We start from the raw sequence: 115,343 nt of genomic DNA on the forward strand, positions 1-115,343 counted from the left end.
CGTACCCTGAGCGTGGAAAAAGCCATCAACAGCCTGCGTGATAACGGTCTGATCGTCAGCGGCAGGCTTGATGAGTCCACCGGTGAGATTGTGCCGCTGTCGGCCAGCGCTATTATTCGTGCCCTGCGCCAGTATCGCCTGCACCCTGACCAGCTGCGGGCCCCGGCTCCGGCGGTGCAGCTGGCCAGCCGCCACCCAAACCACGTCTGGCAGCTGGATGCGTCCATCTGCGTGCTGTATTACCTCAAAAACCCGGCCAAAGGGATTAAAGGTGATACCGGGCTGCGCATCATGGACGAAAAGGAGTTCAACAAGAACAAACCCGCCAACGTGGCCAAAGTCGTCAATGACCGCGTCTGGTCTTTTGAAGGGACCGACCACACCACCGGGTGGATCTACCTGGAGTACCGGTTCGGTGGCGAAACCACCGAGAACTTCACCTCGGTGCTCATCAATATGATGCAGGAACGCGGCGGCGCGGACATATTACACGGGGTGCCGAAGGTGCTGTTCACCGACCCCGGCGCAGCCCTGAAGTCTCCTACGATGGGCAACCTGTGCCAGGCGCTGGGTATCAGGCTGATTGCGCACAAAGCCCGCAACGCCCGGGCCACCGGCTCGGTGGAAAAGGCCCGTGACATTCTCGAACGGGATTTTGAACACGGCCTGCGCTTCTGCCGGGTGGAGAGCATTGACGAGCTGAACCGCCTGGCGCGTCTGTGGCGGATGAAGTTCAACCGCACGGCCATTCACAGCCGTTACGGTATGGCCCGCACGGATAAATGGTTGCTGATCACCGAAGAACAGCTGGTCAAGGCCCCCTCTGTTGAGGTCTGCCGGGAAGCAGCGGTGTCAGCGCCGGTCAGCTGCAAGGTGGACAGCTTTGTCCGGGTACGTTTCCGGGGGCGGCAGTATGACGTTTCCGCTGTGCCGGGTGTCTGTGTGAATGACCGCGTGATGGTTGCCCGTAACCTCTACCGTGACGATCAGGCTCAGGTGGTGATGACCGGCGAGGATGGTCTGAAATCGTTCTTCCTGGTTGACGAGGTGCAGAAAGACGAACACGGCTTTGCTGTTGATGCCCCGGTTATCGGTGAGAGCTTTAAACCGCTGCCCCAGACCGTCGCCCAGCAGCATCTTGATGAAGTTGAGCAGCACGTTTTCGGCACCGCCAGCAAGGAAGAGACAGAGGCCGCGAGAAAAGGCAAATCCCTGCCGTTCGGGGGACGTTTCAACCCGTATCTCGATATTGAACGCGACGATCACCCGACCTATCTGCCAAAACGCGGCCAGGAAAGTCAGGTGCGTGGCCCGCGCATCGAGCAGCGCCCGTTATCTCATGTTGAGGCAGCTAAATTGCTGCGTGAGCGCCTGACTGCGGCTGGCCATAACTGGTTCCCGGAACACTACGCGCAGCTGGTCAGTCGCTTTCCTGAAGGCGTTCCCGCCGAAGATATTGACGCCATCGTGCAGGAGCTGGCCGGGAACAAAGCGCCGCGACTCAGCATCGTTAACGGCCATTAACCGGAGGCACCCATGCTGGTACTGAAAGACCTGATGAAGCAGCACGGTATCGAACAGACAGAAGTTGCTGCAACTGCAGCTGTTTCGCAGCCCGCCGTTTCACAGCTGATTAACCACGGCATCTGGCCGAAGCGTCGCCCTGAAGAAGTGCGGCAAAAAATAATGAATTTTCTGGCATCACGCGGGCTCGGACAGGACTTGTCCCGGGCGTTTGATGAGGTACTGGCGGCGGAATCCGCCAGTACCTCCGTCCCGCAACAGGCAAATAACGAAGAGGACGAGAATATGTTACTGGCAAAACAGGTATTAAATCCAGTCACCAAAAAGCAATTCGGTATTTTCCGTGACCCGTTTGCAGATGACGCGATGCAGAGTTCGGAGGATGTGTTTACCACGCCGGATATCCGCTACGTCCGCGAGGCGCTGTATCAGACGGCCCGGCACGGTGGTTTTATGGCGGTTATCGGCGAATCCGGGGCGGGGAAAAGCACGCTGCGCCGCGACCTGATCGAACGTATCCACCGCGAGAATACGCCGGTCATCGTCATTGAGCCCTACATCATTGCGATGGAGGACAATGACAATAAAGGCAAGACCCTGAAAGCGGCCAGCATCGCCGAGGCGATCATCAGCACCATCGCACCGCTGGAAGGCGTCAAACGCAGCCAGGAAGCCCGTTTTCGCCAGTTACACCGTGTACTGAAGGACTCCAGTAACGCCGGTTACAGCCACGTTCTGGTGATTGAAGAGGCTCACTCACTGCCGCTGCCCACGCTGAAGCACCTGAAGCGCTTCTTTGAGCTGGAACATGGCTTTAAAAAACTGCTGTCCATCGTGCTGATTGGCCAGCCTGAACTCGCGATGAAGCTGTCAGAACGTAACCAGGAGGTGCGCGAGGTTGTACAGCGCTGCGAGGTCGTCGAGTTGCTGCCGCTGGATACGGAGCTGGAGCGGTTCCTGGAGTTCAAATTTAAGCGGGCTGGTAAATCCGTCTCGGATGTTCTTGATAACAGTGCCGTCGACGCGATTCGCGCACGCCTCAGCAACAATATTGGCGGTCGCCGGGGGGTTGTAAGCCTGTTATACCCTCTGGCCATCAGCAATCTGATTATTGCCGCCATGAATATGGCCGCGCAGCTCGGCGTTCCTGTCGTTAACGCTGATGTTATTAAGGGGGTTTAAGTGAAAACAGTCCCGAATATTAATCAACAGCTGGCCAATGTGATGACAGCCATTGCCGCACTCAACGCCATGAATACACCGGTTGCCTGCATCATGATTTATTCAGGAAAGCCGGTTATTCGCGTCTCCCGTGACAGTCCGTGCGTCAGTCAATTCCGGGAGCTGGAGTCCGGTTATATGATGACCGGTATTGACCATCAGGGGCGATTTCGGCAGGGAGAAATTGAGTTGTATGGCTGCAGGGTAATCTGGTCAGAATCGTTACTTCACTGAAGGAATAATATCATGGCAATAAAGATAGAGATTTATATCGCACTGACACCAGAAGGATTTATTTATTGCAAAATGTCGGGCGCAAATACAAAAGATGCGAGTGAAAGTGAGCTGGCGACGCTTGAGTCATTAAAGCCCGTTGTAAATGAATCTGTTCTCAACAAACTGAAACAGAGCGGATATCGGGTTGCAGCTGATTATCTGCAGCCTTCCGGCAAATCACATTAAATACTGAGGTCATATTATGACGACGATTAATCAAGACGAATATATGAAAGACCGTAAAGGTCGCCTGGTTCCGATAAGCCAGATTTCTGATTACGATCTGGCGATGGACAGCTTTGTCCGGGAACAGGTTGCTGCGGCGAAGGCCAAGAATGCCGACCTGAGTGAATTTAAAGACCGTGCTTTTAATGAATGCTATGCCTGGCTTGACCTTGTGGCAGAGAAATTCGGCAGAACGCGAGGTGGTGCCAAGGGCAATGTGACATTCCCCACTTTTGACGGTAGTCAGCAAATTACTATCCGTGTACAGGAAACACTGACGTTCGGACCGGAGTTGCAGATAGCCAAGGAGCTGTTTGATGAGTGTGTTACCGACTGGTCGAAAGGCGCTAATGCCAACCTGCAGGCGATTGTCACCGATGCCTTCCAGGTTGATAAAGAGGGACAGCTAAATACCGGGCGTATTCTCTCCCTGCGAAGGGTAAAAATTCAGGATGAGCGCTGGATTAAGGCAATGGATGCAATATCGGAATCGCTGCAGGTGGCCATGTCCAAAACCTATATTAATTTCCGGGAGAAAGATAAGTCCGGGAAGCTGGTTAATATACCGTTAGATATCGCTGCTATTTAATTTATTTTTCCATTTCTTTTTAATCCGGCGTCAGTGCCGTGGGATTCTGCACGCCGGATTTAGCAATAGGACTATTTATGCTGACATTAGCCGGTTTTATTTTACTGGTATCAGCCTGCGGAACAGATGCCTGTGACGCACTGCCTGTTACTGAAGATATCTATCTGAATAAGCAGTCCTGCGAGCTGGTCGCAGACGTCATTCATGAGATCTCACCGGGCGCATTATTGATTTGTGGGGAAGTCTGGCGGGAGGAAGAATAAATGTCTCTGTTATGCAAACGTTGCGACAACCCAGTCGATGATCTGGATTTTGAGCAAGCGACCATTATGGAAAGTTTTGATGGTACGTGGTGTATCGACCTGATTCTGAAATGCCCTCACTGCGGACTTTCCTATAACGCTTTTGTCCCCACAGCTGAATTACAACCTCTGACTGGTGATGAAAATGACAAATGAAACTGAAAAGTACCTGGCCAAAATCAAAAAGCTCCTGAATCTGGCCCGTCGCAGTTCGAATTCTCATGAAGCGGCCAATGCGCTCAATCAGGCGCAGGCATTGATGCGTAAGCACAAGCTGAGCCAGAATGATATCGATCTGATGGATATCACCAGCAAGGCCAGTAAAGGTGCGCCATCCCATGCACAAAGCATCCCCCGTTATATGACGTTTCTGGGCCAGTTAATTTGCCGTGCTATGGGTGTTAACTGCTATTACTCTTTTCGCCGCAACTATATGAACGGCCAGAAGCAAAACACCGTCATTTTTTATGGTCCGGATGAGCGCCCGGAAATTGCCGCTTATGCCTTTGATGTGCTTTCTCGCCAGATGGTCAAAGCCCGCCGTACCTTTATTAGCTCTCTGCGTAAGAATATCAAGCCGTCCACTAAAACAGCCCGCGCAGACCAGTTCTGTGAAGGGTGGGCTGAAGGCGCGTATCAGGCGATAGAGCCATTTATAGTGACTGAAACCGAAAAAACATTGATGGCGAATTTTCTGGCGAAGATGAAGAAAGAGCAGGAATTATCCGATCTTAAACCCCGTGAAGCTAAAAAATGCCGGGGTGATCAGGATGCAGCGGAAGCGGGGTTTAACGAGGGATTAAAAGCGCGTTTAAATCACGGCGTATCCGGTAAAGATTCTGCCCTTTCTCTGGAGTACAAGTCATGAAGCTAACTGTCGGAAATATTCTTTTACTGTGCGTACTGGGCTGCGTTGTCATCTGGGTTGCTGTCGGGTTTATCGGTTATTACACCGTTATCGCTGCCCTGGATTATTTTAATAAACCGTAAGAGGCTTACATATATGAATAAAAAACTTATAGCTGAAGCCTCCCGTTTTCAGTCCTCCCAAGAGCGTAAGGGGTTCTGGTGGTTAATTCTGGGAACTGTATTTGCTGCTTTAACCGGCTTCTTCATTTTTAATTTACTTTGATGGAGATAAAATGATTATCGGCGCACTGATTTTAACCATTATCGGCCTTTTACTCGCCATCATGGCTGGGTATTTGTCGGCAGATAATCTAAGCCCTGTACCAGTCATGCTGGGTGTCATCGGTTCATTTATTGTTATTGCAGCACTTGCCCTGGCTCATGGTCCGGGCAAGGTCAATACCCCGGATTCGCCCCTTGTTACTCAGGAGGCAGGTAAATGACCCGTTCCCAACTGATTAAAATCATCCATGTGGCAAAGCGTGAACTGTGCATGGATGAAGATACTTACCGCCAGTTGCTGAATACCTACGCTGGCGTCGAATCCACGCGTGAAATGAATCTCGGGCAACTGAACCAGATCCTCGATGCGATGAAGAAAATCGGGTTTAAGGTCCGGACTCAGAAGAAAGAAAAGCTCACAGCCACCGACGACCAGTCGAAGAAAATCCGGGCTCTGTGGCTGGAAATGGCTGACGAAGGTTTTATTCGCGACCGCACCGAGCGGGCAATCAACGTCTACGTGCATCGCATAACGGGCGTCAGCCGCATAGACTGGCTCAATACATCGGCAGCAAGCCGTGTGATTGAGACACTGAAGCAGTGGCAGACACGCGAACGCAAGGCTCTGGAAGAACCGCAGGGCGCAAAGTGATTTCTGGAGGTCACCATGACAACACCAATGGAGCATAAGCGGCATAAACTGCTGTCTGAAGTTGCCGACCACGTTACTGAGACCGGCGTTGATTACGGTTTATCATCCGAACAGGCTGAACAATTGGGGCTGGCTGTGGCAGATTTTCTGGCATCTCACTTTGGCGGGCAAAACTTCACCTTTCCTCGTGACTACGCATATAAGCTGTCTCTGCGTGATATGCAGATTTATGAAGAGTTTCGGGGGAATAACTGGGCTGAGTTAAGTACGAAATACGGCATTACTGAACGGGGGCTACGGAAGCTGATTCACCGTGTACACAAACAAGTGATGGCACACCGTCAACCACAGTTGTTTTCCTTTGGTGATAACGAGTAAAATTATGGGCAGATGAATAAATTTCTCTGCCCGATTTCTTTTTCACTGTATGTAATGGTTTTACAGTAACCATCCCAATAAATCCCCGGGATAGCCACAGAATCCCACAATTATCTCGCTTATCCCTGTTCATTTATCTCACTTCTAATCACGCTGCAGCGAATGACCACTACGCGCAAATCGCTGGCGCAGCGCACGGCAATATTGGCCGCACCGCGCTGAAGGACCATCGGTTCGCCCGGCAGGGTGCGGGTTCCCTCAGGGAAAATTAAAATGGTATCGCCCTGCTGCAGCCGCTGCCGGCTGGCGGGCAGTAGCGCATCGGCCTGATCGTTAATTAAATAGTCCGCCGCTCGGATCACGCCGCTGACGAACGGGTTTTTCAGGAGGGCGCTTTTTACCAGACAGTCGGTTTCGGGCATGATCGAAGCCAGCATCACGTAGTCGATCAGGCTTGGATGGTTAGCCACCACCAGGCATCCGCGCTCCTGGCGCAGGAGATCGTCGCCCACGATCCTGTAATCCAGCACCCCGACGGCTTTGACCACCGTTAAGAAGAGGCGAAAGCTGGCCGAGATGCTGCGTCGCGCCAGGCGACGGCGGCGAGATTTATCTCGGATCGCCACCAGCAACAGGTTAAACCAGACCACGGACAACAGCAGCCCGCCCAGGCCGAACAGCGCGAAGCAGACGCCGGTCATCAGCCCGCGCCAGGCGCGGTTAATGCGTGACAGAAGGCCGTTCATGAGCGGCTCCACTGCCACTGCAGGCGCTCGCCGGCGAGGGCAAAGGCCGGACTCTCCTGCAGATAGTGGCGTAAAAACTGCAGGCTCTGCGGTAGCTCCGCCTCTTCACCCGGCGCGGCGCGCTGCGTCGAGCAGCGCCACTCTTCGCCTGCTTCGATAACCAGCGCGAGCGCGTAGGGCCAGGTCGGCATCGCGGGGGGAAGATACGGGTGATAAAACTCCGGGAGATGACCGTCGAAATCGACCATCAGCACGCGCTGATAACCCGCCTGTAGCAGGCACATCGCTTCGCACAACCCCTGCTGGAAGGTATCCCGCCCGGCGGAGAGCGAAGAGGAGACGACCGGCCTTTGGGCAGCAATGGTCAGGTTACCGACCGCTGAATTGTGTACGGAGAGCGCGAAGTCGGTAGGGGAGAGCGCCTGCTCCGTCGCCAGCGCGTGCAGGATGCGGTAGTTGCGTTCAAGCTCGCCGTGGCGGCTGGTGTACAGCACGGCATCGATGGGATGGCGGCGCAGCATCGCCAGCCCGCACTCAACGGCCAGCCTGCTGCCGGAGCTGAGTCGTCTGGCGGTCATCATTGGCAATTCGCTGAGCTTTGCCTGAGGCGCCGCCGGATCGATGGCGTGCGAAAGCCGTGACCACTGCTGCCACTGCGTCGTTTCGCTAAGTCCTGGGGCTCTGCCCTGCCAGTCAATTATGTTTAGTGCAAATTTCATCAACGCGAGTCCGCGGTAAATCGGTGATTCCGGTAGCGATTTTAACGCGACCTTGTTATTTTTCTGCTGGCCTGCCAATACAGTATGACCGGCGCCAGGTTATCGGGCAGCGCCGCTGCCCGCATTATTTGCCGATCGATTTCGCGTATTTTCGATATTTTCGCGCATCAGTGCAATTTATTGTGACAAATCTAAGAGCATGAGCCGAATATTTTCATCGTTCTGCCCGCGGGCCGACGCGCATTGTCTGCGGTGCCAACCACATATCGTACAGGGCGGTTCGCGAATACATAGGATAATGCCGAATCAAATGGCGGCCCGGCATATCCCGCGCGCCTTCAGGCGATTGCCGGCTGGCGTTAGCGGGATGATGCAGATATAGCGCCGGGCGCTATATTCCTCTTTAGGGGTAAGAAAACGACCTGTTCCTAATCATTTCGTGCCGGAGCGCGGGGAGCGAACGCTTACAGGGCGCTTCCCGCCGCCAAATTAACCTGGATGTCTTTATCCAAATTATGTACCCAGCGGTTATAGTTTTTATGGATTTCACCGCCGGAGGCCATCAGGTTGAGGCTGCTGACGTAATGAATGGAATAACCGGTTGCGGAATAGTTAATTTGCACTTCAGCGACGTGATCGCGCGCCTGCTGGCGGGCTTTGATAATACCCGGCGCCGTTTCCGACATTATCCACTGGCGCTGTATGCCGGCTCTGAGAATAGCGTTTTTTACCTGAGCATCGGTATGACCTGCGCTGACCGTCGTCTGAATTTGTTCGATGGGCGCCGTACGGGCGCAGCCTGCCAATGTCCCGATAACGGCAATAGCCGCCAGCCACTTAACAACCTTTTTCATGAACGCTTCCTGTCGAATTATGGGTTATATGATGAGATGCCCAATGCTAAGAATAATTAATATCAGTCTCACCGGGCCGGAATTATGTCCCAGGTAAATATCTCGCGCGTTTCCGTTTTGACGTCGGGCGAGAAGGGTTTTCATCATAAAGCATAGAGCGCGAGGTCACCAGCGGTAATGAGTAATGATGATGGATTTCAGACGGTTAAAATTTCCTTTGAGAGCCTAAAGTTCACAAAAATTATACAATCATCGCTATTTTTCACCATCAAATTAATCAGTCGGCTTATTCAGTTATATCATTCACATCGTTTAATAATAAGCAAACTATTACCCGGCTATATAATGGGGGCATTATATCCTGGCGCTCAGAACGCAGGGGAGTTCAGCTTTATTCCCCTGACTGCGTGACGGAAAGCGTAAATCAATATTCTGTTCTGGTAGCTGCTTTTCAATGGATGACATGGTAATAGTGAAAAACTGAGTGGTATAAATCTGGTGAGCCCAATGCCCGAACCCGTTGCCGAAACGGCGCTTAGCGGATTCCGCCTCAATCTGCGGATTGTCTCGGTGGTTATTTTTAATTTTGCCAGCTACCTGACGATCGGCCTGCCGTTGGCGGTACTGCCTGGCTATGTCCATGAGGTGATGGGGTTTAGCGCTTTCTGGGCCGGGCTGGCGATCAGCCTGCAATACTTCGCGACTCTCCTGAGCCGCCCTCATGCCGGACGCTACGCCGATCTGCTGGGGCCGAAAAAAATTGTGGTGTTTGGTCTATGCGGCTGCCTGCTTAGCGGGTTGTGTTACCTGCTCGCTGCGGGCGCAAGCGGCTGGCCGATTTTAAGCCTGGCGCTACTGTGCCTTGGCCGCGTAATCCTTGGTATTGGTCAAAGCTTCGCCGGCACCGGTTCGACGTTATGGGGCGTTGGGGTTGTCGGATCGCTGCATATCGGCCGGGTCATTTCGTGGAATGGTATCGTCACCTACGGGGCAATGGCGATGGGTGCGCCGCTCGGCGTACTGTGCTTCTCCTTTGGTGGGCTTTATGGGCTGGCGCTGACCATTATGCTGGTGGCGCTGACCGCTATTCTTTGCGCGCTGCCGCGGACCCCGGTCAAGGCAATGAAAGGCAAAGCGATGTCGTTTCGTGCGGTGCTGAGCCGGGTCTGGCCGTACGGAATGGCCTTGGCGCTGGCTTCCGCAGGCTTTGGCGTGATCGCCACCTTTATTACCCTGTTTTATGACGCCAAAGGCTGGGACGGCGCGGCTTTTGCGCTGACGCTGTTCAGCTGCGCGTTTGTCGGTACGCGGCTGCTTTTCCCCAACGGTATTCATCGCCTCGGCGGGCTGAACGTGGCGATGCTGTGCTTTGGCGTTGAGCTTATTGGGCTGCTGCTGGTCGGGGTAGCGGAGACGCCGCTGATGGCTAAAGCGGGAACCTTCCTTACCGGCGCCGGCTTTTCGCTGGTATTTCCGGCACTTGGCGTGGTGGCGGTTAAGGCAGTACCGCAACAAAATCAGGGCTCGGCGCTGGCGACCTATACGGTGTTTATGGATCTCTCGTTGGGGCTTACCGGACCGTTAGCCGGACTGCTGATGACGTGGGCGGGGATATCGACAATTTATCTGGCCGCGGCGGGGTTGGTGGTGATAGCCCTACTGCTGGGATGGCGGTTAAAAAAAATGGCCCCCGGCGGCGACACCGGAGGCCATAACGTCTGACCGCGAATTACTGAATGGTCAGGGTATTGATGATGTTTTCCGCCGCAGTTTGCGCCTGCTGCTGGTTGTCTGCCGGCAGAGTGATCTGCAGGGTCAGCAATTTATCATCCACCTTGCCGAGAAGAACCGAAGACCAGGCGGTCTGTCCTTTGGCGGAGATGATGCTGTCCAGCTGCTGCAGGGGGTGGCCCTTGATCTCAATCGATTTATTGGTCACGACCTGCAGCTGCGGATCGCGGCTGCGCTGCTGCTCTTCCAGACGCTGAGCCAGTACGGCTAAATCTTCATTGGTGCTGTCGCCGACAATCACGATCACCGCTTTCTGACCCGTTACGTCAGAATAGACGTGCATGTTGTTGGCCTGAGTACCGAGCTTACCGCTCTGGTCGGTCATCCCCGCGGGCAGGGAGAAGCTCAGCTTGCCGTCCAGCAGGCTCACGGTTTGCCCGCTGGCGTTGCTTTCAGCCGCAGCCCCTTCGGTTGGCGCTTTTGAATCGCTGTTATCACAGGCCGCAAGACCCATAACCAGCAGGCCAATACCGACATATTTAACCAAATTGCGCATTGACATCTTCCTTTCGATAAACGGCCATTAACGGCTCATGCGCTTATCTTATCACATCAGTCTGCGAGTACTCTTAACCTGGCTGCATTGCGGACAAATCAGATTTATCTGCCATTTTTTTCAGCAGCATATTCAACAACATGCCGTACATTGGCAGGAAGAATACGATGCTAATCAGTACCTTGAAACAGTAGTCGACGGTGGCGATTTCTCCCCAGTGGGCCGCCATAAAGGGGTCCGGGCTGCGCCAGAAGGCGATAAAGAAAAAGGCCAGGGTGTCGCTGACGTTGCCAAACAGCGTGGAGGCGGTGGGCGCCAGCCACCAGCGGCGATTTTGCCGCAGGCGGTTAAAGACGTGGACGTCGAGGATCTGCCCCAGCGCATAGGCCATAAAGCTGGCGACCGCGATACGCGCTACGAACAGGTTGAAGTGCGTGAGCGCGGCAAAGCCCTGCCATTCGCCCATATAAAACAGGGCGGAGACGCCGTAGGAGATCAGCAGCGCCGGGACCATCACCGCGAGGATAATGCGTCGCGCCAGCGGCGCGCCAAAAATGCGTACCGTCAGATCGGTGGCGAGGAAAATAAACGGAAAGCTGAACGCCCCCCAGGTGGTATGGAAACCAAAAATGGAGATCGGTAGCTGCACCAGATAGTTGCTGGAGGTAATCACCAGTAAATGGAATAGCGATAGCCAGACCAGCGCTTTTTTACGCTGTACGGTAGTAAAGGGATTCATATTGTGACCTTTTTATGCCCGTTATCCTTCAGGCTGCAGAGGCGTCGCCGCTTGTCTACAACACGAATGAGTGAGGGACTGAAATTTGGGGTGAGGGAACCCAATTAAAAACGGCTGCATGATACTGCGTTGCGGACGTAATGCAACGGTTGTTTTTCGCGCAAACGTTAACCTGGCTTGCGTCGCGTGCGGGGGGCGGTAAACTAGGGCCGTTTTGTTGACGTGAGATGATAATGAGCGAACTTTTTTCCACTCCTGACCACACTTTGGATGCCCAGGGGCTACGCTGCCCGGAGCCGGTAATGATGGTGCGCAAGACCGTGCGCACGATGCCGGTTGGCGAGACGCTGCTGATTATCGCCGACGATCCGGCGACAACCCGCGATATTCCCGGCTTTTGCCGCTTTATGGAGCATGAGCTGGTTGCTCAGGAGATTAGCGCCCTGCCGTACCGCTATCTGATTCGTAAAAACCACTGAGCTCCCCGCCAAGCGCAGCGCCAGCGGGGAGTGCGCCAGCTACTTCTGGCGTAGCAGCCGCAGGGCGTTGGCGGTGACCAGCACCGTGGCGCCGGTATCCGCCAGCACCGCCAGCCACAGTCCGGTCAGGCCGAGCAGCGTGGTGACCAGGAAAATCCCCTTCAGACCCAGCGCTATGGCGATGTTCTGCCGGATGTTGGCATGGGTGGCGCGAGCCAGCGAAATCATCTGCGCGAGGCCGGTTAAGCGGTTATGGGTTAACGCCGCATCGGCGGTCTCCAGCGCCACGTCGGTGCCGCTGCCCATCGCAATGCCGATGGTGGCCGCCTTCATCGCCGGCGCGTCGTTGATGCCGTCGCCGACCATCGCCAGCGGCGCTTCGGCGTTGAGCGCCATCACCGCCGTGACCTTATCGGCAGGCAGCAGCCCGGCGCGGAACGTCAGCCCCAGCTCGCCGGCGATGGCCGCCGCCGCGCGCGGGTTATCGCCGGTGAGGATCACCCCCTGTACGCCGAGCTGATGCAGCGCGTCCACCGCCTGGCGGGCGTCGTCGCGTAGGGTATCGCGCAGCGCCAGAATACCGAGCAGGAGATCCTCACGCAGCACCAGCACCACCGTCTGGCCGGCGCTCTCCAGCTGCTGGATCTGCTCTTCGTACCCTGCAGCCGTACCTTTACCCGCCGCGCAAATCAGCACCCGACGGCCTGCGACTTCGGCTTCTATGCCGGAACCGGCCAGCGCTCGCTGGCCGCTGGCGGCCGGGACGCTTAGCCCCCGCTGCTCCGCTTCGCGGACGATGGCCTGGGCCAGCGGATGGCTGGAGCCCTGCTCCACCGCGGCGGCCAGCGCCAGCAGGCCGTTCTCATCGAGGTCGGCGGTGACAATCGCCGCGCTTACGCGCGGCTGGCCGACGGTCAGGGTGCCGGTTTTATCAAAGGCGACCTGGCGAACCTGCCCGAGCTGTTCAAGCGCGGCGCCGCCCTTAATCAGCGCGCCGCGACGGGCCGCGACCGCCAGCCCGGAGGTGATTGCCGCCGGGGTGGAAATCACCAGCGCGCACGGACAGCCGATCAGCAGCAGCGTCAGCCCTTTGTAGATCCACGGCAGCCAGGCGCCGGCAAAAAACAGCGGTGGTACGATGGCCACCAGCAGGGCGACGAGCATAATCGCCGGGGTATAAATACGGCTAAAGCGATCGATAAAGCGCTCAATGGGCGCCCGGCGCTCTTCGGCTTCCTCAATCAGCTTGAGGATACGATCGATCGCGCTGTCGCCGGGTTCGGAGATAACCGTCAGCTGCACCAGACGGTCGACGCTGGTGGCGCCTGCCGCCACCCGTTCGCCGGAGCTGCGTTCCACCGGGACCGATTCGCCGGTTAGCGCGCTCTCATCGAAGCTGGCAAACGGCGTCATCAGCCGGCCATCGGCGGGCAGGCGCCCGCCGGCGGCGACCTCAATCAGATCGCCGGGGCGCAGGTCGCGCTGGGCGACGGTTTCCCGTACGCCGTCGCGGACCCGCGTGGCGGTATCGGGTTTGAGGGCCATAAGCGCGCTGACGCCCTGGCGAGCGCGGCTGGCGGCCCAGCCTTCAAGGCGTTCGCCGATCAGGAACAGCAGCAGCACCATCGCGGCTTCGGCGGTGGCGCCGATAAACAGCGCCCCGATGGCGGCGACGCTCATCAGCGTTTCAATGGCGAACCAGCTGCCGCTTTTGATCAGCCGCAGCGCCTGGCGCGCGACCGGCCACAGGCCAACGAGGGTGGTGGCGACGAAGGCCAGCTCGCCGAAGGGGTGGTTAAACTGCTCCAGCCCCCCGCTCAGGACCATCATCAGCACCAGGGTTATCAGCGGCAGATTCTCCCGCAGCCTGGAGGTCTCCTGCTGCGGAGCATCTTCATCGCGCAGCGTATAGCCCGCCGCACGTACCGCGCTTTCCACCTGCGGGCGGATATCGCTCCCGGCGTTCACCAGCAGCTTTTCCGTGGCAAACAGCACCTGCACCTGGCTGACGCCCGGCACCTGGCGTACGGCATTCTCCACCTTGCGGGCGCAGGCGGCGCAGTCCATGCCGTCGACCAGCCAGCTGTAGCGCGCGGTTTCCAGGGGTTCCTCGCGGGTTTGCGCCGTGCAGGAAGAGTCCGTACAGCAGTCTGTCCGGCTGTGCGGCAGCGGGTTTTAATGTGAATGACGAGAACTGCGGGACCTTTTTATCCTGAGCTTCTGGAGTCGACATGAGACCCTCCGGGTAATGATAATTTTCTCATTGCCCAGAGGATACACTTTGGAGTCGACTCCAGAGTCAAGCGTTAAATTAGAGGTACAGCGCGCGCACGATCAGGAAGTGCCCGGCGAAGTAGAACGCGGCGGCAATTGCGTTATCGGCGCGGAAGCGGCGGCGATAGTGGCTGACCAGCCAGACAATATTGCCCAGCAGCAGGAAGGCGGCGCCGATAAAGCCGGAGAGCGCGGTATCGGTCGGGCGCACGAACCACAGCTCGCCCGCCAGCCAGACCATCACCAGCGTCATGCCGATAAAGGTGAAGACCGGCAGACGCATCTCTTCCAGCCGGCTCCAGATAATTGCCAGCAGCAGCGCGCCAACGACCAGCAGCACCAGCGGCAGCGGCCAGAAAAATGACAGCGTCATCTGGCTGGCGAACCAGATGGTATAGAGCAGATGCGAAAGGAAAAATGCGCCGACGGCGTACATCACCCGCTGACGCGGCAGCAGGGTCAGCGCGTCGCCGAGCAGCGAGGCGCACAGGCCGGCCAGCACCAGATAGCTGATGGCGTTGAACATCGGCGCCTGCCAGGCAAGGAGCAGCAGCAGAATCAGCGTGACGGGTTTAAACAACCAGCGTTGCCAGGTTGGTCCACGATAGGACGCATCGACGTAAAGCCATGCGGAAAAACAGACAGCAATAAACGACCAAAGCATAGTGAGTCCCTGTATCTGTTATCGCTATACCCGCCGCCTTGCGGGCCGCAACCCGAAATGCATAGGGTATAAGTAGTTGTACTGATGGTACTAAAACTCAGTGTAGTGGCTCGGGCGGGCAGATGACAACGTTAATCAAGGCGCGGTATGCTGATTCCTGAGAATTCCTGGGAGTAAGACGAATGGGCAAAATGCCGCTGTTTTTTATTATTGTCGTGGCCATCATTGTGATAGCGGCATCGGTTCGCTACGCGCAGCAGCGACGGGAAAGCAGGGACAACGACGCCGCGCCGCTGCTGCAAAGGCAGGTGGTGGTCAGCAACAAGCGGGAAAGAGTGATTAACGATCGCCGCTCGCGCCAGCAAACCGTCGCTCCGGCCGGCAGCGAGATGCGCTATGACGTCAGCTTCAGGCCGGAAACCGGCGGGCTCGAAGTCAGCTTTCGTCTCGAAGAGGCGCAGTATCATGCGCTTAGCGTCGGCGACAGGGGAGTGCTGAGTTACAGAGGCTCAAGGTTCGTCGCGTTTACGCCAGATCCCTGAGCCTGCCGCCCTCACTTCTTACGCAGGGTAGCCTTGAGCTTTTTCTGCCAGGCGACCAGCTCGAACACGCCGAAGATAAAAATGCGCACCTGCTCGCCGCGGCCCAGCGGCGGCGCATCTTTCGGCTGAGTGGCCTTCAGCAGCGTAAGCTGCAGGCCGTGCATCAGGATCATAAAGATCAGCGCGACGTTGACGAAAATATTCAGCGGCTTAGGGAAAGGCTGAAACAGGTTTAAGAGCAAAAACGCCCATACGCACAGCATCAGCGCCCGGCCCAGATTAATCAGCATTCTTTTCTCCTTGTGCCTCTCGTTGATAGAGGCGGTAGGCGACCTGTCCGGCCACTTTCTCACGATACAGGTGCCAGCCTGCCGGTACCGGCGGTAGCCCATTTTCGACTTCGCTCTCGACGTAGATCAGCGCCTCGTCGGCGAGCCAGCCGTTGTTCTCCAGCAGCCGCAGCGTCTCTTCCAGCAGCCCTTTGCGAAAAGGCGGATCGACGAACGCTATCTGGTGCGGCGTGCCGGGCTGATTAAGCCAGGTCAGGGTATTGGCGTTGACCACCGTGCCGTTGCCGGCTTTCAGGGTCGCCAGGTTTTTCTGCAGCTGTTGGGCAACGCCGCGCTCCATCTCCAGCAGCGTAGCGCTGCCCGCGTAGCGGGAGAGCGCCTCCAGCCCCAGCGCGCCGCTGCCGGCAAAGCAGTCCAGGCAGCGCGCGTCGACCATAGACGGCGCCAGCCAGTTAAAAAGGGTTTCACGAACCCGGTCGGTGGTCGGGCGCAGGCCCGGGCTCTCCGGCACCGGTAGCTTTCGGCCCCGCCACTGTCCGCCGATAATGCGGATCTGGCCGCTGCCTGCGTGGTTTGGTTTCTTCATCTCTCTGCTCAAGTCTCAACTTCCAGCCTGCTATTCTAGCGATCGAAGACGGATGACGAAACCTTAATCCGGGGGCGGTGATGCGCGTTAAGTTAAGTGATAGACTATCCGACTAATTTCATTATTTTTCAGCTTCCGCGACCGAATATGCCGAAGCTGTGCCATGAATAATCAGCGAGGAGTGTAGTCGCAAATGGCGAAAGAGAAAAAACGTGGCTTCTTTTCCTGGCTGGGCTTTGGACAAAAAGAGCAGGCGCCGGAAACGGAAGTTGAACAAAAAGTAGAAGGGCTGCAGGACGCTGCGGAGCAGGCTCCTGCCGCGGAAGCGCCGGCTGAGGCCGAAACGGAGCGCGCCCCGGCGCCGGAGAAGGCGGACCCGGAGGCCTTTGCCGCTGAGGTGGTTGAGGTTAGCGAACAGGTTGTCGAAAGCGAGCTGCCGCATTCGCCGGCGGTGGCAGAAACCGCCGTTGAAGAGATTGCGCAGCCGGCCGTCGCGATAGACGCTGCGCCGGCCGTTGGCGAAGCGGAAGAAGAACTTGCCGCCGAGCCGGCTGTCGTAGAGCCGGAAGCTGCACCGGTCGTCGTCGAAGAAGCGCCGGTAGAAGAGCCGCTGGTGGAAGAGGTGATTGCTCAGCCGGCGGTTGCCGAAGCGCTTGTTGAACAGCTGCCGGAAGAGATTATCGCCCAACCGCAGGCTGCCGTCGTTGAAGAGGCGCTGATTGAGGACGAACCTGCGCTGTCGGACGACGAGCTGGAAGAGGCGCTGGCGGCAGAAGCTGAGGAGCAGAGCGAGCCGCAGGACGCCGCTCAGATCGAGCAGGAGAAGCCGACGAAAGAAGGTTTCTTCGCCCGACTCAAGCGCAGCCTGGTTAAAACCAAACAGAACCTCGGTTCCGGATTTATCAGTCTGTTCCGCGGCAAAAAAATAGATGATGATCTCTTTGACGAGCTGGAAGAGCAGCTGCTGATCGCCGACGTGGGCGTGGAAACGACGCGTAAGATTATTAGCCACCTTACCGAAGGGGCCAGCCGCAAGCAGCTCCGCGATGCCGAAGCGCTGTATGGCCTGCTGAAAGAAGAGATGGGCGATATTCTGGCTAAGGTTGACGAGCCGCTGAACGTTGAAGGGAAAACGCCGTTTGTTATTCTGATGGTTGGCGTTAACGGCGTGGGTAAAACCACCACCATCGGCAAGCTGGCGCGTCAGTTTGAGCAGCAGGGCAAATCGGTCATGCTGGCCGCGGGGGATACCTTCCGTGCCGCCGCGGTCGAGCAGCTGCAGGTCTGGGGTCAGCGGAATAATATCCCGGTGGTTGCGCAGCATACCGGCGCGGACTCGGCTTCGGTTATTTTCGACGCCATTCAGGCCGCCAAGGCGCGCAACGTTGACGTCCTGATTGCCGATACGGCGGGCCGTCTGCAGAATAAATCGCACCTGATGGAAGAATTGAAGAAAATCGTCCGCGTGATGAAGAAGCTGGATGAAAATGCGCCGCATGAAGTGATGCTGACAATTGACGCCAGCACCGGGCAGAACGCGATTAGCCAGGCCAAACTGTTCCATGAGGCCGTTGGCCTGACCGGCATCACGCTGACCAAGCTGGACGGCACCGCGAAAGGTGGAGTTATCTTCTCGGTCGCTGACCAGTTCGGCATTCCGATTCGCTATATTGGCGTTGGTGAACGTATTGAGGATCTACGTCCGTTTAACGCGGGCGACTTTATTGAGGCACTTTTTGCCCGAGAGGATTAATAATGATTCGCTTTGAACAAGTCAGCAAAGCCTATCTCGGTGGGAGACAAGCGCTGCAGGGGGTGAACTTCCACCTGCAGTCGGGCGAGATGGCGTTCCTGACCGGCCACTCCGGCGCGGGGAAAAGTACCCTGCTCAAGCTTATCTGCGGCATCGAGCGGCCGAGCGCCGGCAAAATTTTGTTCGGCGGCCACGATATCAGCCGCCTGAAGAGCCGGGAGGTGCCGTTTTTGCGCCGCCAGATCGGCATGATTTTCCAGGATCACCACCTGCTGATGGATCGCACCGTGTTTGACAACGTGGCGATCCCGCTGATTATTGCCGGCGCCAGTGGCGACGATATTCGCCGCCGGGTATCGGCCGCGCTGGATAAAGTCGGGCTGCTGGACAAAGCGAAAAACCTTCCGATCCAACTCTCCGGCGGCGAGCAGCAGCGCGTGGGCATCGCCCGGGCGGTGGTGAACAAGCCGGCGGTGCTGCTGGCGGATGAACCGACCGGTAACCTCGATGAGGCGCTCTCGGAGGGGATTTTACGTCTGTTTGAAGAGTTTAACCGCGTAGGGGTCACGGTTCTGATGGCGACGCACGACCTGGGGCTGATCTCCAGTCGTTCGTATCGCATGCTGACCCTGAGCGACGGACATATGCACGGAGGCCACTGGGGTGAATAAGCGCGACGCAATAAACCACATTCGCCAGTTTGGCAGCCGATTTGATCGCATCCGCAATGCCACAGGGGCAGGCGGCGGGCGCAATGCGCCGAAGCGGCCGAAAGCGGCGCCGAATCCGGCTTCCCGGAAAAGTAACGTTTTCAATGAGCAGGTGCGCTACGCATGGCACGGCGCGGTTCAGGATCTGAAAGGCACGCCGCTGGCCACCTTCCTGACCATCATGGTTATCGCCATTTCGCTGACGCTGCCGAGCGTGTGCTACATGGTGTACAAAAACGTTAACAGCGCGGCGTCGCAGTACTATCCATCGCCGCAGATCACCGTTTATCTGGAGAAGACGCTGGACGATGACGCCGCGGCGCGGGTGGTCGGGCAGCTGCAGGCCGAGCAGGGCGTGGAGAAGGTCAACTATCTGTCGCGGGATGAAGCCTTAGGCGAGTTCCGCAACTGGTCCGGCTTTGGCGGCGCGCTGGATATGCTGGAAGAGAACCCGCTGCCGGCGGTGGCGATTGTCGTGCCGAAGCTGGATTTCCAGGGAACCGACTCGCTCAACACCCTGCGCGATCGGATTAAGCACATTCAGGGCATCGACGAAGTCCGTATGGATGACAGCTGGTTTGCGCGCCTCTCTTCGCTGACCGGGCTGGTTGGCCGCGTCTCGGCGCTGATCGGCGTGCTGATGGTGGCCGCCGTGTTCCTGGTGATCGGCAACAGCGTGCGCCTGAGCATCTTTGCCCGCCGCGACACCATCAACGTGCAGAAGCTGATTGGCGCGACCGACGGTTTTATCCTGCGTCCGTTCCTCTACGGCGGCGCGCTGCTGGGCTTCTGCGGTGCGTTCCTGTCGCTGATCCTGTCGGAGATTATGGTGATGCGCCTGTCATCGGCGGTCACGGAGGTGGCGAAGGTGTTCGGTACCCAGTTTGAGCTCAGCGGCCTCGGCTTCGACGAGTGTCTGCTGATGCTGATCGTCTGCTCGATGATCGGCTGGGTCGCGGCCTGGCTGGCGACGGTGCAACATTTACGTCACTTTACTCCCGATTAAAAATTTTCTGGTATAATCTTTCCCTGCACTGACTGAATGTCTCTCTGCAGGGAAAGAGTCCCTGTTGTCTCTTCCCTACGCTTCATCTCCATGTCACATTTTGTGCGTAATGTATTCACACCGTTGCATGGAACTTGTGGATAAAATCACTGTCTGATACTAATGTGGGTGATATTCTCGTTGCTCATAAACGCTGGCATGTTTGTTGCCCGGCTGTCTAAGCGGGAACTGTCGCGCCAGACGATATCGATTGAGAGGATTTGAATGACCAAAGATATGCAAACTTTAGCCTTAGCCCCCGTTGGTAACCTGGAATCCTATATCCGGGCTGCGAACACATGGCCGATGTTATCGGCCGATGAAGAGCGGGAGCTTGCTGAAAAGCTGCATTACCAGGGCGATCTGGAAGCAGCGAAAAGGCTGATCCTGTCTCACCTGCGCTTTGTTGTTCATATTGCTCGTAACTACTCGGGCTATGGCCTGCCGCAGGCGGATCTGATTCAGGAAGGCAACATTGGCCTGATGAAAGCCGTACGCCGTTTTAATCCGGAAGTCGGCGTGCGCCTGGTCTCCTTTGCCGTGCACTGGATTAAGGCCGAAATTCACGAATACGTTCTGCGTAACTGGCGTATTGTGAAAGTCGCGACCACCAAAGCCCAGCGTAAGCTGTTCTTTAACCTGCGTAAAACCAAGCAGCGTCTGGGCTGGTTTAACCAGGATGAAGTCGAAATGGTGGCCCGCGAGCTGGGCGTGTCGAGCAAAGACGTGCGTGAGATGGAATCGCGTATGGCGGCGCAGGACATGACCTTCGACATGTCGTCGGACGATGAGTCCGATAGCCAGCCGATGGCGCCGGTGCTCTATCTGCAGGATAAAACGTCCAACTTTGCCGACGGCATTGAAGACGATAACTGGGAAGAGCAGGCGGCAAACAGGCTGACCGACGCGATGCAGGGCCTGGACGAGCGTAGCCAGGATATCATTCGCGCCCGCTGGCTGGACGAAGACAACAAGTCCACGCTGCAGGAGCTGGCGGATCGCTACGGCGTTTCGGCCGAGCGCGTGCGCCAGCTTGAAAAGAACGCCATGAAGAAACTACGTACCGCCATCGAAGCATAAATCCGATCGGCGCCAAAAGAAGCCCTCGCTGTCCCGGCGGGGGCTTTTTGTTTTTTATCCCTCCACGCTTCTGCCATATTAATTTCTTCTTCCGCTGGGCTTGAATGCCGGGCAGGCGCTATTGTTTTTAGAGAGGCATGGCTTACTCAATTCATGAAGGGAGAAGGCGGGTGAAAAATAACGATCTTAATCAGCGTCGCCAGCAGGCGACGCCGCGCGGCGTGGGCGTGATGTGCGATTTCTACGCGCAAAAGGCCGAGAACGCCACGCTGTGGGATATCGAAGGCCGGGAGTTTATCGATTTCGCGGCGGGAATTGCGGTGCTCAATACCGGGCACCGGCATCCCAAAGTTGTCGCCGCGGTGGCCTCGCAGCTGGAGGCCTTTACCCATACGGCTTATCAGATTGTCCCCTACGCCAGCTACGTCACGCTGGCGGAACGCATTAACGCTTTGGTTCCGCTCTCCGGCGCCGTGAAAACGGCCTTCTTCTCCACCGGCGCGGAAGCGGTGGAGAATGCGGTCAAAATTGCCCGCGCCTGGACCCGCCGCCCGGGAATCATCACCTTTGGCGGCGCTTTCCACGGCCGAACCTACATGACGATGGCGCTGACCGGTAAGGTCGCTCCCTATAAAATCGGCTTCGGTCCGTTCCCGGGCTCCGTTTTCCACGCTCAGTACCCTAATCCGCTGCACGGCGTCAGCAGCGAAGAGGCGATAAAAAGCCTCGAACGCCTCTTCAAAACCGATATCGCCGCGGATCAGGTGGCGGCCATCGTTATTGAGCCGGTGCAGGGCGAGGGCGGGTTTAACGTTGCGCCTGCCGGGTTTATGCAGGCGCTGCGCGCGCTGTGCGATACCCACGGCATCCTGCTGATTGCGGATGAGGTGCAGTCCGGCTTTGGGCGAACCGGCAAGCTGTTTGCGATGGAGCACCATAGCGTGCAGCCAGACCTGATAACCATGGCGAAAAGCCTGGCGGGCGGGATGCCGCTGTCGGCGGTTGCCGGGCGGGCGGAGGTGATGGATGCCCCGGCGCCGGGCGGTCTCGGCGGAACCTACGCCGGGAACCCGCTGGCGATTGCCGCCGCGCACGCGGTGCTGGACGTGATCGCCGAAGAGCAGCTTTGCCAGCGGGCAAACGAGCTCGGCCACCATCTGGTGGAAGTCCTTGAGCAGGCTAAAGCGACGTGCCCGCAAATTGCCGACGTCCGCGGGCGGGGGTCGATGGTTGCGGTCGAGTTTTTCGATCCGCAAACCGGCGAGCCGTCGAGCGCGTTCGCCCAAGCCGTCCAGCAGCGCGCGCTGGCCGAAGGGCTGCTGCTGCTGACCTGCGGCGTTTACGGCAACGTCATCCGCTTCCTCTACCCGCTGACCATCCCCGATGGGCAATTCCGCCAGGCGCTGACGATTATTCAGCGCGCGCTGGCCGCATAGCCTCACATCTCGCCACTCTGCGGAGTGGCGCTCTGCTTCAGTCACATAACTGTTACATAACCTAAAAAATTGTTGTTTCAAATTCTGAAAAATGGCATATGTTCTAGCATAGTGTGCTGCAAAGGCGCGAGCGGCAGACCTTAATCTAGCTATCATATGCTTTTCTTATGTGATTAATTAGAATAATGCGCTAAAAAACAACATCACAACAAATGCAAAAAACCATAATAGTGGGGAGCTTCAGGATGAATATGAAGGGTAAAGCGTTACTGGCAGGATGTATCGCCTTGATCATGAGCAACGCAGCGCTGGCGGAAGATATCAAAATTGCCGTAGTGGGAGCGATGTCTGGCCCGGTGGCGCAGTATGGCGATCAGGAGTTTACCGGCGCTGAGCAGGCGGTTACCGATATTAACGCGAAGGGCGGTATCAAAGGCAATAAGCTGCAAATCGTAAAATATGACGACGCCTGCGACCCGAAACAGGCGGTAGCGGTGGCCAACAAGGTCGTCAACGACGGCATTAAGTACGTGATCGGCCACTTATGCTCCTCTTCTACCCAGCCGGCGTCCGATATCTATGAAGACGAAGGCATTCTGATGATCACCCCGGCCGCGACGGCGCCGGAGCTGACCGCGCGCGGATATAAAATGATTCTGCGCACCACCGGCCTCGATTCTGACCAGGGCCCGACGGCGGCGAAATATATCATCGATAAAGTTAAACCTCAGCGTATCGCGATCGTGCATGACAAGCAGCAATATGGCGAAGGCCTGGCGCGTGCGGTGCAGGATGGCCTGAAAAAAGGCGGCGCTAACGTCGTGTTCTTTGACGGTATTACCGCCGGTGAGAAAGATTTCTCCACGCTGGTGGCGCGCCTGAAGAAAGAGAATATCGACTTCGTCTACTACGGCGGCTATCACCCGGAGATGGGGCAGATTCTGCGTCAATCGCGCGCGGCTGGCCTGAAAACGCAGTTTATGGGACCGGAAGGCGTAGCGAACGTTTCCCTGTCTAACATTGCCGGTCAGTCCGCTGAAGGCATGCTGGTAACCAAACCGAAGAACTACGACCAGGTGCCGGCGAACAAACCGATCGTTGACGCAATCAAAGCGAAAAAACAGGATCCGAGCGGCGCGTTTGTCTGGACCACCTACGCGGCGATCCAATCGCTGCAGGCCGGCCTGAACCAGTCTGAAGACCCGGCGGCCATTGCGAAATACCTGAAGGCAAACTCCGTTGATACCGTGATGGGGCCGCTGTCATGGGACGAGAAGGGCGACCTGAAAGGCTTCGAGTTCGGCGTGTTTACCTGGCATGCGGATGGTACCGCGACCGACGCCAAATAATTTAACCTTCACCTTTCACGCTACAGGTGCGCTGGCTGCGCTCCTCAACCCCGGTCACTTACTCATGTAAGCTCCCGGGGATTTCAGAGCTTGCCGCCTGCCTGTAGCGCGAAATTCTCGGTTAAATAAATTGTCAATTTGTAGGCCGGATAAGAGAAAAATCCTGGTTAAATGAATGGTCAATTTACGGCCTGGAAAAGAGGGGGTTATGGGTGAAATGAAGAGTGATATCGTTGCCTGGATAAAGGTCATGCTGAATAAGCTGCAGTAATCATCGCCAGGATAAGGCGTGATATGCCGCTATCCGGGATTCTCCCGCTGCGTTTTTAATGCTTTTCCCAACCGCCGTCATGGGTGCTGAAGCCCAGGGCCTGCATAAACGCTGACATGACGCGCGGGTCTTCAATGCCGCTATCCGCCATCCGCCAGCGCGCGATTTGGGGATTTCTTTGCAGCACCTCTTCCAGCAGATACTGCCCGACGCCGCGACGACGGGTGACTTCTCGTACGCACAGCGCGCTCAGTTCGCCCTCGGCGCCGTCTAAGGTCACGCAAACGGCGGCCAGCAGGCGCTCGTTAAAGCGGGCGGCGTAAATGGCGTGGCTTTCATCTACGGGGACTCCGGCCAGATCGCGCGATGGCCAGATTTTCCCTAAATCGATGCGATCCTGATCGCTGAAGTGCGTTAAACGAATAATGGTCAGTTTCATGCGCGGCAAGTCCAGTCAAAACGGATGCGCCAGTGTACCCAAAATTACTCCCCCGCGGAGCGCTGTTTTTTGCGCATTCATCAGGCGATTCGTTCTCCTGGTTAAGTCAGGGTAGCGCAATACGTTATGGATCGAAAAATAAGCAGAGTTTTAACCTAAAATGCAGCGTTTTATTCCGCCATATGTATCGTTATTTTATGCTGGAAATGGGACTTTTTTTGTTTATCTTCCGGTGAATACAGAATATTATCTTTGCTTAATCGCCTGAAAAATAGAGATTTTAATCTGGTTTCAGGTAAAAAGCTGCGCTAAACCATTAAAGATCATGGTAAAACTAGCGTTGTTTAATAAAAGCACAGAATGCTTTTTAACCATAAAAATACAAAATATTTACACCAAATCACGAACGGGGTTCTGAAGCATGAAAAGGAATGCGAAAACAATCATTGCGGGATTAGTCGCACTGACCATGTCGCACGCGGTAATCGCCAAAGAGATAAAAGTCGCCGTCGTTGGCGCGATGTCTGGCCCGGTAGCGCAATGGGGCGACATGGAGTTCAACGGCGCGCGTCAGGCAATTAAAGATATTAACGCGCAGGGCGGGATTAAGGGCGATAAGCTGGTTGGCGTAGAGTATGACGACGCCTGCGACCCTAAACAGGCCGTCGCGGTGGCGAACAAAATCGTTAACGAAGGGATTAAATACGTTATCGGCCACCTCTGCTCCTCCTCAACGCAGCCGGCCTCCGACATCTACGAAGATGAAGGCATTCTGATGATCTCTCCGGGGGCCACTAACCCCGAGCTGACCCAGCGCGGCTATCAGTACATCATGCGCACCGCCGGTCTCGACTCCGCGCAGGGGCCGACCGCCGCAAAATATATTCTGGAAAAGGTGAAACCGCAGCGTATTGCTATCATTCATGACAAGCAGCAGTACGGTGAAGGCCTGGCGCGTTCGGTCCAGGAGAGCCTGAAAAAAGGCAACGCCAACATCGTCTTCTTCGACGGAATCACCGCCGGTGAGAAAGACTTCTCCGCGCTACTGTCCCGCCTGCAGAAAGAGAATATTGATTTCGTTTACTACGGCGGCTATTACCCGGAAATGGGCCAGATGCTGCGTCAGGCGCGGGCTAACGGCCTGAAAACCGTCTTTATGGGTCCTGAGGGCGTGGGCAATGCCTCGCTGTCCAATATCGCAGGCGCCGCGGCGGAAGGCATGCTGGTGACAATGCCGAAACGCTATGACCAGGATCCGGCAAACGGCGCTATCGTAAATGCGCTGAAGGCGGAGAAAAAAGATCCGAGCGGGCCGTACGTCTGGATTACCTACGCTGCCGTGCAGTCCTTAGCGCAGGCGATGGACAGAAGCAGCAGCCAGGAGCCGCTGGACTTAATCAAAGATCTGAAAGCTCACGGCGCGAAAACCGTGATTGGGCCGCTGAATTGGGACGAAAAAGGCGATTTGAAGGGATTTGAGTTCGGTGTCTTCCAGTGGCATGCGGATGGGTCATCCTCGGCCGCAAAATAAGACAACCACTCGTCATGGTTTGAGCCGCGGATGCGTCGCCGACGCTTATCCGCCCCGGAGACTCCCGGGGAGGGGAAAGTTTGCCGTCCGTCCGCCGCTCGAGTCGTTGAGAGTGGGATTCAACATCCCGCCTTGTCGGGTTTAGAAAGGTTACCTTATGTCCGAGCAGTTTCTCTACTTTCTGCAGCAGATGTTTAACGGCGTCACGCTGGGCAGTACCTATGCGCTGATCGCCATCGGTTACACGATGGTATACGGCATTATTGGCATGATTAACTTCGCCCACGGCGAGGTGTATATGATCGGCAGCTACGTCTCCTTCATGATCATCGCCGCGCTGATGATGATGGGCATCGACACCGGCTGGCTGCTGGTCGCCGCCGGATTCGTCGGGGCGATCATTATTGCCAGCGCCTATGGCTGGAGCATTGAACGCGTGGCCTATCGGCCGGTGCGCAGCTCTAAACGCCTGATTGCGCTGATTTCCGCCATCGGGATGTCAATCTTCCTGCAAAACTACGTCAGCCTGACGGAAGGGTCGCGCGACGTGGCGCTGCCGAGCCTGTTTAACGGCCAGTGGACGGTGGGCAGCAGCGAAAACTTCTCTGCCACGATCACCACCATGCAGCTGGTGATTTGGATCGTCACCTTTGTGGCGATGCTGGCGCTGACGCTGTTTATTCGCTATTCGCGCATGGGCCGCGCCTGCCGCGCCTGCGCGGAAGACCTGAAAATGGCCAGCCTGCTGGGAATTAACACCGATCGCGTTATTGCCCTGACCTTTGTTATCGGCGCCGCGATGGCGGCGGTCGCCGGGGTGCTGCTCGGTCAGTTCTACGGCGTTATCAACCCCTATATCGGCTTTATGGCCGGGATGAAAGCATTTACCGCCGCGGTACTGGGCGGCATCGGCAGCATTCCTGGCGCGATGATCGGCGGCCTGATTCTGGGCATCGCCGAGGCGCTCTCCTCCGCCTACCTCAGCACCGAATATAAAGACGTGGTCTCCTTCGCGCTGCTGATTCTGGTGCTGTTAGTGATGCCTACCGGCATCCTGGGTCGCCCGGAGGTTGAGAAAGTATGAAACCGATGCATATTGCAATGGCGCTGCTCTCCGCGGCGATGTTCTTTATTCTGGCCGGCGTCTTTATGGGCGTGCAGCTGGAGCTTAACGGCACCAGGCTGGTGGTGGATACCGCGGCGGATATCCGCTGGCAGTGGATCTTCATCGGCACGGCGGTGGTGTTCTTCTTCCAGCTGATGCGCCCGCTGTTCCAGAAAACCCTGAAAAACGTCTCCGGGCCGAAGTTTATTCTGCCGGCCATCGACGGGTCGACGGTAAAGCAGAAGCTGTTCCTGGTGGCGCTGCTGGTTATCGCCGTCGCGTGGCCGTTTATGGTGTCGCGCGGCACGGTGGATATCGCCACCCTGACCATGATTTACATCATTCTCGGTCTGGGGCTGAATGTGGTGGTTGGGCTCTCCGGCCTGCTGGTGCTCGGCTATGGCGGTTTCTACGCTATCGGCGCCTACACCTTCGCGCTGCTGAACCACTATTACGGCCTCGGCTTCTGGACCTGCCTGCCGCTGGCGGGGCTGGTCTCGGCCGCCGCGGGCTTCCTGCTGGGCTTCCCGGTGCTGCGCCTGCGCGGCGACTATCTGGCGATTGTGACCCTCGGCTTCGGCGAAATCGTGCGTATTTTGCTGCTCAATAACACCGAAGTGACCGGCGGCCCGAACGGCATCAGCCAGATCCCTAAGCCGACGCTGTTTGGCCTCGAGTTTAGCCGCAGCGCGCGCGAAGGGGGTTGGGATACCTTCAGCAACTTCTTTGGCGTCAAATACGACCCCAGCGATCGGGTGATTTTCCTCTACCTGGTGGCGCTGCTGCTGGTGGTCCTCTCGCTGTTCGTGATTAACCGCCTGCTGCGCATGCCGCTGGGCCGCGCGTGGGAAGCGCTGCGTGAAGATGAGATTGCCTGCCGTTCTCTGGGCCTCAATCCGACGCGCATCAAGCTGACCGCCTTTACCATCAGCGCCGCGTTTGCCGGTTTCGCCGGGACGCTGTTTGCCGCCCGCCAGGGCTTCGTCAGCCCGGAATCCTTTACCTTCGCCGAGTCGGCCTTCGTGCTGGCCATCGTCGTGCTGGGCGGAATGGGCTCGCAGTTCGCGGTGATTCTGGCCGCTATTTTACTGGTGGTATCGCGCGAGCTGATGCGTGATTTCAACGAATACAGCATGCTGATGCTGGGTGGTCTGATGGTACTGATGATGATCTGGCGTCCGCAGGGTCTGCTGCCGATGACGCGCCCGCAGCTGAAGCTGAAAAAAGGTCAGGCCAAAGGAGAGCAGGCATGAGTCAGCCATTATTATCCGTAAGCGGCCTGATGATGCGCTTTGGCGGCCTGCTGGCGGTCAACAATGTGTCGCTGGAGCTGCGCCCGCAGGAAATTGTTTCGCTGATCGGCCCTAACGGCGCCGGGAAGACCACGGTGTTTAACTGCCTCACCGGTTTCTATAAGCCGACCGGCGGTTCGATTATGCTGCGCGACCAGCACCTGGAAGGGCTGCCGGGCCAGCAGATTGCCCGCATGGGCGTCGTGCGTACCTTCCAGCACGTGCGCCTGTTCCGTGAAATGACGGTGATTGAAAACCTGCTGGTGGCCCAGCATCAGCAGCTGAAAACCGGCGTCTTCTCCGGGCTGCTGAAAACGCCGACCTTCCGCCGCGCGCAGAGCGAAGCGCTGGATCGCGCCGCCGCCTGGCTCGAACGTATCGGCCTGCTGGAGCAGGCTAACCGCCAGGCCAGCAACCTCGCCTACGGCGACCAGCGGCGGCTGGAGATTGCCCGCTGCATGGTGACGCAGCCGGAAATCCTGATGCTGGATGAACCCGCTGCGGGTCTGAACCCCAAAGAGACCAAGGAGCTCGACGAGCTGATCGCCGAGCTGCGCAGTCATCACAACACCACCATCCTGCTGATTGAACACGATATGAAGCTGGTGATGGGCATTTCCGATCGCATTTACGTGGTAAACCAGGGCACGCCGCTGGCCAACGGAACGCCGGAAGAGATCCGCAACAACCCGGACGTGATCCGCGCATACCTTGGTGAGGCATAAGCATGGGAAAAGTGATGTTATCTTTTGACAACGTAAGCGCCCACTACGGCAAGATTCAGGCGCTGCATAACGTCAGCCTGCATATCAATCAGGGGGAGATTGTGACCCTGATTGGCGCCAACGGCGCGGGTAAAACCACGCTGCTCGGCACCCTGTGCGGCGACCCGCGCGCCAGCAGCGGGAAGGTGGTGTTTGACGGTAAGGATATTACCGACTGGCAGACCGCGAAAATCATGCGCGAAGCGGTGGCGATTGTTCCGGAAGGGCGCCGCGTCTTTTCACGTATGACGGTCGAAGAGAACCTCGCGATGGGCGGCTTTTTTGCCGACCGTGACCAGTTCCAGACCCGCATTAAGTGGGTATACGAACTGTTCCCGCGTCTGCTTGAGCGCCGCATTCAGCGCGCGGGCACCATGTCCGGCGGCGAACAGCAGATGCTGGCGATTGGCCGCGCGCTGATGAGCCAGCCGCGCCTGCTGCTGCTTGATGAACCTTCGCTGGGCCTGGCGCCGATTATTATCCAGCAGATTTTCAACACCATCGAACAGCTGCGCGAGCAGGGGATGACCATTTTCCTTGTGGAGCAGAACGCCAACCAGGCGCTGAAGCTTGCCGATCGCGGCTACGTGCTCGAGAACGGCCACGTGGTGCTTGAAGATACGGGCGACGCCCTGCTGGCTAACGAGGCGGTGCGTAGCGCCTACCTGGGAGGCTAATCTCCTCGCTCTTATTCCCGGCCGCCCGGCCGGGATATCCCTCAGCCAGAACGGCGCCGGCCGGGGATCGTATCCTTGACGTGTCGCAGCTCCCACTTTCCAGTCTCCGATCTTTCATCGTCTTGCCATCTCCCTGACGCCTTACTATCTTTTTTTTGTAATAAAAGAGTTATTTTTCTGTAATTCGAGCATGTCATGTTACCCCCGCGAACATCAAACGCGTGAAATCGCGCATCTGGAACAACAAGAGAGATAACCGATGATATCGTTACGACATACGGCTTTAGGACTGGCGCTTAGCCTGGCATTTGCCGGCCAGGCCCTCGCAGTAACTACCATTCCGTTCTGGCACTCAATGGAAGGGGAGCTGGGTAAAGAAGTTGATTCTCTGGCGCAACGTTTCAACGCGGCCAATCCGGATTACAAAATTACGCCGGTGTACAAAGGTAACTACGAGCAGAGCCTGAGCGCCGGTATCGCCGCATTCCGTACCGGCAACGCCCCGGCGATCCTCCAGGTTTATGAAGTCGGCACCGCGACGATGATGGCGTCCAAAGCCATCAAGCCGGTGTATCAGGTCTTCACCGATGCGGGCATTAAGTTTGATGAATCGCAGTTCGTACCGACCGTTTCCGGCTACTACACCGATTCTAAAACCGGCCACCTCCTCTCTCAGCCGTTTAACAGCTCGACTCCGGTGCTGTACTACAACAAAGACGCCTTCAAAAAAGCCGGCTTAGATCCGGAGCAGCCGCCAAAAACCTGGCAGGATCTGGCCGCCTATACCGCGAAGCTGAAGGCGGCCGGCATGAAGTGCGGCTACGCCAGCGGCTGGCAGGGCTGGATTCAGATTGAGAACTTCAGCGCCTGGCACGGTCTGCCGGTGGCTACCAAAAACAACGGCTTCGACGGTACCGACGCGGTTCTGGAGTTCAACAAGCCGGAGCAGGTGAAGCATATCACCATGCTGGAAGCGATGAACAAGAAGGGCGACTTCAGCTACTTCGGGCGTAAAGACGAGTCCACCGAGAAGTTCTATAACGGCGACTGCGCGATTACCACCGCCTCCTCCGGTTCGCTGGCCGATATCCGCCAGTACGCCAAATTCAACTACGGCGTCGGCATGATGCCGTACGATGCCGACGTTAAGGGCGCGCCGCAGAACGCCATTATCGGCGGGGCGAGCCTGTGGGTGATGCAGGGGAAAGACAAAGAGACCTATACCGGGGTGGCGAAATTCCTCGAATTCCTCACAAAACCGGAAATCGCTGCGGAATGGCACCAGAAAACCGGCTATCTGCCGATCACCACCGCCGCTTACGATCTGACCCGTCAGCAGGGCTTCTATGACAAGAACCCCGGCGCCGATATCGCCACCCGCCAGATGCTGAACAAGCCGCCGCTGCCGTTCACCAAAGGCCTGCGCCTGGGCAATATGCCGCAGATCCGCACCGTTGTTGACGAGGAGCTGGAGAGCGTTTGGACCGGCAAGAAAACCCCGCAGCAGGCGCTGGATTCAGCGGTTGAGCGCGGTAACCAGCTGCTGCGTCGTTTCGAGCAGTCGACTAAGTCGTAACGTATTGATGCTGAGCGATTCAGGGCAGTAGGTCGAACCAACGTTCCCCGGCAGCGCCGCTGCTTGCCGGGGAACTTCTACCTTTGGCGATCGCCGAGAGCTGCGGATCATTTGGCATCATTGAGCAAAAGAGTAACCTCATGTCATCAACCCGTCCGGTATTCCGCTCGCGCTGGCTGCCCTACCTGCTGGTCGCGCCGCAGCTGATTATCACCATTATTTTCTTTATCTGGCCCGCCGGCGAAGCGCTGTGGTATTCGCTACAAAGCGTCGATCCCTTTGGCCTCTCCAGCCAGTTCGTCGGCCTGGATAACTTCGTCACCCTGTTCCACGACCCGTACTATCTGGACTCATTCTGGACCACCATCAAGTTCAGCTCGCTGGTAACGTTCAGCGGCCTGATCATCTCGCTGTTCTTTGCCGCGCTGGTCGACTATGTGGTGCGCGGCAGCCGCTTCTATCAAACGCTGATGCTGCTGCCCTACGCCGTCGCGCCCGCGGTCGCCGCGGTACTGTGGATTTTCCTCTTTAACCCGGGGCGCGGGCTGATCACCCACTTCCTCGCCGAGATGGGCTACGACTGGAACCACGCGCAGAACAGCGGCCAGGCGATGTTCCTCGTGGTCTTTGCGTCGGTATGGAAGCAAATTAGCTACAACTTCCTGTTTTTCTTCGCCGCGCTGCAGTCGATCCCGCGCTCGCTGGTGGAGGCCGCGGCAATTGACGGCGCCGGTCCGATCCGCCGCTTCTTCAAGCTGGCGCTGCCGCTGATTGCGCCGGTGAGCTTCTTCCTGCTGGTCGTCAACCTGGTTTACGCCTTCTTCGATACCTTCCCGGTTATCGATGCCGCCACCGCCGGAGGGCCGGTACAGGCGACGACGACGCTGATTTATAAGATCTATCGTGAAGGCTTTGCCGGGCTCGATCTCTCCGCCTCCGCCGCGCAGTCGGTGGTGCTGATGATGCTGGTGATCGTGCTGACGGTGGTTCAATTCCGCTATGTTGAACGTAAGGTGCGCTACCAATGATTGAGAACCGTCCCGGGCTGACGATTTTCAGCCACGTCATGCTGATTGCGGGTATTGCCGTCATTTTGTTCCCGCTGTACGTCGCCTTTGTCGCGGCAACGCTGGACAACAAGGCGGTCTTCGAAACGCCGATGACGCTGATCCCCGGCGGCCACCTGCTGGAAAATATGGCCACCATCTGGAAACAGGGCGTGGGGGTCAACAGCGCGCCGTTCTGGCTGATGATGCTCAACAGCTTCATCATGGCGTTCAGTATTACGGTGGGCAAAATCGTGGTGTCGATGCTGTCGGCGTTCGCCATCGTCTGGTTCCGCTTCCCGCTACGTAACCTGTTCTTCTGGATGATCTTTATCACCCTGATGCTGCCGGTTGAGGTGCGAATTTTCCCGACGGTGGAAGTGATTGCCAACCTGAAGATGCTCGATAGCTACGCCGGCTTAACGCTGCCGCTGATGGCCTCGGCAACCGCCACATTTCTGTTCCGCCAGTTCTTTATGACCCTGCCGGATGAGCTGATTGAAGCGGCGCGCATCGACGGCGCCTCGCCGATGCGCTTTTTCCGCGACATCGTGCTGCCGCTGTCGAAAACCAATCTGGCGGCGCTGTTTGTGATCACCTTTATCTACGGCTGGAACCAGTATCTGTGGCCGCTGCTGATTATTCAGGACGTCAATCTCGGCACCGCAGTCGCCGGTATCAAAGGCATGATCGCCACCGGCGAAGGCACCACGCAGTGGAACCAGGTGATGGCGGCGATGCTGCTGACGCTGATTCCCCCGGTTGTTATCGTTTTAGCCATGCAGCGTGCGTTTGTGCGTGGTTTAGTGGACAGTGAGAAGTAGGTTGTATCCCTTGATTGTTCGTGGCGTCGACGCTGAGCCGAAACCGCGTAATCAAGGCGGAGGATGATGGACATAGTGGGCCTATGTCCAAATCCGACAACGCAGAGTACGCGGTTTCGGCACGCGTCCCGAAGGGCTGGGGCCATTTTTGCCCGGTACCGCGTTACTCGCGTCTTATTTGGGCCCACCAAACTGCGACGCTTGCGCCTTGCCCCGAGCAAAAATAGCCGCCAGCGACGTTCATGAACAATCAAGGGATACAACCTTTTATGTCAGGTTTGAAACTACAGGCAGTAACCAAAAGCTGGGATGGCAAAACCCAGGTAATTCAGCCGCTGACGCTCGACGTCGCGGACGGGGAGTTTATCGTAATGGTCGGGCCTTCCGGCTGCGGCAAATCGACGCTGCTGCGGATGGTGGCCGGGCTTGAACGGGTGACCAGCGGCGATATCTGGATTAACCGCCAGCGCGTCACCGAGATGGAGCCGAAGGATCGCGGCATCGCGATGGTGTTCCAGAACTACGCCCTCTACCCGCATATGAGCGTGGAGGAGAATATGGCCTGGGGGCTGAAAATTCGCGGGATGGGCAAAAGCCTGATTGACGAGCGGGTGCAGGAAGCGGCGCGTATTCTGGAGCTCGATGGCCTGCTCAAGCGCCGCCCGCGCGAACTCTCCGGCGGCCAGCGCCAGCGCGTGGCGATGGGTCGCGCCATCGTTCGCGATCCGGCGGTATTCCTGTTTGATGAGCCGCTGTCGAACCTTGATGCCAAGCTGCGCGTGCAGATGCGCCTGGAGCTTCAGCAGCTGCACCGTCGGCTGAAAACCACCTCGCTGTACGTCACCCACGATCAGGTCGAGGCGATGACCCTTGCTCAGCGGGTGATGGTGATGAATAAAGGCGTCGCCGAGCAGATTGGCACGCCGGTGGAGGTTTACGAAAAGCCGGCCAGCCGCTTTGTGGCGAGCTTTATCGGCAGCCCGGCGATGAACCTGCTGGACGGCCGCATCAGCGATGACGGCAGCCGTTTTGAACTGGAAGGCGGCCTGCGCCTGCCGATCAATAGCGAGCATCGTCGCCACGCCGGGCGGAAGATGACCCTCGGTATCCGTCCGGAACATTTTGCCGCAGGCTCCGAGACGGAAGGCGGCGTACCGCTGGTGATGGATACGCTGGAAATTTTAGGTGCCGATAACCTTGCCCACGGGCGCTGGGGCGAGCAGAAGCTGGTCGTCAGGCTGCCGCATCAGCAGCGTCCGGCGGCGGGCAGCACGCTGTGGCTACATTTGCCGCAGGATCATCTGCACCTCTTTGATGGTGAAACAGGACAACGCGCATGAGTAACTGGCCTTACCCCCATATCGTCGCCCATCGCGGCGGCGGAAAGCTGGCGCCGGAGAATACCCTCGCCGCTATCGATACCGGCGCTCGCTTTGGTCATACCATGATCGAGTTCGACGCCAAGCTGTCGAAAGATGGGCAAATTTTTTTGCTGCATGACGATAACCTCGAGCGTACCAGCAACGGCTGGGGCGTGGCGGGCGAGCTGGCGTGGCATGAGCTGCTGAACGTCGATGCGGGAAGCTGGTACGGCAGCGAATTTAAAGGCGAACCGCTGCCGCTGCTCTCCGCCGTGGCGGAGCGTTGCCGTAAGCTGAACATGATGGCCAATATCGAAATTAAGCCAACCACCGGCACCGGCCCGCTGACCGGCAGGGTGGTGGCCTTAGCGGCCCGCGAGCTGTGGCACGACATGACCGCGCCGCTGCTCTCATCGTTTGAAATTGACGCCCTGGAAGCGGCGCAGCAGGCGGCGCCGGAGCTGCCGCGCGGGCTGCTGCTCGACGAGTGGCGTGAGGACTGGCGCGAACTGACCGCCCGCCTGGGCTGCGTGTCGATTCACCTCAATCATAAGCTGCTCGATGAAGAGCGGGTGGCGAGCCTGAAGGCCGCCGGCCTGCATATTCTGGTGTATACCGTTAATAAACCCCAGCGCGCCGCCGAGCTGCTGCGCTGGGGCGTCGACAGCATCTGTACCGATGCGATAGACGTCATCGGCCCCAACTTCCAGCCGTAATCTGCCGGCAGGCGGCCTCTACGGGGCCGCCCGTCGCGGCAGCATGCCGCCGCCGCTATTCGGCAGCACCTGCTGCTGCGAAGGATTCAAATTCCCGCTCTGCGATACGCGCTGCTGGCCGTTATTCAGCTGCGTCTGCAGATGCTGCTGCTGAACGCGCGTCTGGTTCTGGATATCCTGCTTCAGCATGTTCTGGTGCTGCTGCTGCTGAGTCTGCATCTGGTTTTGTATCCGCTGCTGGCTGGGGACGACATACCCCGGCTGGTTGGGATTGTTGGTGGTATTGAGCGGCTGTGCGATGACGGTCAACGGCATCAGCGCCGCCAGAAATAGTATTGCCTTCATTGTTCTCTCCTCCCGTGCGTGGGATCGCTTAAGTGTACCTCCTTTCTGGCATAACAATGATTTTTTAAGACTTATCAGCCAGGCTTATGCAGGGACAAAAACAGACTCAGGAGTATGGCAATGATAACAACAGCATTCTGGCGCCAGGCGGTCATCGCATTGCTGCTGGCGGGCGGGAGTTTTACCGTCGCCGCAAGCCCCGCCCCGCCTCCCGTATCCTACGGCGTTGAAGAGGACGTCTTTCATCCGGTTCGCGCCCGGCAGGGAATGGTGGCGTCGGTTGACGCGCTGGCCACCCGCGTGGGCGTGGATATTTTGCGCCAGGGAGGAAACGCCGTTGATGCGGCGGTTGCCGTGGGCTATGCGCTGGCGGTCACGCACCCGCAGGCGGGCAATATTGGCGGCGGCGGCTTTATGATGCTGCGCACCAAAGATGGCAAAACGACGGCCATTGATTTCCGCGAAATGGCGCCGGATCAGGCGACCCGCGATATGTTCCTTGATGACCAGGGCAACCCGGACAGTAAAAAGTCGCTGACCTCGCATCTCGCCTCCGGCACGCCGGGCAGCGTGGCCGGCTTCTCGCTGGCGCTGGAAAAATACGGCACCATGCCGCTGAACAAGGTGATTCGCCCGGCCATCAAGCTGGCCGAAGAGGGCTTTACGGTCAACGATGCGCTGGCGGACGACCTGAAAACCTACGGCAGCGAGGTGATCCCGAATCACGCCAACAGCCGGGCGATCTTCTGGAAAAACGGTGAGCCGCTGAAAAAGGGCGACAGGCTGGTGCAAAAGCAGTTGGGGAAAAGCCTGGATCTGATCGCCGAGCACGGACCGGACGCCTTTTATAAAGGGGCGATTGCCGATCAGATCGCCGATGAGATGCAAAAAAACGGCGGGCTGATCACCAAAGCGGACCTGGCGAATTACCGGGCGGTGGAGCGCACGCCGATAAGCGGCGACTACCGCGGCTACCAGGTGTTCTCGATGCCGCCGCCTTCCTCCGGGGGGATCCACATCGTGCAGATCCTCAATATCCTCGAAAACTTCGATATGCATAAGTTCGGCTTCGGCAGCGCGGACGCTATGCAGGTGATGGCGGAGGCGGAGAAGCGCGCCTATGCCGATCGCTCGGAGTATCTTGGCGACCCGGATTTTGTCAAGGTTCCGTGGCAGGCGCTGACCAGCAAGGACTACGCCAAATCGATAGCCGAACAGATCGATATTAACAAAGCGAAACCCTCCAGCCAGATCCGCCCGGGCAAGCTGGCGCCTTACGAGAGCAATCAGACCACCCACTTCTCGGTGGTGGATAAAGACGGCAATGCGGTGGCGGTGACCTACACGCTGAATACCACTTTTGGCACCGGCATTGTGGCGGGAAACTCCGGTATTTTGATGAATAATCAGATGGATGACTTCTCGGCCAAGCCCGGCGTGCCCAACGTCTACGGGCTGGTGGGCGGCGACGCCAACGCCGTCGGGCCGAAAAAACGCCCGCTGTCGTCAATGTCGCCGACGATTGTGGTCAAGGACGGTAAAACCTGGCTGGTCACCGGCAGCCCGGGCGGCAGCCGGATTATCACGACGGTGCTGCAGATGGTGGTGAACTCCATCGATTTTGGGATGAACGTCGCGGAAGCCACCAACGCGCCGCGCTTCCATCATCAGTGGCTGCCCGATGAGCTGCGGGTGGAGAAGGGCTTTAGCCCGGATACCCTGAAGCTGCTGACGGAAAGAGGGCAGAAGGTGGCGGTGAAAGAGGCGATGGGCAGCACGCAAAGCATCATGGTCGGCCCGGACGGCACGCTGTACGGCGCATCTGACCCGCGTTCGCCGGGTGATTTAACCGCCGGATACTAGGCTATTTTTAACCCTCTCCCCGAGCGGGAGAGGGTTGGGAAGGGCTACTCTTTCAGACGCGCCATAAAGAGGGCATCGACGTATTCGCCGTTGCGCAGCGCAAATTTACGCCCGGTACCTTCAACGCTAAAGCCGTATTTGCGGTAGACGGCAATGGCGGAGGCGTTATCAGCGAAGACCGTTAATTCAATGCGTTCGACGCGCAGCCAGTTATCGCACAGGTTTATCATCTCGCGCATCAGGGCGCTGCCGACGCCGCGTCCGTGAAAGGGCGCCGCCACGCTCATACCGAAGGTCGCGACGTGGCTGCGGCGCGGACGGGTTTCAACGCTCAGCATCAGGTGGCCGACGACCTGCTCGCCAATGCTGGCGACCAGATGGTGGCCGTTAGGCCGGGGCTGTAGCCGCTCCTGCCACATTTCCATCGCCGGATGAGGAAGCTGTAGCGTGTCGTGATAGACCTCCGGGTGCGCAGTCAGTCTGACGTAACGGTTCTGCATCGCGTGGTTCGGCGTGGCGTATCGCTATCTCACTCATTCCTCTTCTCCTTAGCGCCTGGATATCAGGCTTTATCCGCTCATTTGCTCCCTTTCAACATCCCTGACTTTAAAAAACGCGTCAACGGCTAATTTTTGCAAAAAGAAGTAGACAAGTGCGAATGAGAATGATTATTATTGTCCTGCATTCAGGGAGACCCTTGCGGAAAGCCTGAAAGCACGACATTGCTCACATTGCTTCCAGTATTACTTTAGCCAGCCAGGTGCTGGCTTTTTTTTTGCCTTTTTGCCGGTCATTTTCCGCCATCTTAAGTGGGTTAAGAGTTAAGTTCGTCGCCGGGGTGCGCTATGGTTAGGAGCAGAAACCTCAACTAAGGACTGCGTTATGACTCTGCACTGCGCATTTATTGGATTCGGTAAAAGCACCACCCGCTACCATCTTCCTTACGTTCTGCACCGCAAAGACCGCTGGCACGTGGCGCATATCTATCGCCGCAGCGCGAAGCCGGAAGAGCAGGCGCCGCAGTATTCGCATATCCACTTCACCAGCGATCTCGATGAGGTACTTAACGATCCGCAGGTTAAGCTGGTGATTGTCTGCACCCATGCCGATAGCCACTTTGACTACGCGAAGCGCGCGCTTGAGGCCGGCAAGAACGTGCTGGTGGAAAAACCCTTTACCCCGACGCTGGCTGAAGCAAAAGAGCTGTTTGCGCTGGCAAAAAGCAGGGGGCTGACGGTAACGCCGTACCAGAACCGCCGCTTTGACTCCTGCTTCCTGACCGCTAAGAAGGCGATTGAAAGCGGTAAGCTGGGTGAGATCGTTGAAATTGAAAGCCACTTCGACCTCTATCGCCCGACGGCGGAAACGCAGCCCGGATTAGCGCAGGATGGCGCTTTTTATGGCCTGGGCGTGCATACGATGGATCAGATCATCTCCCTGTTCGGCCGCCCGGATCGCGTGGCGTACGATATCCGCAGCCTGCGTAATAAGGCCAACCCGGATGATACCTTCGAAGCTCAGCTGTTCTACGGCGACCTGAAGGCGATTGTCAAAACCAGCCACCTGGTGAAGCTGGCGTATCCGAAATTTATCGTTCACGGTCATAAAGGGTCGTTTATCAAATACGGCATCGACCAGCAGGAAACCAGCCTGAAGGCGAATATCATGCCGGGCGAGCCGGGCTTTGCGGCAGACGAGAGTATTGGCCTGCTGGAGTACGTGGATGATAACGGCGCGAGCGTGCGCGAAGAGCTGCGGGTGGAGACCGGCGACTACGGGCGCGTCTATGATTCGCTCTACGAGACCGTGGTGAACGGGGCGGAAAATTACATCAAGGAATCTGACGTTCTCACCAATATGGAGATTCTTGAACGCGGCTTCAGACAGCCGTCGCCGGCCACGATAACCCTCGACAAATAAGCTTTCTCAGCTCCTCTGCTTTTATTCATATTTTTTGAACAGAGGAGTCAATTTTCACCCTCTATGATCGTTAGCGGAATGGGTCCACACTTATTCCATCGCAAACATACGGGGGTGCAACATGATCTACTTACGCAAAGCTAACGAACGCGGTCACGCTAATCATGGCTGGCTCGATTCCTGGCATACTTTCTCTTTCGCCAACTATTACGACGCCAATTTTATGGGCTTTTCCGCTCTGCGCGTCATTAACGATGACGTGATTGACGCCGGCCAGGGCTTCGGGACCCACCCGCATAAAGATATGGAAATTCTGACCTACGTGCTGGAAGGGGTGGTTGAACACCAGGACAGCATGGGCAACAAAGAGCAGGTTCCGGCAGGTGAATTCCAGATCATGAGCGCCGGTACCGGGGTTCGTCACTCGGAATACAACCCGAGCAGCACCGAGCGTCTGCACCTGTATCAAATCTGGATTATGCCGGAAGAAAACGGCATCGCTCCGCGCTATGAGCAGCGCCGGTTTGATGCGCTGCAGGGCAAACAGCTGGTGCTGTCGCCGGACGCGCGCGAAGGCTCGCTGAAAGTGCATCAGGATATGGCGCTTTACCGCTGGGCGCTGCTGAAAGACGAGCAGTCGATTCATCAGATTGCCGCGGAGCGTCGCGTGTGGATCCAGGTGGTGAAAGGTGAAGTGACCATCAACGGGACTAAAGCGACCACCAGCGATGGCCTGGCGATTTGGGATGAGCAGGCGATCTCGGTTCACGCCGATAGCGACAGCGAAATTCTGCTGTTCGATCTGCCGCCGGTCTAATACTCCGGCCTACTTTCTGTCGGTCACCCGGTCGCTTAGGCGGCCGGGGATTTTTGGCGCCGCCGCTCGCCCGATTTCGGCCATTAACGCTAAATAAAGCCGTTAGCGCGCTTTTCTCCGGGAAGGTTGCGCTTTGTCCGTGATAAACTGAGAAAATCTCTCCCATTTATCACAGTCAGGACGATGAAAAAGAAAAGACCCGTACTTCAGGATGTGGCCGATCTTGTCGGCGTGACCAAAATGACGGTCAGTCGCTTTTTACGTAACCCGGAACAGGTTTCCGAGGCTCTGCGTGGCAAGATTGCCGTTGCTCTCGATGAACTGGGTTATATTCCCAATCGCGCCCCTGATATTCTCTCCAACGCGACCAGCCGCGCCATCGGCGTGCTCCTGCCCTCGCTAACCAACCAGGTCTTTTCTGAAGTGCTGCGCGGTATTGAAAGCGTCACCGACGCTTTTGGCTATCAGACCATGCTGGCGCACTACGGCTATAAGCCTGAAATGGAAGAAAAACGCCTCGAATCGATGCTCTCATGGAACATCGATGGCCTGATCCTCACCGAACGCACCCACACACCGCGGACGCTGAAAATGATCGAAGTCGCCGGCATCCCGGTGGTTGAGCTGATGGACAGCCGCTCGCCGTGCCTCGATATCGCCGTCGGTTTTGATAACTTCGACGCCGCGCGCCAGATGACCGCCGCCATTATTGCCCGCGGCCATCGCCACGTGGCCTATCTTGGCGCGCGTCTTGATGAACGTACTATTATCAAGCAGAAAGGCTATGAGCAGGCGATGCACGACGCGGGCATGACGCCGTACAGCGTGATGGTCGAACAATCTTCTTCCTACTCGTCGGGGATTGAGCTGATGCGCCAGGCGCGTCGCGAATATCCGCAGCTTGACGGGATCTTCTGCACCAATGATGACCTGGCGGTCGGCGCGGCCTTTGAGTGCCAGCGTCTGGGATTGAAAATTCCGGATGATATGGCGATTGCCGGCTTCCACGGCCACGATATTGGCCAGGTGATGGAGCCGCGCCTTGCCAGCGTGCTCACGCCGCGTGAGCGGATGGGGCGCATCGGCGCCGAGCGTCTGCTGGCACGTATTCGTGGTGAAGCGGTTACCCCTAAGATGTTAGATTTAGGTTTCACATTGTCACCGGGCGGATCTATTTAAACTGACAAGTTTGAAGTAGATCACACATATTCACTTCTGGCACCAATGGTGATTGCTTCTCCACAAGTCCGGTATGACAATGTTACCGATAACAGTTACCCGTAACAATCAATCTGTGCGCGCGCTTTCACGTCGAATCCAAACGGCCTGAAGGACGATGCGTATGTGTCCAGTGGGAGGAAGCTTTGAGCACGACTAACCATGATCACCACGTCTATGTCCTGATGGGCGTTTCCGGCAGCGGGAAATCCGCCGTCGCCAGCGAAGTGGCGTATCGGCTGAATGCCGCGTTCCTCGATGGTGACTTTCTGCATCCGCGTAGCAATATCAATAAGATGGCGTCCGGCGAGCCGCTGAATGACGACGACCGCACGCCGTGGCTGCAGGCGCTGAACGACGCCGCCTTCGCCATGCAGCGGACCAATAAAGTGTCGCTTATCGTGTGTTCGGCGCTGAAAAAAAGCTATCGCGACATTCTGCGCAAAGGCAACCCGAACCTCTCCTTCGTCTACCTGAAAGGGGATTTCGACCTGATCGAAAGCCGCCTGAAGGCGCGCAAGGGGCACTTCTTCAAAACCCAGATGCTGGTAACGCAGTTTGAAACCCTGCAGGAGCCCGGCGCAGACGAAGGCGATGTGTTAATCGTCGATATTGATCAATCGCTGGAAGGCGTGGTCGCGAGCACCATTGAGGTGATCAACAAAGGCAGTAACTAGTGAGTACATTAACGCTTGTTTTAACGGCAGTCGGCTCCGTTTTGCTGCTGCTGTTTTTAGTCATGAAGGCGCGTATGCATGCTTTCGTGGCTTTGATGGTGGTTTCTATTGGTGCCGGTCTCTTTTCCGGGATGCCGCTGGATAAAATTGCGGCAACCATGGAAAAAGGGATGGGCGGGACGCTCGGCTTTCTGGCGATCGTCGTGGCGCTGGGGGCGATGTTCGGTAAGATCCTTCACGAAACCGGCGCCGTCGACCAGATAGCCGTTAAGATGCTGAAATCTTTCGGCCACAATCGGGCGCATTACGCCATTGGCCTGGCCGGTCTTATCTGCGCGCTGCCGCTGTTTTTCGAAGTGGCTATCGTGCTGCTGATTAGCGTCGCCTTCTCGATGGCGCGCCATACCGGCACCAACCTGGTTAAGCTGGTCATTCCGCTGTTTGCCGGCGTTGCCGCCGCCGCGGCGTTTCTGCTGCCGGGGCCCGCGCCGATGCTGCTGGCGTCGCAAATGCACGCCGATTTTGGCTGGATGATTCTGATCGGCCTGTGCGCGGCGATCCCGGGGATGATTATCGCCGGGCCGCTGTGGGGCAACTTTATCAGCCGCTATGTCGAGCTGCACATTCCGGAAGACGTGACCGAGCCGCATCTTGGCGAAGGCAAAATGCCGTCGTTCGCTTTTAGCCTGTCGCTGATCCTGCTGCCGCTGGTGCTGGTGGGGCTGAAAACGGTCGCCGCGCGCTTTGTCCCGGTGGGGTCGAGCACCTATGAATGGTTCGAATTTATCGGCCATCCGTTCACCGCGATTCTGGTGGCGTGCCTGGTGGCGATTTATGGCCTGGCGGTACGCCAGGGGATGGCGAAAGATCGCGTCATGGAGATCTGCGGCCACGCGCTGCAGCCTGCGGGGATTATCCTGCTGGTGATCGGTGCGGGCGGCGTCTTTAAGCAGGTGCTGGTGGATTCCGGCGTCGGCCCGGCGCTCGGCGAAGCGCTGACCGGGATGGGGCTGCCGATTGCGATCACCTGCTTCGTGCTGGCGGCCGCGGTGCGCATTATCCAGGGCTCTGCGACGGTCGCCTGCCTGACGGCGGTCGGTCTGGTGATGCCGGTTATCGAGCAGCTGAACTACAGCGGCGCGCAGATGGCGGCTCTTTCCATCTGCATCGCCGGCGGTTCGATCGTCGTGAGCCACGTCAACGACGCGGGCTTCTGGCTGTTCGGTAAGTTTACCGGCGCAACGGAAGCCCAGACGCTGAAGACCTGGACCATGATGGAAACCATCCTCGGTACCACCGGCGCCATCGTCGGGATGATTGCGTTTTCGCTGCTCAGCTAAACGTTACTAAGAGGACCCGGCGCAGCGCTGCCGGGTTCTTTTCGCCCGATGGCAGAGACCGTTTTTACCCTCGCTTCCCGCCCGCATTAACGCCCCATTTTCGCGCCATAATGAGAGCTACGACAAAATCCTGACGGCTCACCAGCCCAGTCCCCGCAAGGGTTTGGCGGTTTTTCTGCGCGACGGTTAGCGGCCCGTTTTCCGCGTGAATCCATAACCCAGATCAATAAAAACGCGGCGGAAATTATTCCCTTTTCGCTCCGCTTTCCCCGATAATCTTTAAGGTTTTCCTGAATGCCGATGGCTGCAGATGCCGCATGAGATAAGCTGCTTTACTGATTGCCGGGCAATCATTGATTAATTTCACTTGCGACTTTAGCAGCATTTTGTAATGTGAAGGATGATCCAGCAGGAAACTGGCTTGGCACAAACAGCACACATCTCCCAGGAAATACGTTATGAAAAATGTTGGTTTTATCGGCTGGCGCGGAATGGTCGGCTCTGTCCTCATGCAACGAATGGTTGAAGAGCGCGATTTCGACGCCATTCGCCCTGTTTTTTTCTCCACCTCCCAGCTGGGGCAGCCTGCTCCATCATTCGGTGGCAGCACCGGCGGTACGCTTCAGGACGCGTTTGACCTGGAAGCACTGAAGGCGCTGGATATTATTGTGACATGCCAGGGCGGCGATTATACCAACGACGTATATCCGAAGCTGCGCGAAAGCGGCTGGCAGGGTTACTGGATCGATGCGGCCTCTTCGCTGCGCATGAAGGACGACGCGATCATTATTCTTGACCCGGTTAACCAGGACGTGATTACCGCCGGTCTGAATAATGGCATTAAGACCTTCGTCGGCGGCAACTGTACCGTCAGCCTGATGCTGATGTCCCTCGGCGGCCTGTTTGCTCAGGATTTAGTCGAGTGGGTCAGCGTGGCTACTTACCAGGCGGCCTCCGGCGGCGGCGCGCGCCATATGCGTGAACTGCTGACCCAGATGGGCCAGCTGCACGGCCACGTCGCGACGGAGCTGGCCAATCCGGCCTCCGCTATTCTGGATATTGAGCGCAAGGTCACCGCGCTGACCTGCAGCGGCGATCTGGCGGTAGATAACTTTGGCGTACCGCTGGCCGGTAGCCTGATCCCGTGGATTGACAAGCAGCTGGATAACGGCCAGAGCCGCGAAGAGTGGAAGGGCCAGGCGGAGACCAACAAGATCCTCGCCACCTCGGCGGCCATTCCGGTTGACGGCCTGTGCGTGCGCGTTGGCGCGCTGCGCTGCCACAGCCAGGCTTTCACCATCAAGCTGAAAAAAGACGTTTCTATCCCCACCGTTGAGGAGTTGCTGGCGGCGCACAACCCGTGGGCGAAAGTGGTACCTAACGATCGTGACATCACCATGCGCGAGCTGACTCCGGCTGCCGTGACCGGCACCCTGACAACGCCGGTTGGTCGCCTGCGCAAGCTGAATATGGGGCCGGATTATCTCTCGGCCTTTACCGTCGGCGACCAGCTACTGTGGGGCGCCGCCGAGCCGCTGCGCCGCATGCTGCGGCAGCTGGCGTAAACACAGGATGAACAATAAAGGGGGTGTCTGACACCCCCTTTTTTTTGCGTAATACAAGGAGTAAACGCGGATGTTTGATTTTTCTCAACGGGGGTAAGACAGCCTTGGCTATGCTTTAGTAAGGAACGACATTTCCTTGCCTGAAGGTGGGACGGAGCAGAGGGATGCACAGCGTGCTGCGCCGTTCAGGTCAAAAAAGTCGCCAGATACAGGAAAGGGCGGCACTTACAACAGGATGAAACCATGTCTAATCATATTGATAGAGACGTGATTAATGCGCTTATCGCCGGTCATTTTGCGGACCCTTTTTCCGTACTTGGCATGCACGCCACCGATGCCGGGCTGGAAGTACGCGCATTATTACCCGATGCCACCGACGTGTGGGTGATTGAACCGAAAACCGGACGCAAAGTCGGCAAGCTTGAGTGCCTCGACGCGCGCGGTTTCTTTAGCGGCGTTCTGCCGCGGCGAAAAAATGTTTTCCGCTATCAGCTGGCCGTGACCTGGCACGGTCAGCTCAATCTGATCGATGACCCTTACCGCTTTGGCCCGCTGCTGCAGGAGCTGGACGCCTGGCTGCTCTCCGAAGGCACCCACCTGCGGCCCTATGAAACCCTCGGCGCCCACGCCGATACGATGGACGGCATCACCGGCACCCGCTTCTCGGTGTGGGCGCCGAACGCCCGTCGGGTTTCCGTGGTCGGCCAGTTCAACTACTGGGACGGCCGCCGCCATCCGATGCGCCTGCGTAAAGAGTCGGGGATTTGGGAGCTGTTTATCCCCGGGGCGCAGAACGGCCAGCTGTATAAATTTGAGATGATCGACGCGCACGGCCACCTGCGGGTGAAGTCCGATCCCTACGCCTTTGAAGCGCAGATGCGCCCGGATACCGCCTCGTTGATCTGCGGCCTGCCGGAGAAAGTCGCCCGGCCGCCGGAGCGCAGGCAGGCGAACCAGTTTGATGCGCCGGTTTCGATTTATGAGGTCCACCTGGGCTCCTGGCGCCGCCATACCGATAACAACTTCTGGCTGAGCTATCGCGAGCTGGCGGAGCAACTGGTGCCTTATGCCAAATGGATGGGCTTTACCCATCTGGAGCTGCTGCCGGTTAACGAGCATCCGTTTGACGGCAGCTGGGGCTACCAGCCCACCGGGCTGTACGCGCCGACCCGCCGCTTTGGCACCCGCGAAGACTTCCGCTACTTCATTCACGCCGCGCACGCCGCGGGCCTCAACGTGATCCTCGACTGGGTGCCGGGCCACTTTCCCGCCGATGATTTTGCCCTCGCCGCGTTTGACGGCACCGCGCTGTATGAGCACAGCGACCCGCGCGAAGGCTATCACCAGGACTGGAATACCCTGATCTACAACTACGGCCGCCGGGAGGTCAGCAACTTCCTCGTGGGCAACGCGCTGTACTGGATTGAGCGCTTCGGCATTGACGCCCTGCGCGTCGATGCGGTGGCGTCGATGATCTATCGCGACTACAGCCGGAAAGAGGGCGAGTGGGTGCCGAACGAGTACGGCGGGCGGGAAAACCTCGAAGCGATTGAGTTCCTGCGTAATACCAACCGCGTGCTCGGCGAACAGACCCCCGGCGCGGTCACCATGGCCGAAGAGTCCACCGACTTTGCCGGGGTTTCGCGCCCCGCCTCGACGGGCGGGCTCGGCTTCTGGTTCAAATGGAACCTCGGCTGGATGCACGACACCCTCGACTACATGAAGCTCGATCCGGTTCACCGCCGTCATCATCACGACAAGATGACCTTCGGCATGCTCTACAACTACACCGAAAACTTCGTCCTGCCGCTGTCCCACGATGAGGTGGTGCACGGCAAAAAGTCGATTCTCGACCGCATGCCCGGCGACGCGTGGCAGAAGTTTGCCAACCTGCGCGCCTACTACGGCTGGCTGTTTGCCTTCCCCGGTAAAAAGCTGCTGTTTATGGGCAACGAGTTTGCCCAGGGGCGGGAGTGGAACCACGACGCCAGCCTCGACTGGCATCTGCTGGAAGGAGGCGACAACTGGCACCACGGCGTCCAGCGTCTGGTGCGCGACCTGAACCATACCTATCGTCGGCACAAGGCGCTGCACGAGCTTGATTTTGACCGCTACGGCTTTGAATGGCTGGTCGTGGACGACCACGAGCGCTCGGTGTTTGTCTTCGTCCGCCGCGACAGGGCCGGGAATGAGATTATCGTCGCCAGCAACTTCACGCCGGTGCCGCGTCACGGCTATCGCTTCGGGATAAACCAGCCGGGGCGCTGGCGCGAAGAGCTGAATACCGACTCGATGTACTACCACGGCAGCAATACCGGCAACGGCGGAGCGGTGGCGAGCGAGGCTATCGCCAGCCACGGCCGCGAGCACTCGCTCGCGCTGACCCTGCCGCCGCTGGCAACCATCTGGCTGGTACGGGAGGCGGAATGACGACGCTCTCGCCAGGAACGCCCGCTCCTCTGGGCGCAAGCTATGACGGAAAAGGGGTGAACTTTACCCTCTTTTCCGCCCATGCCGAGCGGGTAGAGCTTTGCCTGTTCGATGAGCAGGGGAATGAGCGACGTTTCGATCTTCCCGCGCGCAGCGGCGATATCTGGCACGGCTGGCTGGCCGGCGTCGGGCCAGGTTTGCGTTACGGCTATCGCGTTCACGGTCCGTGGCAGCCGGAGCAGGGGCACCGTTTTAACCCGGCGAAGCTCTTGCTCGATCCCTGCTGCCATCGGGTGGAGGGCGCGCTGCCTGATAATGAGCGTCTTCACGGCGGCGACCGGCAGCCAGATAACCGCGACAGCGCGGCAATCGCGCCGAAGTCGCGGGTCGTCGACCTGCATTACGACTGGCTGGGCGACAAACCGCCGCGCACGCCCTGGGGTCAGACGGTCATTTATGAAGCTCACGTCAAAGGGCTGACGTATCTGCATCCCGAACTGCCCGAGGCGATTCGTGGCACCTACCGGGCGCTGGGTCATCCGGTGATGATCGACTATTTCAACACGCTGGGTATTACCGCGCTGGAGCTGATGCCGGTGGCGCAGTTTGCCAGCGAGCCGCGCCTGCAGCGGATGGGATTAAGCAACTACTGGGGCTACAACCCGCTGGCGATTTTCGCCCTCGACCCGCGCTACGCCAGCGAGCCCGAGCGCGCGCTTGACGAATTTCGCGACGCGGTGAAGGCGCTTCACGCCGCGGGCATCGAAGTGATCCTCGATGTGGTGCTGAACCACAGCGCTGAAATCGACCTTGAGGGGCCGACCTTCTCCCTGCGCGGAATCGACAACCGTAGCTATTATTGGATAAGAGAAGACGGCGACTACCACAACTGGACCGGCTGCGGGAACACCATCAATCTCAGCCATCCTGGAGTGGTGGAGTACGCCCGCCAGTGCCTGCGTTTCTGGGTGGATGAGTGCCACGTTGATGGCTTCCGCTTCGATCTGGCTTCGGTCATGGGACGGACGCCGGAGTTTCGTCAGGATGCGCCGCTGTTTGAGGCGATCCGCCGCGATCCGCAGCTGGCGGAAGTGAAGCTGATTGCTGAGCCCTGGGATATCGGCGCCGGCGGATATCAGGTGGGCAATTTCCCGCCGCTGTTTGCCGAGTGGAACGACCATTTTCGCGATGTTTCCCGCCGTTTCTGGCTACAGCAAAACGTGTCATTGGGCGACTTCGCCCAACGCTTTGCCGCCTCCAGCGACCTCTTTCAGCGCAGCGGTCGGCAGCCGGCGGCGGCGGTTAATCTGATTACCGCCCATGACGGCTTCACCCTGCGCGACTGCGTCTGTTTCAATCAGAAACATAATGAGGCGAACGGGGAAGATAATCGCGATGGGACTAACAATAACTACAGCAGCAATCATGGTATAGAGGGGTTAGAGGCTACGCTCGACGTGATTGAAAGGCGGCGCGATAGCGTTCACGCTCTGCTGGTGACGCTCCTGCTGTCGCAGGGTACGCCGATGCTGCTGGCGGGTGATGAACACGGCCATAGCCAGCATGGCAACAACAATGCGTACTGTCAGGACAACGCGCTGACCTGGCTTGACTGGGGCAAGGCGAACCGCGGGCTCACCGCGTTCACCGCCGCGCTGATTCATCTACGCCGCCGTATCCCCGCGTTAACCGGCAACCGCTGGTGGCAGGAGGGAGACGGCAGCGTGCGCTGGCTAAACCAACACGCGCAGCCGCTGAGCGCTGATGAGTGGCAGCATGGCGCGATGCGTATGCAAATCCAGCTATCCGAACGCTGGCTGATTACGCTGAACGCCACCCCAGAAGTCACCAATATGGAATTACCCGCGGGGGAATGGCACGCCGTTCTTCCGTTCGCCGGAGAGAATAATCCGGTCATCATGGATGTCTGGCATGGGCCCGCGCACGGAGTGTGCGTATTTCAAAGGTCGTAAGCCCTGAGGCTTCCGGTAAGTTTCGCGGCGGCAACGCGGCGGGAAGGGCAGGAAGGCTGGGATGTAAAAAGGAGTTAATCATGGTTAGGCTAGAAAAGAACGATCCGTTGATGCTGGCGCGTCAGCTGCCCATCAAAACCGTTGCGTTGATCCTTGCGGGTGGTCGCGGTACCCGACTGAAAGATTTAACGATTAAGCGCGCAAAACCGGCCGTCCATTTTGGCGGTAAGTTTCGCATTATCGATTTCGCATTATCTAACTGCATTAACTCAGGTATTCGCCGTATTGGCGTGATCACCCAGTATCAATCGCACACGCTGGTACAGCATATCCAGCGCGGCTGGTCGTTCTTTAGCGAAGAGATGAACGAGTTCGTCGATTTGCTGCCGGCGCAGCAGCGCGTGCATGGGGAAAACTGGTATCGCGGCACCGCGGATGCGGTAACCCAGAACCTCGATATCATTCGCCGCTACAAGGCGGAGTACGTGGTGATCCTCGCCGGCGATCATATCTATAAGCAGGACTACTCGCGCATGCTTATCGATCACGTCGAAAAAGGGGCACGCTGCACCGTGGCCTGTATGCCGGTGCCCATCGAAGAGGCATCCGCTTTCGGCGTGATGGCGGTTGATGAGAGCGACAAGATCATTGAGTTTGTCGAAAAGCCCGCCGTACCGCCCGCCATGCCGAGCGATGCCAGCAAATCGCTGGCCAGCATGGGGATCTATGTCTTTGATGCCGATTATCTTTATGAGCTGCTGGCGGAAGATGATAGCGATGAAAACTCCAGCCACGACTTCGGCAAAGACATCATTCCGAAGATAACCGAAGCTGGCATGGCTTATGCACATCCTTTCCCACTCTCCTGCGTACAGTCGGATCCCGAGGCCGAACCCTACTGGCGCGACGTGGGGACGCTTGAAGCCTACTGGAAAGCGAACCTCGACCTGGCATCGGTGACGCCGGAGCTGGATATGTACGATCAGAACTGGCCGATTCGCACCCACATGGAGTCGCTGCCGCCGGCGAAATTCGTCCAGGATCGCTCCGGCAGCCACGGCATGACGCTGAACTCGTTGGTTTCCGGCGGCTGTATTATCTCCGGTTCGGTGGTGGTGCAGTCGGTGCTGTTCCCGCGCGTGCGGGTGAACTCATTCTGTAACATTGATTCGGCAGTCTTATTGCCAGACGTATGGGTGGGGCGTTCATGTCGCCTCCGCCGCTGCGTGATCGACCGCGCCTGCGTGATTCCGGAAGGCATGGTGATTGGCGAACACGCGGAAGAAGATGCGCGTCGGTTCTACCGCTCAGAGGAAGGTATTGTGCTGGTCACCCGGGACATGCTGAGGAAGTTGGGGCACCCACAGGAGCGATAATGCAGGTCTTACACGTATGTTCAGAGATGTTCCCGCTGTTAAAAACCGGCGGTCTGGCGGATGTTATCGGTGCGCTGCCTGCGGCACAAATTGCAGAAGGTATCGATACGCGCGTGCTGCTGCCCGCGTTTCCTGATATTCGTCGCGGGATAACCGATGCGCAGGTGGTGACGCGCAGAGACACCTTTGCCGGCCGCATTACGCTGCTGTTTGGCCATTTTAATGGCGTGGGCATCTACCTGATTGATGCCCCGCATCTCTACGATCGCCCGGGGAGTCCTTACCACGATACCAACCAGTATGCCTACACCGATAACGTGCTGCGCTTTGCGCTGCTTGGCTGGGTGGGCAGCGAAATGGCCTGCGGGCTGGATCCCTTCTGGCGCCCTGACGTAGTGCATGCCCATGACTGGCACGCGGGCCTGACGCCGGCCTATCTGGCGGCGCGCGGCCACCCGGCGAAATCGGTGTTCACGGTGCACAACCTGGCCTATCAGGGAATGTTCTACTCCTGGCATATGAACGAGATCGAGCTGCCGTGGTCGTTCTATAACATGCACGGCCTTGAGTTCAACGGCCAGCTCTCGTTCCTGAAAGCGGGCCTCTACTATGCCGACCATATAACGGCGGTTAGCCCAACCTACGCCCGGGAGATAACCGAACCGCAGTTTGCCTACGGCATGGAGGGGCTGCTGCGCCAGCGGCAGCACGAGGGGCGCCTGTCGGGCATTCTTAACGGCGTGGATGCAAACATCTGGAATCCGCAGAACGATCTGCTGCTGGCCGCGCGCTACGACCGCGACAGTCTTGAAGACAAGGCGGAGAACAAGCGCCAGCTGCAAATTGCGATGGGGCTGAAGGTGGACGACAAGGCGCCGCTGTTTGCCGTGGTCAGCCGTCTGACCAGCCAGAAGGGGCTGGACCTGGTGCTTGAAGCGCTGCCGGGCCTGCTGGAGCAGGGCGGACAGCTGGCGCTGCTTGGCGCCGGCGATCCGGTGCTGCAGGAGGGCTTCCTGGCCGCGGCGGCCGAACATCCTGGCAAAGTGGGCGTGCAGATTGGCTACCACGAGGCCTTTTCGCACCGCATCATGGGCGGCGCCGACGTTATCCTGGTTCCCAGCCGCTTTGAACCGTGCGGCCTGACGCAGTCTGTATGGCCTCAAGTACGGCACGCTGCCGCTGGTGCGGCGTACCGGCGGCCTGGCTGATACCGTCACCGACAGCTCGCTGGAAAATCTGGCCGATGGCCTGGCCAGCGGATTTGTCTTTGAAGACAGCAATGCCCTGTCGCTACTGCGAGCCATCCGGCGCGCATTCGTTCTGTGGTCGCGCCCTTCGCTCTGGCGTTACGTGCAGCGTCAGGCGATGAATATGGATTTTAGCTGGCAGGTCGCAGCGAGCTCTTATCGCGAACTTTATCAACGCTTGATGTAACCCCAGGAGTCATTGCGATGAATGTACCCTTTAGCTACGCATCACCGACGCTGAGCGTTGAGGCGTTAAAACACTCTATCGCCTATAAGCTGATGTTTATCATCGGCAAAGATCCGGCGATCGCCAATAAGCATGAGTGGCTCAACGCCACGCTGTTCGCCGTGCGTGACCGGATGGTGGAGCGCTGGTTGCGCTCTAACCGCGCCCAGCTTTCGCAGGAAGTTCGCCAGGTTTACTACCTGTCGATGGAGTTTTTGATTGGCCGCACCCTCTCTAACGCGCTGCTGTCGCTGGGCATCTATGAGGATGTGAACAAGGCGCTGGAAGAGATGGGGCTGAACCTTGAAGAGCTGATCGACGAGGAGAATGACCCGGGACTGGGCAACGGCGGGCTCGGGCGCCTGGCCGCCTGCTTCCTCGACTCGCTGGCGGCGCTGGGCCTGCCTGGCCGCGGCTACGGCATCCGCTATGACTACGGGATGTTTAAGCAGAATATCGTCGACGGCCGACAGAAGGAGTCCCCGGACTACTGGCTGGAATACGGCAACCCGTGGGAGTTTGAGCGCCATAATACCCGCTATAAGGTGCGCTTCGGCGGGCGAACCCAGCAGGAGGGGAAAAAGTCCCGTTGGGTGGAAACTGAAGAGATCCTCGCGGAGGCCTACGATCAGATTATCCCGGGCTACGATACCGATGCCACCAATACGCTGCGGCTGTGGAGCGCTCAGGCCAGCAGCGAGATCAATTTGGGTAAATTCAACCAGGGCGACTATTTCGCGGCGGTAGAAGATAAAAACCACTCCGAAAACGTCTCCCGCGTGCTCTATCCGGACGACTCCACCTACTCCGGGCGCGAGCTGCGCCTGCGCCAGGAGTATTTCCTCGTCTCCGCGACGGTGCAGGATATTCTTAGCCGCCACTATCAGCTGCATAAAACCTACGCTAACCTGGCCGACAAAATCGCTATCCACCTCAACGACACCCATCCGGTGCTGTCGATTCCTGAGCTGATGCGTCTGCTGATTGACGAGCATAAGTTTGGCTGGGATGAGGCGTTTGAGGTGACCTGTCAGGTCTTCTCCTACACCAACCATACCCTGATGAGCGAAGCGCTGGAGACATGGCCCGTCGATATGCTGGGTAAAATTCTGCCGCGCCATCTGCAGATTATCTTTGAGATTAACGACTACTTCCTCAAGACGCTGCAGGAGCAGTATCCCAACGATACCGCGCTGCTGAGCCGGACCTCGATTATCGACGAGTCCAACGGCCGCCAGGTGCGGATGGCCTGGCTGGCGGTGGTCGTTAGCCACAAGGTTAACGGCGTTTCCGAGCTGCACTCGAGGCTGATGGTGGAGTCGCTGTTCGCCGAGTTTGCGCGCATTTTCCCGATGCGCTTCACCAACGTGACCAACGGCGTCACCCCGCGCCGCTGGCTGGCGGTGGCGAATCCGCCGCTGTCGAAGGTGCTGGATGAGAATATTGGCCGCACCTGGCGTACCGATCTGAGCCAGCTCAAGGAGCTGGAGCAGCATATTGATTATCCGACGGTAAACCAGGCGGTGCGCCAGGCGAAGCTGGTGAACAAGCAGCGGCTGGCGAACTATATCGGCCAGCAGCTTAACGTGGTGGTGAACCCGAAGGCGCTGTTTGATGTGCAGATCAAGCGCATCCACGAGTACAAGCGGCAGCTGATGAACGTGCTGCACGTGATTGCGCGCTATAACCGCATCAAGGCCGATCCCGACGCCGAGTGGGTGCCGCGGGTTAATATCTTCGCCGGGAAAGCCGCTTCCGCCTACTACATGGCCAAGCATATTATTCATCTCATTAACGACGTGGCGGCGGTGGTCAACAACGATCCGCAGATCGGCGATAAGCTGAAGATCGTGTTTATCCCTAACTACAGCGTCAGCCTGGCCCAGCTGATTATTCCGGCGGCGGATCTCTCCGAGCAGATCTCGCTGGCGGGAACGGAAGCCTCCGGGACCAGCAACATGAAGTTTGCGCTCAACGGCGCGTTGACCATTGGTACCCTCGACGGGGCTAACGTCGAAATGCTGGAGCACGTGGGCGAAGATAATATCTTCATCTTCGGCAATACCGCGGAGGAGGTTGAGGCGCTGCGAGCCAGCGGCTACAAACCGCGCGACTACTACGAGCAGGACCCGGAGCTGCACCAGACGCTGACGCAAATCGGTACCGGCCTGTTCAGCCCGTCGGAGCCGGGCCGCTATCGCGACCTGCTGGATTCGCTGATTAACTTTGGCGACCACTATCAGGTGCTGGCGGATTATCGTAGCTACGTCGATTGCCAGGATAAGGTGGATGAGCTGTATCGTCACCCGGAGGAGTGGGCCACCAAAGCGATGCTCAACATCGCCAATATGGGCTACTTCTCTTCCGACCGCACGATTCAGGAGTACGCCGACCATATCTGGCATATCGATCCGGTGCGCCTGTAGCCACCGTTATGGCATAAAAAACGGGGCCTGCTGGCCCCGTTTTTTTGTCCTTCTTATCCCCTCAGGCCGCGCTTTTCGGCCGGCGAGAGCCCGCCGGGGCGCCTACGAGGCCAGAGAGAGCTCAGACTTTCCCACGTGCTGCGCCAGCCATGCGCTAACGCGCGCCTGCTGTTCTGCGCTGAGCCACATGCCCTGTTTGGTACGCCGCCAGATGGCGTCGTCGAGGCTGCGAACCCATTCATGTTCTACGAGGTATTTCAGCTCGGCTTCATAAAACTCGTGGCCAAAATCTTCCCCGAGGTCGGCAAGCGATGCCGCCTCTCCGAGCACCCACTCGCTGTTGCTGCCGTACGTCCGGGCGTAGTGGCGCGCCATTGATTCGCTGATAAAGGCGAAGCGGCGGCGCAGTTTAGCGGCGTAGTCGTCGCGATCGCCGTCGATCTCGCCTCCGGGCAGAACGGCGGTTTTGGTCCACGCCGGGCCGATGCCTTTATAGTACGGCGTCAGTTTCTCCAGCGCGTGCTCTGCCAGCTTGCGATAGGTTGTAAGCTTGCCGCCAAAGACCGACAGCAGCGGCGCCTGGCCGTTTTCGTCATGAATATCGAGCGTATAGTCGCGGGTAATCGCCTGCGGCGAATCCGATTCATCGTCGCACAGCGGACGGACGCCGGAGTAGGTCCAGACGATATCGTCCCGGGACAGCGTCTTTTTAAAGTGCGCGTTGTAGGCGTTGAGCAGGTAGCTAATCTCTTTCTCATCGATCGCCACCTTCTGCGGATCGCCGTTGTACTCCACGTCGGTGGTGCCGATTATCGAGAACTCGTCCATCCACGGGATTACGAACACAATTCGCTTGTCTTCGTTTTGCAAAATGTAGGCCTGCTTCTGGGTATGCACGCGGGGCACCACGATGTGGCTGCCCTTAATCAGGCGGATGCCGTAAGGGGAGCGCAGGTGCATGCCTTCGTCAAAGAAGTGTTTGACCCACGGGCCGGTGGCGTTGACCAGGCCCCGCGCCTGCCAGGTGAATTTCTCGCCGCTGTCGATATCTTCCGCCTCGACGATCCACAGGCCGTTTTCGCGTTTGGCGGAGATGGCCCGGGTGCGGGTGCGAACTTCACCACCCTTGCGCACCACCATCTGCGCGTTCGCCAGCACCAGCCGCGCATCGTCTACCCAGCAGTCGGAATATTCGAAACCGCGCACAATTTCAGGTTTAAGTACCGATTCTGCGCCAAAGCGCAAGCCGGTTGAGCTGGGTAAGCTGGTGCGTTTTCCCAGGTGATCGTACATAAACAGACCAATGCGGATCATCCACGCCGGGCGCAGATGCGGGCGGTGCGGCAGGCGGAAGCGCATCGGGAAGGCGAGATGCGGCGCCATTTTTAGCAGCACTTCACGCTCGGCCAGCGCTTCGCTGACCAGACGGAATTCGTAGTGTTCAAGGTAGCGCAGACCGCCGTGAATCAGCTTTGAGCTGGCGCTGGAGGTGGCGCAGGCGAGATCGCGCGCTTCCAGCATCAGTACGGATAAACCACGCCCGGCGGCGTCTGCCGCGATACCGGCACCGTTGATGCCTCCCCCTATCACAATCAGATCTTTGGTTTCCACGTTCGCTACCTCTGACACTTTCGTTTAAGTTCACAAATGTTCGATATCGCTCAATATAGCAAACAAACGCGCCCTTGGTAACATCAAAAAAACATTTCAGAGTGATGCATGTAACATATTGGCGTTTATTTCGCGTCTGACGGTACACTAGGCAGTAGAATCATGGCCGGCGAATCGCCCGCTATATCCCCCCGTAATAAAGAGACAAGAGCACATGGATCACTTTGAATGTATCAACGTAGAAGAGGCGCATCAGAAGCTGCAGCAGGCGATGGCGGTGCTGGTGGATATCCGCGACCCGCAAAGCTACGCGATGGGCCACACTCCGGGTGCGTTTCATCTGACCAACGATACGCTGGGCGCGTTTATGCGTGATAACGACTTTGAGACGGCGGTGATGGTGATGTGCTACCACGGCAATAGCAGCAAGGGCGCCGCGCAGTATCTGCTGCAGCAGGGCTATGACAAAGTCTACAGCGTGGACGGCGGCTTCGATGCCTGGCATCGTCACTTCCCGGCGGAAGTGGCGCACGGAACGCTCTGAGCCGTTACCGTATACGCTTTAGGGTTCGAACCTCTTCCGTTGCGGGCATCGATGCTCGCCCGCGGCGGCCGTCGCCACGCACCTTGCATGATTTTGCGTATATACTGTCCCCCTTTGTGTGGAATAAGCGATCCGCTGCATGTTAATGATTACCTCTTTTGCCAATCCGCGCGTGGCCCAGGCGTTTGTCGACTATATGGCGACTCAGGGCGTTATCCTGACGATTCAGCAGCACGGCCAGAGCGACGTCTGGCTGGCCGATGAGAGCCAGACCGCGCGGGTGCAGGCCGAACTGACTCGCTTTCTCGAAAACCCCGCCGATCCGCGCTACCTGGCGGCAAGCTGGCAGTCGGGACAAACCAACAGCGGGCTGCGCTACCAGCGCTTTCCCTTCTTCGCGACCCTGCGCCACAACGCCGGGCCCTTTACGTGGGCGGTTCTGGCGCTCTGCGTGCTGGTCTTTGTGCTGCAAAATGTCCTTGGCGACCAGCCGGTTATGCTGCTGCTGGCCTGGCCGTACGATCCCTCGCTGAAGTTCGAGGTCTGGCGCTACTTTAGCCATGCGTTGATGCACTTCTCTCTGATGCACATTCTGTTTAACCTGCTATGGTGGTGGTACCTCGGCGGCGCGGTTGAAAAGCGGATTGGCAGCGGCAAGCTGGTGGTGATCGCCGTCATCAGCGCGCTGCTGAGCGGATTTGTTCAACACCAGTTTAGCGGCCCATGGTTTGGCGGCTTATCCGGCGTGGTCTATGCGCTGATGGGCTACGTCTGGCTGCGGGGAGAGCGGGATCCGCAGAGCGGCGTTTATTTACAGCGCGGCTTGATACTCTTCTCCTTAGTATGGTTAATTGCTGGATGGTTTGATGTTTTTGGCATGTCGATTGCGAACGGCGCGCACGTAGCCGGCCTGGTGACCGGACTGGCGATGGCGTTTGTGGATACTCAGCATGTGCGAAAACGAACATAGAGACTCCCCGTCATCCATGATAAGCGAGTCAAATTTTCCCAGGGATATTGCATGAAACAAACACAACGTCATGACGCTATTATCGAGCTGGTAAAAAAACAGGGATATGTCAGTACGGAAGAGCTGGTGGAGCAATTTGCCGTCAGCCCGCAGACCATTCGTCGTGACCTGAACGATCTCGCCGAACAAAAAATGATCCTGCGCCATCACGGCGGCGCCGCGCTGCCATCCAGCTCGGTTAACACCTCCTGGCACGACAGGAAGGCGACCCAGACCCAGGAAAAAGAGCGCATTGCCCGCAAGGTTGCCAGCCAGATCCCCGACGGGGCGACGCTATTTATCGATATCGGTACGACGCCAGAAGCGGTGGCGCACGCGCTGCTGGAGCACAACGATCTGCGCATCGTCACCAACAACCTCAACGTTGCGAATACGCTAATGGTGAAGGATGATTTCCGCATCATTCTGGCGGGCGGCGAGCTGCGCAGCCGGGACGGCGGCATTATCGGCGAAGCGACGCTGGATTTTATCTCCCAGTTCCGCCTTGATTTTGGCATTCTCGGCATCAGCGGCGTCGATAGCGACGGCTCGCTGCTGGAGTTTGATTATCATGAAGTCCGCACCAAGCGCGCGATTATTGAAAATTCGCGCCACGTGATGCTGGTGGTGGACCATTCGAAGTTCGGCCGTAACGCGATGGTGAACATGGGCAGCATCAGCATGGTTGATGCGGTTTACACCGACGTGATGCCGCCGGCGGGCGTACTGAAGGTTATTAAGGACAATAACCTGCAGGCTGGAACTGTGCTAAACGGCGTCAGACGCCGTATCCCATCATTTTAAGCAGCCGCTGGGCGTGCTGAACGGCATCCTGGCGGTGCGCGACCCCGAGCTTCTGATACAGATTGCGAATGTGCGTTTTAATGGTTGTGGCCGCCACGTCAAGCTCGCCGGCGATCTGCTCGTTGCTGTAGCCGGAGTAGATCAGGCCGAGCACCTGCCATTCGCGCTGGGTGAGCGGGCTGGTTCGGATAAGCTCCGGCACTTCCGGGTGGTTGAGCAACCGTTCGACAAAGCCTTCATCGAAGTGGGCGAACTTGTGGCGATGGTGCTGGTTGATATCGCGCAGAATGCGCTGAGCGCGATGCTGCTCCAGCTCCGGCAGCGTATTCAGTCTGAATATGCTGCCGCAGCTGCTGGGCCATGGCCTCGCCTTCGATCACAAAGTGATTGATAAAGCCGGTGCGGTTGGCGAGCGTGAGCGCTTCCAGCAGGACCTTTTGCGCCTCGCTCTTACGTCCCGCCTGCCAGTAGAGCTGGTTGAGCAGCAGCAGGTTGCGGTTAATATCGCTCATCAGGCGCAGCGAACGCGCGTTTTCATTGAGCTCTTCCAGCACCATTTCGGCGGAATCGAAATCACCGAGCAGGATTTGCGCCCTGGCGATGTTGCGCCACTGGCTCTGCAGGAAGTGGTTATTGGCGAACTCCGGCTTCGGCGTCTGGCGCAGCCAGTTGGCCGCCGAGGCTTTATCGCCGATCATCTGCCAGTAGATCACCCGCACCTTGTCGGCATTTGACACCCAATCGCTGTGATAGTGGCCGTTGCCGAGCAGGTTTTCCAGCCGGTTCAGGTGGCTGCGGGCGTTGTCCAGATCGCCGCGCGCCAGCGAGCACTGCACCATTAGCGCCAGGCACTGCAGCTGCTGCTGCGGTTGATAGCTTGAAAGAACGTCCATCCCGCCGCGCGCAGAGGCCTCGGCTTCGTCCAGCCGCGCCCATGCCCACAGCAGACTGGGCGCGAATGCGCAGCAGGAATTCGTGCATCGGCAGCTGTTCGAGGTGCTGGTCGCGAATGAGCTGGAAGGCTTTCTCCTGAATTTCCCACGCCGCCTGCAGGAAGCCCTGGGCAAACAGAATCTCGCTTTGCTGGATCATGCTCCACAGGGCGTAGTGCCAGATATCGTGGCGGCGCGCCATCTGTTCCGTCTGCTGCATCACCGCCAGCGATTTGCTCAGCTGGCCCTTGCAGTGCAGAACTTCGCCGTGCACCGAGGTGGCGACGATGCGGCTGTAGTAGCTTGCCAGCGGCAGCTCTTCTAAGGCCACCATTGCCAGGCGTTCGGCTTCGTCCTGATCGCCGGCGTTAATGGCGACCTGCGCGCGCAGGGCGTTGAAGTCGCCGTGCATAGCGATATCCATCTCCGCGTCCATCTCCTGCTCGGCGCGGGCCAGCAGGGTGTTCACTTCGCTATAGCGGTGCTGGCTCTGCATCAGCCAGGCCTGCAGCAGGATCAGCCGCGGGTTTTCCAGCAGGTTTGACCACGGCAGCGCCGCCAGCGACTGCTCGAGCAGCGCCAGCTCGCTGTGGTTGAACATGCCCCAGGCGTGATTAAGTAAAATATCGCGCAGCATTTTGGCATCGCCGGCCGCCAGCGCGTGGTGGATCGCTTCGCTCGGGAAGCCTTGCGCCATCCAGCCTTCCGCCGCAGAGCGGTGAATCTCGGGCAGTTCGGTGGCCAGCTCCCACTGGCAGCGCTGGCGCAGGAAGCTGCCGAACAGCGGATGGTAGCGGAACCACTCGCCGGAATCGTCCATGCGCTGCATGAACAGCCCCTGACGCTCAATCTCCTCCAGCTGCATCTGGCCGTTTTCTTCACCGGTAACGCGAACGATAAGCGCGTCGTTCATCGAACGCAGCAGGGAGCTTTTTAGCAGCACGCTGCGGGTGCGCGCGTCGACGTTGTCCAGCACCTCATCCACGAGATAGTCGGAAAGGTGGCTGGCGTTAATCCCGGCGAGGCGGCGGGCGGAGTGCCGGGCGGAGGAGTTGTTCTGGCGCGCGGAGAGGGCGATAAGCTGGAGGGCCGTGGCCCAACCGGCGACGTCGTCGCACAGCCTGCTGCTATCTTCAGCCTCAATAGGCGAGGCGAGGCGGCAGTCGAAAAACTGTTTGGCTTCCTGATGGGTAAACGCCAGCTGCTGGCTGCCGATCTCCAGCAGCTGATCGCGCACGCGCAGGTTGGCAATACCCAGCTGCGGCAGGTTACGCGACAGAACCACCAGCGTCAGGTTTTCCGGCTGATGGCGCAGGAAGAAGCGCATGGCGTCGTGGATCACCGGATTATTGATCAGATGGTAATCGTCAATGACGAGGAATAGCGGGCGCTGCCACTCGGCAAGCTCGATGAACAGCTGCGCGAACAGCGAGGGCAGGCTGGCGTACTGGCGCTTTTGCACCATCGTTTCGCTGGCCACGCAGTGGCCGCCGGTCGCCTGTTGAATCGAGGCGATCAGGTAGCTGGCAAAGCGCTCCTGCTGGTTATCGCCTTCATCCAGCGAGAACCACCCGAGCTCATTTTTTCCTGCCGCCCACTGGGAAATGAGCGTGGTCTTGCCGTACCCGGCGGGGCTGGTGACCAGCGCGAGACGATAATTGTTCGCGCCGGAAAGTTTGGCCAGCAATCGTTCGCGAACCACGGTGTGTTCAAGGCGGACTGGGCGACTTAATTTAGACGGAATCAACATAGTTCAACATTTCGCTGTGCAAGAGAGGGGCGATTTTTTTTGCGCTTCGTAATTAATACCTAATAAGGTCGGCGATAATGAAAGTTATTGCAAGTTATGTCCGAATTTTATGCTCTTGAATTTGCACCGTGTCACAAATTCTCAATAAGATCGTCAGCATCCTAAAACCGGTACCAGTGTGCATGCCGTCTGGGTTTGCTCCACTTCTGCCTGCCGGGAAATCACTTTTATTCCCATTTTTTGTAGTTGTTTGTTTTTATTAAGTTAATGTCAGTTAATTCTGACAAGTAATCTCTTTGCCGTATTTACTTCATCAAACATGCTTATTTTGCTGGGGAGCTAATTGTTATTTGCGGATTATTACAAAAGGCTTGTTTTATTCATTCGCGCGGTAGTGGCCTGTAACAAATCTGTTAGCACGGTAATTGAGCGATATATTGTTTCGAAGCGGCGAATTTTGCAGCATCTTTTTAGCCGGAGGCTACTGTTATAGTGGCCGCGATCACACTTTTTGCTCATCCCTGCTACTCCTCCCTGGCTAATCCCCGCCGGGATGAGGACGTTGCGCCGGGAGGTCGGCACACTAACGCTAACGTTTTAGTAAAGGACCCGGATTTCCTATGTCACAGACTTCTTTTAACAAAGATCGGTTTCAGGCTGCACTGACGCGTCAGTGGCAGCATTTTGGCCTACAGGCCGCTTCTGAGATGACCCAGCGTCAGTGGTGGCGTGCGGTGAGCGGCGCGTTAGCCGAGCTGCTGGCCGCGCAGCCGGCGGCGAGGGCTGCGGAAGGCCAGCGCCACGTTAACTACATTTCGATGGAGTTTTTGATCGGCCGTCTGACCGGCAACAACCTGCTTAACCTTGGCTGGTATCAGGGGGTCAGCGATGAGCTGAAGGCGCATGACGTTCACCTGACCGACCTGCTGGAAGAGGAGATCGATCCGGGCCTTGGCAACGGCGGTCTGGGGCGCCTGGCGGCGTGCTTCCTCGATTCGATGGCCACCGTCGGCCAGTCGGCAACCGGCTATGGCCTGAACTATCAATACGGTCTGTTCCGTCAATCTTTCGACGACGGCCAGCAGGCGGAAGCGCCGGATGACTGGGGACGCAGCGGCTATCCGTGGTTCCGCCACAACGAGCAGCTTGACGTGGGGGTAGGATTAGGCGGCAAGGTCTCGAAAAACGGGCTTTGGCAGCCGGCGTTTGTCATTACCGGCGAAGCCTGGGATCTGCCGGTGCTGGGCTATCGTAACAACGTCGCCCAGCCGCTGCGCCTGTGGCAGGCTAAGCACGCGCACCCGTTTAACCTGACGAAATTTAACGACGGCGACTTCCTGCGCGCCGAGCAGCAGGGTATCGACGCGGAAAAGCTGACCAAAGTGCTCTATCCGAACGATAACCACCAGGCCGGGAAAAAGCTGCGCCTGATGCAGCAGTACTTCCAGTGCGCCTGCTCGGTTGCCGATATTCTGCGTCGTCATCACCTGGCGGGCCGTAAGCTGGCCGAGCTGGCGGATTATGAAGTGATTCAGCTGAACGATACCCACCCGACGATTGCGATCCCTGAACTGCTGCGGGTGCTGCTCGATGAGCACCAGCTGAGCTGGGACGACGCGTGGGCAATCACCAGTAAAACCTTCGCCTACACCAACCATACGCTGATGCCCGAAGCGCTGGAGTGCTGGGACGAGAAGCTGGTCAAAGCGCTGCTGCCGCGCCATATGCAGATTATCAAAGAGATCAACGCCCGCTTTAAGACGATGGTGGATAAAACTTGGCCCGGCGATGAGCAGGTATGGGCTAAGCTGGCGGTGGTGCATGACAAGCAGGTGCGCATGGCCAACATGTGCGTAGTCAGCGGTTTTGCGGTAAACGGCGTAGCCGCGCTGCACTCCGAGCTGGTGGTGAAGGATCTGTTCCCGGAATATCACCAGCTGTGGCCGAACAAATTCCACAACGTGACCAACGGCATCACGCCGCGCCGCTGGATCAAACAGTGCAACCCGGCTCTGGCCGCGCTGCTCGATAAATCGCTGAAAAAAGAGTGGGCTAACGATCTCGACCAGCTGATTAATCTGGAAAAGTACGCCGATGATGCGGCGTTCCGCCAGAGCTATCGCGAGATTAAGCAGGCCAATAAGGTTCGCCTCGCCGCATTTGTGAAGGCCCGTACCGGAATCGATATTAACCCGCAGGCGATTTTTGATATCCAGATTAAGCGCCTGCATGAGTACAAACGTCAGCACCTCAATCTGCTGAACATCCTGGCGCACTATAAAGAGATTCGCGAAAACCCGCAGGCCGACCGCGTACCGCGCGTATTCCTGTTCGGCGCGAAGGCGGCGCCGGGCTACTATCTGGCGAAGAATATTATTTTCGCGATCAACAAGGTGGCGCAGGCCATCAACAGCGATCCGCTGGTTGGCGATAAGCTGAAAGTGGTCTTCCTGCCGGACTACTGCGTGTCGGCAGCGGAAATGCTGATCCCGGCGGCGGACGTCTCTGAACAGATCTCGACGGCGGGTAAAGAAGCCTCCGGTACCGGCAACATGAAGCTGGCGCTGAACGGCGCGCTGACCGTCGGTACGCTGGACGGCGCCAACGTTGAAATCGCCGAGCAGGTGGGCGAGGAAAACATCTTTATCTTCGGTAATACCGTGGAAGAAGTGAAGGCGCTGAAGGCGAAGGGCTACGATCCGCTGAAATGGCGTAAGAAAGACAAGCTGCTGGACGCGTTGCTGAAAGAGCTGGAAAGCGGTAAGTACAGCGACGGCGATAAGCACGCCTTTGACCAGATGCTGCATAGCCTGCTTAAAGGCGGCGATCCGTACCTGGTGCTGGCCGACTTTGCGGCCTATGTGGCCGCGCAGAAGCAGGTGGATGAGCTGTACCGTGACCAGGATGCCTGGACCCGGGCAACGATTCTGAATACCGCCCGCTGCGGCATGTTCAGCTCCGATCGCTCAATTCGCGATTATCAGCAACGTATCTGGCAGGCAAAACGCTAAGGACAGGCCTATGGAGACGAAACGCCTTGATAACGCCGCGCTGGCGGCGGGGATCAGCCCGAGCTACATCAACGCCCACGGCAAGCCGCAGTCGATTGCCGCGGTGACCAAGCAGCGTCTGCTTGATGCGATGCACCGTACGACAACCGCCGCGCAGGCGGCGGTTAATCCGCTGCCGAATGTACAGGTTTTCACCCACGGCAAAAAAATGTCGCTGCCGGTGGCCGGGCACGGTGAGTTTCAGTGGATCCTTACCACCGAAGAAGGCAAGCAGTATCAGGGGCAGGTAAAAGGCGGCGCCACGCTGTCGCTGCCGACGAAGCTGCCGGAAGGCTACCATATTCTGACCCTCACCCGGGACGGCGACCGCTGGCACTGTCGGGCGATTGTCGCCCCGGCGCGCTGCTACGAGCCGCAGGCCCTGAAAGAGGGACAAAAGCTGTGGGGCGCCTGCGTACAGCTGTATACGCTGCGTTCGGAAAAAAACTGGGGGATCGGCGACTTCGGCGATCTGCGCGCGATGCTGCCGGAAATCGCTCAGCGAGGCGGAGCGTTCATTGGCCTCAACCCGATTCATGCGCTCTATCCGGCTAACCCGGAAAGCGCCAGTCCGTATAGCCCCTCCTCGCGCCGCTGGCTGAACGTTATCTATATCGACGTTAACGCGGTTGAAGATTTCCGCCTGAGCAAAGAGGCGCAGGCGTGGTGGCAGCTGCCGGCGACCCAGCAGGCTTTACGGGCGGCGCGACAGGCGGATGACGTTGACTACACCGCCGTCACGACGTTGAAAATGACCGCGCTGCGCATGGCCTGGAAAGGTTTCTCGGCCCGCAGCGATGAGGCGATGACGGAGTTCCGTCAGTTCGTTCTGCGCGAAGGGGAAAGCCTCTACTGGCAGGCGGCGTATGATGCGCTGCACGCGCGGCAGGTCCAGCTCGATCCGCTGCGCTGGGGCTGGCCGACCTGGCCAAAGGCGTACCAGGATATCTCCAGCCCGGAGGTGAAGGCTTTCTGTGCTGAACACGCCGATGAGGTGGATTTTTACCTCTGGCTGCAGTGGCTGGCCTGTTCGCAGTTTGCCTCCTGCTGGCACACCAGCCAGCGCGATGCGATGCCGATTGGTCTCTATCGCGACCTGGCGGTTGGCGTGGCGGAGGGCGGGTCTGAAACCTGGTGCGATCGCGAGCTCTACTGCCTGAAGGCTTCCGTTGGCGCTCCGCCGGATATTCTCGGGCCGCTCGGGCAAAACTGGGGCCTGCCGCCGATGGATCCGCATATCATCGTCTCCCGCGCCTACGAGCCGTTTATCGAGCTGTTGCGCGCCAATATGCAAAACTGCGGCGCGCTGCGCATCGACCACGTGATGTCGGTCCTGCGTCTGTGGTGGATCCCGTACGGCGAAACCGCCGATCACGGTGCCTACGTCCAGTATCCGGTCGACGATCTGCTGTCTATTCTGGCGCTGGAGAGCAAGCGCCATAGCTGTATGGTGATCGGTGAAGATCTCGGCACCGTGCCGGTGGAAATTGTCAGCAAGCTGCGTAAGAGCGGCGTCTACTCCTACAAGGTGCTGTACTTTGAAAATGACCATGAGAAGACGTTCCGTGCGCCGCAGAACTATCCGGAGCAGTCGATGGCGGTGGCGACAACGCATGACCTGCCAACGCTGCGCGGCTACTGGGAAAGCGGCGACCTGACGCTTGGCAAATCTCTGGGGCTCTATCCGGATGAAGTGGTGCTGCGCGGGCTGTACCAGGACCGGGAGCTGGCGAAGCAGGGGCTGCTGGATGCGCTGCATCAGTACGGCTGTCTGCCCAAGCGCGCCGGGCACAAAGCGTCGCTGATGACGATGACCTCGACCCTCAACCGCGGGATGCAGCGCTACATTGCCGACAGCAATAGCGCGCTGCTGGGCCTGCAGCCGGAGGACTGGCTGGAGATGGCTTCGCCGGTGAACATTCCGGGCACCAGCACCGAGTACCCGAACTGGCGGCGTAAGCTTTCGACTTCGCTTGAGCAGATGTTTGCCGATGCGCAGGTCAATAAGCTGATCAAGGATTTAGACAAGCGCCGCAGGGCGGCGGCAAAGAAGAAAGCGTAGTGAGATCGCGCTTCCCCGGCGGCGGTTATTCGTCGCCGGGGAAGCGGCTAAGGCGATAAATAAAAAGGCCGGGTAGCGTGACGCATACCCGGCCTTTTTCATGCTTACTGCTTTACACAACCATTCCCAGCAGCAGACAGCCTACCAGGCCGCAGACGGAGATAATCGTCTCCAGCATCGACCACGACTTAATGGTCTCGCCGATGGTCAGGTTGAAGTATTCCTTAAACAGCCAGAATCCCGGGTCGTTGACGTGGGAGAAAATCACGCTACCGGAGCCCACGGCGATAACCATCAGCTCCGGGCTGACGCCGGTGCTGGCGATCAGCGGAGCCGCAATACCGCCCGCGGTAATGGCCGCGACGGTCGCCGAACCCAGCGCAATGCGCAGCACTGCCGCAATTGACCACGCCATAAACAGCGGGGACATGTTGGATTCATGCATTATCGAGGCGATATATTTATCCATGCCGCTATCAACCAGAACCTGCTTAAAGGCGCCGCCGCCGCCGATAATCAGCAGCATCATGGCGATGATTTTAATCGACGAGGTCAGGGTTTCGTTGATCTGTTCCATCGAGCGGCCGCGGTTGAGGCCAAAGGTAAACAGGGCAATCAGGACGGCGATCAGCGTTGCCATCACCGGGTCCCCAAAGAACTCGGCCCAGGAGAGGAACGCATGGCCTTTCGGCAGCACCATTTCAGCAACGGCGCGCGTCGCCATCAGCACCACCGGCACCAGAGAGGTCCAGACGCTGACGCCAAAACCCGGCATCTCTTCTTCAGTGAAGGTCTTCGGGTTATGCAGGCCTTCCGGAATCGGCTTATCGATGTTTTTCAGGCAGCGGGCGAAGACCGGACCGGCGAGAATCACGGTCGGGATGGCCAGCAGCGTACCGTAGAGCAGGGTTTTACCCATATCGGCGTGGAAGATGGTGGCGATCGCCGTCGGGCCCGGGTGCGGCGGCAGGAAGCCGTGGGTAACGGAGAGCGCGGCCGCCATCGGAACGCCAACGTACAGCAGCGGGATGCGGGCCGATGCGGCGATGGTGAACACCAGCGGCAGCATGAGGACGAAGCCCACTTCATAGAACAGCGCGAAACCAACGGTAAAGCCGGTCAGGACTACCGCCCACTGAATGTGCTTTTTGCCAAATTTAGCGATAAGCGTGGTGGCAATGCGCTGCGCGCCGCCGCAGTCCGCCAGCAGCTTGCCGAGCATTGCGCCGAAGCCCATGATCAGCGCGAGGCTGCCGAGAGTGCCCCCGACGCCGTTTTTGATGGATACGATAACTTTATCCAGAGGCATGCCCTGCATGAGTCCGACGGCGAGCGCCACCAGAATCAAAGCGATGAAGCCGTTCATTTTGAAGCGGATCATCAGCAGTAATAACAGGGCGACCCCGATAGCAACGATGACTAATGGCATAATTTACCTGGCCTTTCATTTGTTATGGGTAACGTAAAACGTCAATCTGATTTCGTTTGCTCCGGGCGGGGATACAAACTGTGTGGCGCCATAAAATCGACTATCACTTCTTATCAGAAAGGATAGCTGGCTATTTTTACAGCAGCAGAGCCTGAGAGAGATGATACGGGTAACATATGAAGATTGAGAATCACCCTGGCGGTGAATATTTTAAATATGAGACTTAAGTCATACTCTTTCCCGGGGTGTTTGCCGGTACGACTAACGATCAAGCGGGAGGGGGAACGCCAGAAGGGGCGGCCCGGCGGCAAAAGTCCGGCCGGGCTGGGGAGTGCGGTATGGCGGACGGCTTAGTAGTAGGAGTGCTCGCCGCGCTGATGCTCGGTCAGATCGCGCACGCCTTTCAGGTCCGGGAATTCGTTCAGCAGCTGCTTCTCGATCCCTTCTTTCAGGGTCACATCGACCATTGAGCAGCCGTTACAGCCGCCGCCGAACTGCAGAATCGCCAGGTTGTCTTCGGTGATTTCCATCAGCGTCACGCGACCGCCGTGGCCGGCCAGCTGCGGGTTGATCTGCGATTGCAGCATATATTCAACGCGCTCCATCAGCGGCGCGTCGTCGGAGACTTTACGCATCTTGGCGTTTGGCGCTTTCAGCGTCAGCTGGGAGCCAAGCTGATCGGTCACGAAGTCGATTTCGGCGTCTTCCAGGTACGGCGCGCTGAGTTCGTCGACGTAGGCGGTCAGCTGCTCAAACTTCAGCGTCGTGTCGGTGTCTTCCACCGCATCCGGTGGGCAGTAGGATACGCCGCACTCAGCGTTTGGGGTGCCGGGATTAATCACAAATACGCGAATTTGTGTCCCTTCTTCCTGATTTACCAGCAGTTTGGCAAAGTGCGCTTGTGCAGCATCGGAAATACGGATCATAGCGTTGGCCTAATAGTTGACTATTTTACTGGGTTATTATACGCCCATCAGCAGGGGTCTACAAGGTACGGCATATACACCATACCTGAACCGTCGCGGCGCCGTTTCGCAAAAGCAGGCGGGATATCTCGGCGACGGTGCTTCCGGTTGTGACGACATCATCCACAATGGCGATATGGTGGCCCTGAACGGATAATTCAAGCTGAAACGCATTTTTCAGGTTCCGTTTGCGCAGCCTCGCGGTGAGCTGGCGCTGAGTTCCGGTAGGGCGGCTGCGCCGCAGAGCGTCGCTGCGCCAGGCGGCGCGCGTCCAGCGGGCCAGCGGGCGGCACAGCAGGTCGCTCTGGTTAAAACCCCGCCGCCACTGCCGCCGCTGCCACAGCGGGACGCCGACAATCCGATCCACAGGAGGCAGGCCTTCGCTCTGGCGGATACGCAGCAGCAGCAGGCGAGCCAGCGCCGGGGCCAGCTCCGGGCGTCGGGTAAATTTCAGCTGATGGATCAGGCCGCTTAGCGGCGGGAGGTAGTCGCTGACGGCTACCAGCCGCTGCCACGGCGGCGGATCCTGGATACAGCGTCCGCAGGGTGCGGTGTCGACGCCGGCGGGCAGGCCGCAGCGCGGGCACCGCGGCAGCCGGGACGCCAGCGATGCGGCGCAGCGGGAGCAAAATCCCCAGCTGGCTATGGCCAGCGGCATTTGGCATAGCCAGCATAAGCCGTGTGCTGTTAGCATATTTCCCCCTCATATCTGGTGAAAAGAGAACGATAGCTGATGAACGACATCTGGTGGCAAACCGTGGGCGAAGGGAAGTGTCATCTTGTGCTGCTGCACGGATGGGGACTGAATGCCGGGGTGTGGGATTGCATTACGCCGCAGACTGGCTTCGCACTTCACGCTGCATGTGGTTGACCTGCCGGGCTACGGTCGCAGCAGCGGCTTCGGCGCGCTGTCGCTGGAGGAGATGGCGCAGCGGGTGCTGGCAAAAGCCCCCGAGCAGGCCATCTGGTTGGGCTGGAGCCTGGGGGGCCTGGTGGCAAGCCAGATAGCCCTGCAGCATCCGCAGCGCGTGCTGGCACTGGTTACCGTCGCGTCGTCCCCGAGCTTCAGCGCTCATGGTGATTGGCCGGGCATTAAACCGGAAGTGCTGAGCGGTTTTCAGCAACAGCTCGGCGACGATTTTCAGCGTACCGTTGAGCGTTTTCTGGCCCTGCAAACCATGGGAACCGAAAGCGCGCGCCAGGATGCCCGGGCGCTGAAAAACACCGTCCTGTCGCTACCGATGCCGTCGATAGCGGCGCTGAACGGCGGCCTGGAAATCCTCAAAACCGCCGATTTGCGCCAGCCGCTGGCCGCGCTGCCGCTGCCTTTCCTGCGGCTGTACGGTCGCCTGGACGGTCTGGTGCCGCGCAAAATCGTCCCTCTTCTTGATACGCTGTGGGAAAAGAGTGAATCCGTGGTCTTCGACAAGGCGGCGCATGCGCCGTTTATTTCGCATCCGCAGGCGTTTTGCGACACGCTGCTGGCGCTAAAAAGCAGGCTGAGCCATTCGTTTTAGCGCGCTGTGGCAAAAATCAGGCTCCCGGTAATACTTAGAGGGTCGCGGGGAAGGATGATAGCCGTCGTCTTCGCGATCTATAAAAACAACCTTCTGGAGCATTGAAACTATGAAACCTATAACGAGTATTGTTGCATCTCTGGTGATTGGAACCCTGTCTTTTGGCGCCTTTGCGGCGAAAGAGATTCAAAAAGATGAAGTGGCGTCGATGAATCTGACGAAAATCGGCAGCATTACCACCGCTAATACGACCTCGCCGATGGACGCGAAGCGCGATCTGTCGAAAAAGGCGGATGAGCTCGGCGGTAAATACTTCGTGGTGATTGCCGGTGAGAAGAACGAAAAAACGGTTCACGCTAACGCCGACGTCTATAAATAATCCGCCAGGCGGGTCCTCTGGACCCGCTTCTCCTGTTCTTCACCAGCCCTCAACGCAGCGACCACCACTCCTGTAAGCAGGCCTTTCCTTCCGGGCAGCTTTTGCAGCTGCCGGACAGGCATTCCTCAGGGTCCAGGGCGATCCGCTGAACCTTACCCATGGCTTCGAGCCGACCCAATATGGCGTCAATCAGCGGCTGCGGCGCCTGCAGGCGGGCGCTGAGCTGCGCGGCCGCCATACGCCCCTGCAGAGCCAGCATATCGCGTACTTCAATTAACGACGCCATTTATCGCTCCTTAGTGGCAATCGCCGGCCGGGCTCTGGCAGCACGACGACGGCGTTTTGCGTGTCGCCAGCAGCGAGACGTCGACCCGACTGCGCGCGCGGCGCAGCAGGCCAAAGAGCACGACGTTGAACAGCACGACGGCGAGGATGCACGCCAGGCTGTAGCGCGGGTGCTGGCTAAAGCTCACGGTCTGATAGTAGAGCGTGGAGAGCGAGTAAGCGATGTTCAGCCCCCAGAGAATGGAGAACGACATCCAGCCGCGGCTTGATTCGCGGGCGACGGCGCCCATCACCGAAATACACGGGATATAGAGCAGGACGAAAATCAGGTAGCTATACGCCGCGGCGGCGCTGCCGAATTTGCTGCTCATCACCCCCATGGCACCGGTTTCCATTTCGCCATCGCCTTTGCTGGCTTCAATGGGGTTCGCCAGCACGCTCAGGCTGAAGGTGCTTTTCAGGCTCTGCCAGGTTTCATCCGCCGCCGCCAGCAGCTCGTCGCCGAGGTGGAATTCCTGAGGATTAAAGGCTTCATTCTGAATGTTTTCGGCGGTGTAAAGCGTGTTTAACGTGCCGACGACCACCTCTTTGGCCATTGCGCCGGTAAACAGTCCGACCGTCGCCTGCCAGTTGTCTTCATGAACGCCAATCGGCTTAAACAGCGGAGTAATGATCCGGCTCACCGACGCCAGCGCCGAGTCGTTAATGTTATCTACCAGCCTGCCGTTGATCGAGAAACTGTTGAACGCGCTGAGGAAGATGCTGACGATCACAATGACCTTACCCGCCCGCAGCACGAAGCCTTTGAGGCGCTGCCAGGTCTGGATGACCAGACTTTTGATATGCGGTACGTGATAGACCGGCAGCTCCATCACGAACGGCGAGGCTTCGCCGCGCATAATGGTGTGCTTGAGCATCAGGCCGGTGAGGATCGCCATCACGATGCCGAGCAGGTACAGCGAGAAGACCGCCAGCGCGCCGTTTTGCCCGAAGAAGGCGGCGGCGAAGACGGCAAAGATAGCCAGCCGCGCGCCGCAGGACATAAACGGCGCCATCATAATCGTCATCAGCCGTTCGCGCGGCGCATCCAGCGTACGCGCGCCCATCACCGACGGCACGTTGCAGCCGAAACCAACAATCAGCGGCACGAAGGATTTCCCCGGCAGGCCCAGCGCCTGCATCAGGCGATCCATCACGAACGCCGCGCGCGCCATATAGCCGGAGTCTTCGAGGAAGGAGAGGAACAGGTACATCATGCCGATTTGCGGCACCAGCGGCAGCACGGTGTTGATGCCGCCGCCGACCCCCTGGGCGAGGAATACGGTTAGCCACTCCGGCAGATGCAGGGTATAGCCCAGCCATTGAATGCCGTGAATAAAGATAGCTACCGATCCGGCGTCGAATATCGGCTGCAGGGCGCCGCCGATGTTGATGGCCAGTAAAAACATCAGATACATGACGAACAGAAAAATGGGCAGCCCAAGCACCCGGTTGAGGATGATTTTATCCATTGCTGCGGTGAAGCGGCTCGGCTCGGCGGTCAGGGTGTTGCTGACGGCATCGCAGATGGCGGCAATGCTCTGGTAGCGGGCATCGGCAATATGCAGCGCCGGATCGTTAATCTCGCTGCCCAGGTTCGCAAGGGCGGCATCGAGCTTATCGGCGGCGTCGCCGGCGTAAGCGCGGCTATAAATATCGCCTTCCAGCATCTGCAGGCCGAGCCAGCAGCGCTGACGCGGCGAAATGTCCCGGGACATGGCCTGCGCCAGCTTTTCCGCCTCGCGCAGCAGCGGCTGCGGATAGTGCACCAGCTCAATCTCTTCATTTTTGTGGTGACGATCGATAGCCATCTTCAGGGCTTCGATACCGCGACCGCGGGTCGACACCAGCGGGATAACCGGGCAGCCAAGGCGGGCGGAGAGGGCGTCGACGTCGATGCGAATTTTCTGCTTTTCGGCGATATCCAGCATATTCAGAGCCACGACGCAGGGGATCCCCAGCTCCAGCAGCTGGAGCGTCAGGTAGAGATTACGCTCAAGGTTTGAGGCATCGACGACGTTAATCAGCAGATCGGCGTCGCCGCTGAGAATATAGTGGCAGGCAATCTGCTCATCCAGTGAGGTTTGCGAGGAGATGGTGGTCAACGAATAGGTGCCGGGCAGGTCAACCAATGTGACCTGATTATCCGTGGTGGTAAAGGCTCCCTCTTTACGCTCAACGGTCACGCCGGCCCAATTACCCACGCGCTGGCGCGCGCCGGTGAGCTGATTAAATAAGGTGGTCTTGCCGGAGTTAGGATTACCAATTAAACCAATGGTTAACTTTTTCATATTTCAGACTCTTATTACCGGGCCGGGCGTTATTGTGCAACCGCTTCCAGTTCTATTAAATCAAGATCCTTTTTACGTAATACCAGGCTCACGCGCCGGGTTTCGATATGAACAGGATCACCAAGCGGCGCCACGCGGACGACGTTAAAAGAGGAGCCAGGCAACATGCCAAGGGATAACAGTTTCTGACGATAAGCCGGGCTTATATCGCGAGAGAAACCGGTAATTTTCCAAGCGCTATCGGGAGTAAATTGCATAGGGCCTACTTGTATATCGCTAACTGAACGAGAGTTCATCGTGAGCAGCGGCTGTGCGGTATCGGGGAGCACAGCCAACGAATAAGAATTGATACTGTAAATAATGATAATGAGAATAGTTTTTATCATCAATACATAACTGGCGTAATAATAGACTTTGTGCGGAAATTCGCTGTTTTATTGATATGACTCAAGGTCTGTGCGATAGGAGTAAATAAATAAAATATTACATTCTGACATTACTGTTTAATTGAGGTTTCATTGGTTAATGAAATGAATATTTAATAAATAGACTTGCGCTCGCCTTTATTAACAGATTATTGGAATTTATCGTGAAGCGTTTACGCAATATTGCTGAGCGATTAGCAGGAGATTGCCCCCCGGAACGGAGGGCAAAGAGAGGGCTAGCGTTTTTTACCCATTGCCGCCGCCAGCGCGTCCATCATGGCGCTATTGCCATTCGACTGCGCTTCACGGCCGCGCGGTTTTGCCGGCGGACGATTGCCCTGCGGGCGCTCGCCGCCGCGGCGCGCGTTGCTCTCGCCGGGCTGTTCATCCAGACGCATCGTCAGGGCAATACGCTTACGCTGCAGGTCAACTTCCATCACCTTAACCTGGACGATATCGCCCGCTTTGACCACGGTATGCGGGTCTTCAACGAACTTATTCGAGAGCGATGATATATGCACCAGGCCGTCCTGGTGTACGCCGATATCGACAAACGCGCCAAAGTTGGTGACGTTGGTAACCGCCCCTTCCAGCACCATGCCCGGCAGCAGATCGTTCATGGTTTCTACGCCGTCAGCGAACTTCGCGGTTTTGAATTCCGGACGCGGATCGCGGCCCGGTTTTTCCAGCTCTTTAATGATGTCGGTCACCGTCGGGACGCCGAATTTCTCATCGGTGAACTCGCCAGGCTTGAGGTTGCGCAGTTCGCTGCTGTTACCCATCAGCTCCTTGAGCGCCTGCTGCGTGGCGGCCAGAATCCGCTCAACGATCGGATAGGCTTCCGGGTGCACGGTGGAGGCATCCAGCGGGTTATCGCCGTGGTTGATGCGCAGGAACCCCGCGCACTGCTCAAAGGCTTTGGGGCCGAGGCGGCTCACCTTCAGCAGCTGCTGGCGGTTCTGGAACTGGCCGTTTTCATCGCGCCAGGCGACGATATTCTGCGCCATCATGCGGGTCAGCCCGGCGACGCGGGTGAGCAGCGGCACGGAGGCGGTATTGAGGTCAACGCCGACGGCGTTCACGCAGTCCTCAACCACCGCATCCAGCCTGCGCGCCAGCTGCGTCTGGCTGACATCGTGCTGGTACTGGCCGACGCCGATAGACTTCGGATCGATCTTCACCAGCTCGGCCAGCGGATCCTGCAGGCGGCGCGCGATAGAGACGGCGCCGCGCAGGGAAACGTCAAGGTCCGGGAACTCCAGCGCCGCCAGCTCGGAGGCCGAATAGACCGACGCTCCCGCTTCGCTGACGATCACCTTCTGCGCGGTGACCTTCGGGAACTGCTGCTGCACGTCGAGGAAGAAGCGTTCGGTTTCGCGCGAGGCGGTGCCGTTACCGATAGCAACCAGCTCAACGTTGTGTTTTTGACACAGTCCGGCAACCGCTACCGCGGCTTTCGCCGCCTGGCCGGTGTGCGGGTAGATGGTGTCGGTGGCGACCAGCTTGCCGGTGCCGTCAACGACCGCCACCTTCACGCCGGTACGCAGGCCCGGATCGAGCCCCATCGTCGCGCGCAGCCCCGCGGGCGCCGCCATCAGCAGGTCGTGCAGGTTGCGCGCAAAGACGTTGATGGCCTCATCTTCCGCGCGTTCGCGTACGGTGCCCATCAGCTCGGTTTCGAGATGCATTAGGACCTTGATGCGCCAGGTCCAGCTCACCACCCCTTTACGCCAGCTATCTGCCGGAGCGTTATTCAGGCGCAGGCCGAGATGGCTGATAATGATCTGCTCGCAGTGGCTCTCTTTCGGCGGCTCGTCGAACTGCGGATCGGCGTTCAGGGCCAGCTGCAGGATGCCTTCGTTGCTGCCGCGGAACATCGCCAGCGCGCGGTGTGAAGGCACGGTTGAAATCGGCTCATGATGATCGAAGTAGTCGCGGAACTTCGCGCCTTCCTCTTCTTTCCCGCTGACCACGGTAGCGACCAGATGGGCGTTCTTCCACAGATAGTCGCGCACTTTTGCCAGCAGCCCGGCATCTTCCGCAAAGCGCTCCATCAGGATATAGCGCGCGCCGTCGAGGGCTGCCTTGGTATCCGCCACGCCGTTGTCGGCATTGATAAATTTGGCGGCTTCGGCTTCCGGGTCGTGGGACGGGTCGTTCCACAGCAGGTCCGCCAGCGGCTCCAGCCCGGCTTCGATAGCGATCTGCCCGCGGGTGCGGCGCTTGGGCTTATACGGCAGATAAAGATCTTCGAGCTCGGTTTTACTTAGGGTGGTGGTGATGGCTTTTTCCAGCGCATCGGTCAATTTACCCTGCTCCCCGATCGATTTGAGGATCGACTGACGGCGGTCTTCCAGTTCGCGCAGATAGCCGAGGCGGGTTTCCAGATTACGCAGCTGCGTGTCATCCAGACCGCCGGTGACTTCCTTACGATAACGTGCAATAAACGGCACGGTGTTCCCTTCATCAAGCAGGCGAACGGCAGCTTCTACCTGTTCAGACCTGGCCTGAAGTTCACCCGCAATAATGCGGCAGAGCGAATCATTCATCATGGCTTGGTTTCATCTACTGGATCAAAAAATCAGGGGATAGTTATACGGACTGACACCGCAAAATGCCAGTCGCGGCGGAGGTCTCTCGGAATCTTCCGGGCATAAATCCGGGCGCAAAGCGGCAGATAAAATAGCCTGATAGCCTTGGGATCTATTTGACGTATTCAATTTCGTTAACGTACCAGCTGGCTTCGCCGGCGGGCGTCTGGACGATCGCCAGATCGCCGACCTCTTTCTTCAGCAGGGCGCGGGCCATGGGCGAGTCGATCGAGATATAGTCTTTACGGCCGAAGATTTCGTCGTAACCGACGATGCGAAAGCGCTTGCTGTCGCCGCTATCGTTTTCAATCTCAACCCACGCGCCGAAGAACACTTTGCCCTCCTGCTGCGGGGAGTAATCAACGATCTTCAGATTCTCAAGACATTTGCTCAGATAACGTACCCGGCGGTCAATTTCGCGCAGGCGTTTTTTATTATACTGATAGTCGGCGTTTTCACTGCGGTCGCCAAGACTTGCCGCCCAGGTAACTTTTTTAGTGACTTCAGGGCGCTCTTCGCGCCATAGATAGTCCATCTCTTTTTTAAGTTTTTCATACCCTTCACGGGTAATCAGCGGCGTTTTCATTAATCGTTCTACCTTCTGATTGTCGGGTATTGCGCAGGGTTCTGTGCTGCTGCGCACGGTTCGTAGCGCGTAATAATACCGACAGGATAAATAATGTGTCGTATGATTAAATGTATACTTAAGCTGCTGTTAAATATGCTTTGTAACAATTTAGCCTGGAATATATACCAGATTTAGCTGGTGGGCGGCACGGGCTTTTTTGAGAATACGCACTGACCATTGCAGTGAACCTTTGGGAGTATAAACAATGCAAGAGAATTATAAGATTCTGGTTGTCGATGACGACATGCGCCTGCGCGCGCTGCTCGAGCGTTATCTGACCGAGCAGGGCTTCCAGGTTCGAAGCGTAGCCAACGCCGAACAGATGGATCGTCTGCTGACCCGCGAGTCCTTCCACCTGATGGTGCTGGATTTAATGCTGCCCGGCGAAGATGGCCTGTCCATTTGCCGTCGCCTGCGTAGCCAGAGCAACCCGATGCCGATCATTATGGTGACGGCGAAAGGGGAAGAAGTTGACCGTATCGTGGGCCTCGAGATCGGCGCCGACGACTACATTCCCAAACCCTTCAACCCGCGCGAGCTGCTGGCGCGTATCCGCGCCGTGCTGCGCCGTCAGGCGAATGAGCTGCCGGGCGCGCCCTCGCAGGAAGAGGCGGTTATCGCTTTTGGTAAATTCAAGCTTAACCTCGGCACCCGCGAGATGTTCCGTGAAGATGAGCCTATGCCGCTGACCAGCGGTGAGTTTGCGGTACTGAAGGCGCTGGTGAGCCACCCGCGCGAGCCGCTCTCCCGCGATAAGCTGATGAACCTTGCCCGCGGCCGCGAATACTCGGCAATGGAGCGTTCCATCGATGTGCAAATCTCCCGCCTGCGCCGCATGGTGGAAGAGGATCCGGCACATCCGCGCTATATCCAGACCGTGTGGGGCCTTGGCTACGTCTTCGTACCGGACGGCTCTAAGGCATGAAACGCGTGCGCTTTTCGCCGCGAAGTTCGTTTGCTCGCACCCTGCTGCTGATTGTCACCCTGCTGTTCGTCAGCCTGGTGACGACCTATCTGGTGGTGCTGAATTTCGCGATCCTGCCGAGTCTGCAGCAGTTTAATAAGGTTCTGGCCTACGAAGTTCGTATGCTGATGACCGATAAGCTGCAGCTCGAGGATGGCACCCAGCTGGTGGTGCCTCCGGCCTTTCGTCGCGAGATTTATCGGGAACTGGGCATTTCGCTCTATTCCAACGAAGCGGCGGAAGATGCGGGTTTGCGTTGGGCGCAGCATTACGAATTTTTAAGCCAGCAGATGGCGCACCAGCTTGGCGGGCCAACCGAAGTGCGGGTCGAGGTCAACAAAAGCTCGCCGGTGGTGTGGCTGAAAACCTGGCTCTCTCCGAATATCTGGGTGCGCGTCCCGCTGACGGAAATCCATCAGGGCGATTTCTCGCCGCTGTTCCGCTATACCCTGGCGATTATGCTGCTGGCGATTGGCGGCGCCTGGCTCTTTATCCGTATTCAGAACCGACCGCTGGTTGATCTTGAGCACGCGGCGCTGCAGGTTGGGCGGGGCATTATTCCGCCGCCGCTGCGCGAGTACGGGGCGTCAGAGGTCCGCTCGGTGACCCGCGCCTTCAACCATATGGCCGCGGGCGTTAAGCAGTTGGCTGACGATCGCACGCTGCTGATGGCCGGCGTGAGCCACGATCTGCGCACGCCGCTGACGCGTATTCGCCTGGCGACGGAGATGATGGCGGCAGAAGATGGTTACCTTGCCGAGTCGATCAATAAAGACATCGAAGAGTGTAATGCCATCATCGAGCAGTTTATTGACTATCTGCGTACCGGGCAGGAGATGCCGATGGAGCTGGCGGACCTGAACTCGGTGCTGGGCGAGGTTATCGCAGCGGAAAGCGGCTATGAGCGCGAGATTGCCACCGACCTGCAGGCGGGGGAGATCCCGCTGCGCATCCATCCTCTGTCCATCAAGCGCGCGCTGGCCAATATGGTGGTGAACGCCGCGCGCTACGGCAACGGCTGGATTAAGGTCAGCAGCGGAAGTGAAGCAAGCAGCGCGTGGTTCCAGGTCGAGGACGATGGTCCGGGCATCAAGCCGGAGCAGCGCGAGCACCTGTTCCAGCCGTTTGTGCGCGGCGACAGCGCCCGCAGCACCAGCGGTACTGGCCTGGGGCTGGCCATCGTGCAGCGTATTATCGACAACCATAACGGTCGGCTGGAGATCGGCTCCAGCGAGCGGGGCGGGCTGTTGATTCGCGCATGGCTGCCGATCCCCGTCCATCGCACCCTGCCGGCGAGACCGGGCAAAGAGAGTCTGATAGCGCGCTGCGCCAGGCTGCCAGCCCGCGAAGCCGGGCAACGAGGTATAAAGATGAGGCATAAAAAAAGCCGGGCATTACCCGGCTTTTGCTTAACGCGGGTTCAGGCTTAGCGTTTCGGCCCTGCGGCAACCAGCGCCGCGCCCGCCGGCGTATCGGTATACTTCTCGAAGTTTTCCACAAACAGCGTCGCCAGCTGCTCGGCCTTTTCCTGCCACTGTTCCGGAGAACCGTAGGTGTTGCGCGGATCGAGGATATGGGTATCCACGCCCGGCAGCTCGGTCGGGATCTGCAGGTCGAACATCGGCAGCGTGAAGGTTTCCGCATCATCCAGCGAGCCGTTGAGGATCGCATCAATGATCGCGCGGGTGTCTTTAATCGAGATACGCTTGCCGGTGCCGTTCCAGCCGGTGTTCACCAGGTAGGCCTGCGCGCCGGATGCCTGCATGCGTTTCACCAGCACCTCCGCGTACTGCGTCGGGTGCAGCGACAGGAAGGCAGCGCCGAAGCCGGCGGAGAAGGTCGGCGTTGGTTCCGTCACGCCGCGCTCGGTTCCCGCGAGCTTGGCGGTAAAGCCGGAGAGGAAGTGGTACTGCGTCTGATCGGCGGTCAGGCGCGATACCGGCGGCAGCACGCCAAAGGCGTCGGCGGTCAGGAAGATAACCTTGGTGGCGTGGCCCGCTTTCGATACCGGCTTAACAATATTCTCAATGTGATAGATCGGGTAGGAGACGCGGGTGTTCTCGGTCTTTGAGCCGTCATCAAAATCAATGGTACCGTCCGGGCGAACGACGACGTTTTCCAGCAGCGCGTCGCGGCGAATAGCGTGGTAGATATCAGGCTCAGCGGCTTCGGAAAGCTTAATGGTCTTCGCGTAGCAGCCGCCTTCGAAGTTAAACACTCCGTCGTCATCCCAGCCGTGTTCGTCATCGCCGATCAGGCGGCGCTTCGGATCGGTGGAAAGGGTGGTTTTACCGGTGCCGGAGAGGCCGAAGAAGACGGCGACATCGCCTTTTTCACCGACGTTGGCCGAGCAGTGCATTGACGCGATGCCCTGCAGCGGCAGCAGGTAGTTCATGATCGAGAACATCCCTTTTTTCATTTCACCGCCGTACCAGGTCCCGCCAATCAGACTGGATACGCTCGGTCAGGTTGAAGGCGATGAAGTTCTCTGAGTTCAGCCCCTGCTCCTGCCACTGCGGGTTGGTGCATTTCGCGCCGTTCATGACGATGAAATCCGGCTCAAATCCCGCCAGCTCTTCATCCGTAGGGCGGATAAACATGTTTTTGACGAAGTGCGCCTGCCAGGCCACCTCGGTAATAAAGCGTACGCTCAGGCGGGTGTCGGCGTTGGCGCCGCAGAAGGCGTCAACGATAAACAGACGCTTGCCGGAGAGTTGATGGGTAACCAGCCCCTTCAGGTGCTGCCAGGTCTCCTGTGAGAGCGGCTTGTTGTCGTTCTTGCCCTTACCCTTATCAGACCACCAGACGGTGTCACGGGTCGTATCATCGCGAACGATATATTTATCTTTCGGCGAACGGCCGGTGAAAATACCGGTATCGACGGCGATAGCACCAGAATTGGTTAATACGCCACGCTCATACCCTTCCAGATTGGGGGCGAGCTCCTCCTGATACAATGTGTCGTAGTCGGGATTGTGGACGATATCCTGGACGTCGTTGATACCATAAGCCTTGAGATCCTGCGGGGTTAAACCATTATTAACGCGCATGTCACTGCTCCTTAGCCAATATATACTGCTTTAAATTGTAGGGGTTATTGAGGGGTATAGACCGCGACCAGGCTCATAGATTTACGTATCTCGACAAACGCCCTGCTGACGGAAAACACGGTGACTCCTGTCACGAAACGGGTGGATTATCTCAGGAAATTGGCGATTGGTGGGGATAGATGTTTCTTAATGGTTAAAAAGTAATTAAAAAAACTGCTGAACTGTGAATGTAATCGCTTTCCTGAAAGAAAATTACGTAACACTTTCAGTGGGAATCGATTCATCTCGCGCGTAAAAAACTTGACGCCAGGAACGGCGGGGGAACAAACCCCCGACGAGGCGCCTGGCGGACAGGATGGTTAGTGAAGCTGGGGATCGGCCGGAGAAGCGTTATTGCGGATTTCAGCAATATCCATAGCGTTGAAGAGATAGTGATTGCCGCAGTAATCGCAGTGCATATCAATTTCGCCTTCGTCGGCGAGGATGCTATCAATTTCTTCATCCGGCAGCGTCTTCAGCGCGCCTGCACAGCGTTCGCGGGAGCAGGTGCATTTGAACTCCACGTTCTGCGGATCGTAAACCGTGACCTCTTCTTCATGGTACAGGCGCCACAGGACATCGTTAGCCGGCAGGGTGAACAGCTCCTCGGCCTTAATGGTCTCCGTCAGGGTAGCCAGGTGCTCGAAATCAGCGGCCTGGGTGTCCTGCGCCGGCATCACCTGCAGCAGCATGCCGCCGGCCATCGGTTTTCCGTCATGTTCGCCGGTACGAATGATCAGGCGGGTCGGCAGCTGCTCCGAGCGCTGGAAGTAATCTTCCAGGCAGGCGGCCAGGGTTTCGCCTTCCAGACCGACAACGCCCTGATAGCGCTCGCCCTCATCCGGAGAGATGGTGATGACCAGATAACCGTTACCCACCAGCGTTTTCAGGTCGGCATCTTCCGGGATCTCGCCCTGGATGCGCGCGACGCCGCGCAGTCTGCTGCTGGTTAGTGCCGTTAATCACCGCCAGAGAGAGGGGACCGTCTCCCTGCAGCTGCACGGTAATATCGCCGGCAAACTTCAGCGTTGCGGTCAGCAGGCTGGTGGCCACCAGCAGCTCCGCCAGTACGGTTTTCACCGGCTGCGGATAGCTATGATTAGCCAGAATTTGCTCCAGAGTGTCTGAAACGGTAACCAGCTCGCCGCGCACGGCATAGTTTTCAAACAGGTAACGATGTAATTGATCGTGTTGAGTCATAATAGTCTCTCTTGCTGGCAACAGCGCCGCCTGGCGTTCAGGCCCTTATTCACTATCGCCGTGTTTAAATCTCATCAGGTCGCGGCGCTCTTTCTTGTCCGGACGTCTGTCGGGATGCGGCATGGTTAGCGCGTTCATTTTGCGCGCCAGCGCCATTTTCTCGCGTTTCTCGATGCTCTCTACCGTCTCTTCGTACAGCGCAACGGCTTCGCTGGCGGGCCGGCGCTGTTCAGTCATGCCTTTTACGATGACGGTGCGTTCGTCGTTGCCCTGGCGTAGCGTCAGGGTAGCGTCCAGCTCAACGATTTTCCCGGGCTTGCTGCGCTGTCCGTTATAGTGCACCTTGCCGCCTTCAATCATCTCGCGCGCCAGCGCGCGGGTTTTATAGATGCGGGCTGCCCAAAGCCATTTGTCCAGTCTGATGGCGACGGCGGGCTTCTCTTTCATAGCCTCTCCTTTGACGTCAGCGAAGGGATCAGGCGCCGGTAATCGTTCATGCCGGGATGGCGGGCGTAGCGCTTTTCCGCCAGCCCGGAATCCGGATTGGTCACTCCAAGGCAGTAGCGGATACCGTACTGCGCTGCCGCATCGAGGATCGCCTCGTTGTCATCGACAAACAGCGTCTTGCGCGCATCGAAGCCGGTTTCCTCAGCCACCGCGCGCCACAGGCGCTGATCCTCTTTCGGATAACCAAATGTGTGGGTGGAAAGCAATAAATCAAGGTGTGCATCAAGACCGGTGTGCTTGAGCTTGACCGCCAGGTTGTGCGGATGGGCGTTGGTCAGCAGAATGCGCCGCTTGCCGCTGGCCTTGAGGGCATCAAGGAACGGCACGGTATCTTCGCGCAGGGCGGCTTTCGGCCCCTGCTCGCTGGTCATCGCACGAATATCCAAATTCAGGCGCTCGCTCCAGTAGTCCAGACAGTACCAGTTTAGCGTATGCTGCACCGCGTGATACTCCTGGCGCATCGCCTCTCTGGCCTCCTGCAGGCTAAGGCCGCGGGCGGCTCCCCAGGTTTCCGGAACCAGCTTTTGCCAGAAATAGTTATCGAAGGCGAGGTCGAGCAGGGTGCCATCCATATCCAGCAGAACGGTATCAACCTCCTGCCAGTCGATATCAAAGCGCATGGTGAGTCTCCAGAGAGGGGAAGTGCGCGACAGGTTAACACACCCCGTCGCGCAAAGGGTTACTCGTGATGTTCCGGGGCGGGGATGAGCACCGGGTTCAGGCAGCTTTCATAATACTTCTGAATCTCTTCCATCCGCTGGCGATGGCGCTGATAGCGACGGATCGCCAACACGCCGTGCCAGGACGCGCAGCCGAGCATCGCCAGCAGCAGCAGCGTCGTGCCGAGATAGCGCCACAGCCCTGAGCGATCGGGAATGCGGTGCAGGTTGATATGCTGCGTGCCGTTGGCATCGGTATAGAGATTAGTGACGATGCCCTCGGCGTGGAAAGGCGTATGCATCAGCATTCCGGCCAGCCGCTGCAGCTCGGCCCACTGGTCCTGGGCAGGGTAATCATACAGGCTGACGGTGGGCCACGGCTGATTGACCAGATTGCTGCCCTCATCGCTGGCGATTAAAAAACCGCCGGGAGCCGGGCTGTTCAGCGCCTGTGCCGCGCGCGACGTTTCGCGGATCACGAACGGCGCAGTGGAGGTGGTCACCAGGTTTTCCAGCGACTCGGCGCTGACCGGGCGTAACAGCACGTTGACGCCGTCCAGCTTGCCCGAACCGGCGCGTTTGGTCAGGGCGTCCCAGCTGCGCGTATTGCCGAGGTTGACCAGCGCATTCTTCAGGCGCGTGCAGTCATCTTTTGCCGAGCACAGGCTGTTCGTTTTGCTCACGATATCGCCAAAATCATCCAGCAGCACCATTCCTGATTTCTGAATGGCCGAGCGCAGCGCCGGGCTGACGCGCGAATCGTCGTCCGGGTCCGGATGCAGCTGGCGCTGGACGGATTGCATCAGCGCGGTGGCTTTGCCGACGACGTCAGACTCCGGCAGCGGCAGGGGAGGCGCATCGTTCCAGACGATTTGCGAGCAGTCAAACGGCATAAACGGCGAGCTCTCTTTTGCCGTCCAGGTATCCGGCGTGTGGATATTGCACATGCCGGTGCCCTTCAGCCGCAGGGTATCGCCGATGCGGACCTGCGACTTCTCTAACTGAGCAACGGTCGTCGCTTCAATCGTCTGCGCGCCTTTGAGCCACGAAAGCGTAAATTTAAACGGCATATTCAGCGGCACGCTGGCCCACAGCATCACTACCACCAGCAGGGCGCCGGCCGCGATAATGGCGCTGCGTAGCCAGTACTGGAGCGGGAAGTGCCTGACCTCATCGTGCAGCGACAGGAAGCGTCCCTGGCGCGCGACGTGGCGATTGAGGTAGATATCGACATCCGTTTGCTGACCGAGATCCTGGGCAATCCAGGGCTGCCAGTGGCGAGGATAGATCAGGTCGATAATACCCAGGGAGATATTATTGATGTGCTCCTGATCGTTTTCACCAAACAGGCCCCAGCGTTTTGGCATTCCTCGCAGGCAGTGGATCTCCCGCAGGGCGTTTTTACGCGGCGGAGCGTACATCCCCCACAGGCCAGCGAGCAGCAGCAGGATCCCGCCGCCGAGCAGCCAGGGGGTGAAAACGTAGGGGCCGATCAGGCTGAAGTAAAACAGCAGGAAGGCGGCCACTATCAGCACCGCTTCGCGCAGACCGTCGGGGCGGTTCAGCGCATGCTCTTCCGCGCTCTCCTGGCGAATACTCAGCAGCTCGATCTGCTCGCTCTCTTCGCCGCGAATGGATGCCTGGGTTGCCGAGGCTCTTTCAAGCGCGTAGCCGCGGGCCTCCTGCGGATAGTCGCTGAGCGCGTGGCCGTTGAGCGCAATAACCAGCGGCAGGCCGTCGGTTGGGATCAGGTCGACGCTATTTTCGTCGTTGATGTGCTGCTCCCAAAACGGCGGCAGGTGGACCTCCACCGAATCAAGGAAGTAGCGCCATTTGTTCGGATCGTCGGTGGTGATGCCGTAGCGGGTGATGGCCCGGGTCACCGTAATAACGGTATCGCTCTGCGCGTTCAACGTCAGCGAGACGGGCGCGACGCTGGCGCCCGTAGCCGGTATCTTCTGCGCCTGGCTGAGTCCTTCGAGGTACTTTTCGGCCGCCCGACGCTCCTCGGCGGAAAGCTTGCGCGTAGCCGCATCGCTAAAGGCGCTGAGTAAAGGGAGGCGACGACGTCTGGCGTGTGCGTGATACCACCACCCGATCAGCAGCGCGCAAAGCAGCAGTGCCGTGAAGAAAATCAGAAAGGTGCCCATGCCCATCCCATCATAGTTATTCTTTTCTTACCGGTATCGTTGGCTGCCATTAACACTCAAAAGCCATCCTTCAGGACAATGTTACCTGCGGTTATGGGCCAGGGAAGAGCGCGAAATCCTCGGGTACGCTGGGTACGCGTCGGCTTCAGCGCGCTATCCGCTCAGGCTGCCGGCGACGCTAACGCCCGGCGGAAGAGGTTCGTCGCGTGCGCCTGCAGTTTGCTACCGGCAGATATTGTGTAAGTAAGGGAAAATTTATTGTGCATTACAGCAACATATAAGCTTATCAAAAACGTCAAACTGCAGGAATCAGTAAATTCTCAAATACATTTCAACCTATTGACTTTTTTATCTTTATGATTCTCTCATTGAGGCCGGCAACGTTGCAACTATGTAAATTAGTGGCGAATTGAATTGCCGAAAGCGTGCCCCATATCGCACAATGACCTCTGTAATCACAGCATAGACCGATGACGATGAGCAAATCATTACAAAAACCCACTATTCTCAATGTTGAAACGGTAGCGCGGTCGCGTCTTTTTAACGTTGAAAGCGTGGATCTCGAATTCAGCAACGGCGTGCGGCGCGTTTATGAACGCATGCGGCCCTCCACGCGTGAAGCCGTGATGATTGTGCCGATTGTCGATGACCATATTATTCTGATTCGTGAATACGCGGTAGGAACGGAGTCCTATGAGTTAGGTTTCTCAAAAGGGCTGATCGATCCGGGCGAGAGCGTGCTGGAAGCGGCCAACCGCGAGCTGAAAGAAGAGGTCGGCTTCGGCGCGCGGAAACTGACGTTTCTGAAAAAGCTGAGCATGGCTCCCTCCTACTTTTCCAGCAAAATGAATATCCTGGTTGCAGAAGATCTCTACCCTGAGTCGCTGCCGGGCGATGAGCCGGAACCTTTACCGCAGGTGCGCTGGCCGATCTCTGAGCTGATGACGCTGCTGGACGAAGAAGATTTTAACGAAGCGCGCAACGTCAGCGCGCTGTTCCTGCTGCGCGAATGGCTGCAGGCGCAGGGGCGGATGTAGCTCGAAGACGCGCCTTGCGGCGATACGACGCATTGAGCGTACGGATGGATGAAAAAGAAAAAGCGCCCGCAGGCGCTTTTTTGGTTTTTGTCAGAACAGCTCGTGGGTCTCTCCCCCGCCGTCGGTAAGGGTCGTACCGACTTCATGAACCGCCTGCTGGGTGGGCTGCGTGCCGTCAATAAAATACTCCGCACGGCTATTGCCGCCGCTGGCCAGCTGGCCGGTGCTGCGATCGATATTGACCGTGACCACGCCAGAAGGCGGCGTCAGCGGCTCTTCCGGCACGCCTTCAAGCACTCTCTTCATAAAGTCATCCCAGGCCGGCTGGGCGCTTTTGGCTCCGCCCTCGTAACCGGAGATCTGATCTTTAATGGCGCCGGAAGCGGTGGTGCGGCCCAGATCGCGTCGGTGATCGTCAAAGCCAATCCATACCGAGGTCACGACGCCGGGACCATAGCCTGAGAACCATGCATCTTTCGAACTGTTGGTGGTCCCCGTTTTACCGCCAATATCGTGGCGCTGGAGATCGCGGCCGGCGCGCCAGCCGGTGCCCATCCAGCCCGGCTCGCCGAAGATGTTACTGTTCAGCGCGCTTTTAATCAGGAAGGCCAGCGGGGTGTTAATGACGTGCGGCGCATACTCCTGGGCTCCGCTCTGGGCGACCAGCGCCTGGTTAGCCTGCTCAAGCTGCGGCTGCGGCGGGGCTGCCGGGTTTTGCGGGTCTTCAGAGGTCGCCACCTCCTCAACGTCTTTATTTTCGAGGACGTTGGACTTTGGCGTATCGCCGTAAATCACCGGGGAGTTGCACTGCGGGCAGGCAACTTTCGGCCTTTCTTCGAAGATAACGCCGCCCTGATCGTTTTCTATCTTACTGATAAAGAACGGTGTAATCAGGAAGCCGCCGTTAGCCATCACCGAATAGCCGCGGGCAACCTGCAGTGGCGTAAAGGATGCAGAGCCCAGCGCCAGGGATTCGGTATGCACGATGTTCTGCGCCGGGAAGCCGAAGCGCTGTAGATATTCCGCCGCGTAATCAACGCCCATCGCGCGCATCGCGCGAACCATCACCACGTTTTTCGACTGTCCCAGCCCCTGACGCAGGCGAATGGGGCCCGCGTACTGCGGCGGCGAGTTTTTCGGCTGCCAGTCGGAACCCGCGCCGGCGTCCCAGCGGGAAATGGGCACATCGTTGAGCATGCTCGCCAGGGTTAAGCCTTTGTCCATCGCCGCGGTGTAGAGGAACGGTTTAATGTTCGACCCCACCTGACGCAGGGCCTGGGTGGCGCGGTTAAATTTACTCTGATTAAAGTCGAAGCCGCCGACCAGCGCGATAATGGCGCCGTTTTGCGGATTAATGGAGACCAGCGCCGAGTTTACGTCCGGCACCTGCGACAGCCACCAGCTGCTGCCCACCTGACGGACCCAGATCTGTTGCCCCGTCTGCACCACGTCGTTCACCTTACGCGGCGTGGCGCCCTGCTGGGTATCGGAGATAAAGCGACGCGCCCAGCGCATGCCGTCCAAATTCAGCGACACCGACGTGCCGTCAGCGAGCAGCGCCACGGCTTCCTGCGGATTAGCCGACGTCACGACCGCCGGGGAGAGCGGCCCGGAAGCGGGCTGGTTTTTTAACGTTGCGATGATTTTCTTGCTGTCCCACGGGGTTTCACCCACTTTCCACAGCACGGCTGACGGTCCGCGGTAGCCGTGACGCATATCGTAGTCCAGCACGTTATTACGCACCGCCTGCTGGGCCGACTGCTGGTTTTTACGGGTAATCGTGGTGTAGACGCGGTAGCCGTCTTCATAGGCCTGTTCGCCGTAGCGGTTAACCATCTCCTGGCGCACCATCTCGCTGAGATACGGCGAGGAGAAGGCGATTTCCGGCGCATGGTAGCGGGCATCGATCGCTTCGCCGCGCGCCTGGTCGTACTGAGGCTGCGTGATATAGCCTTCGCTCAGCATACGCGCCAGCACCACGTTGCGGCGTGCGGTTGCGCGATCCAGCGAGTATAGCGGGTTAAAGGTCGACGGCGCCTTCGGCAGGCCGGCGATGACGGCCATTTCGCTCAGGCTGAGCTGCTCGACAGATTTACCAAAGTAGACCTGCGCCGCGGCGCCGACGCCGTAGGCGCGGTAGCCGAGGTAGATCTTATTCACGTACAGTTCGAGGATTTCATCTTTGCTCAGCAGCTGCTCGATGCGGATCGCGAGGAATGCCTCCTTGATCTTACGCATCAGCGTCTTCTCCGGACTAAGGAAGAAGTTACGCGCTAGCTGCTGGGTGATAGTGCTGGCGCCCTGTGACGCATGACCAGAGAACATGGCGATGCTGGCCGCACGGAAAATACCGACCGGGTCGACGCCATGGTGCTCGTAAAAGCGGCTGTCTTCGGTGGCGATAAACGCCTTGAGCAGCTCGGGCGGCATTTGCTGCAGGGTCACGGGAATACGGCGCTTCTCGCCATATTGCGCAATAAGCTCGCCGTCCGCGCTGTAGACCTGCATCGGGATCTGCAGGCGCACATCCTTCAGGGTCGCGACGTCGGGGAGCTGCGGCTCAATATATTTATAAAGGCCAAAAATCGAGCCTGCACCCAGCAGAACGCAACAGACTGCAAGGATGAATAGATACTTTACGAACTTCACCGGAGATTTCTCATTTAGTTTTATTTGGGCAGTTTATAAACAAACGCGCGGTAGTATAAAGGCAAGCCTGGTGCATTGATAGAGTTCAACCGTAACGGCGGATAAGGAGATATCGGCATGGCTTTCAGGAACTGGCGAATAGGAATGCATATCCAGCAGGATAAGATAGCTATCGTGGCGCTGCGGTTTGAACGATCCCGCTGGGCGCTGTGCCGCTGGTGGCATATCGCGCTGGCGCCCGGCATCGTCCGAAACGGGCAGGTGGCCGACGGCGTGGCGCTGGCCGAGCGGCTGCGCGGCTGGCGGCGGGAACTGCCGCTACAGCATCAGGTGAGTATCGCGTTTCCGGCCAGCCGAACGCTGCAAAAAAGCGTTCCTCCTCCACAGCTTTCCCTGCGGGAAAGCGAGCAGGCGATGTGGGCGGCCAGCGCGATGGCCCAGCAGTCTGGAAATGCCAGTATCCTCATTATGCGTCGATTATAGCGCATCCCCGGCCTCCAACGAGTGGCGGGTGACCGCCGCCCAGCGGCTTGATATCGATGCGTTGCGCCAGCTTGCCGCCCGGTTAAAGCTCAGGGTGAGGGCGATTGTCCCGGATGCCAGCGCCCTCAGCGCCTTTTTCCCCTGGCTGCCGCCGGAACTATCAGGACTGGCGTGGCAGGATGAAATTCACTGGATATGGGCTTTGCAGGATAGCTGGGGCTGCTGCCCGTGCGCAGAGGTAGCCTCATTCGCTCAGCTTTCTGCGCGATTAAACGCCCGCCAGCTCGGGCTTTGTGCGGCCCGGCCTGCCGATGAATATCGCTTTGATCCGTGGAGCGTGATCCATCGCCTGCAGCCTCCGCTCCCCTCCTGCGGCGACAGCTTCGCCGTGGCGCTTGGGCTGGCGCTGGGAGTGAGCTGATCGTGGCGCAGACTATCAATCTTCTTCCCTGGCGGGAAACGCGTCGGCGGCAGCGGCTGCGCTTTTGGCTGCTCTCCGCCGGCGGGCTGCTGCTGAGCCTGCTGATGGCGCTGTCGCTTTCCCGGGCGTCGCGGGAAGCTGAAGACGGACTCGGGTCGGTGAGGCTGGCCGCCGAAAATCAGCTGTACGCGGCACTCCAGCAGCGTGAGCGCCTGATGCGCGAGCAGCTCCGGCAGCATGAAAAGCAGCGCCTGCGCCAGCTGCAGCGGGAACTGACCCAATCCTGGCAGCCGCGGCTGCGCCAGATTGCCTCGCTGGTGCCGGAACCGGCCTGGCTTACCCGGCTGGAATATCAGCAAAACACCCTGACGCTCAGCGGCCTGACCTTACGCCTGAACGCATTATCGGCGCTGGAAACCGCGCTGACGACGGTCGATGGCTTTCGGCCAGCAAAAACCGGTGAAACCCGACGCGATGCCGGTGGACGCTGGCTGTTTAGTTTTTCTCTTGCAGGAGAAAGCCTTTATGCGGGCACTGATTGAGCGCTGGAAGGCATCACTTCTCCCCCTTCGCGGCGGCTGGCTGGCGCTGGCAATCGCGCTGCCGCTCGCCATCGCCGCCGGTTTGTGGCTGGTATCTCCGCCGCCGGCGCAGGAAAGCGGCCGCTCGGATCGTCTACGCCAGCAGTGGCAGAAGCTGCTGCCGCTGCGGGTCGCCCTTGCTCGGGAGGGCGCTGTCGTGCCCGTGAGGCGGGGTTTTTCCCCGCTTCATCTGCCGGTTGATGGGGCGGCGCTGATTGCCTGGAGACCGGCAGGAAGAGGCGGGGAGATGGAGCTTGAGCTTCGCTGGCCGTCGGTACCGGCCCTGTTTGCCTGGCTGGCAGACTGCGGAATGCGGGTGGCCGCGTTTTCGCTACATCCGCAGAAAAAGGTGCTGCGGCTGAGCCTGCAGCTGGAGGCCGAAGATGCGGAGTAAATGGTGGCGCCTGGCGCTGCTGCTGTCTCTTCCACTGGCCGCTGAGGAGCGCGACCCCTTCCAGCCGGCGGAGGATCGCTGTCAGGTGGCGCAGCTGACGCAGTGGCGCTACGGCGGGGCGATAGGTTCCCCGGAGCAGTGGATCGGTATCCTGCAGGACAGCGCGGGAAAGTGGCGTCGGGTGAGGGTAAACGACACCCTCGTGGCCGGCTGGCAGATTAGCCTGCTGACGGCGGAAAAAATCGAGATAACGACGGGGCCGGGATGCGACCCTTTGCACTGGCGCTGGCTGCGTGAGGAGAAAAAAGATGCGATGGATAAGCCTGTTATTTCTGCTGCCGCTGGCGGTCGCGGCGGCCAAAAAAGAGCCGCCAATCTCTCTGGTGGTCGATGATGCCCCGGTGGTGCAGGTGCTACAAACGCTGGCGGCGCTGCGTCAGCAGAATCTGGTGGTCGCTTCCGACGTTAGCGGGACGCTCTCGCTGCAGCTGACCAACGTTCCCTGGCAGCAGGCCCTGCGCTCGGTCGTCGACAGCGCCGGGCTGACGTTCAGTCAGCAGGGAACGATACTGTACGTGCATACTCTGGCGTGGAAAAAAGCGCAGCAGGCGCAGCTTGAGTCGGAGCGCGCAAAGCGAGCGCAGAACCTTCCCCTGCAGCGGCATAGCGTTGTGCTGCGCTATGCCGATGCGGGTGAACTTGCGAAGGACGGCAGCGGGCTGCTCAGCCCGCGCGGTAGCCTGACCGTCGATAAACGCACCAACCGGCTGCTGCTTCGCGATGACGCTGAGCATCTGGCCGCCCTGAAGGCCTGGGCTCTGGAGATGGACCAGCCCATCGGTCAGGTAGAGCTGGCGGCGCATATTGTCTCAATGAGTGAAACCAGCCTGCGCGAGCTGGGGGTGAAATGGAGCCTGGCTGAAGCCAGCAGCGTGCCGGGCTCAGGTAAGTTTACCGCGCTGGGCAGCCAGCTGGCGGTGGGCGATGCCAGCACGCGAGCGGGCTTTAATATCGGGCGCATCAACGGGCGCCTGCTGGCGCTGGAGCTGTCGGCGCTGGAGCAAAAGCAGCAGGTAGACATCATCGCCAGCCCGCGGCTGCTGGCTTCCCATATGCAGCCTGCCAGCATCAAGCAGGGGAGCGAGATACCCTATCAGGTTTCCCGGGGAGAGAGCGGCGCAACGTCGGTCGAGTTCAAAGAGGCGGTGCTGGGAATGGAGGTGACGCCAACGGTGCTGCAGCAGAACCGCGTGCGTCTGAAGCTGCGCATTAGTGAAAATATGCCGGGCCAGGTGCTGAAGCAGGAAAATGGCGAGGTGCTGGCGATCGATAAACAGGAAATTGAAACCCAGGTCGAGGTTAGCAGCGGTGAAACCCTCGCGCTGGGAGGGATTTTTTCACAAAAAAACAAATCGGCCCGCGATGCTATTCCGCTACTCGGCGATATTCCCCTGCTTGGCCAGCTGTTTCGCCGGGACGGAAAAGATAATGAGCGCCGCGAACTGGTGGTCTTCATTACCCCACGTATTCTGGCAGTGCATTAGGCGTTTTTCTTGCTAAACACGTTTCAGGTGTTTGACGTGAGGACGGATTTAGCATACAAGGGGTACCGATTTGAGAGTCGGGTTCGGCATCAATCCTCCCTTTTTGTCCGGTGATTTATTCTCATAATCGTTCAAGACGTATTGAGGCGGTAAGCGGTTCTCCTGCAGAAACATAGTTAACTATGCATCCGCAGGCGAATAAGTGCAGCCAACGGCGAGGTAGTTTGAATAATGAAGCGTATATTCAGTTGCCAAACCTGCCGGAGTATTGAGATAATTTTTAGTCTGACTCTCGCTCTATTGCATATGAGGTTTCAGTTCATGTCCTGCTGCGCCAGGTGTTCGCGAAGCGGGTTTATCATTAACGAATAGTCTTAGTAGTACCGAAAAAATGGCAGAGAAACGCAATATCTTTCTGGTTGGGCCTATGGGTGCCGGCAAAAGCACTATTGGGCGCCAGTTAGCCCAACAGCTCAACATGGAATTTTACGATTCCGATCAAGAGATTGAGAAACGCACCGGCGCTGACGTTGGCTGGGTCTTCGATGTAGAAGGCGAAGATGGCTTCCGTGACCGTGAAGAAAAAATCATCAATGAATTGACGGAAAAACAGGGAATTGTGCTGGCAACAGGCGGCGGCTCTGTAAAATCCCGTGAAACGCGTAACCGTCTCTCCGCCCGCGGCGTGGTGGTCTACCTGGAAACAACGATCGAAAAACAGCTTGCCCGTACGCAGCGCGATAAAAAGCGTCCTCTGTTACAGGTTGAAGCGCCGCCTCGCGAAGTGCTTGAAGCATTGGCAGACGAGCGCAACCCGCTGTATGAAGAGATTGCTGACGTCACTATCCGTACTGACGATCAGAGTGCGAAAGTGGTGGCAAACCAGATTATTCATATGCTGGAAAGCAATTGATTCTGGCTTAATAAAGTGCGTCAGAGTAAAAGCAACTGAGGTGGACGTCGCGTTATGGAGAGGCTTACAGTAACTCTCGGGGAACGTAGTTACCCGATTACCATCGCGGCTGGTTTGTTTAACGATCCAGCTTCCTTCCAGCCACTGCAATCAGGCGACCAGGTTATGCTGGTCACCAACGAAACGCTGGCGCCGCTTTATCTGGATAACGTTCGTTCCGTGCTGGAGCAGGCGGGTGTTAAGGTCGACAGCGTTATTTTGCCCGATGGCGAGCAGTACAAAAGCCTGACGGTGATGGATACTGTCTTCACCGCTTTATTGCAAAAACCGCACGGCCGTGACACCACGCTGGTAGCGCTCGGCGGCGGCGTGGTCGGTGATTTAACCGGCTTTGCTGCGGCTAGCTATCAGCGCGGTGTGCGTTTTATTCAGGTTCCAACCACCCTGCTGTCGCAGGTGGATTCTTCGGTCGGTGGTAAAACTGCCGTCAACCATCCTCTCGGTAAAAATATGATTGGCGCCTTCTGGCAGCCAGTTTCTGTCGTTGTCGATCTCAATTGTCTTAAGACCTTGCCGGCCCGTGAACTCTCTTCCGGCCTGGCTGAAGTCATTAAGTACGGCGTAATCCTTGACGGTGAATTCTTCGACTGGCTGGAAAATAACATCGATGCGCTGATGGCGCTGGATGAAAAAGCAATGGCGTACTGTATTCGCCGCTGCTGTGAGCTGAAAGCCGAAGTCGTTGCCGCCGACGAGCGTGAAACCGGGTTACGTGCTTTACTGAATCTTGGACATACGTTTGGTCATGCTATCGAAGCCGAAATGGGCTACGGTAACTGGCTGCACGGCGAGGCCGTTGCTGCCGGTATGGTGATGGCTGCGCGTACGTCTGAACGATTAGGGCAGTTCAGCGCGCAGGAGACGCAGCGTCTTATTACGCTGCTGCAGCGCGCGGGTCTGCCGGTCAGTGGGCCGCAGGAGATGACCGCGCAGGCGTATCTGCCCCACATGATGCGTGATAAAAAGGTGCTGGCAGGCGAAATGCGGCTGGTGCTACCGCTCGCAATAGGGAAAAGCGAGGTTCGCGGCGGAGTGTCGCACGATGTAGTTCTTGGCGCGATTGCTGATACTGAGCAGGCGCAACAATAAGAAGGTCTGGCCGCGTCCGCGCGGCGTTATCATTTCAGGTGACATGCAATAGTCGTGAGCATAAGCCTTTTAGTGGGGTGTTAAATGGATGAATTCAAACCAGAAGACGATTTAAAAGCCGATCGCAACGATCGTCGCGCTGGTCGTTCCCGTCAGTCTTCCGAGCGCGATAGCGATCCGCAGATCAATTTTGATGATGTCGATCTTGATGTGGACGAGAGCCGTCCGACGCGCGCCGGTAAAACCCGCCGTGAGCGCGATGAAGAAGAAGAGTATGAAGAGGACCTGGAGTCTGAAGAAGACGAGGTTGAAGAGCAGCAGGTTGAGCGCCGTCCGCGTAAGCGTAAGAAAGCGCCGGCGAAGCCTGCTTCTCGCCAGTATATTATGATGGGGGTGGGGATCCTCGTGCTGCTGCTGCTGATTGTCGGCATCGGCTCGGCGCTGAAGTCGCCGTCTTCCTCCAACGAACAAGCGGCGACAGGTGAGAAGAGTATCAATCTGTCAGACGCGCAGGACAACGGCGCTCAGCCTGCGGCTCAGGACCAGACTGCGGGTAACAACGCCCAGCAGCAGGATGTTTCTCTGCCGCCAATCGCGTCTAACCCAACCCAGGGCCAGACTACCGCTGAACCGCAGGGACAGCAGCGCGTCGAGGTTCAGGGCGATCTGAACAACGCCCTGACTCAGCAGCAGGGCCAGATTGACAGCGCCGTGGCAAACTCGACGTTACCGACCGAACCTGCAACCGTCGCCCCGCTGCGCAACGGTACGGCTCCGCGTCAGGCAACCACCGAGCGCCAGACGCAGACTGCCGCCGCTCCGCGTCCGGCCGAGCGTAAGCACACCGTTATTGAGCCGAAGCCGATGGCTACCGCCAAAGCGCCGGTTGAGTCGAAGCCGGCACAGCCGAAGCGCGTAGAAAGCACCGCCGCAGCGGCGCCGACGAGAACGCCAGCCGTAGAGCCGGCTAAGCCTGCCGCGACAGCTCAGGCTAAGCCGACTCCGACCGCCGCGCCTGCGGCAACCGCTACAGCTGCTCCGGCAGCGACAGCGGCCGCTTCGGGTGGCAAAACTGCCGGTGACGTGGGCTCGATGAAGGCCGCTCCGTCAAGCAACTACACCCTGCAGCTCGACTCTTCCTCCAACTACAACAATCTGAGTAGCTGGGCGAAGAAAGAGAAGCTGGATAAGTACGTCGTCTACGAGACTACCCGTAACGGTCAGCCCTGGTACGTGCTGGTCAGCGGCATTTACGCTTCGAAAGATGAAGCTAAACGCGCTGTAGCAACTCTGCCAGCGGACGTGCAGGCGAAAAATCCGTGGGCAAAACCGCTGCATCAGGTCCAGGCTGACCTGAAATAAGCCGCGGCGTAGTCTTAAGCGCAGGGTGCTGTCGGAGCTTTCTCCACAGCCGGAGAATGTGTAATTAGTTAGGCAGCATGAAAAAGAATCGCGCTTTTCTGAAATGGGCGGGGGGGAAATACCCCCTGCTTGACGATATAAAAAAACATTTGCCGCAGGGCGACTGTCTGATTGAGCCCTTTGTGGGCGCCGGGTCGGTATTTCTTAATACCGACTTTTCTCGTTATATCCTCGCGGACATCAACAGCGATCTGATCAGCCTGTATAACATCGTCAAATTGCAGACGAAAGAATACGTTGCCGAAGCGCAGGCGATGTTTACGCCTGAGAACAACGTGGCGGAGAGATACTATCAGTTCCGTGCTGAATTCAATCAAAGCCAGGACCCGCTTCGTCGTGCGGTGCTGTTCCTTTATCTGAATCGCCACGGCTACAACGGTTTATGTCGTTACAATCTGCGCGGCGAGTTCAACGTGCCTTTTGGCCGCTATAAGAAGCCCTATTTTCCCGAAGCCGAACTGTATCATTTTGCGCAGAAGGCGCAGAATGCCTACTTCTACTGCGAATCGTACGCAGACAGCATGGCGCGAGCCGACGGGACTTCGGTGGTCTACTGCGACCCGCCGTACGCGCCTTTGTCTTCTACCGCGAATTTTACGGCGTACCATACGAACAGCTTTAATTCCGAACAGCAGGCCCACCTGGCGCAGCTGGCGGAGAACCTGTTAGAGCAGCGGGTCCCGGTTCTGATTTCTAACCACGATACCGCGCTGACGCGCGAATGGTATCGTCTGGCTAAACTGCACGTCGTCAAAGTTCGACGCAGTATCAGCAGCAACGGTGGTACCCGAAAGAAGGTGGACGAGCTTCTTGCTCTGTACCGTCCGCCGAAGACTAAATAATTTTCAAGGAGATGCGGATGAAGCAGTATTTGATTGCCCCTTCGATTCTGTCGGCTGATTTTGCCCGTTTGGGGGAAGATACCGCCAAAGCGTTGGCTGCAGGTGCAGACGTCGTGCACTTTGACGTGATGGACAACCACTACGTGCCGAATCTGACCATCGGCCCAATGGTGCTGAAAGCGCTGCGCGGCTATGGCATCACCGCTCCCATCGACGTGCACCTGATGGTTAAGCCGGTCGACCGCATCATTCCTGATTTTGCCGCCGCGGGCGCCAGCATCATCACCTTCCACCCGGAGGCGTCGGAACACGTCGACCGCAGCCTGCAGCTCATCAAAGAGCACGGCTGTAAAGCCGGCCTGGTGTTCAACCCGGCAACCCCGCTGAGCTACCTTGATTACGTGATGGATAAGCTGGATGTGATCCTGCTGATGTCCGTCAATCCGGGCTTCGGCGGCCAGTCTTTCATTCCGCAGACCCTCGACAAACTCCGCGAAGTGCGCCAGCGCATCGATGCGTCCGGCTACGATATTCGCCTCGAAGTCGATGGCGGCGTAAAGGTCAGCAATATCGCGGATATTGCGGCAGCAGGGGCGGATATGTTCGTGGCCGGCTCGGCGATTTTCGACCAGCCGGATTATAAAAAAGTCATTGATCAAATGCGCAGTGAATTAGCGAAGGTTAGTCATGGATAAATTACAGGCGATTCGCGGCATCGCGTTTGACCTCGACGGTACCCTGGTGGATAGCGCGCCGGGCCTGACGGCCGCCGTTGATAGCGCGCTTTACGCTTTAGAGCTCCCGATGGCGGGAGAGGATCGCGTTGTCACCTGGATTGGCAACGGCGCGGACGTGCTGATGGAGCGCGCCCTTACCTGGGCACGCCAGGAGCGCGCGACGCTGCGGGCGGCCGGGGGGAAACCTTCCGTCGATCGCGATGATATCCCGCAGGCCGAGCAGCTGGCGCTGCTGCGCAGGCTGTTTGACCGCTACTATGCTGAAGCCGCGGAAGAGGGTAGCTTCCTGTTCCCGGCGGTCGCCGATACGCTGGGCGCTCTGCACGCCAAAGGGCTGCCGCTGGCGCTGGTCACCAACAAGCCGACGCCGTTTGTTGCGCCGATGCTGGCGGCGCTGGATATCGCCAAATATTTTACCGTGGTCATCGGCGGCGACGATGTACAGAACAAGAAGCCGCATCCCGAACCGCTGCTGCTGGTTGCGGAAAAGCTGGGGCTGGCTCCCGCTGAGTCTGCTGTTTGTCGGCGACTCGCGTAACGATATTCTGGCGGCGAAAGCGGCCGGCTTTGGCTCAATCGGCCTGACCTACGGCTACAACTACGGTGAGCCGATCGCGCTCAGCGAGCCGGATTATATCTTTGACCAATTTAACGAACTCTTACCCGCTCTCGGGTTACCGTATAGTGAAAATCAGGAATTAAAAAATGACTAAGCCCATCGTTTTTAGTGGCGCACAGCCCTCAGGTGAATTGACCATTGGCAACTACATGGGTGCGCTGCGTCAGTGGGTGGGCATGCAGGATGATTATCACTGCATCTACTGCATCGTGGATCTGCATGCCATCACCGCGCGTCAGGACCCCGAGAAGCTGCGTAAAGCCACGCTGGATACGCTGGCGCTCTACCTGGCATGCGGTATCGATCCGGCGAAAAGCACTATCTTTGTTCAGTCGCACGTGCCGGAGCATGCGCAGCTGGGCTGGGCGCTGAACTGCTACACCTATTTCGGCGAGCTGAGCCGCATGACCCAGTTCAAAGATAAATCCGCCCGCTACTCGGAAAACATTAACGCCGGCCTGTTTGATTATCCGGTGCTGATGGCGGCGGATATTCTGCTTTATCAGACCAACCAGGTGCCGGTGGGCGAAGACCAGAAGCAGCACCTGGAGCTGAGCCGCGATATCGCGCAGCGCTTCAACGCTATCTACGGCGAAGTGTTCAAAGTTCCTGAGCCGTTTATTCCTAAATCCGGCGCGCGGGTCATGTCGCTGCTCGAGCCGACGAAAAAGATGTCCAAGTCGGACGACAACCGCAACAACGTGATTGGCCTGCTGGAAGACCCGAAATCGGTCATCAAAAAGATCAAGCGTGCGGTAACGGACTCCGACGAGCCGCCGGTGGTGCGCTACGACCAGCAGAACAAAGCCGGCGTTTCTAACCTGCTGGATATTCTCTCCGGCGTGACTGGCCAGAGCATTGCGGAGCTGGAGCAGCACTTCGACGGGAAAATGTACGGGCATCTGAAGGGCGAAGTGGCCGATGCGGTGTCCGGCATGCTGGTTGAGCTTCAGGAGCGCTATAACCGCTTCCGTAACGATGAAGCCTTCCTCAATCAGGTGATGAGAGACGGCGCGGAAAAGGCCAGCGCTCGCGCCTCACAAACGCTGAAAGCGGTATACGAAGCGATTGGTTTTGTTGCGAAGCCGTAAGCATCGGCGAACGAGACAGAACGCATGAAGCCGGTAAAAAGGGCGGGTTAATCCCGCCCTTTTGCCTTTTTGCCCCTGTCCGCCGTCCGCCTGTTCATCACGCTGCGGGCAGCGGAGAAGAAGCGGCGAATCTTAGTGGTTAGAGAACCAGTTGAGCCTGTCGCGCAGGCTCACCACGCGGCCGACGATAATCAGCGCCGGGCTCGCCATCTGCTGCGCCAGCACGTCCAGCCGATCCAGGGTACCGGTGACCACCTTCTGGTTGACCGTCGTGCCGTTTTCAACAATCGCCGCCGGCATATCCGCCGCCATGCCGTGGGCGATAAGCTTCTCTCTGATCGCCGGCGCCTGGTTTAACCCCATATAAAACACCAGCGTCTGCTTTTCTGCCGCCAGGTTTTGCCAGTCCAGCTCTCCCCCGGTTTTCAGATGCCCGGTGATCAGGCGAACGCCCTGTGCGAAGTCGCGATGGGTCAGCGGAATGCCGGAATAGGCGGAACAGCCGGAGGCGGCGGTGATCCCCGGAACCACGGAGAAGGGAATGCCGGCATGACACAGGGTTTCGAGCTCTTCGCCGCCGCGGCCGAAAATAAACGGATCGCCGCCTTTCAGGCGCACCACGCGGCGGCCGTTCTGCGCCTCCCGCAGCAGGATCTGGTTAATCTCGTCCTGCGGAACGCAATGGTAGCCCGCCCGCTTGCCGACGAACACCCGGTCGGCGTCGCGGCGCACCAGATTCATAATATCGTCCGAGACCAGCCGGTCATAAACCACGACATCCGCCTGCTGAATCTGCTGCAGCCCTTTCAGGGTCAGCAGGCCGGCATCGCCCGGCCCGGCGCCCACCAGCACGACTTCGCCGCGATGATCCAGCGGTTCGGTCAGCAGCTGCTCGGTGGTATCGGCTACGGCCTGCCGGTCATCGTTGGCTAAGGACTGCGCCAGGCGGTCGTTCATAAACAGCTTTTCCCAGAAGCGTCGACGCTCGCCCACCGTGGCAAACTGTTTTTTAACCCGCGCCCGCAGACTGGCCGGCATAGCGCGCTAGCTGGCCTAAATGCAGCGGCAGAACCGACTCCAGCTTTTCGCGCAGCAGCCGCGCCAGCACCGGCGAGGTTCCGCCGGAGGAGACGGCGACCATTAGCGGCGAGCGGTCGATAATCGAGGGCATAATGAAGCTGGCCTGCTGCGGAGAATCCACGACGTTGCAAAAGATGCGCCGCGCTTCCGCCGCCTCGCTGACCTGCTGGTTAACGTCGTTGTCGTCAGTCGCGGCGATCGCCAGCCAGCTGCAATCGAGCAGCTGGGGATTAAAGCTGCCTGTTATCAGCGTCAGCATCCGTTCATCCGCCCACACCTGAAACTGTGGCGAGAATTCGAGGGCGTTAACCGTTAATTTGGCACCGGCGTCCAGCAGCAGCCGCGCCTTACGTTCGGCAACATCACCGCCGCCGACCAGCAGACAGTCGCGACCGCGCAGCTGGCAAAAAATGGGTAAGTGATCCACGGAGTATCCTCGCAGCAGGGCAATGGGAGAGGGGGAGCGGTCGTAGCATAGCAGCGGAAGAGTGACAAAATATACGACTTTTCCAGCGCTTACCGCTTAATGGGCATAAGCAGAATAGATGGTTCCCCCTGAGGAACAGAGGGAACCTCGGGAAATCAGGCCTTAAGCTGAACTTTCCCGTCTTTTACCCGCGCGTCAAAATGGGCGATGGAGTGGCTCTCATCTTCCATACAGACGCCGTCACGTAGACGGAAACGCTGCTTTTTCAACGGGCTGGCGACCCACAGATCGCCTTCGTGTTCGGCAATGATGCCGCGCGAAAGAACGCTGGCGTTGAAGAAGGGATCGATATTGCTGATCGCAAAAACCCGCTCGTCCTGGTAAGGGCGGAACACGGCGACCTGCTGCTGGCCAAGCAGCGCGCAGACGCCGGTTGCCGGCAGGATTTCTTCAATCTTGCAGATGTTTATCCACTGGCTCATGCGTTTTCCTCCACCAGAGTCACCGGGATACGCTCATACGGCGTGGCCGGGCGATGCTGTTCGCGTTCCGGCACAACCTGGACGTTCGGGTCGCGCTGGCTGCTGTTGATAAAGTGCCTGAAGCGGGTCTGCGCGGCCGGGCTGTTGACGGTTTCGGTCCACTCGCAGGCGAAGGCGGCGCGCAGGCGGGCCAGCTCCTCTTCCAGGTGTTCGTTCAGGCCAAGCTTGTCGTCGATAATGACGCGCTTCAGATAATCGATGCCGCCTTCCATGTTGTCCAGCCAGGGCGCGGTACGCGTCAGCTTATCGGCGGTGCGGATGTAGAACATCATAAAGCGGTCGAGATACTTGAGCAGCGTTTCACGGTCAAGGTCGGCCGCCAGCAGGTCCGCGTGGCGAGGCTTCATCCCGCCGTTGCCGCATACGTACAGGTTCCAGCCTTTTTCGGTGGCGATGATGCCGACGTCTTTCCCCTGCGCTTCCGCACATTCGCGCGTACAGCCAGAGACGCCAAACTTCATCTTATGTGGCGTACGGATGCCTTTGTAACGGTTCTCCAGCTCGACGCCGAAGCCTACGCTGTCGCCAACGCCGTAGCGGCACCAGGTGCTGCCGACGCAGGTTTTAGCCATACGTAGCGCTTTAGCGTACGCGTGGCCGGTTTCAAAGCCCGCGTCAATCAACTGACGCCAGATTTCCGGCAGATCGTCTTTTTGCGCGCCAAACATGCCGATACGCTGCGAGCCGGTAATTTTGGTGTAGAGGTTATATTCGCGCGCGATGCGGCCGACGGCCACCAGCCCTTCCGGCGTAATTTCGCCGCCTGCGGAGCGCGGGATAATCGAGTAGGTCCCGTCTTTTTGGATGTTGGCGAGGAAGTTATCGTTGGTCTCCTGCAGCGGCGTATGCTGAGGTTTGAGGATGTACTCATTCCAGCAGGAGGCCAGCAGCGAGCCTACGGTAGGTTTACACACTTCGCAGCCGTAGCCCTTGCCGTGTTTCTCCAGCAGCTCATCGAACGTTTTAATGCCTTCGACGCGGATCAGGTGGAACAGCTCCTGGCGCGAGTAGGCGAAGTGTTCGCACAGGTTATGGTTAACTTCGATACCCTGTTTCGCCAGCTCGGCGTTCAGTACCTGGGTCACCAGCGGGATACAGCCGCCGCAGCCGGTGCCGGCTTTGGTTTCGGCTTTCAGCGCGGCAACGGTATGGCAGCCTTTATTGATAGCGGCGATCAGCATGCCTTTGGTCACGTCGAAGCAGGAGCAGATTTGCGCGCTGTCCGGCAGCTTATCGACGCCAATAGAGGGCTTACCGCTGCCGGCATGGGACGGCAGAATCAGCGCGTCCGGGTTTTCCGGCAGTTCGATAGCGTTCAGCACCAGCTGCAGCAGGTTGCCGTAGTCGCTGGTATCGCCGACCAGCACCGCGCCGAGCAGGGTCTTGTTATCCGCGCTGACGATCAGGCGTTTGTAGACCTCTTTGCTCTCATCAAGATAGACGTAGCTGCGCGCGCCGGGCGTGCGGCCATGCGCATCGCCGATACCGCCAACGTCAACGCCGAGCAGCTTCAGCTTGGCGCTAAGGTCGGCGCCGGTGAAGGCGTTGTCCGCGCCGAGAATATGGTCGACGGTCACCTGGGCCATTTTGTAGCCCGGAGCCACCAGACCATAGACGCGGTTGTTCCAACTGGCGCACTCGCCGATGGCGTAGATATCCGGATCGGAAGTCTGGCAGGCATCATTCACTACGATACCGCCGCGCTGAGCCACCGCCAGACCGCACTGGGTGGCGAGCTTGTCGCGCGGGCGGATACCGGTTGAGAACACGATGAAATCGACCTGCAGCTCGCTACCGTCGGCGAATTGCATGGTTTTCCGCGCCTCGGTGCCCTGCTGGACGATCTCTTTGGTATTTTTGCTGGTATGGACCTTCACGCCCATACTTTCGATTTTGCGCTTCAGCTGTTCGCCGCCCATATTATCAAGCTGCTCGGCCATCAGCATTGGCGCGAATTCGATAACGTGGGTTTCGACGCCGAGGTTTTTCAGCGCGCCCGCGGCCTCGAGGCCCAGCAGGCCGCCGCCGACCACCGCGCCGCGTTTGCTGCGGCGGGCGCAGGATTCGATAGCGTTGAGATCTTCAATCGTGCGGTAAACGAAGCAGTCCTGGGTCTCCGCGCCTTTAATCGGCGGGATCCACGGATAGGAGCCGGTTGCCATGACCAGTTTGTCGTAAAATACGGTGCGTCCCGCGCTGGAGTGAATGACCTTCTCCTGGCGGTTAATCGTAATTGCGCGCTCGCCGATCAGGACGTTAACGCCGTGTTTCTCGTAAAATCCTTCGCGAACCAGGGAGAGTTCTTCTGCGGTATGATGGGAGAAGTAGGATGACAGGTGGACGCGGTCGTAAGCGATACGGGGTTCTTCGCAGAACACGGTAATATCAAACTGTCCGGCAGGCGCCTTATCAAGAAGCTCTTCGATAAAGCGATGGCCAACCATGCCGTTACCGATAATAGCGATTCTGACTTTGCTCATTTTTGCCTCGATTTCTTTTCTAATACCGCCTACCTTAACGATTCAGCCGGTACACTTATTGATGCAAATCAAGTTCAATCCCGCCTACTACTTAATGGGTATTATCATGATTTCCTTGGATTTTTATAAGTTATGGAAAATTCAGGCTTTTCCTTTTTGTTGCTTTTATGTACAAAAACGGCAGGAAATGGCGATGGCGGGATGGGTGAAAATTAAGCAATTTTAACGGGGGTCATCAAGATGACAGCTGCACCACTTTGGTTGATTCAGAACGTGCGCCTGCCGGGCCGCGATGGGCTATGGCAGATAGCAATAGATAAAGGCTGCTTTGGCGATATTACCCCGATGGGCGAAGCGCATAGCGAGAGCCTTGAAGTGCTTAACGCCCGGGGTGGGTTGGCTATTCCTCCGTTTATTGAACCGCATATCCATCTGGATACGACGCAAACCGCCGGCGAACCGAGCTGGAATCAATCCGGGACGCTGTTCGAGGGTATTGAGCGTTGGGCTGAGCGCAAGGCGTTGCTGAGCCATGAGGATGTCAAAGCCCGGGCGTGGAAAACCCTGAAGTGGCAAATTGCCAACGGTATACAGTTTGTGCGCACGCATGTTGATGTTTCAGACCCGACGCTGACCGCCTTAAAAGCGATGCTGGAAGTGAAGCAGGAGGTAGCTCCGTGGGTAGATTTGCAGATAGTCGCCTTCCCACAGGAGGGGATTTTATCCTACCCCAATGGGGAGGCTCTACTTGAAGAGGCGCTGCGCCTCGGCGCCGATGTGGTAGGGGCTATTCCCCACTTTGAGTTCACCCGCGAGTATGGCGTTGAGTCCCTGCATATCGCCTTTCGCCTGGCGCAGAAATACCAGCGCCCGCTGGATATCCACTGCGATGAAATCGACGATGAGCAGTCGCGGTTTGTCGAAACGGTCGCGGCGCTGGCGTTAAAAGAGGGGATTGGCCCGCGGGTTACGGCCAGCCATACCACCGCCATGCACTCCTATAACGGCGCCTATACCTCGCGGCTGTTTCGCCTGCTGAAGCTCTCGGGGATTAACTTTGTCGCCAACCCGCTGGTGAATATTCACCTGCAGGGACGCTTCGATGATTATCCAAAGCGGCGCGGGATTACCCGGGTAAAAGAGTCTGATGGCCGCAGGGATCAACGTCTGCTTTGGTCACGACGACGTTTTCGACCCGTGGTATCCGCTGGGTACCGGCAATATGCTGCAGGTGCTGCATATGGGGCTACACGTTTGCCAGCTGATGGGCTATCAGCAGATTAACGACGGGCTGAAGCTGATTACCGACAACAGCGCCCGCACTTTTGGTCTGAGCGACTACGGCATCAGCACGGGGAATACGGCCAACCTGATTATTCTGCCTGCGGAAAACGGTTTTGAAGCGGTGCGCTGCCAGGTGCCGGTACGCTGGTCCATTCGTCAGGGGCGGGTGATTGCCACCACGCAGCTGGCGCAGACCTGGATACAGACCGATAGAGGCGGGGAGGAGCTGTTCTTTACCCGCAATGGCCCCTCTGCTGATGCAAAGGGGCCAAAGGTCTAGCGCGGCTTAGTGCGATCCTGCCTGCGCGCCGTGCTGGCGGTGGCGGGAGACAAAGCCGAGGATAATGCACATCACGAATACCACGGCATAGAGGCCGTTAGCGGTTTGCAGCGCCGCCAGCGGCCCGCTGGCGGCAACGATAGGCCCGGTGACCACGAAGGTCAGCATCGTCCCGATGGTGCCGCAGGTGAGCACAAAGTTAACCAGCTTCGGTGACGAAACTTTGGTCTGCAGCGATCCCAGGGTAATCAGCGAAGTGTAGATAGCGCTGGAGAAGAAGCCAAGGGTCAGGATAAACCACGGCATATGCTCAGGGGAACCGTTAATAAACAGGTACATCAGCACCGTTGCCAGGCCTGCCAGAACGGTAAGAATGCGCTGCAGGTCGAAGAAGCGCAGAATGAAGCTGAATGACCACATACCGATCATGTACGACATCCAGAAATCGCTCACCAGCTTACCCGCGTCGCCAAGGCTCATGCCCAGGCCCTTGGCATATTCCGGCACCCAGGAGATAAAGCCCAGCTGGCCAAGGATGTAGCACAGCGCGGCGATGGAAAGAAACAGCACGCCGATACCCCACTTCTCTTTGACTACCGGCTGGCTGTCCTGCTGCGCTTTTTTACCCAGCACCGGGAATTCACAGCCGAAGGTCAGAACGAAGATAGCGACGTAAACCAGACCAATGCAGACATACACCCAGTACCACTCGATGCTGCGGGCCAGCAGATAGGCGGCAACCATCGGGAAAATCATCCCCGCCATGCTGAAGAAGGAGTCGGTGAACAGCAGGCGAGCGCCGCGCTGGCGGCCTTCATACATATGAGTTATCAGGAAGGTGCCGATCGACATGGTGATCCCGCTGACCAGACCCAGCACGAACATCGCCGCGGAGAACAGCGTCAGGCTGTGGCCAAAGATCAGCCCGATTACCGCCAGTACCATCAGGATAAAGCCAAAACGCAGCTGCGTTTTCAGCGGTACGATTTCCATCAGCCAAGCGTTGAGGAAGATAGAGATCAGGATCCCGGCGTTAAGGAAGGTGAAGGTGTTGCTCATACTGGAAACGGGCAGATGGAAGTAATCGGCGATGTTCCCCATCACCATCCCGGTGACGATCACCAGCGCCCCGGTCAGGGCGTAGGAGAAGAAGCTGATCCATGTGAGCTTGATACGATTGCTGTTAGTCATGACTGGCCTGTGAATAGAAATGTAAAGCGCGTTGACTCTGCGCCAGGGCGAACAGATTTTATTCATTCGAGTGATGTAAGCAAACGTTTATTATGAAATGCAGTTCTTTTTGCATAGATTGTTGTGATGTAGATCGCTTTTAAATATTTAGCCGATCGTCGGGCGCCTCGTTACAACTGTTTCAGCTACGTAAAATTAGGTAAAAGGCTGGCCCAGGATGCAAAGGCTCTTTAGAATCAAAGCACTTGCTTTTTTTCTGCTCCGTTAAGGAATCTCGATGCTCAAATCAACTCTGGCGGCGGTAGCTGCCGTTTTCGCTATTTCCGCTTTTTCCCCGGCTATGGCAGCGAAGGGCGATCCTCATGTCTTGCTGACGACTTCTGCGGGAAATATTGAGCTGGAGTTAAATAGCCAGAAAGCACCGGTTTCCGTCGACAACTTCCTCAAGTACGTGAACAGCGGCTTCTACAACAACACCACTTTTCACCGCGTGATCCCGGGCTTCATGGTGCAGGGCGGCGGCTTCAGCGAACAGATGCAGCAAAAGCAGCCGAACCCGCCGATCAAGAACGAAGCGGACAACGGCCTGCGTAACACCCGCGGCACCATCGCGATGGCGCGCACCGCCGATCAGGACAGCGCGACCAGCCAGTTCTTCATCAACATTGCCGACAATGCCTTCCTCGACCACGGACAGCGTGATTTTGGCTACGCGGTGTTCGGTAAAGTCGTCAAAGGAATGGACGTCGCCGACAAGATTTCCCAGGTCCAAACGCATAACGTCGGACCGTACCAGAACGTGCCGTCAAAACCTGTCGTGATCCTCTCAGCGAAGGTCCTGCCTTAAGTTCTCCCGCGCGGGCGACTCACGCTCGCGCCGTTGTTTCCGCCTTTCTGCGCGACCCGAAATTGCTGCTTATACTTGTGGCACAGGGGACGATAAGAGAGGCGAGCATGCGTTCACTTACCGATAAGCAAAAATCCCGGCTCTGGGAACAGACTCGCAGCGTGAATTTTCAGGCCAGCCGTCGCCTGGAAGGAAGCGTCGTACCTTTGGTGACGCTAAGCGCCGAGGAAGCGCTGGCGCGTCTTGCTGAGCTGAGGGGGCGTCATGAGCAGTAAATATGGCGACGACCGCGATCCCTACCTCTACCCCGCACTCGACGTATTGCGCAATCTTCCCGGTATTCGCCAGGCCCGGCGCCTGGAGCAGGTGATGCTGGAGGTCACCTCGCTACGGGCGGCGACGATTCCCTTAGGGCCGCGCGGGCGCGGGCTGCCCTATCTCTGCGCGATTCACCATCAGCTCTACCAGGATATCTTTTCCTGGGCCGGACGGTATCGGGAGATTGATATCTATCAGGGAGATACGCCTTTTTGTCATTTCGCATGGATTGAAAAGGAGGGCAACGCGCTGATGCGGGCTCTGGAGGAGGAGAACTATCTTAACGGTCTGGAGCACAGCGCTTTTATTACGCGCCTGAGCTGGTACTACGGTGAAATCAACGTGCTACACCCTTTTCGTCTCGGCAGCGGGCTGGCGCAGCGCATTTTCTTTGAGCAGCTGGCGATTCATGCCGGCTTTATCCTCGACTGGCGTGATATCGATCCTGAAGAGTGGAGCCGGGCTAATCAGCTGGGGGCCATGGGCGATCCGCAGCCGCTTGAACGGATCTTTGCCAAAGTGGTAAGCGAAGCGCGAGAATCTGAGTAGAATAGCCCGGTTTTATTCTTTCCGGAGCCGCCATGATCCTGCTTATCGACAACTATGATTCTTTCACCTGGAATTTGTACCAGTATTTTTGCGAGCTGGGGGCCGAGGTGCTGGTTAAGCGTAACGATGAGCTGACGCTGGCGGAGATCGCGGCGCTGGCGCCGGAGAAAATCGTTATTTCTCCCGGCCCCTGTACGCCGGATGAATCGGGGATCTCCCTGGCCGTCATCGGGCATTATGCCGGGAAGGTGCCGCTGCTGGGCGTCTGCCTGGGCCATCAGGCTATCGCCCAGGTTTTTGGTGCTACCATCGTCCGCGCCGCCAAAGTCATGCACGGAAAAATCTCGCCCGTCAGCCACGACGGACGCGGCGTATTTCAGGGGTTAAATAATCCCCTCACCGTCACCCGCTACCACTCTCTGGTCATTGACCCGGATACTCTGCCTGACTGCTTCGAGGTGACGGCCCGCAGCGAGAGCGGAGAGATCATGGCCATTCGCCATCGCGAGTGGGATCTCGAAGGGGTGCAGTTTCACCCGGAAAGCATCCTCAGCGAGCAGGGGCATCAGCTGCTGGCAAACTTCCTCAAACGGTGATTTGTAGTTGCCATTGACTGATTTTTTATGCATATTTTGTGATTATAATATCACTATCATTATTGCATAACGAAGAAGGATGGCATCACATGGCAACTGAGCAACCGGCAATTACCCGCGCCACGTTCGATGAGGTTATTTTGCCGATTTATGCACCGGCAGAGTTTATTCCGGTAAAAGGTAAAGGTAGCCGCGTATGGGATCAGCAGGGCAAGGAGTACGTTGATTTTGCTGGTGGTATTGCCGTCACGGCGCTAGGTCATTGCCATCCGGCGCTGGTTGCGGCGCTGCATGAGCAGGGGGAAACGCTGTGGCATACCAGCAACGTTTTCACCAACGAACCGGCGCTGCGCCTGGGCCGCAAGCTGGTCGATGCCACCTTCGCCGATCGCGTGGTGTTTATGAACTCCGGCACCGAAGCCAACGAAACCGCATTCAAGCTGGCGCGTAACTACACGATCACCCGCCATAGCCCCTATAAAACCAAAATTATCGCCTTCCATAACGCTTTCCACGGCCGTTCGCTATTTACGGTCTCCGTTGGCGGGCAGCCGAAATATTCTGACGGCTTCGGGCCGAAGCCGGCGGATATCGTTCACGTGCCGTTCAACGACCTGCACGCGGTGAAGGCGGTTATGGACGATCACACCTGCGCGGTGGTGGTTGAGCCGATTCAGGGCGAGGGCGGCGTAATGGCTGCAACCCCGGAGTTCCTCAAAGGCCTGCGTGAACTGTGCGACCAGCACCAGGCGCTGCTGGTGTTTGATGAAGTGCAGTGCGGGATGGGGCGCACCGGTTCGCTGTTCGCCTATATGCATTACGGCGTGACGCCGGATATCCTGACCAGCGCGAAAGCGCTCGGCGGCGGTTTTCCGATTAGCGCCATGCTGACTACCCATGATATCGCCAGCGCCTTCCATGCCGGTTCCCACGGTTCAACCTACGGGGGAAATCCGCTCGCCTGCGCCGTCGCCGACGCGGCGTTTGATTTGATTAACACGCCTGAGGTACTGGACGGCGTCAACGCGAAGCGCGAACGCTTTGTGCAGCAGCTACAGCAGATTGATGCCCGCTTCGATCTGTTTAGCGATATTCGCGGCATGGGGCTGCTGATCGGCGCTGAGCTGAAGCCGCAGCATCGCGGCCGGGCGCGCGATTTCCTGTATGCCGCGGCGGATGCGGGCGTTATGGTGCTCAATGCCGGACCCGACGTCATGCGTTTTGTGCCCTCGCTGGTCATTGATGATAGCGATATTGATGAAGGGATGGCGCGCTTCGCGCAGGCCGTACAGCGCGTGCTTAGCGCTTAGTTGCGCGTAGCCAGATGCCGTGATGCGGGCGCTGACGCCATGCCACCGACGAGATGGTGTGCATGGTGTTCAGATGATCGAGGATCCGCTGCAGGTGCTGCTCCATGGTACTCAGCGGGCCGCGGGGCACGTCCGCATCCTGCGACTCCATGATATTCACCTCGCCGGCGCTGCCCGGGCCGTCGGTATCCAGCCGCTGCTGGCAGCGCTGCAGCGCAATCTCACAGGATTCAAGGTAGCGGCGGGCCAGATCCGGCGTCAGCATGTTGTGCTCGCGGGCCAGCGTGGTCATGGCGTTGATATGCTCGACAATAAACTGGCTATGGGTGACCCACAGCTTCATATCGTCAAGATAACGTGAGTTAAAGCCGGGCTCCTGCATCGCCTGATTCAGCGAGTTATACAGCGAGTTATGCGCCTGATTGACGCGCATCCGCCGATAGGCCAGCGCCGGCGCCTGGTGGTCTTCGCTGAGAATGAGGCGGATGGCTTCCTGGTCCGCCTCCAGCGCGTCGTGGGCGTTTTTACGCAGCAGCCCGCTCTGCCACTGCGGCCACAGCCATACCATCCCGCCGAAGGCGATCAGGCACCCGATAAGCGTATCGATAAGCCTGGCGACGATAAACTGTTCGCCGTTGAGCGTTAGCAGCTGCAGGGTATACACCGCCGTGACGGTAAAGCCCACCATCGCCCAGCCGTAGCTCTTGCGAATAATCAGATAGCTCAATAGCGTGATAATCAGCATCGCGGTCAGCGTATAGCCCTCCGGGACGTGGAAGTGCAGCGTCAGTCCGGCAATCACCAGGCCGGCAAGGGTCCCTGCCGCCCGGTGGACGATGCGGACCCGCGTCGCGCCGTAGCCGTTCTGGGTAACGAAGAGCACCGTCATCAGGATCCAGTAGGGTTTGGGAAGATTTAGCGCGCTACCCATCAGGCTTGCGGCGGTGAGCATCACGCAGATGCGGGCGGCGCTGCGCAAAGCCGGCGATTTATAAGAGAGATAGCTTTTTAGCGCAGGCAGCAGCGGCAGGCGCCGCTCCTTATCGGCCATTAGGTTACGCGCGTACAGCGGCCGCTGGGTGCGTAGCACCCGGGCAAGGCGGCCGAAGTGCCATGCGCAGAACTGCCCGACTGGGTTGTCGGGGTGCTGCGAGGCAATCTTCTCCAGCGCGCCGATCTGCTTATCCATGTTAAAGCGCTGCGGATAGCGGTGGTACAGGATGTCGTCCGCCAGTACCCTCAGCCGCGCCGCGACGGTTTGCGCATTCCAGCGGATTACCGCTTCAGCGTGGCTGCGTTCGACCAGCTTCTGCACCTCTTCCGGCTGATGCAGGCTGACGGAAATGTGCTCCTGGAGATCGAGGGCAATCTGAAACGCCCGCAGCAGGCGCTTATGATCGTTACGCTGATTGGCCGCCAGCATATGCATCTGCTGGTAGCACAGGGTGATCAGATCGACGACCTTTTGCTGGCGGGTCAGCAGAGGAGGCAGCGAGGTTGCCGGGTCGATATGCTGGGTCAGCAGGCTGTATTTGGCTTCACAGTAGTTGGCCAGCTCCCGGTAGAGCAGGCTGAGCGATTCGCGCAGCGGCTGCTCGCGCCATAGCCAAAACCAGAACCAGTTGAATAGCCCGTACCACAGCGTGCCGAGCGCGTAGATCAGCAGCGGCTCCCAGACCGGCATATTGCCGGCGAGGCTCAGGGTAAAGATGGCGGCAATCAGCGAGGCGGGCAGCAGCCTCGCGTGCAGCGAGCTGATTTCCGCCGTGACGCCAAGGAGCAGGGTCAGGCCGCTGAGAATTAAAGGGAGCGGGATATCATGCTGGAGAAGGAGCTGAACGATCAGGCTGCAGCCGGCAAAAAGCGAGCCGCCAATAATCAGGCGTTTAAAGAAACGTTTATGCGGCGTATCAAGACCGGCGACGTTGCAGCATGCGGGAACCAGCGAGAACAGCAGGCCCTGCTGCAGATGACCGAGAAGGAGGCCAATTGCGACCGGCAGACACAGCACCAGCGTTTGCCGCAGTGCGTAGTTGACTTCCGGGTGGTAAATCAGCCTGCGCCACATAGAGGGAAAACAGAAACGGCGTATTGCGGGAGCAATACGCCGTTTTATCAGCTTAACGCGTGCCGTAGACGACGATAGTTTTACCGTGGGCGGAGATCAGATTTTGATCTTCCAGCATCTTCAGAATACGGCCAACGGTTTCACGCGAGCAGCCGACGATCTGACCGATTTCCTGACGGGTAATTTTGATTTGCATACCGTCCGGGTGAGTCATGGCGTCAGGCTGTTTTGCCAGGTTCAGCAACGTCTGGGCGATACGGCCGGTGACGTCAAGGAAGGCAAGGTTACCGACTTTCTCAGAGGTAACCTGCAGACGGCGGGCCATCTGCGATGAGAGACGCATCAGGATGTCCGGGTTAACCTGGATCAGCTGACGGAATTTTTTATAGGAGATTTCGGCCACTTCACATGCGGTTTTCGCACGTACCCAGGCGCTACGCTCCTGGCCTTCTTCAAACAAGCCTAATTCACCGATGAAATCGCCCTGGTTGAGGTAAGAGAGAATCATCTCTTTACCTTCTTCATCCTTGATGAGCACAGCCACAGAGCCTTTGACGATGTAGTACAACGTTTCTGCTTTTTCACCCTGGTGGATCAGCGTGCTTTTAGATGGGTACTTATGAATGTGGCAATGAGACAAGAACCATTCGAGGGTAGGGTCTGTTTGCGGTTTGCCAAGCACCATGCGCGGTTATCCTCTGTTATAAGCTATCTCCGGGTGCCGACACTACACGGCATCCGGGCATGCAATCGTATTGTTTCCCTATGCCTGGGAAGCTGGCTGGTGATTTTTCTGCAGCCTGTAATGTGAATTCCTCTGCATACATGCAGTACATCAATGTAATACTGTAGCATCCTGACTGTTTTAGCATAGCTTTTGCCGCATGTCTCCTGGTGTCTCGCTTCAGCATGATGCAGGTCGCCTTCCGTTGCCAGATTTGTTATGTGCGCGTAATCTGTCAGGAAAATTGCAACCTTGGAGTTAAGTTTTATGCAAGCTCGTGTGAAATGGGTCGAAGGGTTAACCTTCATTGGTGAGTCGGCTTCCGGCCACCAGATTTTGATGGACGGCAACTCCGGGGATAAAGCGCCGAGCCCGATGGAAATGGTGCTGATGGCCGCCGGCGGCTGCAGCGCCATCGACGTGGTCTCAATTTTGCAGAAAGGACGCCATGATGTGACCAACTGTGAGGTGAAGCTGACCTCTGAGCGTCGGGAAGAGGCGCCGCGCCTGTTTACCCACATCAACCTGCATTTTATCGTCACCGGCCGCGAGCTGAAGGATGCGGCCGTTTCGCGGGCGGTGGACCTGTCGGCGGAAAAATACTGCTCGGTGGCGCTGATGCTGCAAAAAGCGGTAAATATCACGCATTCGTACGAGGTTATTGCGGGCTAAGCCGAATGACCAGCCCGTCGCCCCGGTTTGCGTCGCCGCCGGGGTTGCTAACGGCTTAACCGATCTTTTTCCCCGCCATCAGCCGTTCAACCAGCGGCGCCATGATCAGCTCCATCGCCAGCCCCATTTTGCCGCCCGGCACCACCAGCGTGTTGATATGCGAGATAAACGACCCTTGCAGCATCGCCAGCAGCCACGGGAAGTCGATATCCTGCAGATTGCGGAAGTGGATCACCACAAAGCTTTCATCCAGCGAGGGAATGCCTTTGGCGGCGAAGGGGTTCGACGTATCAACGGTGGGGACCCGCTGGAAGTTGATATGGGTGCGCGAGAACTGCGGGGTGATGAAGTTAATATAATCCTCCATCGAACGGACGACCGAATCCATCACCGCCTCGCGGGAATGCCCGCGTTCGCTGGTGTCGCGGATCAGCTTCTGAATCCACTCCAGGTTGACGATAGGCACGACGCCCACCAGCAGATCGACGTTGTGCGCCACGTTGTGCTGCGGAGTGACAACGCCGCCGTGCAGCCCTTCGTAAAACAGGACGTCGGTCGGCTCCGGCAGCGGCTGCCAGGGCGTGAAGGTGCCCGGCACCTGATTCCACGGCACGGCCTCGTCATAGGTATGCAGATATTTTCTCGACTGGCCGGTTCCGCTGCGTCCGTATTCGAGGAAGGTATTTTCCAGCAGGCCGAAGTCGTTCGCTTCCGGACCAAAATAGCTGATGTGTTTCCCCTGATCCCGCGCTTTGCGGATCGCCATGTCCATTTCCGGGCGGGTATAGCGATGGAAGCTATCGCCCTCGACTTCGGCGGCACGCAGGTTCAGCTGGGCGAAGATCTTGCGAAAGGCGAGGCTGGTGGTGGTGGTTCCCGCGCCGCTGGAGCCCGTGACGGCAATCACCGGATGTTTGGCAGACATATCAACTCCCAGATTAAACGATGGTGTGGCGCCGCCTTAGCCGTGGAACTGCTTGCGGGGCATGATGTTGACCGTCTCGTGCAGCTCTGACCACACCAGTACGGCTTCTCCGCTTTTCAGACTGCTGTTTGACATCGGCGACCTTATCGGTCAGCGAGCGTTCATGTTCACCATAATCGGTGCCTTCGCGCAACACAAAGCTTTCAATCAGGTTATCCAGCGTTTCGGGATCCAGATCCTGCCAGGGAATAATCATTTTTTTCCTTCCAGCCAGCGCGTTAGCCAATCCGGGATCCGCCTTTCCAGCCACATCTCCGGCCTGCGCAGCGTGCCGCCGACAAACCCGACGTGGCCGCCCTGTTCGGTCAGCTGATACTCGACGTTGGCCGGCAGCTGCTCCTGCGGCGGAATG

Annotated in this window: 93 protein-coding genes and 16 pseudogenes (2 of these 109 running past the window's edge); 72 read left to right on the top strand and 37 right to left on the bottom strand. The window is 58.0% G+C overall.

Translation table 11 applies throughout. The features are described from left to right. From ABOC21_RS26840 to ABOC21_RS26895, 12 genes are all read left to right on the top strand, one after another. Positions 1-1,524 carry the 3' portion of an integrase gene (locus ABOC21_RS26840; RefSeq protein WP_426813895.1) on the top strand. Its footprint begins 261 nt before the window's first position, so only the last 1,524 of its 1,785 coding nucleotides appear in the window; its start codon lies beyond the left edge, outside the window; it ends in the stop codon at positions 1,522-1,524. Positions 1,525-1,536: 12 nt separating this feature from the next. After that, the gene (locus ABOC21_RS26845; protein WP_426813896.1) at positions 1,537-2,706 is read left to right on the top strand and encodes an ExeA family protein; all 1,170 of its coding nucleotides are present in this window, start codon (positions 1,537-1,539) and stop codon (positions 2,704-2,706) included. Continuing rightward, positions 2,707-2,979 carry a hypothetical protein gene (locus ABOC21_RS26850; RefSeq protein WP_426813897.1) on the top strand — a complete coding sequence of 91 codons (273 nt, stop codon included), beginning with the start codon at positions 2,707-2,709 and terminating at the stop codon, positions 2,977-2,979. A gap of 12 nt (positions 2,980-2,991) precedes the next feature. Beyond that, a complete protein-coding gene (locus ABOC21_RS26855; RefSeq protein WP_016808602.1) occupies positions 2,992-3,207 on the top strand; it encodes a hypothetical protein in 216 nt (71 codons plus the stop codon). Positions 3,208-3,223: 16 nt separating this feature from the next. Further along, complete coding sequence (locus tag ABOC21_RS26860) at positions 3,224-3,835, top strand: DUF3164 family protein (protein ID WP_151467621.1); 612 nt, start codon at positions 3,224-3,226, stop codon at positions 3,833-3,835. Positions 3,836-3,912: 77 nt separating this feature from the next. Then, positions 3,913-4,098, top strand: coding sequence for a hypothetical protein (locus tag ABOC21_RS26865; protein WP_426813898.1), 186 nt, complete (start codon positions 3,913-3,915; stop codon positions 4,096-4,098). After that, positions 4,099-4,293 (top strand): hypothetical protein, encoded by a 195-nt coding sequence (locus ABOC21_RS26870; RefSeq protein WP_032742822.1) that lies wholly within the window; start codon positions 4,099-4,101, stop codon positions 4,291-4,293. It abuts the gene before it with no gap. Further along, the gene (locus ABOC21_RS26875) at positions 4,283-5,005 is read left to right on the top strand and encodes a DUF2786 domain-containing protein (RefSeq protein WP_426813899.1); all 723 of its coding nucleotides are present in this window, start codon (positions 4,283-4,285) and stop codon (positions 5,003-5,005) included. The genes ABOC21_RS26870 and ABOC21_RS26875 overlap by 11 nt, the downstream gene beginning before the upstream one ends. Positions 5,006-5,140: 135 nt before the next feature. Beyond that, positions 5,141-5,269: a hypothetical protein gene (locus ABOC21_RS26880; protein ID WP_267498872.1), complete on the top strand. Its 129-nt coding sequence runs from the start codon at positions 5,141-5,143 to the stop codon at positions 5,267-5,269. Between the two features lie 10 nt (positions 5,270-5,279). Then, entirely contained in the window at positions 5,280-5,489 is a 210-nt protein-coding gene (locus ABOC21_RS26885) for a hypothetical protein (protein WP_169516475.1), read from the top strand. Then, on the top strand, positions 5,486-5,920 hold the full coding sequence (locus ABOC21_RS26890; RefSeq protein WP_426813900.1) for a gp16 family protein: 435 nt from the start codon (positions 5,486-5,488) through the stop codon (positions 5,918-5,920). The genes ABOC21_RS26885 and ABOC21_RS26890 overlap by 4 nt, the downstream gene beginning before the upstream one ends. Positions 5,921-5,935: 15 nt before the next feature. Further along, positions 5,936-6,298 carry a Mor transcription activator family protein gene (locus ABOC21_RS26895; RefSeq protein WP_025712890.1) on the top strand — a complete coding sequence of 121 codons (363 nt, stop codon included), beginning with the start codon at positions 5,936-5,938 and terminating at the stop codon, positions 6,296-6,298. Between the two features lie 152 nt (positions 6,299-6,450). Here the strand turns inward: ABOC21_RS26895 and ABOC21_RS26900 are convergent. The 3 genes and pseudogenes from ABOC21_RS26900 to ABOC21_RS26910 all read right to left on the bottom strand — a co-directional run. Then, positions 6,451-7,044: pseudogene (locus ABOC21_RS26900) on the bottom strand (lysophospholipid acyltransferase family protein); the annotation flags it as partial. Then, positions 7,041-7,763 carry a beta-ketoacyl synthase chain length factor gene (locus ABOC21_RS26905; protein ID WP_426813901.1) on the bottom strand — a complete coding sequence of 241 codons (723 nt, stop codon included), beginning with the start codon at positions 7,761-7,763 and terminating at the stop codon, positions 7,041-7,043. The gene ABOC21_RS26905 and the pseudogene ABOC21_RS26900, both read right to left, overlap by 4 nt. A 464-nt stretch (positions 7,764-8,227) precedes the next feature. Further along, complete coding sequence (locus tag ABOC21_RS26910) at positions 8,228-8,617, bottom strand: lipoprotein (protein ID WP_426813902.1); 390 nt, start codon at positions 8,615-8,617, stop codon at positions 8,228-8,230. Positions 8,618-9,124: 507 nt separating this feature from the next. Between ABOC21_RS26910 and ABOC21_RS26915 the strand changes: the two are divergent. Next, a pseudogene (locus ABOC21_RS26915) lies at positions 9,125-10,328 on the top strand (MFS transporter); the annotation flags it as partial. Positions 10,329-10,346: 18 nt separating this feature from the next. On the opposite strand, the gene ABOC21_RS26920 reads toward ABOC21_RS26915, so the two are convergent. Together ABOC21_RS26920 and ABOC21_RS26925 are read right to left on the bottom strand one after the other, a co-directional pair. Then, positions 10,347-10,904 (bottom strand): DcrB family lipoprotein, encoded by a 558-nt coding sequence (locus ABOC21_RS26920; protein ID WP_426813903.1) that lies wholly within the window; start codon positions 10,902-10,904, stop codon positions 10,347-10,349. 73 nt (positions 10,905-10,977) lie between these two features. Next, positions 10,978-11,643 carry a 7-cyano-7-deazaguanine/7-aminomethyl-7-deazaguanine transporter gene (locus ABOC21_RS26925; RefSeq protein ID WP_426813904.1) on the bottom strand — a complete coding sequence of 222 codons (666 nt, stop codon included), beginning with the start codon at positions 11,641-11,643 and terminating at the stop codon, positions 10,978-10,980. Positions 11,644-11,876: 233 nt separating this feature from the next. On the opposite strand from ABOC21_RS26925, the gene tusA reads away from it, so the two are divergent. Further along, positions 11,877-12,122: a sulfurtransferase TusA gene (tusA, locus tag ABOC21_RS26930; protein WP_426813905.1), complete on the top strand. Its 246-nt coding sequence runs from the start codon at positions 11,877-11,879 to the stop codon at positions 12,120-12,122. 39 nt (positions 12,123-12,161) lie between these two features. Here the strand turns inward: tusA and zntA are convergent. Together zntA and ABOC21_RS26940 are read right to left on the bottom strand one after the other, a co-directional pair. Then, a pseudogene (zntA, locus tag ABOC21_RS26935) lies at positions 12,162-14,355 on the bottom strand (Zn(II)/Cd(II)/Pb(II) translocating P-type ATPase ZntA). A gap of 78 nt (positions 14,356-14,433) precedes the next feature. Next, complete coding sequence (locus tag ABOC21_RS26940) at positions 14,434-15,060, bottom strand: lysoplasmalogenase (protein WP_426813906.1); 627 nt, start codon at positions 15,058-15,060, stop codon at positions 14,434-14,436. 191 nt (positions 15,061-15,251) lie between these two features. On the opposite strand from ABOC21_RS26940, the gene ABOC21_RS26945 reads away from it, so the two are divergent. Continuing rightward, positions 15,252-15,602, top strand: a complete 351-nt coding sequence (locus tag ABOC21_RS26945; RefSeq protein WP_426813907.1) for a DUF2500 domain-containing protein — start codon at positions 15,252-15,254, stop codon at positions 15,600-15,602. An 11-nt stretch (positions 15,603-15,613) separates the two neighbouring features. Here the strand turns inward: ABOC21_RS26945 and ABOC21_RS26950 are convergent, their stop codons facing one another. Together ABOC21_RS26950 and rsmD are read right to left on the bottom strand one after the other, a co-directional pair. Continuing rightward, positions 15,614-15,892: a DUF1145 family protein gene (locus tag ABOC21_RS26950; protein ID WP_426813908.1), complete on the bottom strand. Its 279-nt coding sequence runs from the start codon at positions 15,890-15,892 to the stop codon at positions 15,614-15,616. Further along, complete coding sequence (gene rsmD / locus ABOC21_RS26955; protein WP_426813909.1) at positions 15,882-16,478, bottom strand: 16S rRNA (guanine(966)-N(2))-methyltransferase; 597 nt, start codon at positions 16,476-16,478, stop codon at positions 15,882-15,884. Before rsmD ends, ABOC21_RS26950 begins: the two co-directional genes overlap by 11 nt. A gap of 193 nt (positions 16,479-16,671) precedes the next feature. Here rsmD and ftsY point away from each other — a divergent pair, with 193 nt between their 5' ends. The 6 genes from ftsY (at position 16,672) to livJ (ending at position 23,851) form a co-directional block, all read left to right on the top strand. Further along, the gene (gene ftsY / locus ABOC21_RS26960; protein ID WP_426813910.1) at positions 16,672-18,231 is read left to right on the top strand and encodes a signal recognition particle-docking protein FtsY; all 1,560 of its coding nucleotides are present in this window, start codon (positions 16,672-16,674) and stop codon (positions 18,229-18,231) included. A 2-nt stretch (positions 18,232-18,233) separates the two neighbouring features. Continuing rightward, positions 18,234-18,902: a cell division ATP-binding protein FtsE gene (gene ftsE, locus ABOC21_RS26965; RefSeq protein WP_004868565.1), complete on the top strand. Its 669-nt coding sequence runs from the start codon at positions 18,234-18,236 to the stop codon at positions 18,900-18,902. Continuing rightward, entirely contained in the window at positions 18,895-19,947 is a 1,053-nt protein-coding gene (ftsX, locus tag ABOC21_RS26970) for a permease-like cell division protein FtsX (RefSeq protein WP_426813911.1), read from the top strand. Before ftsE ends, ftsX begins: the two co-directional genes overlap by 8 nt. A gap of 264 nt (positions 19,948-20,211) precedes the next feature. Continuing rightward, a complete protein-coding gene (rpoH, locus tag ABOC21_RS26975; RefSeq protein ID WP_426813912.1) occupies positions 20,212-21,066 on the top strand; it encodes an RNA polymerase sigma factor RpoH in 855 nt (284 codons plus the stop codon). A gap of 170 nt (positions 21,067-21,236) precedes the next feature. Next, on the top strand, positions 21,237-22,502 hold the full coding sequence (locus ABOC21_RS26980; protein WP_426813913.1) for a 4-aminobutyrate--2-oxoglutarate transaminase: 1,266 nt from the start codon (positions 21,237-21,239) through the stop codon (positions 22,500-22,502). A gap of 245 nt (positions 22,503-22,747) precedes the next feature. After that, positions 22,748-23,851, top strand: a complete 1,104-nt coding sequence (gene livJ, locus ABOC21_RS26985; RefSeq protein WP_426813914.1) for a branched chain amino acid ABC transporter substrate-binding protein LivJ — start codon at positions 22,748-22,750, stop codon at positions 23,849-23,851. A gap of 326 nt (positions 23,852-24,177) precedes the next feature. Here the strand turns inward: livJ and panM are convergent, their stop codons facing one another. After that, on the bottom strand, positions 24,178-24,561 hold the full coding sequence (gene panM / locus ABOC21_RS26990; protein WP_426813915.1) for an aspartate 1-decarboxylase autocleavage activator PanM: 384 nt from the start codon (positions 24,559-24,561) through the stop codon (positions 24,178-24,180). Between the two features lie 421 nt (positions 24,562-24,982). Between panM and livK the strand changes: the two genes are divergently transcribed. The 10 genes from livK (at position 24,983) to ugpQ (ending at position 35,453) form a co-directional block, all read left to right on the top strand. Then, the gene (gene livK / locus ABOC21_RS26995; protein WP_426813916.1) at positions 24,983-26,092 is read left to right on the top strand and encodes a high-affinity branched-chain amino acid ABC transporter substrate-binding protein LivK; all 1,110 of its coding nucleotides are present in this window, start codon (positions 24,983-24,985) and stop codon (positions 26,090-26,092) included. 157 nt (positions 26,093-26,249) lie between these two features. Then, on the top strand, positions 26,250-27,176 hold the full coding sequence (gene livH / locus ABOC21_RS27000; RefSeq protein ID WP_426813917.1) for a high-affinity branched-chain amino acid ABC transporter permease LivH: 927 nt from the start codon (positions 26,250-26,252) through the stop codon (positions 27,174-27,176). Further along, positions 27,173-28,450, top strand: coding sequence for a branched chain amino acid ABC transporter permease LivM (gene livM, locus ABOC21_RS27005; protein ID WP_426813918.1), 1,278 nt, complete (start codon positions 27,173-27,175; stop codon positions 28,448-28,450). Before livH ends, livM begins: the two co-directional genes overlap by 4 nt. Continuing rightward, positions 28,447-29,214 carry a high-affinity branched-chain amino acid ABC transporter ATP-binding protein LivG gene (livG, locus tag ABOC21_RS27010; RefSeq protein WP_041143048.1) on the top strand — a complete coding sequence of 256 codons (768 nt, stop codon included), beginning with the start codon at positions 28,447-28,449 and terminating at the stop codon, positions 29,212-29,214. The genes livM and livG overlap by 4 nt, the downstream gene beginning before the upstream one ends. A 2-nt stretch (positions 29,215-29,216) precedes the next feature. Then, positions 29,217-29,930, top strand: coding sequence for a high-affinity branched-chain amino acid ABC transporter ATP-binding protein LivF (gene livF, locus ABOC21_RS27015; RefSeq protein ID WP_426813919.1), 714 nt, complete (start codon positions 29,217-29,219; stop codon positions 29,928-29,930). A gap of 259 nt (positions 29,931-30,189) precedes the next feature. Beyond that, entirely contained in the window at positions 30,190-31,506 is a 1,317-nt protein-coding gene (gene ugpB / locus ABOC21_RS27020; protein ID WP_426813920.1) for a sn-glycerol-3-phosphate ABC transporter substrate-binding protein UgpB, read from the top strand. A gap of 140 nt (positions 31,507-31,646) precedes the next feature. Continuing rightward, positions 31,647-32,534 carry a sn-glycerol-3-phosphate ABC transporter permease UgpA gene (gene ugpA, locus ABOC21_RS27025; protein ID WP_426813921.1) on the top strand — a complete coding sequence of 296 codons (888 nt, stop codon included), beginning with the start codon at positions 31,647-31,649 and terminating at the stop codon, positions 32,532-32,534. Then, positions 32,531-33,376, top strand: a complete 846-nt coding sequence (gene ugpE, locus ABOC21_RS27030) for a sn-glycerol-3-phosphate ABC transporter permease UgpE (protein ID WP_426813922.1) — start codon at positions 32,531-32,533, stop codon at positions 33,374-33,376. The genes ugpA and ugpE overlap by 4 nt, the downstream gene beginning before the upstream one ends. Positions 33,377-33,645: 269 nt before the next feature. Beyond that, entirely contained in the window at positions 33,646-34,716 is a 1,071-nt protein-coding gene (locus tag ABOC21_RS27035) for a sn-glycerol-3-phosphate import ATP-binding protein UgpC (protein WP_426813923.1), read from the top strand. After that, complete coding sequence (gene ugpQ, locus ABOC21_RS27040) at positions 34,713-35,453, top strand: glycerophosphodiester phosphodiesterase (protein ID WP_426813924.1); 741 nt, start codon at positions 34,713-34,715, stop codon at positions 35,451-35,453. The genes ABOC21_RS27035 and ugpQ overlap by 4 nt, the downstream gene beginning before the upstream one ends. Before the next feature lie 18 nt (positions 35,454-35,471). On the opposite strand, the gene ABOC21_RS27045 is transcribed toward ugpQ, so the two are convergent. Continuing rightward, the gene (locus tag ABOC21_RS27045; RefSeq protein ID WP_426813925.1) at positions 35,472-35,798 is read right to left on the bottom strand and encodes a DUF2756 family protein; all 327 of its coding nucleotides are present in this window, start codon (positions 35,796-35,798) and stop codon (positions 35,472-35,474) included. A 120-nt stretch (positions 35,799-35,918) separates the two neighbouring features. On the opposite strand from ABOC21_RS27045, the gene ggt reads away from it, so the two are divergent. Further along, a complete protein-coding gene (ggt, locus tag ABOC21_RS27050; RefSeq protein WP_426813926.1) occupies positions 35,919-37,661 on the top strand; it encodes a gamma-glutamyltransferase in 1,743 nt (580 codons plus the stop codon). Positions 37,662-37,705: 44 nt separating this feature from the next. Here ggt and yhhY read toward each other — a convergent pair. Beyond that, positions 37,706-38,198 (bottom strand): annotated as a pseudogene (gene yhhY / locus ABOC21_RS27055) (N-acetyltransferase). A 345-nt stretch (positions 38,199-38,543) separates the two neighbouring features. Between yhhY and ABOC21_RS27060 the strand changes: the two are divergent. The 11 genes and pseudogenes from ABOC21_RS27060 to glgP all read left to right on the top strand — a co-directional run bounded on the left by ABOC21_RS27060 (position 38,544) and on the right by glgP (position 54,876). After that, entirely contained in the window at positions 38,544-39,581 is a 1,038-nt protein-coding gene (locus ABOC21_RS27060; RefSeq protein WP_426813927.1) for an oxidoreductase, read from the top strand. Between the two features lie 121 nt (positions 39,582-39,702). Next, entirely contained in the window at positions 39,703-40,398 is a 696-nt protein-coding gene (locus ABOC21_RS27065) for a pirin family protein (RefSeq protein WP_426813928.1), read from the top strand. 183 nt (positions 40,399-40,581) lie between these two features. Next, positions 40,582-41,577 (top strand): gluconate operon transcriptional repressor GntR, encoded by a 996-nt coding sequence (gntR, locus tag ABOC21_RS27070; RefSeq protein ID WP_426813929.1) that lies wholly within the window; start codon positions 40,582-40,584, stop codon positions 41,575-41,577. A 185-nt stretch (positions 41,578-41,762) separates the two neighbouring features. After that, a complete protein-coding gene (gene gntK, locus ABOC21_RS27075; RefSeq protein WP_426813930.1) occupies positions 41,763-42,293 on the top strand; it encodes a gluconokinase in 531 nt (176 codons plus the stop codon). Continuing rightward, a complete protein-coding gene (gntU, locus tag ABOC21_RS27080) occupies positions 42,293-43,633 on the top strand; it encodes a gluconate transporter (RefSeq protein ID WP_426813931.1) in 1,341 nt (446 codons plus the stop codon). The genes gntK and gntU overlap by 1 nt, the downstream gene beginning before the upstream one ends. 458 nt (positions 43,634-44,091) lie before the next feature. Further along, entirely contained in the window at positions 44,092-45,198 is a 1,107-nt protein-coding gene (gene asd, locus ABOC21_RS27085) for an aspartate-semialdehyde dehydrogenase (protein ID WP_426813932.1), read from the top strand. Positions 45,199-45,441: 243 nt separating this feature from the next. Continuing rightward, a complete protein-coding gene (gene glgB / locus ABOC21_RS27090) occupies positions 45,442-47,628 on the top strand; it encodes a 1,4-alpha-glucan branching enzyme (protein ID WP_426813933.1) in 2,187 nt (728 codons plus the stop codon). Further along, positions 47,625-49,601 (top strand): glycogen debranching protein GlgX, encoded by a 1,977-nt coding sequence (glgX, locus tag ABOC21_RS27095; protein ID WP_426813934.1) that lies wholly within the window; start codon positions 47,625-47,627, stop codon positions 49,599-49,601. Before glgB ends, glgX begins: the two co-directional genes overlap by 4 nt. Positions 49,602-49,681: 80 nt before the next feature. Next, a complete protein-coding gene (gene glgC / locus ABOC21_RS27100) occupies positions 49,682-50,977 on the top strand; it encodes a glucose-1-phosphate adenylyltransferase (protein ID WP_426813935.1) in 1,296 nt (431 codons plus the stop codon). Next, positions 50,977-52,411 (top strand): annotated as a pseudogene (gene glgA / locus ABOC21_RS27105) (glycogen synthase GlgA). Before glgC ends, glgA begins: the two are co-directional and overlap by 1 nt. Positions 52,412-52,428: 17 nt before the next feature. Continuing rightward, positions 52,429-54,876: a glycogen phosphorylase gene (gene glgP, locus ABOC21_RS27110; protein WP_426813936.1), complete on the top strand. Its 2,448-nt coding sequence runs from the start codon at positions 52,429-52,431 to the stop codon at positions 54,874-54,876. Between the two features lie 102 nt (positions 54,877-54,978). Here the strand turns inward: glgP and glpD are convergent, their stop codons facing one another. Continuing rightward, positions 54,979-56,487: a glycerol-3-phosphate dehydrogenase gene (glpD, locus tag ABOC21_RS27115; protein WP_426813937.1), complete on the bottom strand. Its 1,509-nt coding sequence runs from the start codon at positions 56,485-56,487 to the stop codon at positions 54,979-54,981. Between the two features lie 214 nt (positions 56,488-56,701). On the opposite strand from glpD, the gene glpE reads away from it, so the two are divergent. The 3 genes and pseudogenes from glpE (at position 56,702) to ABOC21_RS27130 (ending at position 58,812) form a co-directional block, all read left to right on the top strand. Then, positions 56,702-57,031, top strand: a complete 330-nt coding sequence (glpE, locus tag ABOC21_RS27120; protein ID WP_041143029.1) for a thiosulfate sulfurtransferase GlpE — start codon at positions 56,702-56,704, stop codon at positions 57,029-57,031. Positions 57,032-57,170: 139 nt separating this feature from the next. After that, positions 57,171-58,001: a rhomboid family intramembrane serine protease GlpG gene (gene glpG, locus ABOC21_RS27125; protein ID WP_426813938.1), complete on the top strand. Its 831-nt coding sequence runs from the start codon at positions 57,171-57,173 to the stop codon at positions 57,999-58,001. A gap of 51 nt (positions 58,002-58,052) precedes the next feature. After that, positions 58,053-58,812, top strand: a pseudogene (locus ABOC21_RS27130) (DeoR/GlpR family transcriptional regulator). A 6-nt stretch (positions 58,813-58,818) separates the two neighbouring features. On the opposite strand, the pseudogene malT reads toward ABOC21_RS27130, so the two are convergent. Continuing rightward, a pseudogene (gene malT / locus ABOC21_RS27135) lies at positions 58,819-61,526 on the bottom strand (HTH-type transcriptional regulator MalT). Between the two features lie 620 nt (positions 61,527-62,146). On the opposite strand from malT, the gene malP reads away from it, so the two are divergent. Further along, positions 62,147-64,537 carry a maltodextrin phosphorylase gene (malP, locus tag ABOC21_RS27140; RefSeq protein ID WP_426813939.1) on the top strand — a complete coding sequence of 797 codons (2,391 nt, stop codon included), beginning with the start codon at positions 62,147-62,149 and terminating at the stop codon, positions 64,535-64,537. A gap of 10 nt (positions 64,538-64,547) precedes the next feature. Then, the gene (malQ, locus tag ABOC21_RS27145; RefSeq protein ID WP_426813940.1) at positions 64,548-66,638 is read left to right on the top strand and encodes a 4-alpha-glucanotransferase; all 2,091 of its coding nucleotides are present in this window, start codon (positions 64,548-64,550) and stop codon (positions 66,636-66,638) included. A 112-nt stretch (positions 66,639-66,750) separates the two neighbouring features. Here the strand turns inward: malQ and gntT are convergent, their stop codons facing one another. The 3 genes from gntT to gntX form a co-directional block, all read right to left on the bottom strand. Beyond that, positions 66,751-68,067 (bottom strand): gluconate transporter, encoded by a 1,317-nt coding sequence (gntT, locus tag ABOC21_RS27150; protein ID WP_426813941.1) that lies wholly within the window; start codon positions 68,065-68,067, stop codon positions 66,751-66,753. 350 nt (positions 68,068-68,417) lie between these two features. Beyond that, entirely contained in the window at positions 68,418-68,993 is a 576-nt protein-coding gene (gene nfuA / locus ABOC21_RS27155; protein ID WP_045854024.1) for a Fe-S biogenesis protein NfuA, read from the bottom strand. Positions 68,994-69,051: 58 nt separating this feature from the next. Beyond that, positions 69,052-69,726: a DNA utilization protein GntX gene (gene gntX, locus ABOC21_RS27160; protein ID WP_426813942.1), complete on the bottom strand. Its 675-nt coding sequence runs from the start codon at positions 69,724-69,726 to the stop codon at positions 69,052-69,054. A gap of 39 nt (positions 69,727-69,765) precedes the next feature. Between gntX and bioH the strand changes: the two are divergent. Together bioH and ABOC21_RS27170 are read left to right on the top strand one after the other, a co-directional pair. Next, positions 69,766-70,549: pseudogene (gene bioH, locus ABOC21_RS27165) on the top strand (pimeloyl-ACP methyl ester esterase BioH). Positions 70,550-70,658: 109 nt separating this feature from the next. After that, positions 70,659-70,928, top strand: coding sequence for a YdgH/BhsA/McbA-like domain containing protein (locus tag ABOC21_RS27170; protein WP_426813943.1), 270 nt, complete (start codon positions 70,659-70,661; stop codon positions 70,926-70,928). A 49-nt stretch (positions 70,929-70,977) separates the two neighbouring features. Here the strand turns inward: ABOC21_RS27170 and feoC are convergent, their stop codons facing one another. The 5 genes from feoC to greB all read right to left on the bottom strand — a co-directional run bounded on the left by feoC (position 70,978) and on the right by greB (position 77,145). Further along, the gene (gene feoC, locus ABOC21_RS27175; RefSeq protein ID WP_426813944.1) at positions 70,978-71,214 is read right to left on the bottom strand and encodes a [Fe-S]-dependent transcriptional repressor FeoC; all 237 of its coding nucleotides are present in this window, start codon (positions 71,212-71,214) and stop codon (positions 70,978-70,980) included. Between the two features lie 10 nt (positions 71,215-71,224). Beyond that, the gene (feoB, locus tag ABOC21_RS27180) at positions 71,225-73,543 is read right to left on the bottom strand and encodes a Fe(2+) transporter permease subunit FeoB (protein WP_426813945.1); all 2,319 of its coding nucleotides are present in this window, start codon (positions 73,541-73,543) and stop codon (positions 71,225-71,227) included. A gap of 29 nt (positions 73,544-73,572) precedes the next feature. Further along, positions 73,573-73,800, bottom strand: a complete 228-nt coding sequence (gene feoA / locus ABOC21_RS27185) for a ferrous iron transporter A (protein WP_004868486.1) — start codon at positions 73,798-73,800, stop codon at positions 73,573-73,575. A gap of 404 nt (positions 73,801-74,204) precedes the next feature. Beyond that, positions 74,205-76,520: a Tex family protein gene (locus ABOC21_RS27190; RefSeq protein ID WP_426813946.1), complete on the bottom strand. Its 2,316-nt coding sequence runs from the start codon at positions 76,518-76,520 to the stop codon at positions 74,205-74,207. Between the two features lie 151 nt (positions 76,521-76,671). After that, the gene (gene greB / locus ABOC21_RS27195) at positions 76,672-77,145 is read right to left on the bottom strand and encodes a transcription elongation factor GreB (RefSeq protein WP_426813947.1); all 474 of its coding nucleotides are present in this window, start codon (positions 77,143-77,145) and stop codon (positions 76,672-76,674) included. A gap of 247 nt (positions 77,146-77,392) precedes the next feature. Here greB and ompR point away from each other — a divergent pair, with 247 nt between their 5' ends. Next, a complete protein-coding gene (gene ompR / locus ABOC21_RS27200; protein WP_001157751.1) occupies positions 77,393-78,112 on the top strand; it encodes an osmolarity response regulator transcription factor OmpR in 720 nt (239 codons plus the stop codon). Further along, positions 78,109-79,464, top strand: a pseudogene (envZ, locus tag ABOC21_RS27205) (two-component system sensor histidine kinase EnvZ); the annotation flags it as partial. The gene ompR and the pseudogene envZ, both read left to right, overlap by 4 nt. Before the next feature lie 113 nt (positions 79,465-79,577). Here envZ and pckA read toward each other — a convergent pair. The 5 genes and pseudogenes from pckA to ABOC21_RS27230 form a co-directional block, all read right to left on the bottom strand. Next, positions 79,578-81,201, bottom strand: a pseudogene (pckA, locus tag ABOC21_RS27210) (phosphoenolpyruvate carboxykinase (ATP)). Between the two features lie 359 nt (positions 81,202-81,560). Continuing rightward, positions 81,561-82,440: pseudogene (hslO, locus tag ABOC21_RS27215) on the bottom strand (Hsp33 family molecular chaperone HslO). A gap of 45 nt (positions 82,441-82,485) precedes the next feature. After that, positions 82,486-82,887 carry a ribosome-associated heat shock protein Hsp15 gene (gene hslR, locus ABOC21_RS27220; protein ID WP_426813948.1) on the bottom strand — a complete coding sequence of 134 codons (402 nt, stop codon included), beginning with the start codon at positions 82,885-82,887 and terminating at the stop codon, positions 82,486-82,488. Next, complete coding sequence (gene yrfG / locus ABOC21_RS27225; RefSeq protein ID WP_426813949.1) at positions 82,884-83,567, bottom strand: GMP/IMP nucleotidase; 684 nt, start codon at positions 83,565-83,567, stop codon at positions 82,884-82,886. Before yrfG ends, hslR begins: the two co-directional genes overlap by 4 nt. 59 nt (positions 83,568-83,626) lie before the next feature. Beyond that, on the bottom strand, positions 83,627-85,756 hold the full coding sequence (locus ABOC21_RS27230) for an intracellular growth attenuator family protein (protein WP_426813950.1): 2,130 nt from the start codon (positions 85,754-85,756) through the stop codon (positions 83,627-83,629). A gap of 476 nt (positions 85,757-86,232) precedes the next feature. Between ABOC21_RS27230 and nudE the strand changes: the two genes are divergently transcribed. Beyond that, a complete protein-coding gene (gene nudE, locus ABOC21_RS27235) occupies positions 86,233-86,793 on the top strand; it encodes an ADP compounds hydrolase NudE (RefSeq protein ID WP_426815590.1) in 561 nt (186 codons plus the stop codon). A gap of 90 nt (positions 86,794-86,883) precedes the next feature. On the opposite strand, the gene mrcA is transcribed toward nudE, so the two are convergent. Then, positions 86,884-89,442 (bottom strand): peptidoglycan glycosyltransferase/peptidoglycan DD-transpeptidase MrcA, encoded by a 2,559-nt coding sequence (gene mrcA / locus ABOC21_RS27240; protein WP_426813951.1) that lies wholly within the window; start codon positions 89,440-89,442, stop codon positions 86,884-86,886. A gap of 117 nt (positions 89,443-89,559) precedes the next feature. Between mrcA and ABOC21_RS27245 the strand changes: the two are divergent. The 12 genes and pseudogenes from ABOC21_RS27245 to trpS all read left to right on the top strand — a co-directional run bounded on the left by ABOC21_RS27245 (position 89,560) and on the right by trpS (position 99,638). Next, positions 89,560-90,346 (top strand): annotated as a pseudogene (locus ABOC21_RS27245) (pilus assembly protein). A 2-nt stretch (positions 90,347-90,348) separates the two neighbouring features. Further along, the gene (locus tag ABOC21_RS27250; protein ID WP_426813952.1) at positions 90,349-90,888 is read left to right on the top strand and encodes a PilN domain-containing protein; all 540 of its coding nucleotides are present in this window, start codon (positions 90,349-90,351) and stop codon (positions 90,886-90,888) included. Next, positions 90,872-91,321: a hypothetical protein gene (locus tag ABOC21_RS27255; RefSeq protein WP_426813953.1), complete on the top strand. Its 450-nt coding sequence runs from the start codon at positions 90,872-90,874 to the stop codon at positions 91,319-91,321. Before ABOC21_RS27250 ends, ABOC21_RS27255 begins: the two co-directional genes overlap by 17 nt. Further along, on the top strand, positions 91,311-91,715 hold the full coding sequence (locus tag ABOC21_RS27260; RefSeq protein ID WP_426813954.1) for a HofP DNA utilization family protein: 405 nt from the start codon (positions 91,311-91,313) through the stop codon (positions 91,713-91,715). The genes ABOC21_RS27255 and ABOC21_RS27260 overlap by 11 nt, the downstream gene beginning before the upstream one ends. Then, positions 91,630-92,865, top strand: a complete 1,236-nt coding sequence (hofQ, locus tag ABOC21_RS27265) for a DNA uptake porin HofQ (RefSeq protein WP_426813955.1) — start codon at positions 91,630-91,632, stop codon at positions 92,863-92,865. Before ABOC21_RS27260 ends, hofQ begins: the two co-directional genes overlap by 86 nt. Before the next feature lie 391 nt (positions 92,866-93,256). Continuing rightward, entirely contained in the window at positions 93,257-93,778 is a 522-nt protein-coding gene (gene aroK, locus ABOC21_RS27270; protein ID WP_004868452.1) for a shikimate kinase AroK, read from the top strand. 54 nt (positions 93,779-93,832) lie between these two features. After that, a complete protein-coding gene (gene aroB / locus ABOC21_RS27275; protein WP_426813956.1) occupies positions 93,833-94,927 on the top strand; it encodes a 3-dehydroquinate synthase in 1,095 nt (364 codons plus the stop codon). An 84-nt stretch (positions 94,928-95,011) separates the two neighbouring features. Then, complete coding sequence (damX, locus tag ABOC21_RS27280) at positions 95,012-96,289, top strand: cell division protein DamX (RefSeq protein WP_426813957.1); 1,278 nt, start codon at positions 95,012-95,014, stop codon at positions 96,287-96,289. A 77-nt stretch (positions 96,290-96,366) separates the two neighbouring features. Further along, positions 96,367-97,191 (top strand): adenine-specific DNA-methyltransferase, encoded by an 825-nt coding sequence (gene dam / locus ABOC21_RS27285; RefSeq protein WP_426813958.1) that lies wholly within the window; start codon positions 96,367-96,369, stop codon positions 97,189-97,191. 17 nt (positions 97,192-97,208) lie between these two features. Continuing rightward, positions 97,209-97,886, top strand: a complete 678-nt coding sequence (gene rpe / locus ABOC21_RS27290) for a ribulose-phosphate 3-epimerase (protein WP_426813959.1) — start codon at positions 97,209-97,211, stop codon at positions 97,884-97,886. Beyond that, a pseudogene (gph, locus tag ABOC21_RS27295) lies at positions 97,879-98,641 on the top strand (phosphoglycolate phosphatase). Before rpe ends, gph begins: the two are co-directional and overlap by 8 nt. Further along, entirely contained in the window at positions 98,634-99,638 is a 1,005-nt protein-coding gene (gene trpS / locus ABOC21_RS27300; protein ID WP_426813960.1) for a tryptophan--tRNA ligase, read from the top strand. Before gph ends, trpS begins: the two are co-directional and overlap by 8 nt. 132 nt (positions 99,639-99,770) lie before the next feature. On the opposite strand, the pseudogene cysG reads toward trpS, so the two are convergent. The 3 genes and pseudogenes from cysG to nirB all read right to left on the bottom strand — a co-directional run bounded on the left by cysG (position 99,771) and on the right by nirB (position 104,167). Next, positions 99,771-101,145: pseudogene (gene cysG, locus ABOC21_RS27305) on the bottom strand (siroheme synthase CysG). A 155-nt stretch (positions 101,146-101,300) separates the two neighbouring features. After that, entirely contained in the window at positions 101,301-101,627 is a 327-nt protein-coding gene (gene nirD, locus ABOC21_RS27310) for a nitrite reductase small subunit NirD (protein ID WP_426813961.1), read from the bottom strand. Continuing rightward, the gene (nirB, locus tag ABOC21_RS27315) at positions 101,624-104,167 is read right to left on the bottom strand and encodes a nitrite reductase large subunit NirB (protein ID WP_426813962.1); all 2,544 of its coding nucleotides are present in this window, start codon (positions 104,165-104,167) and stop codon (positions 101,624-101,626) included. The genes nirD and nirB overlap by 4 nt, the downstream gene beginning before the upstream one ends. A 240-nt stretch (positions 104,168-104,407) precedes the next feature. Between nirB and ABOC21_RS27320 the strand changes: the two are divergent. Then, positions 104,408-105,731, top strand: a pseudogene (locus tag ABOC21_RS27320) (cytosine deaminase). Between the two features lie 6 nt (positions 105,732-105,737). Here ABOC21_RS27320 and tsgA read toward each other — a convergent pair. Then, complete coding sequence (gene tsgA, locus ABOC21_RS27325; protein ID WP_426813963.1) at positions 105,738-106,922, bottom strand: MFS transporter TsgA; 1,185 nt, start codon at positions 106,920-106,922, stop codon at positions 105,738-105,740. 277 nt (positions 106,923-107,199) lie between these two features. On the opposite strand from tsgA, the gene ppiA reads away from it, so the two are divergent. The 5 genes from ppiA (at position 107,200) to argD (ending at position 110,542) form a co-directional block, all read left to right on the top strand. Next, a complete protein-coding gene (gene ppiA / locus ABOC21_RS27330; RefSeq protein ID WP_426813964.1) occupies positions 107,200-107,769 on the top strand; it encodes a peptidylprolyl isomerase A in 570 nt (189 codons plus the stop codon). Between the two features lie 107 nt (positions 107,770-107,876). Next, complete coding sequence (locus tag ABOC21_RS27335; RefSeq protein ID WP_426813965.1) at positions 107,877-108,044, top strand: YhfG family protein; 168 nt, start codon at positions 107,877-107,879, stop codon at positions 108,042-108,044. After that, positions 108,034-108,636, top strand: coding sequence for a putative adenosine monophosphate-protein transferase Fic (locus tag ABOC21_RS27340; protein ID WP_426813966.1), 603 nt, complete (start codon positions 108,034-108,036; stop codon positions 108,634-108,636). The genes ABOC21_RS27335 and ABOC21_RS27340 overlap by 11 nt, the downstream gene beginning before the upstream one ends. 32 nt (positions 108,637-108,668) lie before the next feature. After that, positions 108,669-109,232 carry an aminodeoxychorismate synthase component 2 gene (gene pabA / locus ABOC21_RS27345; RefSeq protein ID WP_426813967.1) on the top strand — a complete coding sequence of 188 codons (564 nt, stop codon included), beginning with the start codon at positions 108,669-108,671 and terminating at the stop codon, positions 109,230-109,232. 89 nt (positions 109,233-109,321) lie between these two features. Further along, positions 109,322-110,542 carry a bifunctional acetylornithine/succinyldiaminopimelate transaminase gene (gene argD, locus ABOC21_RS27350; RefSeq protein ID WP_426813968.1) on the top strand — a complete coding sequence of 407 codons (1,221 nt, stop codon included), beginning with the start codon at positions 109,322-109,324 and terminating at the stop codon, positions 110,540-110,542. On the opposite strand, the gene ABOC21_RS27355 is transcribed toward argD, so the two are convergent. Continuing rightward, the gene (locus tag ABOC21_RS27355; RefSeq protein WP_426813969.1) at positions 110,532-112,610 is read right to left on the bottom strand and encodes a YccS/YhfK family putative transporter; all 2,079 of its coding nucleotides are present in this window, start codon (positions 112,608-112,610) and stop codon (positions 110,532-110,534) included. The two genes, argD and ABOC21_RS27355, sit on opposite strands and share 11 nt — an antisense overlap. 52 nt (positions 112,611-112,662) lie before the next feature. Then, complete coding sequence (crp, locus tag ABOC21_RS27360) at positions 112,663-113,295, bottom strand: cAMP-activated global transcriptional regulator CRP (protein ID WP_000242758.1); 633 nt, start codon at positions 113,293-113,295, stop codon at positions 112,663-112,665. A gap of 306 nt (positions 113,296-113,601) precedes the next feature. Between crp and ABOC21_RS27365 the strand changes: the two genes are divergently transcribed. Then, on the top strand, positions 113,602-114,006 hold the full coding sequence (locus tag ABOC21_RS27365) for an OsmC family protein (RefSeq protein WP_426813970.1): 405 nt from the start codon (positions 113,602-113,604) through the stop codon (positions 114,004-114,006). A 55-nt stretch (positions 114,007-114,061) separates the two neighbouring features. On the opposite strand, the gene ABOC21_RS27370 is transcribed toward ABOC21_RS27365, so the two are convergent. From ABOC21_RS27370 to ABOC21_RS27380, 3 genes and pseudogenes are all read right to left on the bottom strand, one after another. Continuing rightward, positions 114,062-114,931: a phosphoribulokinase gene (locus ABOC21_RS27370; protein WP_041142985.1), complete on the bottom strand. Its 870-nt coding sequence runs from the start codon at positions 114,929-114,931 to the stop codon at positions 114,062-114,064. 36 nt (positions 114,932-114,967) lie between these two features. Beyond that, positions 114,968-115,187 (bottom strand): annotated as a pseudogene (locus tag ABOC21_RS27375) (YheU family protein). Further along, positions 115,184-115,343, bottom strand: the 3' portion of a protein-coding gene (locus ABOC21_RS27380; RefSeq protein ID WP_426815591.1) for a hydrolase. Its footprint extends 800 nt past the window's final position; only the last 160 of its 960 coding nucleotides appear in the window; the start codon falls outside the window, past its right edge; it ends in the stop codon at positions 115,184-115,186. Before ABOC21_RS27380 ends, ABOC21_RS27375 begins: the two are co-directional and overlap by 4 nt.

Source organism: Klebsiella sp. WOUb02, from assembly GCF_050058015.1.
Classification (GTDB): Bacteria; Pseudomonadota; Gammaproteobacteria; order Enterobacterales; family Enterobacteriaceae; genus Klebsiella.

Excerpts from the sequence above, each read along its gene's own strand:
- ABOC21_RS26845 (WP_426813896.1), top strand. The coding sequence starts at position 1,537 with ATGCTGGTACTGAAAGACCTGATGAAGCAGCACGGTATCGAACAGACA.
- ABOC21_RS26855 (WP_016808602.1), top strand. The coding sequence starts at position 2,992 with ATGGCAATAAAGATAGAGATTTATATCGCACTGACACCAGAAGGATTT.
- ABOC21_RS26860 (WP_151467621.1), top strand. The coding sequence starts at position 3,224 with ATGACGACGATTAATCAAGACGAATATATGAAAGACCGTAAAGGTCGC.
- ABOC21_RS26865 (WP_426813898.1), top strand. The coding sequence starts at position 3,913 with ATGCTGACATTAGCCGGTTTTATTTTACTGGTATCAGCCTGCGGAACA.
- ABOC21_RS26870 (WP_032742822.1), top strand. The coding sequence starts at position 4,099 with ATGTCTCTGTTATGCAAACGTTGCGACAACCCAGTCGATGATCTGGAT.
- ABOC21_RS26875 (WP_426813899.1), top strand. The coding sequence starts at position 4,283 with ATGACAAATGAAACTGAAAAGTACCTGGCCAAAATCAAAAAGCTCCTG.
- ABOC21_RS26880 (WP_267498872.1), top strand. The coding sequence starts at position 5,141 with ATGAATAAAAAACTTATAGCTGAAGCCTCCCGTTTTCAGTCCTCCCAA.
- ABOC21_RS26885 (WP_169516475.1), top strand. The coding sequence starts at position 5,280 with ATGATTATCGGCGCACTGATTTTAACCATTATCGGCCTTTTACTCGCC.
- ABOC21_RS26890 (WP_426813900.1), top strand. The coding sequence starts at position 5,486 with ATGACCCGTTCCCAACTGATTAAAATCATCCATGTGGCAAAGCGTGAA.
- ABOC21_RS26895 (WP_025712890.1), top strand. The coding sequence starts at position 5,936 with ATGACAACACCAATGGAGCATAAGCGGCATAAACTGCTGTCTGAAGTT.
- ABOC21_RS26905 (WP_426813901.1), bottom strand. The coding sequence starts at position 7,763 with ATGAAATTTGCACTAAACATAATTGACTGGCAGGGCAGAGCCCCAGGA.
- ABOC21_RS26910 (WP_426813902.1), bottom strand. The coding sequence starts at position 8,617 with ATGAAAAAGGTTGTTAAGTGGCTGGCGGCTATTGCCGTTATCGGGACA.
- ABOC21_RS26920 (WP_426813903.1), bottom strand. The coding sequence starts at position 10,904 with ATGCGCAATTTGGTTAAATATGTCGGTATTGGCCTGCTGGTTATGGGT.
- ABOC21_RS26925 (WP_426813904.1), bottom strand. The coding sequence starts at position 11,643 with ATGAATCCCTTTACTACCGTACAGCGTAAAAAAGCGCTGGTCTGGCTA.
- tusA (WP_426813905.1), top strand. The coding sequence starts at position 11,877 with ATGAGCGAACTTTTTTCCACTCCTGACCACACTTTGGATGCCCAGGGG.
- ABOC21_RS26940 (WP_426813906.1), bottom strand. The coding sequence starts at position 15,060 with ATGCTTTGGTCGTTTATTGCTGTCTGTTTTTCCGCATGGCTTTACGTC.
- ABOC21_RS26945 (WP_426813907.1), top strand. The coding sequence starts at position 15,252 with ATGCCGCTGTTTTTTATTATTGTCGTGGCCATCATTGTGATAGCGGCA.
- ABOC21_RS26950 (WP_426813908.1), bottom strand. The coding sequence starts at position 15,892 with ATGCTGATTAATCTGGGCCGGGCGCTGATGCTGTGCGTATGGGCGTTT.
- rsmD (WP_426813909.1), bottom strand. The coding sequence starts at position 16,478 with ATGAAGAAACCAAACCACGCAGGCAGCGGCCAGATCCGCATTATCGGC.
- ftsY (WP_426813910.1), top strand. The coding sequence starts at position 16,672 with ATGGCGAAAGAGAAAAAACGTGGCTTCTTTTCCTGGCTGGGCTTTGGA.
- ftsE (WP_004868565.1), top strand. The coding sequence starts at position 18,234 with ATGATTCGCTTTGAACAAGTCAGCAAAGCCTATCTCGGTGGGAGACAA.
- rpoH (WP_426813912.1), top strand. The coding sequence starts at position 20,212 with ATGACCAAAGATATGCAAACTTTAGCCTTAGCCCCCGTTGGTAACCTG.
- livJ (WP_426813914.1), top strand. The coding sequence starts at position 22,748 with ATGAATATGAAGGGTAAAGCGTTACTGGCAGGATGTATCGCCTTGATC.
- panM (WP_426813915.1), bottom strand. The coding sequence starts at position 24,561 with ATGAAACTGACCATTATTCGTTTAACGCACTTCAGCGATCAGGATCGC.
- livK (WP_426813916.1), top strand. The coding sequence starts at position 24,983 with ATGAAAAGGAATGCGAAAACAATCATTGCGGGATTAGTCGCACTGACC.
- livH (WP_426813917.1), top strand. The coding sequence starts at position 26,250 with ATGTCCGAGCAGTTTCTCTACTTTCTGCAGCAGATGTTTAACGGCGTC.
- livM (WP_426813918.1), top strand. The coding sequence starts at position 27,173 with ATGAAACCGATGCATATTGCAATGGCGCTGCTCTCCGCGGCGATGTTC.
- livG (WP_041143048.1), top strand. The coding sequence starts at position 28,447 with ATGAGTCAGCCATTATTATCCGTAAGCGGCCTGATGATGCGCTTTGGC.
- livF (WP_426813919.1), top strand. The coding sequence starts at position 29,217 with ATGGGAAAAGTGATGTTATCTTTTGACAACGTAAGCGCCCACTACGGC.
- ugpB (WP_426813920.1), top strand. The coding sequence starts at position 30,190 with ATGATATCGTTACGACATACGGCTTTAGGACTGGCGCTTAGCCTGGCA.
- ugpA (WP_426813921.1), top strand. The coding sequence starts at position 31,647 with ATGTCATCAACCCGTCCGGTATTCCGCTCGCGCTGGCTGCCCTACCTG.
- ugpE (WP_426813922.1), top strand. The coding sequence starts at position 32,531 with ATGATTGAGAACCGTCCCGGGCTGACGATTTTCAGCCACGTCATGCTG.
- ABOC21_RS27035 (WP_426813923.1), top strand. The coding sequence starts at position 33,646 with ATGTCAGGTTTGAAACTACAGGCAGTAACCAAAAGCTGGGATGGCAAA.
- ugpQ (WP_426813924.1), top strand. The coding sequence starts at position 34,713 with ATGAGTAACTGGCCTTACCCCCATATCGTCGCCCATCGCGGCGGCGGA.
- ABOC21_RS27045 (WP_426813925.1), bottom strand. The coding sequence starts at position 35,798 with ATGAAGGCAATACTATTTCTGGCGGCGCTGATGCCGTTGACCGTCATC.
- ggt (WP_426813926.1), top strand. The coding sequence starts at position 35,919 with ATGATAACAACAGCATTCTGGCGCCAGGCGGTCATCGCATTGCTGCTG.
- ABOC21_RS27060 (WP_426813927.1), top strand. The coding sequence starts at position 38,544 with ATGACTCTGCACTGCGCATTTATTGGATTCGGTAAAAGCACCACCCGC.
- ABOC21_RS27065 (WP_426813928.1), top strand. The coding sequence starts at position 39,703 with ATGATCTACTTACGCAAAGCTAACGAACGCGGTCACGCTAATCATGGC.
- gntR (WP_426813929.1), top strand. The coding sequence starts at position 40,582 with ATGAAAAAGAAAAGACCCGTACTTCAGGATGTGGCCGATCTTGTCGGC.
- asd (WP_426813932.1), top strand. The coding sequence starts at position 44,092 with ATGAAAAATGTTGGTTTTATCGGCTGGCGCGGAATGGTCGGCTCTGTC.
- glgB (WP_426813933.1), top strand. The coding sequence starts at position 45,442 with ATGTCTAATCATATTGATAGAGACGTGATTAATGCGCTTATCGCCGGT.
- glgX (WP_426813934.1), top strand. The coding sequence starts at position 47,625 with ATGACGACGCTCTCGCCAGGAACGCCCGCTCCTCTGGGCGCAAGCTAT.
- glgC (WP_426813935.1), top strand. The coding sequence starts at position 49,682 with ATGGTTAGGCTAGAAAAGAACGATCCGTTGATGCTGGCGCGTCAGCTG.
- glgP (WP_426813936.1), top strand. The coding sequence starts at position 52,429 with ATGAATGTACCCTTTAGCTACGCATCACCGACGCTGAGCGTTGAGGCG.
- glpE (WP_041143029.1), top strand. The coding sequence starts at position 56,702 with ATGGATCACTTTGAATGTATCAACGTAGAAGAGGCGCATCAGAAGCTG.
- glpG (WP_426813938.1), top strand. The coding sequence starts at position 57,171 with ATGTTAATGATTACCTCTTTTGCCAATCCGCGCGTGGCCCAGGCGTTT.
- malP (WP_426813939.1), top strand. The coding sequence starts at position 62,147 with ATGTCACAGACTTCTTTTAACAAAGATCGGTTTCAGGCTGCACTGACG.
- malQ (WP_426813940.1), top strand. The coding sequence starts at position 64,548 with ATGGAGACGAAACGCCTTGATAACGCCGCGCTGGCGGCGGGGATCAGC.
- gntT (WP_426813941.1), bottom strand. The coding sequence starts at position 68,067 with ATGCCATTAGTCATCGTTGCTATCGGGGTCGCCCTGTTATTACTGCTG.
- nfuA (WP_045854024.1), bottom strand. The coding sequence starts at position 68,993 with ATGATCCGTATTTCCGATGCTGCACAAGCGCACTTTGCCAAACTGCTG.
- gntX (WP_426813942.1), bottom strand. The coding sequence starts at position 69,726 with ATGCTAACAGCACACGGCTTATGCTGGCTATGCCAAATGCCGCTGGCC.
- ABOC21_RS27170 (WP_426813943.1), top strand. The coding sequence starts at position 70,659 with ATGAAACCTATAACGAGTATTGTTGCATCTCTGGTGATTGGAACCCTG.
- feoC (WP_426813944.1), bottom strand. The coding sequence starts at position 71,214 with ATGGCGTCGTTAATTGAAGTACGCGATATGCTGGCTCTGCAGGGGCGT.
- feoB (WP_426813945.1), bottom strand. The coding sequence starts at position 73,543 with ATGAAAAAGTTAACCATTGGTTTAATTGGTAATCCTAACTCCGGCAAG.
- feoA (WP_004868486.1), bottom strand. The coding sequence starts at position 73,800 with ATGCAATTTACTCCCGATAGCGCTTGGAAAATTACCGGTTTCTCTCGC.
- ABOC21_RS27190 (WP_426813946.1), bottom strand. The coding sequence starts at position 76,520 with ATGATGAATGATTCGCTCTGCCGCATTATTGCGGGTGAACTTCAGGCC.
- greB (WP_426813947.1), bottom strand. The coding sequence starts at position 77,145 with ATGAAAACGCCGCTGATTACCCGTGAAGGGTATGAAAAACTTAAAAAA.
- ompR (WP_001157751.1), top strand. The coding sequence starts at position 77,393 with ATGCAAGAGAATTATAAGATTCTGGTTGTCGATGACGACATGCGCCTG.
- hslR (WP_426813948.1), bottom strand. The coding sequence starts at position 82,887 with ATGAAAGAGAAGCCCGCCGTCGCCATCAGACTGGACAAATGGCTTTGG.
- yrfG (WP_426813949.1), bottom strand. The coding sequence starts at position 83,567 with ATGCGCTTTGATATCGACTGGCAGGAGGTTGATACCGTTCTGCTGGAT.
- ABOC21_RS27230 (WP_426813950.1), bottom strand. The coding sequence starts at position 85,756 with ATGGGCACCTTTCTGATTTTCTTCACGGCACTGCTGCTTTGCGCGCTG.
- nudE (WP_426815590.1), top strand. The coding sequence starts at position 86,233 with ATGAGCAAATCATTACAAAAACCCACTATTCTCAATGTTGAAACGGTA.
- ABOC21_RS27255 (WP_426813953.1), top strand. The coding sequence starts at position 90,872 with ATGCGGGCACTGATTGAGCGCTGGAAGGCATCACTTCTCCCCCTTCGC.
- ABOC21_RS27260 (WP_426813954.1), top strand. The coding sequence starts at position 91,311 with ATGCGGAGTAAATGGTGGCGCCTGGCGCTGCTGCTGTCTCTTCCACTG.
- hofQ (WP_426813955.1), top strand. The coding sequence starts at position 91,630 with ATGCGATGGATAAGCCTGTTATTTCTGCTGCCGCTGGCGGTCGCGGCG.
- aroK (WP_004868452.1), top strand. The coding sequence starts at position 93,257 with ATGGCAGAGAAACGCAATATCTTTCTGGTTGGGCCTATGGGTGCCGGC.
- aroB (WP_426813956.1), top strand. The coding sequence starts at position 93,833 with ATGGAGAGGCTTACAGTAACTCTCGGGGAACGTAGTTACCCGATTACC.
- damX (WP_426813957.1), top strand. The coding sequence starts at position 95,012 with ATGGATGAATTCAAACCAGAAGACGATTTAAAAGCCGATCGCAACGAT.
- dam (WP_426813958.1), top strand. The coding sequence starts at position 96,367 with ATGAAAAAGAATCGCGCTTTTCTGAAATGGGCGGGGGGGAAATACCCC.
- rpe (WP_426813959.1), top strand. The coding sequence starts at position 97,209 with ATGAAGCAGTATTTGATTGCCCCTTCGATTCTGTCGGCTGATTTTGCC.
- trpS (WP_426813960.1), top strand. The coding sequence starts at position 98,634 with ATGACTAAGCCCATCGTTTTTAGTGGCGCACAGCCCTCAGGTGAATTG.
- nirD (WP_426813961.1), bottom strand. The coding sequence starts at position 101,627 with ATGAGCCAGTGGATAAACATCTGCAAGATTGAAGAAATCCTGCCGGCA.
- nirB (WP_426813962.1), bottom strand. The coding sequence starts at position 104,167 with ATGAGCAAAGTCAGAATCGCTATTATCGGTAACGGCATGGTTGGCCAT.
- tsgA (WP_426813963.1), bottom strand. The coding sequence starts at position 106,922 with ATGACTAACAGCAATCGTATCAAGCTCACATGGATCAGCTTCTTCTCC.
- ppiA (WP_426813964.1), top strand. The coding sequence starts at position 107,200 with ATGCTCAAATCAACTCTGGCGGCGGTAGCTGCCGTTTTCGCTATTTCC.
- ABOC21_RS27335 (WP_426813965.1), top strand. The coding sequence starts at position 107,877 with ATGCGTTCACTTACCGATAAGCAAAAATCCCGGCTCTGGGAACAGACT.
- ABOC21_RS27340 (WP_426813966.1), top strand. The coding sequence starts at position 108,034 with ATGAGCAGTAAATATGGCGACGACCGCGATCCCTACCTCTACCCCGCA.
- pabA (WP_426813967.1), top strand. The coding sequence starts at position 108,669 with ATGATCCTGCTTATCGACAACTATGATTCTTTCACCTGGAATTTGTAC.
- argD (WP_426813968.1), top strand. The coding sequence starts at position 109,322 with ATGGCAACTGAGCAACCGGCAATTACCCGCGCCACGTTCGATGAGGTT.
- ABOC21_RS27355 (WP_426813969.1), bottom strand. The coding sequence starts at position 112,610 with ATGTGGCGCAGGCTGATTTACCACCCGGAAGTCAACTACGCACTGCGG.
- crp (WP_000242758.1), bottom strand. The coding sequence starts at position 113,295 with ATGGTGCTTGGCAAACCGCAAACAGACCCTACCCTCGAATGGTTCTTG.
- ABOC21_RS27365 (WP_426813970.1), top strand. The coding sequence starts at position 113,602 with ATGCAAGCTCGTGTGAAATGGGTCGAAGGGTTAACCTTCATTGGTGAG.
- ABOC21_RS27370 (WP_041142985.1), bottom strand. The coding sequence starts at position 114,931 with ATGTCTGCCAAACATCCGGTGATTGCCGTCACGGGCTCCAGCGGCGCG.